This is a genomic window from Mycobacterium sp. SM3041, assembly GCF_039668335.1.
GTDB lineage: Bacteria > Actinomycetota > Actinomycetes > Mycobacteriales > Mycobacteriaceae > Mycobacterium.
This window is the reverse complement of the sequence record NZ_JAYXBQ010000044.1, coordinates 112919-223766: the sequence shown is the minus strand read 5'-3', so window position 1 is coordinate 223766 and position 110848 is coordinate 112919. Positions and strand designations below refer to the sequence as shown.

At 67.3% G+C, this 110848-nt stretch carries 119 protein-coding genes, 4 tRNA genes and 2 pseudogenes (2 of these 125 cut by a window edge); 58 read left to right on the top strand and 67 right to left on the bottom strand.

Translation table 11 applies throughout. The features are described 5' to 3' along the window. Nucleotides 1–1398, bottom strand: the 5' portion of a protein-coding gene (locus VXD91_RS13305) for a carboxylesterase/lipase family protein (RefSeq protein ID WP_346415609.1). 123 nt of this gene lie to the left of the window's left edge; 1398 of the gene's 1521 nt are visible here — the first part of the coding sequence; its start codon is at nucleotides 1396–1398; the stop codon falls past the left edge of the window. 32 nt (nucleotides 1399–1430) lie between these two features. Between VXD91_RS13305 and VXD91_RS13300 the strand changes: the two genes are divergently transcribed. Continuing rightward, nucleotides 1431–2321: a neutral zinc metallopeptidase gene (locus tag VXD91_RS13300; protein ID WP_212811596.1), complete on the top strand. Its 891-nt coding sequence runs from the start codon at nucleotides 1431–1433 to the stop codon at nucleotides 2319–2321. On the opposite strand, the gene VXD91_RS13295 is transcribed toward VXD91_RS13300, so the two are convergent. Then, nucleotides 2318–3604 (bottom strand): DUF222 domain-containing protein, encoded by a 1287-nt coding sequence (locus VXD91_RS13295; protein WP_346415608.1) that lies wholly within the window; start codon nucleotides 3602–3604, stop codon nucleotides 2318–2320. The two genes, VXD91_RS13300 and VXD91_RS13295, sit on opposite strands and share 4 nt — an antisense overlap. A 97-nt stretch (nucleotides 3605–3701) precedes the next feature. Between VXD91_RS13295 and VXD91_RS13290 the strand changes: the two genes are divergently transcribed. The 6 genes from VXD91_RS13290 to VXD91_RS13265 are packed head-to-tail and all read left to right on the top strand — an operon-like array spanning nucleotide 3702 to nucleotide 9369. Then, nucleotides 3702–4301 carry a TetR/AcrR family transcriptional regulator gene (locus VXD91_RS13290; RefSeq protein WP_346415607.1) on the top strand — a complete coding sequence of 200 codons (600 nt, stop codon included), beginning with the start codon at nucleotides 3702–3704 and terminating at the stop codon, nucleotides 4299–4301. After that, nucleotides 4298–5860 carry an NAD(P)/FAD-dependent oxidoreductase gene (locus VXD91_RS13285; protein WP_346415605.1) on the top strand — a complete coding sequence of 521 codons (1563 nt, stop codon included), beginning with the start codon at nucleotides 4298–4300 and terminating at the stop codon, nucleotides 5858–5860. Before VXD91_RS13290 ends, VXD91_RS13285 begins: the two co-directional genes overlap by 4 nt. Next, on the top strand, nucleotides 5857–6678 hold the full coding sequence (locus tag VXD91_RS13280) for a mycofactocin-coupled SDR family oxidoreductase (protein ID WP_346415604.1): 822 nt from the start codon (nucleotides 5857–5859) through the stop codon (nucleotides 6676–6678). Before VXD91_RS13285 ends, VXD91_RS13280 begins: the two co-directional genes overlap by 4 nt. Nucleotides 6679–6697: 19 nt before the next feature. Beyond that, complete coding sequence (locus VXD91_RS13275; protein ID WP_212811601.1) at nucleotides 6698–7315, top strand: TetR/AcrR family transcriptional regulator; 618 nt, start codon at nucleotides 6698–6700, stop codon at nucleotides 7313–7315. A gap of 48 nt (nucleotides 7316–7363) precedes the next feature. Beyond that, entirely contained in the window at nucleotides 7364–8344 is a 981-nt protein-coding gene (locus VXD91_RS13270) for an NAD(P)H nitroreductase (RefSeq protein WP_212811602.1), read from the top strand. A gap of 20 nt (nucleotides 8345–8364) precedes the next feature. After that, on the top strand, nucleotides 8365–9369 hold the full coding sequence (locus VXD91_RS13265) for a zinc-binding alcohol dehydrogenase family protein (RefSeq protein ID WP_346415603.1): 1005 nt from the start codon (nucleotides 8365–8367) through the stop codon (nucleotides 9367–9369). Nucleotide 9370: 1 nt separating this feature from the next. Here the strand turns inward: VXD91_RS13265 and VXD91_RS13260 are convergent, their stop codons facing one another. Both VXD91_RS13260 and VXD91_RS13255 read right to left on the bottom strand, forming a co-directional pair. Beyond that, nucleotides 9371–10396, bottom strand: coding sequence for an Rv2578c family radical SAM protein (locus VXD91_RS13260; protein WP_346415602.1), 1026 nt, complete (start codon nucleotides 10394–10396; stop codon nucleotides 9371–9373). 30 nt (nucleotides 10397–10426) lie between these two features. Continuing rightward, nucleotides 10427–11089, bottom strand: a complete 663-nt coding sequence (locus VXD91_RS13255) for a PAS and ANTAR domain-containing protein (RefSeq protein ID WP_346415601.1) — start codon at nucleotides 11087–11089, stop codon at nucleotides 10427–10429. Nucleotides 11090–11171: 82 nt separating this feature from the next. Between VXD91_RS13255 and VXD91_RS13250 the strand changes: the two genes are divergently transcribed. After that, on the top strand, nucleotides 11172–12140 hold the full coding sequence (locus VXD91_RS13250; RefSeq protein WP_346415599.1) for a TIGR03557 family F420-dependent LLM class oxidoreductase: 969 nt from the start codon (nucleotides 11172–11174) through the stop codon (nucleotides 12138–12140). On the opposite strand, the gene VXD91_RS13245 is transcribed toward VXD91_RS13250, so the two are convergent. Continuing rightward, nucleotides 12131–12667: a DNA starvation/stationary phase protection protein gene (locus tag VXD91_RS13245; protein WP_346415598.1), complete on the bottom strand. Its 537-nt coding sequence runs from the start codon at nucleotides 12665–12667 to the stop codon at nucleotides 12131–12133. The two genes, VXD91_RS13250 and VXD91_RS13245, sit on opposite strands and share 10 nt — an antisense overlap. 73 nt (nucleotides 12668–12740) lie before the next feature. Between VXD91_RS13245 and ctaD the strand changes: the two genes are divergently transcribed. Beyond that, the gene (gene ctaD / locus VXD91_RS13240; protein ID WP_346415597.1) at nucleotides 12741–14420 is read left to right on the top strand and encodes a cytochrome c oxidase subunit I; all 1680 of its coding nucleotides are present in this window, start codon (nucleotides 12741–12743) and stop codon (nucleotides 14418–14420) included. Between the two features lie 3 nt (nucleotides 14421–14423). Here ctaD and VXD91_RS13235 read toward each other — a convergent pair whose 3' ends face one another. From VXD91_RS13235 to VXD91_RS13215, 5 genes are all read right to left on the bottom strand, one after another. After that, on the bottom strand, nucleotides 14424–14771 hold the full coding sequence (locus VXD91_RS13235) for a low affinity iron permease family protein (RefSeq protein ID WP_346415596.1): 348 nt from the start codon (nucleotides 14769–14771) through the stop codon (nucleotides 14424–14426). Between the two features lie 2 nt (nucleotides 14772–14773). Then, the gene (locus VXD91_RS13230) at nucleotides 14774–15187 is read right to left on the bottom strand and encodes a low affinity iron permease family protein (RefSeq protein ID WP_346415594.1); all 414 of its coding nucleotides are present in this window, start codon (nucleotides 15185–15187) and stop codon (nucleotides 14774–14776) included. After that, complete coding sequence (locus tag VXD91_RS13225) at nucleotides 15184–16296, bottom strand: M20/M25/M40 family metallo-hydrolase (RefSeq protein ID WP_346415593.1); 1113 nt, start codon at nucleotides 16294–16296, stop codon at nucleotides 15184–15186. The genes VXD91_RS13230 and VXD91_RS13225 overlap by 4 nt, the downstream gene beginning before the upstream one ends. A gap of 5 nt (nucleotides 16297–16301) precedes the next feature. Next, nucleotides 16302–16862 (bottom strand): hemerythrin domain-containing protein, encoded by a 561-nt coding sequence (locus tag VXD91_RS13220; RefSeq protein WP_346415592.1) that lies wholly within the window; start codon nucleotides 16860–16862, stop codon nucleotides 16302–16304. A gap of 75 nt (nucleotides 16863–16937) precedes the next feature. After that, nucleotides 16938–17957, bottom strand: coding sequence for an iron-containing redox enzyme family protein (locus VXD91_RS13215; RefSeq protein ID WP_346415591.1), 1020 nt, complete (start codon nucleotides 17955–17957; stop codon nucleotides 16938–16940). Nucleotides 17958–18036: 79 nt separating this feature from the next. Here VXD91_RS13215 and VXD91_RS13210 point away from each other — a divergent pair, with 79 nt between their 5' ends. Together VXD91_RS13210 and VXD91_RS13205 are read left to right on the top strand one after the other, a co-directional pair. Further along, the gene (locus VXD91_RS13210) at nucleotides 18037–19503 is read left to right on the top strand and encodes an ornithine decarboxylase (RefSeq protein ID WP_318984501.1); all 1467 of its coding nucleotides are present in this window, start codon (nucleotides 18037–18039) and stop codon (nucleotides 19501–19503) included. Nucleotides 19504–19558: 55 nt separating this feature from the next. Beyond that, nucleotides 19559–19858 carry a hypothetical protein gene (locus VXD91_RS13205; protein ID WP_318984500.1) on the top strand — a complete coding sequence of 100 codons (300 nt, stop codon included), beginning with the start codon at nucleotides 19559–19561 and terminating at the stop codon, nucleotides 19856–19858. Between the two features lies 1 nt (nucleotide 19859). On the opposite strand, the gene VXD91_RS13200 is transcribed toward VXD91_RS13205, so the two are convergent. The 3 genes and pseudogenes from VXD91_RS13200 to VXD91_RS13190 form a co-directional block, all read right to left on the bottom strand. Then, nucleotides 19860–20906, bottom strand: coding sequence for a nucleotide sugar dehydrogenase (locus VXD91_RS13200; protein WP_346415590.1), 1047 nt, complete (start codon nucleotides 20904–20906; stop codon nucleotides 19860–19862). 8 nt (nucleotides 20907–20914) lie between these two features. Further along, nucleotides 20915–21853, bottom strand: a pseudogene (locus VXD91_RS13195) (glycosyltransferase); the annotation flags it as partial. A gap of 15 nt (nucleotides 21854–21868) precedes the next feature. Then, nucleotides 21869–22849 carry a glycosyltransferase gene (locus VXD91_RS13190; RefSeq protein ID WP_346415589.1) on the bottom strand — a complete coding sequence of 327 codons (981 nt, stop codon included), beginning with the start codon at nucleotides 22847–22849 and terminating at the stop codon, nucleotides 21869–21871. A 79-nt stretch (nucleotides 22850–22928) separates the two neighbouring features. On the opposite strand from VXD91_RS13190, the gene VXD91_RS13185 reads away from it, so the two are divergent. The 3 genes from VXD91_RS13185 to VXD91_RS13175 are packed head-to-tail and all read left to right on the top strand — an operon-like array spanning nucleotide 22929 to nucleotide 24813. Then, nucleotides 22929–23135, top strand: coding sequence for a hypothetical protein (locus VXD91_RS13185; RefSeq protein ID WP_318984487.1), 207 nt, complete (start codon nucleotides 22929–22931; stop codon nucleotides 23133–23135). Next, entirely contained in the window at nucleotides 23128–23973 is an 846-nt protein-coding gene (locus VXD91_RS13180; protein ID WP_346415588.1) for an SDR family oxidoreductase, read from the top strand. The genes VXD91_RS13185 and VXD91_RS13180 overlap by 8 nt, the downstream gene beginning before the upstream one ends. A 36-nt stretch (nucleotides 23974–24009) precedes the next feature. Further along, the gene (locus tag VXD91_RS13175) at nucleotides 24010–24813 is read left to right on the top strand and encodes a DoxX family protein (RefSeq protein ID WP_346415586.1); all 804 of its coding nucleotides are present in this window, start codon (nucleotides 24010–24012) and stop codon (nucleotides 24811–24813) included. A gap of 28 nt (nucleotides 24814–24841) precedes the next feature. Here the strand turns inward: VXD91_RS13175 and VXD91_RS13170 are convergent, their stop codons facing one another. The 3 genes from VXD91_RS13170 to VXD91_RS13160 all read right to left on the bottom strand — a co-directional run bounded on the left by VXD91_RS13170 (nucleotide 24842) and on the right by VXD91_RS13160 (nucleotide 25887). Continuing rightward, on the bottom strand, nucleotides 24842–24997 hold the full coding sequence (locus VXD91_RS13170; RefSeq protein ID WP_165605920.1) for a DUF6131 family protein: 156 nt from the start codon (nucleotides 24995–24997) through the stop codon (nucleotides 24842–24844). Between the two features lie 29 nt (nucleotides 24998–25026). Next, the gene (locus VXD91_RS13165; protein WP_029105289.1) at nucleotides 25027–25236 is read right to left on the bottom strand and encodes a hypothetical protein; all 210 of its coding nucleotides are present in this window, start codon (nucleotides 25234–25236) and stop codon (nucleotides 25027–25029) included. 102 nt (nucleotides 25237–25338) lie between these two features. Next, the gene (locus tag VXD91_RS13160; protein WP_346415585.1) at nucleotides 25339–25887 is read right to left on the bottom strand and encodes a hypothetical protein; all 549 of its coding nucleotides are present in this window, start codon (nucleotides 25885–25887) and stop codon (nucleotides 25339–25341) included. Nucleotides 25888–25942: 55 nt separating this feature from the next. Between VXD91_RS13160 and VXD91_RS13155 the strand changes: the two genes are divergently transcribed. The 3 genes from VXD91_RS13155 (at nucleotide 25943) to VXD91_RS13145 (ending at nucleotide 27739) form a co-directional block, all read left to right on the top strand. Continuing rightward, a complete protein-coding gene (locus tag VXD91_RS13155; RefSeq protein WP_346415693.1) occupies nucleotides 25943–26707 on the top strand; it encodes an endonuclease/exonuclease/phosphatase family protein in 765 nt (254 codons plus the stop codon). A 124-nt stretch (nucleotides 26708–26831) separates the two neighbouring features. Beyond that, nucleotides 26832–27506, top strand: coding sequence for a methyltransferase (locus VXD91_RS13150; RefSeq protein WP_346415584.1), 675 nt, complete (start codon nucleotides 26832–26834; stop codon nucleotides 27504–27506). Further along, nucleotides 27503–27739, top strand: coding sequence for a CDGSH iron-sulfur domain-containing protein (locus tag VXD91_RS13145; RefSeq protein ID WP_318984482.1), 237 nt, complete (start codon nucleotides 27503–27505; stop codon nucleotides 27737–27739). The genes VXD91_RS13150 and VXD91_RS13145 overlap by 4 nt, the downstream gene beginning before the upstream one ends. Here VXD91_RS13145 and VXD91_RS13140 read toward each other — a convergent pair. Further along, on the bottom strand, nucleotides 27721–28452 hold the full coding sequence (locus tag VXD91_RS13140; RefSeq protein WP_346415692.1) for a SigB/SigF/SigG family RNA polymerase sigma factor: 732 nt from the start codon (nucleotides 28450–28452) through the stop codon (nucleotides 27721–27723). The genes VXD91_RS13145 and VXD91_RS13140 overlap by 19 nt on opposite strands. 368 nt (nucleotides 28453–28820) lie before the next feature. After that, nucleotides 28821–30623, bottom strand: a complete 1803-nt coding sequence (locus VXD91_RS13135) for a thiamine pyrophosphate-requiring protein (RefSeq protein ID WP_346415583.1) — start codon at nucleotides 30621–30623, stop codon at nucleotides 28821–28823. Nucleotides 30624–30736: 113 nt separating this feature from the next. Between VXD91_RS13135 and VXD91_RS13130 the strand changes: the two genes are divergently transcribed. From VXD91_RS13130 to VXD91_RS13120, 3 genes are read left to right on the top strand one after another with little or no spacing between them, the layout of a single operon-like run. Beyond that, complete coding sequence (locus tag VXD91_RS13130; protein WP_346415582.1) at nucleotides 30737–31108, top strand: hypothetical protein; 372 nt, start codon at nucleotides 30737–30739, stop codon at nucleotides 31106–31108. A gap of 16 nt (nucleotides 31109–31124) precedes the next feature. Continuing rightward, nucleotides 31125–31361, top strand: coding sequence for a hypothetical protein (locus VXD91_RS13125; RefSeq protein WP_346415581.1), 237 nt, complete (start codon nucleotides 31125–31127; stop codon nucleotides 31359–31361). Beyond that, nucleotides 31342–31872 (top strand): DUF6328 family protein, encoded by a 531-nt coding sequence (locus VXD91_RS13120; protein WP_318984478.1) that lies wholly within the window; start codon nucleotides 31342–31344, stop codon nucleotides 31870–31872. Before VXD91_RS13125 ends, VXD91_RS13120 begins: the two co-directional genes overlap by 20 nt. A gap of 58 nt (nucleotides 31873–31930) precedes the next feature. Here the strand turns inward: VXD91_RS13120 and VXD91_RS13115 are convergent, their stop codons facing one another. Together VXD91_RS13115 and VXD91_RS13110 are read right to left on the bottom strand one after the other, a co-directional pair. Next, nucleotides 31931–32167 (bottom strand): CsbD family protein, encoded by a 237-nt coding sequence (locus tag VXD91_RS13115; protein WP_318984477.1) that lies wholly within the window; start codon nucleotides 32165–32167, stop codon nucleotides 31931–31933. Nucleotides 32168–32215: 48 nt separating this feature from the next. Next, on the bottom strand, nucleotides 32216–32458 hold the full coding sequence (locus tag VXD91_RS13110; protein WP_318984476.1) for a hypothetical protein: 243 nt from the start codon (nucleotides 32456–32458) through the stop codon (nucleotides 32216–32218). A gap of 143 nt (nucleotides 32459–32601) precedes the next feature. On the opposite strand from VXD91_RS13110, the gene VXD91_RS13105 reads away from it, so the two are divergent. Genes VXD91_RS13105 through VXD91_RS13090 form a run of 4 tightly spaced genes read left to right on the top strand, consistent with a single transcriptional unit; the run spans nucleotide 32602 to nucleotide 36422 of the window. Then, nucleotides 32602–33585, top strand: coding sequence for an alpha/beta hydrolase fold domain-containing protein (locus VXD91_RS13105; protein ID WP_346415580.1), 984 nt, complete (start codon nucleotides 32602–32604; stop codon nucleotides 33583–33585). A 25-nt stretch (nucleotides 33586–33610) separates the two neighbouring features. Further along, nucleotides 33611–35719 (top strand): catalase, encoded by a 2109-nt coding sequence (locus tag VXD91_RS13100; RefSeq protein ID WP_346415579.1) that lies wholly within the window; start codon nucleotides 33611–33613, stop codon nucleotides 35717–35719. Then, complete coding sequence (locus VXD91_RS13095) at nucleotides 35719–35997, top strand: hypothetical protein (protein WP_346415578.1); 279 nt, start codon at nucleotides 35719–35721, stop codon at nucleotides 35995–35997. The genes VXD91_RS13100 and VXD91_RS13095 overlap by 1 nt, the downstream gene beginning before the upstream one ends. A gap of 11 nt (nucleotides 35998–36008) precedes the next feature. Then, nucleotides 36009–36422 carry a ChaB family protein gene (locus tag VXD91_RS13090; RefSeq protein ID WP_318984472.1) on the top strand — a complete coding sequence of 138 codons (414 nt, stop codon included), beginning with the start codon at nucleotides 36009–36011 and terminating at the stop codon, nucleotides 36420–36422. A gap of 4 nt (nucleotides 36423–36426) precedes the next feature. Here the strand turns inward: VXD91_RS13090 and VXD91_RS13085 are convergent, their stop codons facing one another. After that, nucleotides 36427–36849, bottom strand: a complete 423-nt coding sequence (locus VXD91_RS13085; protein WP_110767286.1) for a hypothetical protein — start codon at nucleotides 36847–36849, stop codon at nucleotides 36427–36429. A gap of 52 nt (nucleotides 36850–36901) precedes the next feature. Further along, nucleotides 36902–37342, bottom strand: coding sequence for a D-aminoacyl-tRNA deacylase (gene dtd, locus VXD91_RS13080; protein ID WP_346415691.1), 441 nt, complete (start codon nucleotides 37340–37342; stop codon nucleotides 36902–36904). Between the two features lie 44 nt (nucleotides 37343–37386). Here dtd and VXD91_RS13075 point away from each other — a divergent pair, with 44 nt between their 5' ends. Together VXD91_RS13075 and VXD91_RS13070 are read left to right on the top strand one after the other, a co-directional pair. Then, nucleotides 37387–38439, top strand: coding sequence for a catalase family peroxidase (locus tag VXD91_RS13075; RefSeq protein ID WP_346415577.1), 1053 nt, complete (start codon nucleotides 37387–37389; stop codon nucleotides 38437–38439). After that, nucleotides 38436–38951, top strand: coding sequence for a cytochrome b/b6 domain-containing protein (locus tag VXD91_RS13070; protein WP_318984470.1), 516 nt, complete (start codon nucleotides 38436–38438; stop codon nucleotides 38949–38951). Before VXD91_RS13075 ends, VXD91_RS13070 begins: the two co-directional genes overlap by 4 nt. A gap of 105 nt (nucleotides 38952–39056) precedes the next feature. Here VXD91_RS13070 and hisS read toward each other — a convergent pair whose 3' ends face one another. Together hisS and VXD91_RS13060 are read right to left on the bottom strand one after the other, a co-directional pair. Beyond that, the gene (gene hisS / locus VXD91_RS13065) at nucleotides 39057–40337 is read right to left on the bottom strand and encodes a histidine--tRNA ligase (RefSeq protein WP_346415690.1); all 1281 of its coding nucleotides are present in this window, start codon (nucleotides 40335–40337) and stop codon (nucleotides 39057–39059) included. Then, a complete protein-coding gene (locus tag VXD91_RS13060) occupies nucleotides 40313–40978 on the bottom strand; it encodes an MBL fold metallo-hydrolase (RefSeq protein ID WP_064859003.1) in 666 nt (221 codons plus the stop codon). Before VXD91_RS13060 ends, hisS begins: the two co-directional genes overlap by 25 nt. Nucleotides 40979–41010: 32 nt before the next feature. Here VXD91_RS13060 and VXD91_RS13055 point away from each other — a divergent pair, with 32 nt between their 5' ends. The 3 genes from VXD91_RS13055 (at nucleotide 41011) to zwf (ending at nucleotide 44333) form a co-directional block, all read left to right on the top strand. Continuing rightward, nucleotides 41011–41784 (top strand): thioredoxin domain-containing protein, encoded by a 774-nt coding sequence (locus tag VXD91_RS13055; protein WP_082934690.1) that lies wholly within the window; start codon nucleotides 41011–41013, stop codon nucleotides 41782–41784. Between the two features lie 72 nt (nucleotides 41785–41856). Beyond that, nucleotides 41857–42738 carry a peptidylprolyl isomerase gene (locus tag VXD91_RS13050; protein ID WP_064859001.1) on the top strand — a complete coding sequence of 294 codons (882 nt, stop codon included), beginning with the start codon at nucleotides 41857–41859 and terminating at the stop codon, nucleotides 42736–42738. Nucleotides 42739–42830: 92 nt separating this feature from the next. Next, on the top strand, nucleotides 42831–44333 hold the full coding sequence (zwf, locus tag VXD91_RS13045) for a glucose-6-phosphate dehydrogenase (protein WP_318984620.1): 1503 nt from the start codon (nucleotides 42831–42833) through the stop codon (nucleotides 44331–44333). Between the two features lie 3 nt (nucleotides 44334–44336). On the opposite strand, the gene VXD91_RS13040 is transcribed toward zwf, so the two are convergent. Further along, nucleotides 44337–44963 carry a TetR/AcrR family transcriptional regulator gene (locus tag VXD91_RS13040; protein ID WP_318984466.1) on the bottom strand — a complete coding sequence of 209 codons (627 nt, stop codon included), beginning with the start codon at nucleotides 44961–44963 and terminating at the stop codon, nucleotides 44337–44339. 93 nt (nucleotides 44964–45056) lie between these two features. Here VXD91_RS13040 and VXD91_RS13035 point away from each other — a divergent pair, with 93 nt between their 5' ends. From VXD91_RS13035 to VXD91_RS13025, 3 genes are read left to right on the top strand one after another with little or no spacing between them, the layout of a single operon-like run. Continuing rightward, complete coding sequence (locus tag VXD91_RS13035; RefSeq protein ID WP_318984465.1) at nucleotides 45057–45488, top strand: MmpS family transport accessory protein; 432 nt, start codon at nucleotides 45057–45059, stop codon at nucleotides 45486–45488. After that, entirely contained in the window at nucleotides 45485–48334 is a 2850-nt protein-coding gene (locus tag VXD91_RS13030; RefSeq protein WP_346415574.1) for an MMPL family transporter, read from the top strand. The genes VXD91_RS13035 and VXD91_RS13030 overlap by 4 nt, the downstream gene beginning before the upstream one ends. Further along, complete coding sequence (locus tag VXD91_RS13025) at nucleotides 48331–49158, top strand: thioesterase family protein (RefSeq protein WP_346415573.1); 828 nt, start codon at nucleotides 48331–48333, stop codon at nucleotides 49156–49158. The genes VXD91_RS13030 and VXD91_RS13025 overlap by 4 nt, the downstream gene beginning before the upstream one ends. A gap of 3 nt (nucleotides 49159–49161) precedes the next feature. Here VXD91_RS13025 and VXD91_RS13020 read toward each other — a convergent pair whose 3' ends face one another. Continuing rightward, nucleotides 49162–49587, bottom strand: coding sequence for a tautomerase family protein (locus tag VXD91_RS13020; protein WP_064858998.1), 426 nt, complete (start codon nucleotides 49585–49587; stop codon nucleotides 49162–49164). 4 nt (nucleotides 49588–49591) lie between these two features. Then, nucleotides 49592–50290: an SDR family oxidoreductase gene (locus VXD91_RS13015; RefSeq protein ID WP_346415572.1), complete on the bottom strand. Its 699-nt coding sequence runs from the start codon at nucleotides 50288–50290 to the stop codon at nucleotides 49592–49594. Between the two features lie 90 nt (nucleotides 50291–50380). Between VXD91_RS13015 and VXD91_RS13010 the strand changes: the two genes are divergently transcribed. Further along, nucleotides 50381–50854 carry a helix-turn-helix domain-containing protein gene (locus VXD91_RS13010; RefSeq protein ID WP_064858996.1) on the top strand — a complete coding sequence of 158 codons (474 nt, stop codon included), beginning with the start codon at nucleotides 50381–50383 and terminating at the stop codon, nucleotides 50852–50854. Nucleotides 50855–50904: 50 nt separating this feature from the next. Next, nucleotides 50905–51729, top strand: a complete 825-nt coding sequence (locus VXD91_RS13005; protein WP_346415571.1) for a thioesterase family protein — start codon at nucleotides 50905–50907, stop codon at nucleotides 51727–51729. On the opposite strand, the gene VXD91_RS13000 is transcribed toward VXD91_RS13005, so the two are convergent. The 9 genes from VXD91_RS13000 to yajC form a co-directional block, all read right to left on the bottom strand. After that, complete coding sequence (locus tag VXD91_RS13000) at nucleotides 51726–52769, bottom strand: secretion protein EccK (protein WP_131808742.1); 1044 nt, start codon at nucleotides 52767–52769, stop codon at nucleotides 51726–51728. The genes VXD91_RS13005 and VXD91_RS13000 overlap by 4 nt on opposite strands. Before the next feature lie 1463 nt (nucleotides 52770–54232). Next, nucleotides 54233–55198 (bottom strand): hypothetical protein, encoded by a 966-nt coding sequence (locus VXD91_RS12995; protein WP_346415570.1) that lies wholly within the window; start codon nucleotides 55196–55198, stop codon nucleotides 54233–54235. A gap of 219 nt (nucleotides 55199–55417) precedes the next feature. Continuing rightward, nucleotides 55418–56164, bottom strand: a complete 747-nt coding sequence (locus VXD91_RS12990; RefSeq protein WP_346415569.1) for a hypothetical protein — start codon at nucleotides 56162–56164, stop codon at nucleotides 55418–55420. Nucleotides 56165–56294: 130 nt separating this feature from the next. After that, nucleotides 56295–58637 carry a RelA/SpoT family protein gene (locus VXD91_RS12985; RefSeq protein WP_212811621.1) on the bottom strand — a complete coding sequence of 781 codons (2343 nt, stop codon included), beginning with the start codon at nucleotides 58635–58637 and terminating at the stop codon, nucleotides 56295–56297. A gap of 41 nt (nucleotides 58638–58678) precedes the next feature. Further along, on the bottom strand, nucleotides 58679–59203 hold the full coding sequence (locus tag VXD91_RS12980) for an adenine phosphoribosyltransferase (protein WP_318984456.1): 525 nt from the start codon (nucleotides 59201–59203) through the stop codon (nucleotides 58679–58681). Further along, a complete protein-coding gene (locus VXD91_RS12975) occupies nucleotides 59200–60846 on the bottom strand; it encodes an ABC transporter substrate-binding protein (protein ID WP_346415568.1) in 1647 nt (548 codons plus the stop codon). Before VXD91_RS12975 ends, VXD91_RS12980 begins: the two co-directional genes overlap by 4 nt. Before the next feature lie 6 nt (nucleotides 60847–60852). Beyond that, the gene (gene secF, locus VXD91_RS12970) at nucleotides 60853–62103 is read right to left on the bottom strand and encodes a protein translocase subunit SecF (protein ID WP_346415567.1); all 1251 of its coding nucleotides are present in this window, start codon (nucleotides 62101–62103) and stop codon (nucleotides 60853–60855) included. Between the two features lie 7 nt (nucleotides 62104–62110). Further along, a complete protein-coding gene (gene secD / locus VXD91_RS12965; protein WP_212811625.1) occupies nucleotides 62111–63988 on the bottom strand; it encodes a protein translocase subunit SecD in 1878 nt (625 codons plus the stop codon). A gap of 65 nt (nucleotides 63989–64053) precedes the next feature. After that, nucleotides 64054–64380 (bottom strand): preprotein translocase subunit YajC, encoded by a 327-nt coding sequence (yajC, locus tag VXD91_RS12960; protein ID WP_346415566.1) that lies wholly within the window; start codon nucleotides 64378–64380, stop codon nucleotides 64054–64056. 273 nt (nucleotides 64381–64653) lie between these two features. Between yajC and VXD91_RS12955 the strand changes: the two genes are divergently transcribed. Then, entirely contained in the window at nucleotides 64654–65718 is a 1065-nt protein-coding gene (locus tag VXD91_RS12955) for a GGDEF domain-containing protein (RefSeq protein WP_318984454.1), read from the top strand. A 4-nt stretch (nucleotides 65719–65722) separates the two neighbouring features. Here the strand turns inward: VXD91_RS12955 and VXD91_RS12950 are convergent, their stop codons facing one another. From VXD91_RS12950 to VXD91_RS12905, 10 genes are all read right to left on the bottom strand, one after another. Further along, nucleotides 65723–66472, bottom strand: a complete 750-nt coding sequence (locus VXD91_RS12950) for a transglycosylase SLT domain-containing protein (protein WP_318984619.1) — start codon at nucleotides 66470–66472, stop codon at nucleotides 65723–65725. A 32-nt stretch (nucleotides 66473–66504) separates the two neighbouring features. After that, nucleotides 66505–66891: a DUF1304 domain-containing protein gene (locus VXD91_RS12945; RefSeq protein ID WP_318984453.1), complete on the bottom strand. Its 387-nt coding sequence runs from the start codon at nucleotides 66889–66891 to the stop codon at nucleotides 66505–66507. A 5-nt stretch (nucleotides 66892–66896) separates the two neighbouring features. After that, entirely contained in the window at nucleotides 66897–67955 is a 1059-nt protein-coding gene (gene ruvB, locus VXD91_RS12940; protein WP_212811629.1) for a Holliday junction branch migration DNA helicase RuvB, read from the bottom strand. Then, the gene (gene ruvA, locus VXD91_RS12935) at nucleotides 67952–68539 is read right to left on the bottom strand and encodes a Holliday junction branch migration protein RuvA (protein ID WP_318984452.1); all 588 of its coding nucleotides are present in this window, start codon (nucleotides 68537–68539) and stop codon (nucleotides 67952–67954) included. Before ruvA ends, ruvB begins: the two co-directional genes overlap by 4 nt. Further along, complete coding sequence (ruvC, locus tag VXD91_RS12930; RefSeq protein ID WP_212811631.1) at nucleotides 68536–69093, bottom strand: crossover junction endodeoxyribonuclease RuvC; 558 nt, start codon at nucleotides 69091–69093, stop codon at nucleotides 68536–68538. Before ruvC ends, ruvA begins: the two co-directional genes overlap by 4 nt. Nucleotides 69094–69170: 77 nt before the next feature. Beyond that, nucleotides 69171–69488 carry a hypothetical protein gene (locus VXD91_RS12925; RefSeq protein WP_212811632.1) on the bottom strand — a complete coding sequence of 106 codons (318 nt, stop codon included), beginning with the start codon at nucleotides 69486–69488 and terminating at the stop codon, nucleotides 69171–69173. Nucleotides 69489–69557: 69 nt separating this feature from the next. Then, nucleotides 69558–70004, bottom strand: coding sequence for a hypothetical protein (locus VXD91_RS12920; RefSeq protein ID WP_318984450.1), 447 nt, complete (start codon nucleotides 70002–70004; stop codon nucleotides 69558–69560). Between the two features lie 21 nt (nucleotides 70005–70025). Beyond that, nucleotides 70026–70445 (bottom strand): MarR family winged helix-turn-helix transcriptional regulator, encoded by a 420-nt coding sequence (locus VXD91_RS12915; protein ID WP_318984449.1) that lies wholly within the window; start codon nucleotides 70443–70445, stop codon nucleotides 70026–70028. A gap of 25 nt (nucleotides 70446–70470) precedes the next feature. Continuing rightward, nucleotides 70471–71226, bottom strand: coding sequence for a YebC/PmpR family DNA-binding transcriptional regulator (locus VXD91_RS12910; RefSeq protein WP_212811635.1), 756 nt, complete (start codon nucleotides 71224–71226; stop codon nucleotides 70471–70473). Between the two features lie 83 nt (nucleotides 71227–71309). After that, the gene (locus VXD91_RS12905; protein ID WP_318984618.1) at nucleotides 71310–73211 is read right to left on the bottom strand and encodes a glycosyltransferase family 39 protein; all 1902 of its coding nucleotides are present in this window, start codon (nucleotides 73209–73211) and stop codon (nucleotides 71310–71312) included. Nucleotides 73212–73304: 93 nt separating this feature from the next. On the opposite strand from VXD91_RS12905, the pseudogene VXD91_RS12900 reads away from it, so the two are divergent. After that, nucleotides 73305–74237, top strand: a pseudogene (locus VXD91_RS12900) (alpha/beta hydrolase); the annotation flags it as partial. 357 nt (nucleotides 74238–74594) lie between these two features. On the opposite strand, the gene pdxT reads toward VXD91_RS12900, so the two are convergent. From pdxT to VXD91_RS12850, 10 genes are all read right to left on the bottom strand, one after another. Then, nucleotides 74595–75176 carry a pyridoxal 5'-phosphate synthase glutaminase subunit PdxT gene (gene pdxT, locus VXD91_RS12895; protein ID WP_135356935.1) on the bottom strand — a complete coding sequence of 194 codons (582 nt, stop codon included), beginning with the start codon at nucleotides 75174–75176 and terminating at the stop codon, nucleotides 74595–74597. Then, on the bottom strand, nucleotides 75173–76018 hold the full coding sequence (gene tesB / locus VXD91_RS12890; RefSeq protein WP_135356934.1) for an acyl-CoA thioesterase II: 846 nt from the start codon (nucleotides 76016–76018) through the stop codon (nucleotides 75173–75175). Before tesB ends, pdxT begins: the two co-directional genes overlap by 4 nt. A 9-nt stretch (nucleotides 76019–76027) precedes the next feature. After that, on the bottom strand, nucleotides 76028–76933 hold the full coding sequence (gene pdxS, locus VXD91_RS12885; protein WP_020101778.1) for a pyridoxal 5'-phosphate synthase lyase subunit PdxS: 906 nt from the start codon (nucleotides 76931–76933) through the stop codon (nucleotides 76028–76030). A gap of 69 nt (nucleotides 76934–77002) precedes the next feature. Next, nucleotides 77003–78037 carry an NUDIX domain-containing protein gene (locus VXD91_RS12880; protein ID WP_209841214.1) on the bottom strand — a complete coding sequence of 345 codons (1035 nt, stop codon included), beginning with the start codon at nucleotides 78035–78037 and terminating at the stop codon, nucleotides 77003–77005. Beyond that, nucleotides 78037–79167, bottom strand: a complete 1131-nt coding sequence (locus tag VXD91_RS12875) for a glycosyltransferase family 4 protein (protein ID WP_135356932.1) — start codon at nucleotides 79165–79167, stop codon at nucleotides 78037–78039. Before VXD91_RS12875 ends, VXD91_RS12880 begins: the two co-directional genes overlap by 1 nt. After that, nucleotides 79167–80120 carry a phosphatidylinositol mannoside acyltransferase gene (locus tag VXD91_RS12870; RefSeq protein WP_346415564.1) on the bottom strand — a complete coding sequence of 318 codons (954 nt, stop codon included), beginning with the start codon at nucleotides 80118–80120 and terminating at the stop codon, nucleotides 79167–79169. The genes VXD91_RS12875 and VXD91_RS12870 overlap by 1 nt, the downstream gene beginning before the upstream one ends. Further along, a complete protein-coding gene (pgsA, locus tag VXD91_RS12865) occupies nucleotides 80117–80776 on the bottom strand; it encodes a phosphatidylinositol phosphate synthase (protein WP_212811639.1) in 660 nt (219 codons plus the stop codon). The genes VXD91_RS12870 and pgsA overlap by 4 nt, the downstream gene beginning before the upstream one ends. Further along, the gene (locus tag VXD91_RS12860; RefSeq protein WP_020101783.1) at nucleotides 80773–81375 is read right to left on the bottom strand and encodes an HIT domain-containing protein; all 603 of its coding nucleotides are present in this window, start codon (nucleotides 81373–81375) and stop codon (nucleotides 80773–80775) included. Before VXD91_RS12860 ends, pgsA begins: the two co-directional genes overlap by 4 nt. Continuing rightward, entirely contained in the window at nucleotides 81372–83432 is a 2061-nt protein-coding gene (thrS, locus tag VXD91_RS12855) for a threonine--tRNA ligase (protein ID WP_346415563.1), read from the bottom strand. The genes VXD91_RS12860 and thrS overlap by 4 nt, the downstream gene beginning before the upstream one ends. 78 nt (nucleotides 83433–83510) lie before the next feature. Further along, nucleotides 83511–84122 carry a PaaI family thioesterase gene (locus VXD91_RS12850; RefSeq protein WP_212811641.1) on the bottom strand — a complete coding sequence of 204 codons (612 nt, stop codon included), beginning with the start codon at nucleotides 84120–84122 and terminating at the stop codon, nucleotides 83511–83513. A gap of 33 nt (nucleotides 84123–84155) precedes the next feature. Here VXD91_RS12850 and VXD91_RS12845 point away from each other — a divergent pair, with 33 nt between their 5' ends. After that, on the top strand, nucleotides 84156–84653 hold the full coding sequence (locus tag VXD91_RS12845; RefSeq protein ID WP_346415561.1) for a DUF1990 domain-containing protein: 498 nt from the start codon (nucleotides 84156–84158) through the stop codon (nucleotides 84651–84653). Between the two features lie 109 nt (nucleotides 84654–84762). Here VXD91_RS12845 and VXD91_RS12840 read toward each other — a convergent pair whose 3' ends face one another. Further along, nucleotides 84763–86001, bottom strand: a complete 1239-nt coding sequence (locus VXD91_RS12840) for a DUF222 domain-containing protein (protein WP_346415560.1) — start codon at nucleotides 85999–86001, stop codon at nucleotides 84763–84765. A 240-nt stretch (nucleotides 86002–86241) separates the two neighbouring features. Here VXD91_RS12840 and VXD91_RS12835 point away from each other — a divergent pair, with 240 nt between their 5' ends. Further along, entirely contained in the window at nucleotides 86242–88011 is a 1770-nt protein-coding gene (locus tag VXD91_RS12835) for a bifunctional serine/threonine-protein kinase/transporter substrate-binding domain-containing protein (RefSeq protein WP_346415559.1), read from the top strand. Nucleotides 88012–88016: 5 nt separating this feature from the next. Here the strand turns inward: VXD91_RS12835 and VXD91_RS12830 are convergent, their stop codons facing one another. Further along, nucleotides 88017–88793 carry a transporter substrate-binding domain-containing protein gene (locus tag VXD91_RS12830; RefSeq protein ID WP_346415558.1) on the bottom strand — a complete coding sequence of 259 codons (777 nt, stop codon included), beginning with the start codon at nucleotides 88791–88793 and terminating at the stop codon, nucleotides 88017–88019. A gap of 45 nt (nucleotides 88794–88838) precedes the next feature. On the opposite strand from VXD91_RS12830, the gene VXD91_RS12825 reads away from it, so the two are divergent. Continuing rightward, entirely contained in the window at nucleotides 88839–89282 is a 444-nt protein-coding gene (locus tag VXD91_RS12825; RefSeq protein WP_346415557.1) for a hypothetical protein, read from the top strand. On the opposite strand, the gene VXD91_RS12820 is transcribed toward VXD91_RS12825, so the two are convergent. Continuing rightward, the gene (locus VXD91_RS12820; protein ID WP_346415689.1) at nucleotides 89279–90103 is read right to left on the bottom strand and encodes a methyltransferase domain-containing protein; all 825 of its coding nucleotides are present in this window, start codon (nucleotides 90101–90103) and stop codon (nucleotides 89279–89281) included. The two genes, VXD91_RS12825 and VXD91_RS12820, sit on opposite strands and share 4 nt — an antisense overlap. 148 nt (nucleotides 90104–90251) lie before the next feature. On the opposite strand from VXD91_RS12820, the gene VXD91_RS12815 reads away from it, so the two are divergent. Together VXD91_RS12815 and VXD91_RS12810 are read left to right on the top strand one after the other, a co-directional pair. Continuing rightward, nucleotides 90252–91649, top strand: a complete 1398-nt coding sequence (locus VXD91_RS12815; protein WP_135356921.1) for an NAD(P)/FAD-dependent oxidoreductase — start codon at nucleotides 90252–90254, stop codon at nucleotides 91647–91649. A 6-nt stretch (nucleotides 91650–91655) separates the two neighbouring features. Then, nucleotides 91656–92228 (top strand): hypothetical protein, encoded by a 573-nt coding sequence (locus tag VXD91_RS12810; RefSeq protein ID WP_346415556.1) that lies wholly within the window; start codon nucleotides 91656–91658, stop codon nucleotides 92226–92228. Nucleotides 92229–92231: 3 nt separating this feature from the next. On the opposite strand, the gene VXD91_RS12805 is transcribed toward VXD91_RS12810, so the two are convergent. Continuing rightward, entirely contained in the window at nucleotides 92232–93704 is a 1473-nt protein-coding gene (locus tag VXD91_RS12805; RefSeq protein ID WP_346415555.1) for a PPE family protein, read from the bottom strand. Nucleotides 93705–93726: 22 nt separating this feature from the next. Here VXD91_RS12805 and VXD91_RS12800 point away from each other — a divergent pair, with 22 nt between their 5' ends. Continuing rightward, a complete protein-coding gene (locus VXD91_RS12800) occupies nucleotides 93727–94593 on the top strand; it encodes a GNAT family N-acetyltransferase (protein ID WP_346415554.1) in 867 nt (288 codons plus the stop codon). Nucleotides 94594–94606: 13 nt separating this feature from the next. Here VXD91_RS12800 and VXD91_RS12795 read toward each other — a convergent pair. After that, nucleotides 94607–94681: transfer RNA gene (locus tag VXD91_RS12795), tRNA-Val, on the bottom strand. A 290-nt stretch (nucleotides 94682–94971) separates the two neighbouring features. Here VXD91_RS12795 and VXD91_RS12790 point away from each other — a divergent pair. From VXD91_RS12790 to VXD91_RS12775, 4 genes are all read left to right on the top strand, one after another. Beyond that, a tRNA-Gly gene (locus VXD91_RS12790) sits at nucleotides 94972–95044 on the top strand. 28 nt (nucleotides 95045–95072) lie between these two features. Next, nucleotides 95073–95146 (top strand) — tRNA-Cys (locus VXD91_RS12785). Nucleotides 95147–95160: 14 nt separating this feature from the next. Further along, nucleotides 95161–95235 (top strand) — tRNA-Val (locus VXD91_RS12780). Between the two features lie 185 nt (nucleotides 95236–95420). Continuing rightward, nucleotides 95421–95612, top strand: coding sequence for an excalibur calcium-binding domain-containing protein (locus tag VXD91_RS12775; protein WP_135356918.1), 192 nt, complete (start codon nucleotides 95421–95423; stop codon nucleotides 95610–95612). A 21-nt stretch (nucleotides 95613–95633) separates the two neighbouring features. Here VXD91_RS12775 and VXD91_RS12770 read toward each other — a convergent pair whose 3' ends face one another. From VXD91_RS12770 to VXD91_RS12760, 3 genes are read right to left on the bottom strand one after another with little or no spacing between them, the layout of a single operon-like run. Beyond that, nucleotides 95634–95846 (bottom strand): hypothetical protein, encoded by a 213-nt coding sequence (locus tag VXD91_RS12770; protein WP_135356917.1) that lies wholly within the window; start codon nucleotides 95844–95846, stop codon nucleotides 95634–95636. A 59-nt stretch (nucleotides 95847–95905) separates the two neighbouring features. Continuing rightward, nucleotides 95906–96385 (bottom strand): DUF6653 family protein, encoded by a 480-nt coding sequence (locus tag VXD91_RS12765; protein ID WP_135356916.1) that lies wholly within the window; start codon nucleotides 96383–96385, stop codon nucleotides 95906–95908. After that, nucleotides 96382–96978 carry a TetR/AcrR family transcriptional regulator gene (locus VXD91_RS12760; RefSeq protein ID WP_212811651.1) on the bottom strand — a complete coding sequence of 199 codons (597 nt, stop codon included), beginning with the start codon at nucleotides 96976–96978 and terminating at the stop codon, nucleotides 96382–96384. Before VXD91_RS12760 ends, VXD91_RS12765 begins: the two co-directional genes overlap by 4 nt. A gap of 530 nt (nucleotides 96979–97508) precedes the next feature. On the opposite strand from VXD91_RS12760, the gene VXD91_RS12755 reads away from it, so the two are divergent. The 6 genes from VXD91_RS12755 to VXD91_RS12730 all read left to right on the top strand — a co-directional run bounded on the left by VXD91_RS12755 (nucleotide 97509) and on the right by VXD91_RS12730 (nucleotide 101251). Next, the gene (locus VXD91_RS12755) at nucleotides 97509–97829 is read left to right on the top strand and encodes a hypothetical protein (RefSeq protein ID WP_135356914.1); all 321 of its coding nucleotides are present in this window, start codon (nucleotides 97509–97511) and stop codon (nucleotides 97827–97829) included. A 110-nt stretch (nucleotides 97830–97939) separates the two neighbouring features. Beyond that, a complete protein-coding gene (locus VXD91_RS12750) occupies nucleotides 97940–98464 on the top strand; it encodes a hypothetical protein (protein ID WP_135356913.1) in 525 nt (174 codons plus the stop codon). Nucleotides 98465–98482: 18 nt separating this feature from the next. Then, entirely contained in the window at nucleotides 98483–99136 is a 654-nt protein-coding gene (locus VXD91_RS12745) for a DedA family protein (RefSeq protein WP_135356912.1), read from the top strand. A gap of 53 nt (nucleotides 99137–99189) precedes the next feature. After that, nucleotides 99190–99969: a Clp protease N-terminal domain-containing protein gene (locus tag VXD91_RS12740; protein ID WP_346415553.1), complete on the top strand. Its 780-nt coding sequence runs from the start codon at nucleotides 99190–99192 to the stop codon at nucleotides 99967–99969. Nucleotides 99970–100092: 123 nt separating this feature from the next. Continuing rightward, on the top strand, nucleotides 100093–100641 hold the full coding sequence (locus VXD91_RS12735) for a hypothetical protein (RefSeq protein ID WP_318984426.1): 549 nt from the start codon (nucleotides 100093–100095) through the stop codon (nucleotides 100639–100641). 79 nt (nucleotides 100642–100720) lie between these two features. After that, a complete protein-coding gene (locus VXD91_RS12730; RefSeq protein ID WP_212811654.1) occupies nucleotides 100721–101251 on the top strand; it encodes a GNAT family N-acetyltransferase in 531 nt (176 codons plus the stop codon). A 3-nt stretch (nucleotides 101252–101254) separates the two neighbouring features. Here VXD91_RS12730 and zapE read toward each other — a convergent pair whose 3' ends face one another. Then, nucleotides 101255–102298 carry a cell division protein ZapE gene (gene zapE, locus VXD91_RS12725; protein WP_212811655.1) on the bottom strand — a complete coding sequence of 348 codons (1044 nt, stop codon included), beginning with the start codon at nucleotides 102296–102298 and terminating at the stop codon, nucleotides 101255–101257. Between the two features lie 25 nt (nucleotides 102299–102323). Here zapE and VXD91_RS12720 point away from each other — a divergent pair, with 25 nt between their 5' ends. Genes VXD91_RS12720 through VXD91_RS12695 form a run of 6 tightly spaced genes read left to right on the top strand, consistent with a single transcriptional unit; the run spans nucleotide 102324 to nucleotide 108917 of the window. After that, nucleotides 102324–103124 (top strand): pyrimidine reductase family protein, encoded by an 801-nt coding sequence (locus VXD91_RS12720; RefSeq protein ID WP_212811656.1) that lies wholly within the window; start codon nucleotides 102324–102326, stop codon nucleotides 103122–103124. 36 nt (nucleotides 103125–103160) lie between these two features. After that, nucleotides 103161–104729 carry an alpha/beta fold hydrolase gene (locus tag VXD91_RS12715; RefSeq protein WP_212811657.1) on the top strand — a complete coding sequence of 523 codons (1569 nt, stop codon included), beginning with the start codon at nucleotides 103161–103163 and terminating at the stop codon, nucleotides 104727–104729. 35 nt (nucleotides 104730–104764) lie between these two features. After that, complete coding sequence (gene aftC / locus VXD91_RS12710; protein ID WP_212811658.1) at nucleotides 104765–106042, top strand: glycosyltransferase family 87 protein; 1278 nt, start codon at nucleotides 104765–104767, stop codon at nucleotides 106040–106042. Between the two features lie 2 nt (nucleotides 106043–106044). Next, complete coding sequence (gene msrB, locus VXD91_RS12705; RefSeq protein WP_346415688.1) at nucleotides 106045–106455, top strand: peptide-methionine (R)-S-oxide reductase MsrB; 411 nt, start codon at nucleotides 106045–106047, stop codon at nucleotides 106453–106455. A gap of 3 nt (nucleotides 106456–106458) precedes the next feature. Beyond that, nucleotides 106459–107538 (top strand): VIT1/CCC1 transporter family protein, encoded by a 1080-nt coding sequence (locus VXD91_RS12700; protein WP_212811661.1) that lies wholly within the window; start codon nucleotides 106459–106461, stop codon nucleotides 107536–107538. Continuing rightward, the gene (locus tag VXD91_RS12695) at nucleotides 107538–108917 is read left to right on the top strand and encodes a DUF2252 domain-containing protein (protein ID WP_212811663.1); all 1380 of its coding nucleotides are present in this window, start codon (nucleotides 107538–107540) and stop codon (nucleotides 108915–108917) included. Before VXD91_RS12700 ends, VXD91_RS12695 begins: the two co-directional genes overlap by 1 nt. Nucleotides 108918–108922: 5 nt before the next feature. On the opposite strand, the gene hemQ is transcribed toward VXD91_RS12695, so the two are convergent. Together hemQ and VXD91_RS12685 are read right to left on the bottom strand one after the other, a co-directional pair. Continuing rightward, nucleotides 108923–109624 carry a hydrogen peroxide-dependent heme synthase gene (gene hemQ / locus VXD91_RS12690; protein ID WP_020101812.1) on the bottom strand — a complete coding sequence of 234 codons (702 nt, stop codon included), beginning with the start codon at nucleotides 109622–109624 and terminating at the stop codon, nucleotides 108923–108925. A 14-nt stretch (nucleotides 109625–109638) separates the two neighbouring features. Then, nucleotides 109639–110848, bottom strand: partial view of a protoporphyrinogen oxidase gene (locus VXD91_RS12685; RefSeq protein ID WP_212811665.1) — the 3' portion only. Its footprint extends 143 nt past the window's final position; only the last 1210 of its 1353 coding nucleotides appear in the window; its start codon lies beyond the right edge, outside the window; the stop codon is at nucleotides 109639–109641.

The window sequence follows — 110848 nt, the reverse complement described above, 5'->3', positions numbered from 1 at the left end:
GGCCAGCGCCGCCGTCGCGAAATCCAGCCAGGTGCGCTGCATGCGCCGGCCGACCGACGGCTGCACCTGACGCCCGAGCGGATGCAGCATCCGGCCGAGGTACGAGCCGTAGCTGTGCTGGATGTGCACGATCTCGCTGCCGTGCGTCGCGCCGAGCCCCAGCACTTTCAGCGTCCAGGTGGTGTGGTCGAACCGGTAGACGTGCGTCGGCGCGTGCCCGCTGTAGGCGTCCGCGAAGGCCCATGTCGGGGCGCCGAACATGACGTCGGAGCCGATCGCGATGAGCGCCCGCCGCCGCGGATAGCTCGGATAGGCCTGCAGCACAGCATCTTTGGCGTCCGGGGCGACACGTGCGAAATAGTCGTCGACCATCGGCACGGTGGTGGGCAGCATGGGTGGCCGGCCCCAGGCGAACATCGATGCCTCGCGGCTGTTGGTGCCGACGATCAGCGGAATCTCGGTGACAGCCCCGGCCCGGGCGGCAAGCACCGGATGCTCGGGCAGCAGGTCGACGCCGTAGGTCAGTCCGTAGGCCAGCTTGGGGCTGTTGGCCGCACTCTCCCCCTGCAGCTGGCCGGCGGCGCGACGCAGTTGGCGCTGCGGCAGCGCGACGATCTCGTCGACGGGCACGTCCAACCGGCGGACGAACTCGTGCGCCTGGCGGGCCCGGGTCTCACGGTCGGCGATGAGCGGTAGCGCCGGGCTCTGTGCGATGGCCCGGCCGAACAGACTGTCGGCCGCGGGGCTGGCCAGCAGCGCCAGCACCGACGTCGCCCCCGCGGATTCGCCGAAGACGGTGACCTGGTCGGGGTCGCCGCCGAACGCGGCGATGTTGTCGCGCACCCATTGCAGTGCCGCGATCTGGTCCCGCAGACACAGGTTGTCGTCGAACCCGGGACCCAGATCGCCGAGTTCGAAGCCGCCGAACACGCCGAGCCGATACGTGACGTTGACGACCACCACATTGCCGTTGGCCGCCAACCGAGACCCGTTGTACAGCTGCAACTGGCCGGCCCCGAACACGAACGCGCCGCCGGGAATCCACACCATCACCGGCAGCGCAGCCGTCACGTCGGGTGACCAGACGGTGACCGTCAGGCAGGCCTCGTCACGCATCTTGGGGTCGTCGCGGCCGCCGCCGACGAACGACTTGCCCTGCGGCGGGATGGGTCCGTGATCGATGGCGTCGCGAACGCCGGACCACGGGATCAGCGGTTGCGGAGCGCGGAAACGCAACGGCCCGACGGGCTGCTCGGCGTAGCCGACGCCCCGCCAGACGTACACACCGCCTTCCGTGGTGCCCCTGAGGGCGCCCGCGACGGTGTGAACGATGGTCGAACGGTCGATGGTTTCGGGCTGGACGGCCACGTCATGAATCCTAGTGTGGAAAGCTGACATCCAGTCGTATTCGAGGCCCGGACGGAGCGGTGATGTCCTTCAACGAAGGTATGCAGATCGACACGAGCAACACGTCGACCAGCGGGGGCGGTGGCTTCGGCGGCCGGGGTCTGGCGATCGGCGGCGGCATGGGCGGCTTGGTGATCGTGGTCGTCGCCATGTTCCTCGGCGTGGATCCCAGTTCGATCCTCGGCCACCAGAGCCAGGCGCCGCAGTCCAGCCAGGGATCTAGCGCCTACGACCTGAGCAAGTGCAAGACCGGCGCGGACGCCAACAAGTACCTGGAGTGCCGCATCGTGGCCACCGGCAACTCGGTGGACGGCGTGTGGTCGCAGCTGCTGAAGGGCTACACGCCGCCAAAGATCCGGCTGTTCCGGGGGCAGGTCAACACCGCATGCGGCCCGGCCGACACCTCTGTGGGCCCCTTCTACTGCCCCGGCGACAAGGTCGCCTACTTCGACACCAGCTTCTTCCAGACCCTGGTCGACGAATTCGGTTCCAGCGGTGGACCTTTGGCACAGGAATACGTGGTGGCTCACGAGTTCGGCCACCATGTGCAGAACCTGCTCGGCGACATCGGCAAGGCCCAGCGCGGGCCGAAGGGCGCCGAGGGCAACAGCGTGCGCACCGAGCTGCAGGCCGACTGCTACGCCGGCGTGTGGGCGCACTACGCGTCGACGGTCAAGCAGAAGAGCACCGGCGTTCCGTTCCTGCAGCCGTTGAGCGACAAGGACATTGCCGACGCGCTGTCGGCGGCCTCGTCGGTCGGTGACGATCACATCCAGAAGCAGGCCACCGGACGCGTCAACCCGGAGTCCTGGACGCACGGGTCGTCCGCCGAACGGCAGAAGTGGTTCACCACCGGTTACCAGACCGGTGACCCCAAGCAGTGCGACACGTACAACGCGCAGGATCTGGGCTAGTCACGCAGCACGCGGGGCCGCGATCCCTTGTCGATGATCGCGAGATGGACCCTGCGGGTGAGGACCTGTAGTCCGGTCGGCATTGGCGGCGCCGTGGAGGTGTAGACCGCTCCCGATGGGGTGGTCAGCGCGATGGTGTGCCGCCCGAACCGGTCGTAGGTCGCCGCGGCCTGCCAGCCAGGTTCCTCTTTGACGTAATTGCAGTGCTCACACAGACCATCCCCGTTATGCGCGCTGGTGGGCCCGTGGTGCGCGTGCGGCCGGACGTGGTCGGTGTGCCGAATCCGGGCGTTGCAATACGGCGTCCGGCACAGCTGATCGCGCAACCCGATGAACGTCGCCAGGCCCTTCGGGAATGTTCGGGAGGTGGATTCCATCGCCACCAGCTTGTTCGTGCCCGGCTGGGCATACAGGCGCCGCAACGCCGCCGTGCCCTTGGCCGCCGCGGCCAACACCATGTCGCGAGCCAGCGCCGCCGGAATGGGCCCGTACCCGTCCAACTGCGCCGGCTGCTCACCCCCGGTCAGCAGCGTCTCATCCGAAAGCACCAGATTCACCGCCACCGGCACTGGCGACCGCACCGGATCGCGCCCCGTGACCCGCTCCACCACCACATCGGCCATCACCTGCGCACGGCTACGCTCCGAGCCCGCCGCCACCGCCGACGCCGCCTCCCGGGCGAGCGTCTGGCGCACCAACTGCCCCTGAGCCGCGGGCAGCAGCACCGTCATCGACATCATCCCGTCAGCGGCCACCCGGAACCGCACATGCCGAGAGGCCCGTGCCCGCGTCATCTTCTCCAGGACGGTCTGCTGATCCAGCTCATAGGCGATCCGTGCGGCCTCCGCCGACACCTCGGCGTTGCCCAAACCGACCAACGGGGCCGGGTCGCCGCACAGCTCGACATCCAGCAGCCGGCGATCCAACACCGACAGGCACGCCGCCTCTTTGGTGATCAACTCGGCCCGATGCTCCGACAGCACCCCGGATTCCAACGCCGCCAGCGTGCACGGCATGTCCGCGGTCAGAATGCGGGCCATCACCATCAACCGCTCACCCCGATGCGGCGACTCCCGCCGCGCCAGCCCCACCTCCGAGCCCAACGCCGCCCGCGACACCCGCGGCCCACCCGCCCGCGCCGCCGCGATCCGGCGGGCCTCCAACGCCGCCGCCAGCCGCGCCTGCTCCGCCGCCGCGGCCGACTTCACCCGCTCGAGCTCAGTCATACGACGCGACAACGCCGCCTCATCGGCGTCAGGGTCCACCACCAGCCTTTCGCTCATACGTTCGAATCTACACTCCGCCCCCGACAAGTCCCACCGCCAAGATCGGTTTCCCGAATCGTTGACCACTTTGAACAAATTTCGTTAATGTGTGCAAATGCCCGCCAAGCCGCCGACGCCGCGCACCATCTCGCCGGCACTACTCGAAGCCACCGCGGAGACCCTCCACCGTTTGGGCCCAAGGCAATTCAGCCTCACGGCCGTCGCCGAAACCGCCGGCGTCTCGCGAGGCACGCTGTACAACGCGCTCGGCGGCCGCGACCACGCCATCAGCGTCGCGTTGGATCACCTGGCCTCCAAGTTCGTCGACGGCATGGCCGCCGAGATCGACAAGCAGTCCACGCTGGCCGACCAGGTCGCCGCTGCCGCGGTCCTGATCTGCGCGCACCGGCAGAGCTCGCCCTCTGCGCCGCAGAAGGGCATCAACGAGGGCATCGTCGTCCTGCTGTTGCGCAACATCGGCGAGGACCTCATGAAGCGCGCCGTCGAGCTCTGGAAGCCACGCGTCAAAGCCGCGCAACGCGATGGCGAGATCGGCGCGGGCGTCGACCCGGCCCGCGCCGGCGAATGGATCGTCCGGGTGCTGCTGAGCTTCGAACTGCTCCCACCCATCGGGGTCAACCTCGACAACCCCCGCGCCATCCGGCGCTTCGTCACCGACCACATCATCAATGGACTCAACGGAGAGGCACCATGACCACACCCGACCACGAAGTGGTCATCATCGGCGCTGGGCCCGGCGGTATCGCCTCCGCGCACCTTTTGCAGCAGAAAGGGATTCACGACTTCGTCATCGTCGACCGGGGCGACGACTTCGGTGGCACCTGGCGCGACAATCACTATCCAGGGCTCGCCGTCGACATCCCGTCACCGTGGTACCAGCTGTCCTTCGCGCCGAACCCCGACTGGAGCCGGTTCTTCGCGCCGGGTCCGGAAATCTACGCCTACCTGCGTGACACCGCCGACAAGCTCGGCCTGCGACCTCACCTGCGGGCGAACTCGGAGGTGCTGCGCCAGCAGTGGGACGACGACGCCGGCATGTGGCGGCTGTCCATCCGCAACCAGCCGGAGTTGACGGCGCGGTTCCTGATCAGCTCTGTCGGCGGTTACGTCAACGCCAAGAACGTCGTCGACATCGACGGCATCGAGGATTTCGAGGGCACCATCCTGCGCCCGAACGCCTGGGACGACGACTACGACGTGCGCGGCAAACGCGTCGCGGTGATCGGCACCGGATCCAGCGGCGTGCAGATCACCGCAGCGTTGTCCGGCGTCGCCGCGAATCTCGATGTCTACCAACGCACTCCGGCGTGGGTACTGCCCAAGATCGACTTCGACATCCCGCCGTGGCTGCGACGCCTGTTCAGAGTGCCTGGCTTCGTCAGCGCGATCAACACCTTCGGCCGGCTGCTGATGGACGTCACGATGGTCGTGCCGATCGTCCACATTTTCTCCCGGCTGCCCCGCACGGTGCTGACCAAGCTCATGCCCCTGTACGACGGCAACAGCCGCAATCTGTACCGGTTGCTGCTGCGGGCGACCGTGCAGGACCCGGCAACCCGCAAGGCACTGCTCCCCCGGTACGGCATCATGGCCAAACGCCCGGTGATCTCCAGCTCGTTCCTGCCGGCGCTCAACCATCCGGATACTCACCTGATCACCACGCCCATCGAGCGGATCACCCGCGACGGTGTCCGCACGGTCGACGGCGTGGACCACCCGACCGACCTTCTGGTCACCGCCACGGGCTACGAACTGTGGACCGACCCGGAGACGTACCGCCCCGGAACCATCCTGGGCGCAGGCGGTTTCGACCTCGCCGAGTACTACCGAGCCCACGGACTGCACGCCTATGCCGGCACTGCGCACCCGCGGCTGCCCAACCGCTGGGAGATCGTCGGCCCGCTCGGCTTCGTCGGCTTCGCCTGGATGGACTGGGTCGAAACCGTTGCCGCCCACGCCGTTCGGATGATCGACGCGGCCCGCGGCCGGGCCGAGGCGCCTGTCGTCGCGGTGAGCAATGACGCGTTCCACAGGTGGAACGCCCTGATGGACCGGCGTGGGCGCACCGCGCACACGTACTACACCCGTGCGACCGAACTGAACACCTACTTCGTCAACTCGCAGCACGAAACCCCCTACTACCGACCGCAAACCATCACCGGCTCAAGGATTTTCGCGCGGCGGTCACCGCTGACGGACTACGAGTTCAGCGACGTCCAGACCGCCACGAGGAGTGAGGAGCTCAGCGCATGACCGATCAACCGTTGGCCGGCAAGGTTGCTTTCGTCACCGGAGCGGCGCGCGGACAGGGCCGTTCGCACTGTGTCCGGCTGGCGCGAGCCGGTGCCGACATCGTCGCCATCGACGCCTGCGCGCCCGTGGCGGAGGCCAACGGCTACGAGCCCGCGACTCCCGCGGACCTGGCCGAGACGGTGAACCTCGTCGAAGGTGAAGGCCGCAAGATCTACGCCAAGCAGGTCGACGTCCGGGACGCCGAAGGCCAGCAGCGCGTGGTCGCCGAGACCCTCGAGCAGTTCGGCCGGCTGGACATCGTGGTGGCCAATGCGGGTGTGCTGAACTGGGGGCGACTCTGGGAGATTTCCGCACAGCAGTGGCAGGACACCCTGGACATCAACCTGACCGGCGTGTGGAACACCATCCGGGCCGTGGTGCCGGCGATGATCGCGGCCGGCAACGGTGGGTCGATCATCGCCACCAGTTCGGCGGCCGGCATCAAGGCGGTGCCCGGTTGCGGGCACTACTGCGCCAGCAAGTTCGGCGTCGTGGGCATGATCAACGCGCTGGCCGTCGAACTGGGTGAGTACGGCATCCGCGTGAATTCGGTACACCCGTACGGCACCGACACCCCGATGGGCAACGACGTGTCGATGTACCAGGTCCTGCAGGACCATCCGCAGTACATCCACAGCTTCTCCCCCGGCGCGCTGCCGACGGATTCACTCATCAAGCCGGACCAGATCTCAGACATCGTGGTGTGGCTGGCGAGCGACGCGTCGTCGTTGGTGACGGCGGCGCAAATCCCGGCAGACAAGGGTTATCTCAAGATCTGACCGGGTAACCTCAGTCGCCATGGCGAAGTCGAACGCCGAGGTGGCAAACAACAGTCTCGACGCGCAGGCGCGCGCGACTCAGTTCATGCGCTCGGCCCTCGACATCCTCGGCGAGACCGGCCGCACGGAGTTCACGGTGCTGCAGGTCGTGGAGCGTTCGAAGACGTCGTTGCGCGCCTTCTATCAGCACTTCGCCACCAAGGACGAGCTGGTGCTGGCGCTGATCGACGCGATGCTGACCGAGTTCACCACCACGTGGCAGGCCGAGGCGGCCGAGCTGAGCCCCGCGGACGCGCTGCGTGAGCTGGTCGACCGCATCTGCGTGCCGCCCGCGTCGAGCACCCAGGACCGCATCAATCGCGGGCTCACCTTCTACCACGATCGCCTGGCCGAAACGATGCCGGACGACTACGGCCGGGTGCTGACACCGTTGCACGCGCTCATCGTCGACATCGTCGAACGCGGAATGGCCGACGGCACCTTTGCCCCCGGCCTCGACGTCGAGGCCACCGCGGCTCTGGTCATGCAGACCATCTTCGGCGCCCTGCGACTGCGCGCACTGGGACCGGGCCTCGAGCTCACCCCGATCGGCAGCGAGCGCATCTATGCGTTCTGTCTGCGCGCGTTGGAGAATTGATGACTTCTGGCCCTGTCTGAGCCGTTCCGCGGTGGGCAGTGTGGACTCATGATGAAAACCGCCGTCGCACTCGGGGAAATCGAGGACGCAGTTCATTCGGCCTGCCGCGCACCGTCGTTCCACAACAGCCAGCCGTGGACCTGGGTGCTGGAATCGACCACTTTGCGGCTGTTTGTCGATCCCGACCAACTGGTGGACACCGACAGCTCGGGCCGGCAGGCAATACTGAGCTGCGGCGCGGCCCTGGACCATCTACGCGTGGTCATGGCGGCCCGCGGCTGGGAGACCCTGGTCGACCGCTTTCCCAATCCGAACAACCGGCACCACCTGGCCGATATCGAGTTCCGGCCGGCGGCCGGCATCACAACTGCGCAGCGCAGGGACGCCGACGCCGTCGCGCGTCGGCGCACCGACCGGCTGCCCTATGGCCCCATCGAGAACCTGGCCGCGTTCGAGATGCTGCTGCGACTGGCAGTTCAGGACCGCCCCGCCCATGTCGACCTGATCACGCCGCAGCAGCGCGACAAAGTCGCCGAAGCCTCCCACCTCGCCGAGTCGCTGCGCATGTACGACACCTCGTATCACGCTGAATTAGCCTGGTGGACAGCTCCTTTCGGGGCCACCACCGGAATTCCGCACAGCGCACTGGTGTCGGCCGCGGAATCCGACCGCGTCGAGGTCGGACGCACCTTCCCGGTGACGCATATCAGGGAACGGCGGCAGGACATCGGAGACGACCAGGCCACCATCGTGGTGATCTCGGCGCTCGACGACACCCCGCAGGGCATCCTGGCATGTGGCGAGACGTTGTCGGCGGTGCTCGTCGAAGCCACCGGCGCCGGGCTGGCGAGTTGCACCCTGACGCACGTGACCGAACACCCTGCCACCCGCGACATCATCAGTGGACTCACGGGCCATGCGCTACCGCAGGTTCTGGTGCGGATCGGCGTCGCACCCGAATTCGACGACGTGCCACCGCCGACACCGCGCCGTCCGCTGTCGGATGTCTTTCAGGTCCGGGCCGGTTGACCTCGACGTAGCCTGGCCCCATGCGTGCATGGCGAGTGGGTGAGCCCGGGCCGATTGAACATGGTCCGCTCGAATTCGGCTCCGTCGATGTCCCGGCGCCCGGTGACGGCGAAGTGCTCATCGCCGTACGGGCGTGCGGCGTGTGCCGCACGGACCTGCACGTCGCCGAGGGCGACCTGCCGGTGCACCGACCGTTCGTCATCCCGGGCCACGAAGTGGTGGGCGAGGTGGTGGCTGTCGGCGAACACATCGACGCGCAGTTCGCCGTCGGCGATCGCGTCGGGGTGGCCTGGCTGCGGCACACCTGCGGCAGCTGCCGATTCTGCCTCCGCGGCGCGGAGAACCTGTGCCCGCATTCTCGCTACACCGGCTGGGACGCCGACGGCGGCTACGCCGAATTCGTCACGGCACCAGCCGATTACGTGCACCCGCTGCCCGCGAGATACACCGATGCCGAACTCGCCCCGCTGCTGTGCGCCGGCATCATCGGCTACCGGTCGTTGCTCCGGGCCGACCTACCCGCCGGTGGCCGGCTCGGAATCTACGGCTTCGGCGGCAGTGCCCACATCACCGCGCAGGTGGCACTCGCCCGGGGCGCCGAGGTACATGTCATGACCCGCGGCGAGGCTGCCCGGCGACTCGCACTCGACCTCGGTGCCGCCTCGGCTCAGGACGCCATGGCGCGGCCACCTGTCGCCTTGGACGCCGCGATCCTGTTCGCGCCCGTGGGTGATCTGGTGCTCCCGGCGCTCGAAGCCCTCGACCGCGGCGGCACCCTGGCGATCGCCGGCATCCACCTCAGCGACATCCCCGAACTGAATTATCAACGGCACCTGTTCCAGGAACGCCAACTGCGCTCGGTGGCATCGAATACCCGCGCCGACGCCCGGGAGTTCCTCGCCTTCGCCGGCACCCATCACATCGATGTCACTACCCCGATCTACCCCCTCGACCAGGCGGACCGCGCCCTCGGGGATCTGGCCGCCGGACGAATCTCGGGCGCCGCGGTCCTACAGGTCGCCTGAGTCAGAACAACGCAGGCTGCACCGCCCCGGCGGACGCTGCCGCCGGGGCGGTACGCATGGTGTCAAGTCTGTTCGCCCCGTTGCCGAGGCCATATCGGGCAACCAGCGGCGCGACCCGGTTGCGCAGCTGTTCGCGGTACTGCGGACCGAGATACGCACCGCGCCCGTACAATTCGCGGTACCTGGGCAGCAGTTCCGGATACGTCGAGCCCAGCCACGCGAGGAACCAGCCACGCGTCGCGCCGCGCAGGTGCAGTCCGAAGACCGTCACACCCGTGGCGCCGGCCGCCGCGATCCGCGACAGCAGCGCCTGCAGATGCGCCTGCGAGTCGGTCAGGTACGGCAGCACCGGCGCCACCATCACATGGCAATCGAGCCCGGCCGCCGCGATCGCCGAGATGAGCTCCAAGCGCGCGGCCGGCGTGGGAGTCCCCGGTTCGACCGACCGATGCAGATCGGGGTCCAGCATCGCCAACGACACCGCGACGCTGACCCCGACCCGGGCACCCGCGTCGACGATCAGTGGCAGGTCACGGCGCAGCAGCGTGCCCTTTGTCAGGATCGAGAACGGCGTCCCGGAATCGGCCAGCGCCGCGATGATTCCCGGCATCAGCGCGTACCGGCCCTCGGCCCGTTGATAGGGATCGGTATTGGTGCCCAGTGCGACCGCATCGCGCGTCCAGGAACGCCGAAAGAGCTCCCGCCGCAACACTTCCGCGACATTCGTCTTCACCACGAGTTCACGGTCGAAATCATTTCCGGAGTCGAAGTCCAGATACTCGTGCGTGGGCCGGGCGAAGCAGTATCGGCACGCGTGCGAGCAGCCACGGTAGGCGTTGACGGTGTACCGGAACGGCAGATTCGAAGCTTCCGGCACCTTGTTCAGCGCCGACTTGCAGAGCACCTCATGAAATGTGATGCCGTCGAACTTGGGGACCCGGATGCTGCGTACCAACCCGAGCCGTTCCAGGCCCGGTAGAGCGCCGTCCGCTTCGGCCCGCGCCACCGCCTGCCCGTCCCACCGCACATCTCATTCGAACAATTGTTCGACGCTTTGTCAAGCCTCGCCGGGTTCGTCGACGAGCAACAGGTGGTCGATCGCGGTGACGGTCTCGGGGGCCAGCCCCTCGCGAATCACGGCATTCAGCAAGCGGGCTGCGACGGTCCTGAGCTTCAGCTGGGTGGCTTGCGACCGCCACTTCAGAATCTCGAAGGCCCGGTCGGCGTCGATGCCGTAGGCGGCCATGAGGATGCCCTTGGCCTGGTCGATCACGGCGCGCGATTCCACCACCGAGGCCATGGCCACGGTGAGATCGGACTGGATGCCGGCGGTGACGTCGATGTAGTAGCCGTGGGTGCCGGTGAGCTCGCCGTCCTCGTCGGTCATCCGGTCGCTGACCACCACGACCCAGTGGACCTTGCCGTCGGCATCGACGATGCGGTGCCGGCTGCTGAACAACCCGCCCGTCTGCACCCGCTCGAGAATCTCGGCGACCTTGGCCCGGTCGTCAGGATGCTTGTGACTCAGCAGCAATTCGGTGGTGGGCTCCACTTCCCCCAGCGCGTAGCCGTGCATGCGGGCCACCTCTTCAGACCACACCCACCGTTGTTCGGCGAGATGGAACTGGAAGCTGCCGACATGTTGCGCAGCGCCGCCGCTGAACACGGCAGCGACGTCCCAGGATTCGGAGTCGGCGATTTCGCCGTCGGTTTCGCTCATGTCGTTGTTGGTGGCAGGGAGCCGAAGTCATCGTAACTCGCTACCGGGATTGTCCGCCCGGCTTGCCGGGTACGTGGCCCACATGACGCATATCGGTTACTTCCTCAGCTGTGAGCAGTTCGATCCGCACAACCTGATCGCTCAGGCCAGACGAGCCGAGGAAGCCGGTTTTCACGCATTGTGGGTGTCCGACCATTTCCACCCGTGGACCGACGAACAGGGCCAAAGTCCGTTCGTCTGGGGCATTCTGGGCGCGCTGTCCGAGGTGACGGCGCTGCCTGTCACCACCGCCGTCACCTGCCCGACGTTCCGGATGCATCCCGCGATCATCGCGCAGGCCGCCGCCACCGCCGCCGTTCAGCTGCGGGGCGGCTTCCGGCTGGGCATCGGCAGCGGCGAGGCGCTGAACGAGCACATCCTCGGGGACCCCTGGCCCTCTGCCGGCGAACGACTGGACCGGCTCGCGGAGGCGGTGTCGCTCATCAGGACGCTGCACCGCGGCGAAGTGGTGAACCATGACGGGCGCTACTACCGCGTCCAGGACGCGCGCATCTACACCCTCCCGGAGCACCGCATACCGATCTACATATCGGGGTTCGGCCCGCAGGCAACCCGGCTGGCCGGGCGGATCGGCGACGGGTACTGCATCACCATGCCCGACGCCGATCTCGTGGCGCTCTTCCGCGAGGCCGGCGGCGGGCGTAGGCCGGTGCAGGCCGGGATGAAGGTGTGTTGGGACCTGGACCCGGAATTCGCGGCCGACACCGCGCACCGCCTGTGGGCCACCGACCAGCTACCCGGACAGCTCAATCAGATCCTGCCGCGGCCAACGGATTTCGCGTCCGCCGCGAGCCTGGTGACGCGCAAGGCCGTGACGGATGCGATCGTGTGCGGACCCGACATCGACGCCCACGTCGCACAGGTGCGCAAGTACGTCGATGCCGGTGTGGACGAGATCTACGTCCAGCAGATCGGCCCGGACATGGACGGCTTCTTCGACGCCTGGGAGCGCGACGTCCTACCGGAATTCCAGGAGTCGGCCTACGCCTGAGCCGCGGCCTGACGCTCGGTGTGCGCGCCACCGGAGGCCAGCTTGCCGCCGGCAGACTCCAGGTGAGCTCGCACGAACCACTGGAACTTCTCCAGTTCGGCAACCTGGCCGATCAGCATGTCCTGGGTGACCAGATCGAGTTCGTCGAGTTCGCCGATGGCCTTGCGCGCGTCCTTGATGACGCCGTCGTAGACCAGGTCGAGTGCAGCGAGGTGCGCCTGCGCGGTGTCGCGGCCGATCGAGTAGTCGTCCCAGGTGCGGTGCTTGAGAATCGCCCCCGGCGTACCGTCGGGCGACGCGCCGAGCGCCGCGATGCGCTCGGCCGTCTGATCCGCGTAAGCACGCACCAGCTCGACCTGCGGATCGATCATCTCGTGCACGCCGATGAAGTTGGGGCCCACGACATTCCAATGCACGTGCTTGAGCGTCAGATGCAGGTCGTTGTACGTGCTCAGCTGGATTTGCAGCAGGTCCCGGATCCGGCTGCTCTGCTCTTCGGACAGGCCTGGAATGGTGAATTCGCTCATGGCCTGCCTCTACCCGTACGGCGTCCGGGGCAAACACCGTTTAGTACCGGTGCACCCCGGGTACCGCCCCGGGGTGACCGCTGTCGAAGTGCCGTTGACGCCTGGGCGGCCGTTCCCGGCGCGCCGAAAGCGTCTGGGCGCTGTCCTGTACGGCCTCGTCAGCACGACCGACCACAAGCTGATCGGCCAGATGTACCTGGCCGCGTCGTTCGCGTTCTTCTTCAGTGGCGGGATCATGGCCCTGCTGATGCGCACCGAACTCGCCATGCCCGGTCTGCAGTTCTTGTCCAACGAGCAGTACAACCAACTGTTCACGGTGCACGGCACCTTGATGCTGCTGTTGTATGCGACCCCTGTGGTGTTCGGTTTCGCAAATCTGGTGCTGCCCTTGCAGATCGGCGCACCCGACGTCGCCTTCCCCCGGCTCAACGCGCTGTCGTTCTGGCTGTTCCTGTTCGGTGGACTGCTCGTGCTCGCCGGATTCGTCGTGCCCGGCGGTGCGGCGGATTTCGGGTGGACGGGCTACACGCCGCTGTCCGACGTCGTCCGCTCGCCCGGGTCCGGCGGCGACCTGTGGGCCGTGGGCCTGATCGTCTCGGGCCTCGGCACCATCCTCGGTGCGGTCAACATGATCACCACCGTGGTCTGCATGCGCTGCCCCGGAATGACCATGTTTCGCATGCCCATCTTCACCTGGAACATCGTCGCCACCGGCGTGCTGATCCTCCTCGCCTTCCCGATCCTGACCGCGGCCCTGTTCGGCCTGCTCGCGCAGCGTCACCTCGGGGCGCACATCTACGACCCCGCCAACGGCGGCGCGATCCTGTGGCAACACCTCTTCTGGTTCTTCGGGCACCCCGAGGTCTATATCGTGGCGCTGCCGTTCTTCGGCATCGTCACCGAGATCATCCCGGTGTTCTCCCGCAAGCCGATATTCGGTTACACCACACTGGTTTACGCCACCTGGGCCATCACCGTGCTGTCGGTCGCGGTATGGGCACACCACATGTTCGCCACGGGTGCGGTGCTGCTGCCGTTCTTCTCGTTCATGACCTTCCTGATCGCGGTGCCCACCGGCATCAAATTCTGGAACTGGATCGGCACCATGTGGAAGGGACAACTGACCTTCGAGACGCCGATGCTGTTCTCGGTGGGCTTCCTCGTCACCTTCCTGTTGGGCGGACTCTCCGGCGTCCTGCTTGCCAGCCCGCCACTCGACTTCCACGTCACGGATTCGTATTTCGTTGTGGCGCATTTCCATTACGTGCTGTTCGGCACCATCGTGTTCGCCACCTACGCCGGCATCTACTTCTGGTTCCCCAAGATATGTGGACGGCTGCTCGACGAGCGCCTCGGCAAGCTGCACTTCTGGCTGACCTTCATCGGCTTCCACACCACGTTCCTCGTGCAGCACTGGCTGGGCGATGCGGGCATGCCCCGCCGCTACGCGGACTACCTGCCCGGCGATGGCTTCGACACGCTCAATCTGGTCTCCACCATCGGGTCCTTCATCCTCGGCGTTTCGGTGCTCCCGTTCGTCTGGAACGTGTTCAAGAGCTGGCGTTACGGCGAACCCGTCGTCGTCGACGACCCGTGGGGTTACGGCAACTCGCTCGAGTGGGCGACGACCTGCCCGCCGCCGCGGCACAACTTCACCGAGCTGCCCCGAATCCGTTCGGAGCGGCCGGCTTTCGAGCTGCACTACCCGCACATGACCGAACGGATGCGCACCGAGTCGCATGTGGGCCGGTGACGATCAGTGGTGCAGGCGGTCGTGCAGTTTCTCCTGCTCGGCGGTGTCCCGGCGTTCGGCGTCGATGACGTCGTCCCGGGCTGTCGACGACGTGAGAATCAGTTCATCGAGTTTGAGCAGTATCGCGCCGGTCTGCCGGTTGGTGGTGTGCTGAATGACGAAGAGCATCACCAGTGCCACCAGCGCATTGGTGGCGTACACGGCGGTCTGCCACCACGACGGGAAGCCGGCGATGATGCCGGTCAGCAGTGCCGCGGCGACCACGGCGAACACAGCGACGCCGGTACGCAGGGAACCGGCCCAATCGGTGACGGTGTCCAGAGCGCGGGCACCGGACTTGACCGCAGTCATCGTCAGCCGGTGCTTTCGCGTTCTTCGAGACCGACGGCCTCCCGCAGTTCCTTCTCGTCGTCGCGGAGGCCCTCGCTCTCGTTGCCCATGTGGTGCATCACATCCGCCAGCGCGTCGGCGATGGCATTGAGCTTGTGCTGAAGCGCGTCACCGGCGCGTCGTTCGGTGTTCTGCAGCAGGGCCACCAGCAGGAACGTGATGATCGTCGTGATCGTGTTGATGACCAATTGCCACGTGTCGACGGTCATGAAGGCGAATGTCGGCGCCCAGAGGACCACGAGCAGAACGCACGCCAGGAAGAACCAAGCGCGCGAAACGATTTCGGCCGTGTTGGTGGCGAATCGGTCGAACATGGACACTTTGCCGGTGACGCCCGACGGCATCACGTCGGCGTCGGCATTGTCGGAGGCAGTCATGACGCGTCCTTTCCCGAGGTAGCCCTGATTACCCGCGACGAGTCCGCGCCAAACGGGACCGGATTCGCCAGAAACTCCACCAACACGGCGGAGAGTGTGTCGATGCCGGCGCGCGGCACCACCTCGTAGCCGTGGGTGCTCAGTGTGGGCAGGCACAGCAGCCCGGCTGCGGCCGCGTGCCCGTTCGACTTGGCGTGCGACGCATCGGATTCGAACGCACCCAGCACCGCCGGTTGCGGATCGGCGCCCAACGCGGTCGCCACGTCCACCAGCCGGTCGGCGACCGCCTTGTCGTAGACGCACTGCGCGTCGCTGTAACCGACGATGGGTCCGCGCGTGACGGTGGTGCCGTATTCGCCTTCGGTCGGCCCGACCTCCAGCGCCAGGATCAATTCACCGGGCAGAGCCCGGCTGGCGTACGAGCCGCCGAGGCCACCGACCTCCTCACTCACCGTGCACACGAAATACACGTCCTGGGGCGGTGGTTCGGCCCGCTGCCGCAACTCACGAGCCGCCGTCAGCAGAACAACCAGCAGCGCTCTGTCGTCCATGAAGTAGGACCCGAGATAGTCGTCGATCTCGACGAGTTCCCGTTTGCTTCGGTGGACGCACACGCGGGTTCCGGGCCGGATGCCGGCCTCGGTCAACTGCTCCGGCGTGCGGCCGGTGAACACGTACACGTCCGACCAGTTCAGAGCCCGGTCGCCACCGTCGGGTTTGGTCTGCCAGATCTGCGGGCTTTCCTGCGTGGTGTGTTCGGAGCCCACTGTGAGAACACCGCATACGTGCTCGCGGTCACCGAGCATCAGCACCGGCCCGAGGCCGAAGTTCGCCGGGTACATCGTGCCCAGCGGCGTCAATCGCACTCTGCCGTCGGGCTGCACCCGCTTCACGAGCATGGACAGTTCGTCCATGTGCGCCATCACGCGGATGGGCGGGTGCTCCTCATCACTCTGCGACGAGGACACCCGCCCCACGACGTTGCCCGCCCGGTCGATCCAGGCGCTGTCGACCAGGGGTGCCAGCTCCCGCAGGCAGATATCGCGGACGGCGTCTTCCTGGCCACAGGGCCCGTACGCCAGTAACAGTTCCTGCAGCAGCTGGATCATCGGACTCAGCGGGCGCTCGAGATCACGTCCCGGACCCGGTCCAGCATGGCGGCGAACGGCCCGACGATGAGGTTCGCGGCCGGGGACTCCACGCCGGGGTGCGGCCGGGTCGGCGCAACTGCTTCGGCGAGCTTGGCGATCTCGCCCATGCGCTCGAGCTCCTTCTGCGAAAGCTCCGTTCCGAGCTTGGCGAACTCTTCCGCCTCCTCATGCTCGGCGTGCGCGATCACCGCGTCGCGGAGTTTCGTCAGCTTGGCGGTGAATTCCTTGCTGTCCACATCGAGCGACTCCAGTTCGGAGAGCAGCTTTTTCGCCTCGTGCTCCTCTTCCAGTCGGGCATCGACGACCTTCTCGCCGCCGGGCAGCTTCTGCTTCGCCCGCGGATGGACGATCTCTTCCTCTGCGGTTTCGTGCACCGCGAGGAGTCTGCGCAGATCCTGGAACGACCTCGCTCTCTCGTCGCCGGCCAGCACCAGGGTTTCGGTGAACAGTGACTTGATCTGCTCGTGCTGATCAGTGAGGAGATCGATCACGTCTGACGGGGATTTGAGGGCATGAGAAGCCATATTTCCTCCTGTGAGAACGTCTGACGCGCCCGGGCTGTGAGCGCGTCCCCCACCGATTACCCGGTGCGCCGACGGTCAAACGGGCCAGTGCTGCAGCGAGGTGCACCCGGCCGCCCAGCTGGACAACATGTGATCGGCCAGCCGCCCCTCGACCGCGTCGAAGGCCCGAATGCCGAACACGACGTCCAGTTCCAGGCCCGGCTCGCGCGACAACAGGTCCGCCACGACGTCCTTGCGGACCACCTGTTCATGAACGGCGTCGGCCTCGACGTGCTCGCGGTAGAAGTCGACACACGGTCGCGGAGCACCAAGCCTCTTGAGGCCCTTGACAATTCGCTGCGACGCCGGCGACGAGGTCAGTTCGGTCGCGGCGAAGTGGCCGACGGCCGCGCCGCGCAGGTGGCGGTGCAGACCGAACATCGACATGAGGTTCACCGCAGCCAGCGTGCTGCCCGTTGCATTGCCGAGGTAGTGCAGGTAGTCGTTGCGCAGCTCCGCGGCGTCGAGCAGATCGGCGAACAGCCGCTGGTGCATGGTCGCGTAGCCGCCACGACCGCCGTATTCGTCGTATTCCACTGCCACGAACGCGGCTTTCGCACGACCGGTCAACCGCGGAATGACCCACGACTGCGGATCGGCTTCCTTCAGGTGGTACAGCGAGCGGTGGACGAAGTACTCCTGCATCTGCGGCCACGTCGCCCGATCCTGGATATAGACGGACAGACTCGAGTCATCAACAGGGTCGGCGTCGCAGCGGGCGAGCTCGGCGTGCGCCGTACTGTCCGGGCTGATCTCGCCGACGAGTTCCCGGACCGCTGCCAGGAACCGCTCCTCGATGCGATGGCGAACATCGAGGAGGGCGGGATTCCATTCCCACTTTTCGTCGGTGTCCGTAAAACCCCGGTAATGCAGTTCATAGCAGACATACAGCGCCAGCTGCAGGTCGAGTCCGAAGGGATCCGCGTTCCCGAGCGGTAGCTGTATCCGCGTCAGGTACTGCGTGGGCAACCGCTCACCGAGCAGTCCTATCACCACATCGGACACGGGACCACGGGGGTCCGGTAGCAAAGGCTGAACCAGTTCTTCTGTGCACATGAGACCTCCCCGATACCCGCAGGTGTGGGAAGCTAAACCCGGGTGTAGACGCCGGCACTACGGGTATCCCCGAGACATCATGAATCAGTCTGAGACACCCCTGCTCGATGCGCTTGTCCGCTATCGCTCGATCGGCGAGTACGGCTTCACCCCTCCCGGCCATCGGCAGGGGCGTGGCACCGATGCCCGCGTACTGGATGCCCTGGGCGCGCAGCCGTTTTGGAATGACGTGCTGGCCAGCGGCGGCTTGGACGATCACCGCAACTCGAATGGGTATCTGCGGCACGCCGAGGACCTGATGGCGGCCGCCGTGGGCGCCGACATGGCGTGGTTCTCGACATGCGGCAGCTCGTTGTCCGTGAAGGCCGCCATGATGGCGGTGGCCGGCGGCGACGGCAGCCTGCTGGTGGGCCGCGACAGCCACAAATCGATCGTTGCGGGCCTGGTGTTCTCCGGGGTGCTCCCCCGCTGGATCAGCCCGCGCTGGGATGCCGAACGGCACCTGTCCCACCCGCCGTCGCCGCAGGACGTCGCCGACGGCTGGAAGCGGTACCCCGACGCCGCCGGCGCACTGATCGTCAGCCCGTCCCCGTACGGCACCTGTGCCGACCTCGCGGGCATCGCAGAGGTCTGTCACGCGGAGGGCAAACCGCTGATCGTCGACGAAGCCTGGGGCGCGCACCTGCCGTTCCACGAGGACCTGCCCACATGGGCAATGGATGCCGGCGCCGACATCTGTGTGGTCAGCGTGCACAAGATGGGTGCCGGATTCGAGCAGGGCTCGGTGTTTCACGTGCAGGGCGACCTGATCGACGACCGCAGGCTTGCCGCCTGCGCCGACCTGCTGACGACCACCAGTCCCAGCGTGCCCATGTACGCGGCGATGGACGGCTGGCGGCGACAGATGGTCGAGGACGGGCATCGACTGCTCAGTGCCGCGCTCCGGCTGTCCGACGAGCTACGCCGCGATCTCGAACACATCGACGGCCTGCATGTTCTCGAGGACGAACTGCTCGGCGTCGAGGCGTCCCATGACCTGGACCGGCTCCAGGTTCTGGTCGACGTATCGGCCACCGGCATGTCGGGTTACCAGGCCCAGCAGTGGTTGCGGAAACAACACCACATCGACGTCGGCTTGGCGGATCACCGCCGAATCCTGATCACGCTGTCGATGGCCGACGACCGTGAGACGATCCGGCCACTGGTCGTGGCGCTGCGCCAGTTGCCCACGGCCGCTGCGGATTTCGAACCACCGCCGCACGTCAACCTGCCGGCGCCCGAAGACCTGCAGCTGGAGACGATCCAGTCACCGAGGGACGCGTTCTTCGGCCCGGTGGAGACGGTGCCCGTCGAGATGGCGGCCGGACGCGTCTCGGCCGAACAGATCACGCCCTATCCGCCCGGTATACCGGCCGTCGTCCCCGGCGAACTGATCAATGCCGAGGTCCTGGACTACCTGCGGACCGGCATCGCCGCGGGCATGTACCTGCCGGACCCCGCCGATCCCGAGCTCAAATCGGTGCGGGTCACCGCACCGCGGGTGTAGAACCGCCCGGTACCGGGCATTAGAACGTCGAGGACTAATCCCCAGGAGGCATCCCATGAAAGACCCCGTCGACCATGCTCGCACCACCCGGCCGCATGCCGGCGAAACCTTCAAGGACGGCACGAACGCCCCGGGCCTGGTGGCGGTCGGCCTGGCGGTGGCGACCTTGGTCGTGAGCTTGTACTTCTTCGCCGACGGCCGAGCGGACACCGGTGGAGTGGCCCTGGCGATCGCGGCAGTGCTGGCCGTGGGGGGCGGCGCCTGGCTCTACGCGCGGCACCGCCGCATCCGGCGCCGTGAACTCGACTACCTCGAAACGCACCCCGGTGCGCCGCGGACGCCGCCGACGAGCTGATTCAGAAACCTGGGCTCCTCCCGTTGCCCAGGTAGCGCAGACCGGCGGCGGTCACCGTCCGCGGGTCGAGCACGTTCCGGGTGTCGATCACGACAGCATCGGGTGCGTGTTGCGCGATGCGCGGCCAGTCCAGGTCCCGGAACACCGGCCATTCCGTCAGTACGACGAGCGCGTCGGCGCCCTTGGCCGCGGTGTAGACATCGTCGACCGCGGTGACCCCGTTGTCGCGCAATAGTTTCGGGTCGATCCCCGCCAGCTGCGGATCGTATCCGCGGACCTCCGCGCCGTGCTGCGCGAGCGATGCCGCGATGGTCAGCGCCGGTGAGTCCCGGACGTCGGGGGTACCGGCCTTGAAGGTCAGGCCCAGCGCCGTGATGCGCGCCGATGCGACGGGTTCGGCCATGGCAGCCGACAACGCCCGCACTAGCCGCGGGGCCTGCGCCGCGTTGGTGTCGCGCGAGGCGGCCACCTCGCGCAGCGCCACGCCGTGCCGCCGCGACGTATACAACAGCGCGGCACTGTCTTTGGGCAGGCAGGAACCGCCCCAGCCGGGTCCGGGCTGTAGGAACTGCCCACCGATGCGGGCGTCGGCGCCCATGCAGCGGGTGACGTCGGTGATGTCCGCGCCGACTTCGGCGCACAGCGCAGCCAGCGAGTTGACGTACGAGAGCTTCACCGCCAGAAAGGCATTGCTGGCGTACTTGGCAAGCTCTGCGCTTTCCGGCGCCATCCGGAGCACCGAATCGGCAGTCGCCCCGTACAGGGCACCGACCCGGTCGGCGGCGGTGTCATCCGTGGCGCCGATGAGGACCCGGTCCGGCTCGCGGGCATCGGCCACCGCATGGCTCTCACGCAGGAACTCCGGGTTGGACACCACGTGGATCCCCTTGTCGCGCACCGCGGTGGCGATGTCCCGGGTGGTACCGACCGGCACCGTCGATTTGACGGCGATCACGCTGCCCGGCGACAGGACCCGCCGCAGTTCGGTGACGGCCGACCACACCGCGCTCAGATCGGCGGCGCCATCGGCACCGCTCGGTGTCGGCACGCACACGAACAGGCCATCGCCTCCAGCGGGACGATCCCGAACGGCTCGTACCACGGGGTGCACGCGACAACATCTGCCGAACGCAGCACGGCGGGCATATCGGCACGCTCCACCGACCCGCACAGCCGCACCCGCTTCGCGACGCCGAGCTCGCGGGCCAGCGCCAGTAGCCGCTGTGCCTCGCTGTCGGCACGCAACGCCGCCTTGTCGGGACCACCGACGATGACGAGTTCGGCATCGGGTATCCACTGCAGCGCACGGATCATGACGTCGAATCCCTTGCGCTGCACGAACCGGCCGACGCTGACGATGCGTGGGCGCGCCTTACGGGCGGCGGCCCGCCCGTCGGGACGGAACAACTTGAGGTCGACGCCGCACGGCACCACCGAGATCCGGGACCGCTCGCGGCCCAGACGCATCAGCTCGAAAACTTCATCGGTGCACGTCGCCGCCACCCAGGTGGCTTCCCTGGCCACCAGCTTCTCCAGCGTGAGCCGCTCCCGCGGACTGGTGTCCTGGTCCTTCTGGTACCTCCGCTTGACCACACCCAGCGCGTGGAACGTCTGCAGGGCAGGCAGATTCAGTTTTTTCGCCGCCAACTGCGTGGCAACGCCGGACATCCAGAAGTGGGCATGCGTGACGTCGGGACGGGTCTGCGCCCACTCGTCGTGCAGATAACTGCCGAACTGCCCCATGTACGGCAACAGGTCGTCCTTGGGGACCGGGCGCGCCGGGCCGGCGGGCACATGCACCACCGTGTACCCCTCCGGCGCGATGACGCGCTCCGGCACGTCGGGATCGTCCCGACGGGTGTACACGTCCACCCGGTGCCCATGTCGACTGAGCGCCGCCGACAACGCCGCCACGTGGACGTTCTGCCCGCCCGCGTCGGCCCCGCCAAGTGCCGCAAGCGGATTGGCGTGCTCGGAGACCATGGCAATTCTCATCGTTCCCTCTTCCGGTCAGTGGCAGACGTCATCGATCACGCGGTTCCAGTCGGCCAGGAACCGGTCAAGTGCGAAGTGCTCGGCAGCGAACTCGCGGGCCGCCTTGCCCGCCAGCGCTGCCGCGGCGGGATCGTTCACGAAGTCCAGCAGGCCTCGCGACAGGACCTTCACGTCGGCGCCGACGACACCCGCGCGGGACGGCACCACCAGCGGCGCCATCGTCGAGGCGACCGCCACGATCGGCATGCCGAGGTACATCGCCTCGACCAACGACAGTCCCAGGGATGTCCATCGCGCGGTATGCAGATACACGCGGCGGCGTGCGACTCGACGCCACAGCTCGGGCGCGAGGATATCGCCCTTGCCCCGCAATCGATCTCGCGGGTCGGCCTGCCGGCGGTTGAGTTCCTTGGTGTCGATCCCCCACACCTCGATCGGGACAGCTCGCGACAGCTCGCCGAGCAGGTCGGCGCCCACCGTGCGCCATCTGCGTAGCGGCTCGTTGATCATGGCCGCGGCCCCGGCGATGTCACCGGTGTAGAGCGGGCCGGGATCGGCGATGCCGTGATCGATGACCTTGGTCGGTGCAATTCCGTTGTCCCACATCAGCCTGTTGAATTCGGTGACATGGATCAGCGGGATGTCCCGCCGGTCGGCGAGCGGATGCACACTGTCCACCGCGTTCGGGCGCGGCGCGTTGTGCTCGACGTAGACGGCCGGCACGTCGACTCCGGGACGCCGCCGCAGCCACCGTTGCGCTTCGTCCAGTTCCCCGGGCCGCTGCAACACCACCAGGTCGACATCGGCAGCAGCCAGTTCCGAGAGCGGAATCTCTTGTGCTCGTGGCCAACTCCGGCCACACAAGCCACGCGCGTCACGGTCGGGTGCCGCCGCCCCAACAGGCACGAGGTAGCGGTGCGGGCCGGCCACGAACGACTCCATCCAGGCGCCGTGCACATGCCACACCAGCACCGATCGCTCGCGGTCTGCTGTCATGCGGGCCGAGGTACCCGAGGGTTCGGCACTTAAACACCCGAAGTGTTTTCCGGCGCGTGGGACGGGTATCCGCTCTGACATGACACCAGAACAGTTCCCGGACGCAGTCCCCGACGCAGACGCCGTCGAGCAGTCGCGTGACGTCCAAGAACCGGTCCTCGACGACGAGGCCGCGGTCACCGGCCGCGACAACCCGCCGCCGGAGGCCGCCGCACACGATTGGTTGGAGCAGACCGCGGACGTCGAAATTGATGCCGACGAGGACGATTTCGGACGCGATGCCTGAGATGAACACACCGATCCCCTATCCCGGGCACACCGCCGACATGGCAGAACAGCCGCATGACGAGATGCGCCAGTACGTCGGCCGCGGGCTCCTGAAAGGGCGCCGGGCCCTCATCACCGGCGGCGACTCCGGTATCGGGCGCGCGGTGGCGGCGGCGTTCGCCAAGGAGGGTGCGGACATCGCCATCGCCTACCTCGAGGAGCACGACGACGCGACGCACACCGCGAGCATCGTGGGCGCGGCCGGACGGACGTGCGCCCTGTTCCCCGGTGATCTCGGCGAGCCCGCCCATTGCCGAGAGGTGGTGGCGCGCACCCTCGCCGAGCTCGGCGGGCTGGACATCGTCGTCAACAATGCCGCATATCAGGCACCCACAGACGATGTCACCGACATCACCGATGAGCAGTGGCGGCGGACGTTCTCCGTGAACATCGACAGTTACTTCCAGGTGACCAAGTCCGCCCTGGCGCATCTCCCGGACGGCGCCGCGATCATCAACACCGCGTCGGTGAACGGGCTACGGGGCAATGCGTCGCTGATCGACTACTCGGCCACCAAGGGAGCCGTCATCGCGTTCACCTACGCGCTGGCCCAATCACTGGCCAAACGCCGCATCCGCGTGAACTGTGTTGCCCCCGGGCCGGTCTGGACGCCGCTCATCCCGGCCACCATGCCGCAGGAGAAGGTCGAGTCATTCGGTGCCCACGCACCGCTGGGGCGGCCGGCCCAGCCGGACGAGATCGCGCCGTCGTACGTCTTCTTCGCCGCCGACCAACTGTCGTCGTACTACAGCGGTGAAGTGCTGGCGCCCCTCGGCGGCGAGACGATGCCGGGATGATGTTTGGGCCGGTCCCGCACGGGAAATCCCTGCCCCATGATCATTCGTAGGATCGCCCGTCCACTTCTGGCCACCGCGTTCATCGGACAGGGCGTCGAAACCCTGTTGAACACCGACTCCGGCGCCCAGGCCGTACAGCCGGCGCTCGACGGACTGAAGGACATGCCGGAACCCGTCGCACGCAATGTGCCCTCCAACGCCGTCGCCGTGGCGCAGGCGACCGCGGCCGCTCAGGTCGCCGGCGGGCTGTTGCTGGCCACCGGACGCATTCCGCGCGTGGCCTCGGCAGTTCTCGCGGCCACGGTGATTCCCGCAAACCTCGGTAACCACATGTTCTGGGCCGAGGACGATCCCGAGGCGAAAGCCGCCAAACGCCGGGGCTTCCTGGCCGACCTGAGCCTGCTCGGCGGTCTGATCCTCGCCTCCGCGGATACCGCCGGAAAGCCGTCGCTGGGATGGCGGGGCCGGCGCGCCGCGAAACGGGCGGCCGAGGCCCTCTCGTCGACAGTGCCGTCCAGGACGGAAGTTGCCCTCGCCCGCATGCCGGAAGTGGGCGAAAAGCTGGGCCACGGCGTCCAAACCGGCTTCGAGCACGGCCGTGAGCTCGCCGGCGTCGCGCTCGAGAAGCTGGAAGGCGGGCTCGAGAAGGCTGCCCCGTATGCGGAATCTGCCTACCGGAAAGCCAGCGCCCGCGCCTCGGAGTTGGCCGACACCGTGGGAGACGGCTTGGAAAAGGCCGCTCCCTACGCGGAATCCGCGTACCGGAAAGCCAGTGCGCGTGCGGCTGAATTGGCCGACACCGCAGTCACTACCGCGAAGAAGGCGAAAGCCCGGGCCTGAGGCCCGGGCTTTCGCCCCTCTTGTCACGTCAATACCAGTACCGGCGTCCGGCGACGGCATGACCGGCTGCCCCGAGGAGCCAGAAGATCGCGCCCACCACGACGAGCACGATGCCCAGGACCCACAGCAGATACACGTTGAAGACGAAGCCCAGGATGAGCAGGACTACTCCCAAAGCAATCATGATGATCGATTCCTTTTCTCAGATGCGGTTCACCGCATGGCACTCGGTTGCGGCAGTCGGCAATCGACCACCTTCGGATTGACCCCGGCGTAGTTCAACGGCCCGGCGACCACGGTCAGCGCGATACGCCCTGCCGAGCCGCAGCTCGTGTCGCCGCCGCGGAAATAGTCGCGTTGCCAGGCCGCCAGCACCCCGATCAACAGCCAGACCACCACGATGACGCCCACGCTTCCTCGCAACATGGCTCCTCCTAGACAGACCTCTCTGGTCTCATGGAAAGAAGTACCCATGGGTGCGTGATGGCAAACTAACGCGCAAGAAAAAGAACCCGCGACCGGTGCTTACCGGTCGAGCCGAAGTCGGGCCGCCAGCTCGAGAAAGGCCATGGCGAAGTCGTTTCCGGCCGCCAGTTCCCGGATTCGCGGCCAGTCGAGTTGCTCACGGACCGCGCGCACCGCCGGCAGCAGCGGAGCGAAGTCACAGTGATGTTCGTTGAGCGTCAGCAGCTTCTGGGTGATCACCGCATCGGGCGTCAGGACCGGCATCGAGATGGCCAGTACCTCGCGATCCACGGCCCCGGTGAGAAGAGCGGCGTCCACAGGCACGCCGTTGAGTCGGTGCAGAACATCGACGAGCACGCCCTCGAAGTACGCTTTGAACAGCCAATCTTCTGGTGGTCGCTCGATGTCGAATCCGTTCTGGCCCAATATCTTCACCGCCGCCTCGGTGTCCGGCTCGGGCACGACGAAGTCGACATCGTGGTCGGGTTCCGGCGCGCCGTGGACCCACAGTGCGTAGCTGCCGGCAAGGGCGAAACTCTGGCCGTTCGCCTTGAAGGCACTTGCCGCGGCGCGCAGTGCGTTTCTCAGCTGGGTGCGCTCAGGACACATGACGCACCGCGCAATCAAAGTCGGCGTTCGGGGGTACCGAGTCATCATGACTTCGATGCGCCTCGCGACCTTCAACATCCTGCACGGCCGCACCGTCGGCGACGGAGTCCATCTCGACCGGCTTCGTCGCAGCATCAGCATCCTCGACCCGGACATCCTGGCGCTGCAGGAGGTGGATTTCGACCAAACGCGTTCCGGCCGGGCGGATCTGACCGCCATCGCAGCTGAGGTCATGAAAGCCGTCTCCCACCGGTTCGTCGCCGCCATCACGGGAACGCCCGGCGCCACCTGGATCGCCGCCACCGGTGAGGAACATCCCGAATCGGCGGCGTACGGCATCTCTCTGCTCTCGCGGTATCCGGCGACCAGCTGGCAGGTGCTGCGGCTGCCCCGGATACCGACCCGCTTTCCGATGTATCTGCCGGTGCCCGGCAGGGTCATGATCGTGCACGAGGAGCCCCGCGCCGCCGTGCTCGCACGGCTCGAGACGCCGTTGGGCGCCATGACGATCGCCGGGACCCACTTGTCGTTCGTACCCGGCTGGAATCGGCATCAACTGCGGCAGCTGGCCCGCACAGTCCGCGCGCTGCCCGGACCACACATCATCGCCGGCGACCTGAACATGGCGGCGGAACCAGCCGAGCGCTGGTCGGGCATGCGTTCGCTGGCCTGTGCCAACACGTTTCCGGCTGAGGCACCGGCCCAACAGCTCGACCACCTTCTCACTGACGACCGGCAGCTGGCCGTGCTCCGACATGCCACCCCGGAGGTGGAACTCTCGGATCACCGCCCGCTGGCTGTCACCGTGACCCGGCATTGACGGGTGTTACCCGTTTCCGCCCGCCTCAAAACCGCCCAGGTCATGCGGCGTTACCGAATTGACGCGTTTGCCCATGCCGCATCCCGGTTATATCGGAGAGGTTGGATCCAGAGAGGAAGCCCGAATGCTGAGCTCCGAAATCTCGCCTGAGTGCGCAAACGTCTATCTGCCGCAACATGATTCGCGATTGTTGATCGAAACCATGCACCGCTGCTGCCACCCGGCGGGCATGCGCGTCGCGGACCTGTGTACCGGCAGCGGGGTGGCAGCGATTGCTGCCTCCGGTGCCGGAGCGCACAGCGTCGTCGCCCTCGATACGTCGCAAGCCGCCATCGCGGCGGCCCGCGCCAATGCACGGCTCGCCGGTTGCCGCATCGATGCGCGGCTCGGTTCCTGGTCGGCGGCACTTGGGCTCGAGCCATTCGACCTGGTGCTGTGCAACCCGCCATATGTGCCCGAGCCTGCGAGCGAACCGGTGATCGTGGGCGCCGGTGGTCCGCCGACATCCTTCAATGCCGGCCCCGACGGCCGGCTCATCCTGGATCCACTCTGCGCCGCGGCGCCCGCGCTGCTCAGGCGCGGCGGCGCACTGCTCATCGTCCACTCCGAGTTCGCCGATGTCGCGAGCAGCGTCGCCGCCTTGCGAGGCGGCGGCCTTCAGGCTGACGTGGTCGCGCGCCGGACCATCCCATTCGGGCCCGTGATGAGCGCTCGCGCACGGTGGTTGGAGGACTCCGGTCGGCTGACACCCGGACGGCGTACCGAGGAACTGGTTGTGATCAAGGCGGTGAAGCCATGAGTCCCGCGCGCAGAACCGTGCGCATCGTGCCCCGCGGCCCGATGCTGATCCAGGGGCCGGTCCAGGTCGAACTCGAAGACGGGACCCGGGTCTGCTCTGACAGATTCATGGTCGCGATCTGCTGCTGTCAACGCAGCAAGACATATCCGTGGTGCGACACCAGCCATCGGCGGCAGAACCGGTCTGCCGCCGATGGCCGAAAGGCCGGCGTCGATCAGGCGCAACCCACTTGAGCGCGCAGATCGCGCAGGGTGCGGTCCAGTATCCGTGACACATGCATCTGGGAAACGCCGATCGAGTCGGCGATCTGCCGCTGCGTCATGGCACCGAAGTACCGGAGATAGAGCACTTTCTGCTCGCGTCGAGGCAGCGCCGCCAGCAGGGACCGCACCGATTCCCGATCCGTCACTCGGTCGAATCCGGCATCCATCTCACCAAGGGAGTCACCGAGCGCCTGGGCCCGCGAGTCGTCGTCGACTACGTTGACGTCCAGCGACTGGGGTTGATACGCCTTGGCTGCCACGATGCTCTCGACAACCTGGTCACGGTCGATCTCCAGCTCCTCGGCGAGCTCCTCGATGCTCGGCGCCCGCCTCAAGTCGTTGGTCAAATACGCAGTGGCACAGGCAATATCGTGCTGGCGATCGCGAATTCTCCTGGGTACGTGGACTTTCCAGCCATAGTCCCGGAAATACCGGCGCAGCTCTCCCATCATCGTCGGCAGGGCGAACGCCACGAATCGTGATCCCCGCGCGGGATCGAAACGGTTGACGGCCTGCAGCAACCCCACCCGGGCCACCTGCATCAGGTCTTCGAGGTTCTCGCCGCGGCGGTCGAAGTGGCGTGCCACCCGGTCGGCCAGCGGGCAGCACCGCAGCACGATGCGTTCGAGTTGACGGGCATAGGCGGCCGAGTCGGGCGGTAATTGACGGAGCATCACGACCATCGCGACGACATCCGCGTATTCGTCAGGACTTTGATCGGGCTCTGCGCCGGCTTCTACCGGCTCACTCACTTCACGAAAGTCATTTTCCAACACAGAAACTGACATGCAGCACCCCTTCCAGGGTGTGACAGCACGCACGACACCACCGATTGACGGCATAGAAAATTGGTCCGCGACGTGCTGGCTTCCGCCTTGACGGCGGAACGGCAATCTGCCGAAGTCGAGCCCGCCCGCAGTCGGCGAATCCTGAGAATGGAGGCCCCGCTCTGGACCGGATTCACGCGCCGAGCTGCAGTACCCTCGACCATCGCCGCTTTTGGCTAAGCGGCCACGCTGTAACAGCGTCGTGCTTCTCACAGTACACGGGGCTACCCGCCGCCACCACCGGAACGGGCGATGTACTCCTGTGCTTTGGTCTTCATCCCCTGATACACCAGGTGCCAGCCGTTGGGGTCACCCTTGAGCACCGCGGCGGTCAGGTCTTTGATCTGTTCGTAGGTCGCGTGCGGAGGGATCGGCGGCACTTCCGGGTCGCACCTGACGTCCAGCACGACGGGGCGATCGGCACCCAGCGCCCGATCCCAGGCCTCGCCCAGACGGTCGGGGTCGTCGACCGCGATGCCATCCAGCCCCATGGCACAGGCGATCTCGGCATACGAAACGTCCGGTAGCGATTGTGACGGCACGAACTTGGGCGCTCCGCCCATTGCCCGCAGCTCCCAGGTGACCTGATTGAGGTCGCCATTGTGGAAGACACACACCACCAGGCGCGGGTCGGACCATTGCTCCGCGTAGCGCTTGATGGTCAACAACTCGGCCATGCCGTTCATCTGCATCGCGCCGTCGCCGACGAGCGCGACGGCGGGACGGTCCGGATGCGCGAACTTCGCACCGATCGCGTACGGCACCCCGCATCCCATGGTGGCGAGCGTGCCCGACAGCGAACCTCGCATCTCCCCGCGCAGCTTCAGGCACCGCGCATACCAGTTGGTGGACGAACCGGAGTCTGCCGTCACGATGGCGTCGTCCGGTATCCGCTGCGAAAGCTCCCACGCGATCCGCATCGGATTCACCGGGCGGGCCGACAACATGCACTGGCGCTCGACGGTGTCCCACCAGCGAGACACGTTGTGCTCGATGGTATCTCGCCATTTCCGGTCGGTCTTCGGCTCCACCAGCGGCAGGAGCGCACCGAGCGCGGCACTCGCGTCGGCGACGATGTTCACCTCGGTCGGGTAGCGCATGCCGATGGCGGTTCCGTCGATGTCGATCTGAATCGCTCGGGCCTGACCGAATTTCGGCAGGAACTGGCTGTAGGGAAAATTCGATCCGACGATCAGCAGGGTGTCGCAGTCGCGCATCATCTCGTAGCTCGGTCGCGACCCGAGCAGCCCGATGGACCCGGTGACGTACGGCAGATCGTCGGACAGCACATCCTTGCCCAACAGCGCCTTGGCGACCCCGGCGCCGGTCTTGTCCGCCAGTTCGCGCACCTCGTCGGCGGCGCGACGGGCACCCTGGCCGACCAGAATCGCCACGCGCTCACCGGCATTGAGCACACCGGCAGCCTTGCGGACCTGTTCGTTCTGTGGATACACCGCCGGCGGCACATACTCCGGATCACTCGACGGCACCTGTTTGAACTCGTGTTGCGGAGGCTCGTACGGCTGCTCCTGTAAATCCGACGGGATCACCAGGGCCGTCGGCGCCCGCCGGGCCAGCGCGATGCGGATCGCCCGGTCGAGCGCGTTGGGCAACTGATTGGCGACATTCACCTCGACCAGGTAGTCACTGGCGACATCCTTGAAGAGACTGTGCAGGTCGACTTCCTGCTGATAACTACCACCCATCGCGCTGCGCGCCGTCTGACCCACGATCGCCACCACCGGAACGCGGTCGAGCTTGGCGTCGTACAGCCCGTTCAACAGGTGGATGGCGCCCGGTCCCGATGTCGCCATACAGACACCGAGCCCACCACCGAATTTGGCGTATCCGGTGGCACAGAACGCCGCCATCTCTTCGTGGCGGGTCTGAATGAATTGTGGCGCATCGTCACTGCGGCCGAATGCGGTGACGATGCCGTTGATGCCGTCGCCCGGATAGGCGAATACATGACGGACATGCCACTGCCTCAGCCGCTCGAGCAGGTAATCCCCAACAGTCATCGTCATCCGGGCGTGGTACCCGTGAGGTACCGGACGAAACAGGCGTTTCGCGGTTCGGCCGCCCGGGTACGCCCTCAACAGACAGTCCCAAGGAAACCGCTACCACCCGGGAGGTGTCGATGTCTGAGGTCCAGGCCGGGGCGATCGCGCAACACGATGCAGACGCACAGGAAGCCGGACACCGGCGACGCACCGTCATCAACTGGGTACTGGCCGGCCTCACCGTGCCAGGTGCCCTCGCCATCATCCTGTATCAGTACGCCCAGGTTCTGGCGACCGCTGGGTGTTCCGAACGTACCTGCGCCAAGCTGGGCCCGAGCCCGTTCGTATTCGGGCTGATCGAGTACGGCGCACCGGTGGTCGCCGTACTGGCCATCGCGATCTCATTCGTGACAGCACGTACCCGGCGCGGCATCGTCGTCCCGCTGGTCGCCTGGGCCCTGTTGATCGCCGGGTTCGTCGTGCTCACGTTGACCTTCGAAACGCCTTGACAGGAAAGGGGTTCCGATGGCCGCTGAAACGAAGGTCGAGGCCGTCCGCCCCGCGGACGTGACGAAGGGCGACGTCATCGAGGACCCCGCCGGTGGCCGCTGGCTCACCGTCCGTGAGATCCAGGTGGACTCCTCGCCCGGCAAAGACATCTTCAGCTTCTACGGTTCAGGGCCCGGCGACCGCATCATCGTCGTCGACAAGGAAACAGTTCGGCGCAAGAGCGATGTGTCTGATGACGGGCGAGCACGGTGACGAGGGACCATCCGACCAGCGCTGGGACCGGATGGCCCGTCACGAGACCGAAATCGAACGGCTGGACCGCAATTGGTCGAGCCTGTTGCAGGAACTTCGCGTCACACAGACCGGAGTACAGCTGCTCACCGGTTTCCTGCTGACCCTGCCGTTCCAACAGCGGTTCTCCACGCTGGATGACCAGAGCCAGGCGGTCTACCTGGCAACCGTCGGTTTCTCGGTCGCATCGACGATTCTGTTGATCGCCCCAGTCGGCATGCACCGCATCCTGTTTCGGCAGCGACGCATGTCGTTGATCGTCGCCGCGGCACACCGCTGCGCCTTCTACGGTCTGCTGCTGCTCGGGATCGCCCTGACCGGCGTGACCGAGTTGATCTTCGGTACCGTCGCCGGCCAGGTGGCGGGCTGGGTCGCCGGCGGCATCGGCCTGGCCGGTTTCTGCACGTTCTGGGTGCTGGTGCCATTGGCGATGCAGAACAGCGGACGCAACGATACCGCTCGCGCACAATAGTTTTCGCACAAGAAGCGGCCCGGCCTCCCACGGTTGAAGGAGGCCGGGCCGTTCTGGCTCACTGGTTCTGCTGCTGGCGCTTCTCAGCGGCCGCCGCGCCGGAGCGCGCCGACTCGGCTTCCGCCTCATGCTTGGCCGCATCGCGTTCGGCGTCGGCCTTGTCCTGCTGGGCCTGTCCCTCACGGACCAGATCGTCCCGGCCCACGACGCTGCCTGCGGCTTCCTTCAGCTTGCCCTTGACACCCTCGACGGTGCCCTTGATACCCTCTTCGGGGCCACTCTTGTTCTCTCCCAAGGTATTTCCTCCTTGCGTTGCGGTGTTGTCAGGTGTGATCGAAGTCCGTCACACCAGGCGATTCGCGAGCAGCGCCTTGCCTTGTTCGGCGCCCTTGCGGCTTTCCTTCTGCGCCCGCTTGAACAGGTCGATGAGTTCGGTATCGCCCTGGCGCTCCGCGTCGGCACAGTAGCGTTCCATGCGCAGCGCGTTGCTCAGGCAGCTCTCCACGAACCAGATCAGGTTGTAGTCCTTGTCAGCGGTTCCGGTGAAGACGCCGGTGTCGGAGCCGGTATCGATGTGCGTGGTCATACGCCATTCCTCCAAACATGCTTGATTCCGTTGAACAATCCGGCACTACCGACATACCTGGTCTGCGCGCATCGGAAACCTTCTCTGGCGCAACGTTTCACCAAGATCTGGCATGGGTACCGAGTGCTCAGGAGTTGATCACAATGCGAAATACCCGGCATGACCAGGGAGTACGGCACCATCACCGCCGCCGCAGCCCACAATCCCAGGCAATCGGCGCCGTCTGCCGGGTGTTCGTCAAGAACATCGTGCGGATGTGGGCTCTGCAACCAAACCTGCGCTGGCCCTTCAGCTCCATCGATCAGGTCGCCGCACTGGCACCGCTGCCGAGCTCGGCGACCGTGCAGCCCGTCCGCCTGCCCTCCTGTCCGGCCGAACTGATCGGCACCGCCGGCTCGTCGGCCCGACGCGCCATCCTCTACCTGCACGGCGGCGCGTTCCTCACCTGCGGTCTCAACACGCACCGCGCCATTGCCGCCCGGCTTGCCCGCAGCGCCGAGGCCGAGGTACTCAACGTCGGGTACCGCATGTTGCCCAACCACGGACTGTCGGCGGCACTGGCCGACGCGGCCGACGGGCTCCGCTGGCTGCTGCGCCGCGGCTACCGCTGGTCCGACATCGTGGTGGCAGGCGATTCGGCGGGCGGATATCTGGCCCTGCAGACGGCCGCCGATCTACTTCGCGACGGTAACCCGCCCACTGCCGGCGTGGCCGCGATCTCCCCTCTGACGACGCTGAACCCGCGCGACAAATCCCCCAGCGGCAAGGACCGGTGCGCCATGTTCACGGCACGCGCCATGACGTCGTTCATGCGCTACGTCGCCGCGCACGGTGAGAAGAATCCGTCCGGGCAGCCGATCGCCTCGCCCGTCGACGCGGACCTGCGCCGGATGCCGCCGGTGTTGATCCACGTCAGCAGCGACGAGTTTCTCCGGCCCGACGCGGAACTGATGTACGAGCGGTTGACCGCCGCGGGGGCACAGTGCGAACTTCACATGTGGGACGGGCAGATTCACGACTTTCCGCTTGCCGCTCCCGTCCTGCCCGAAGGGCGGCGGGCGATCCACTACATCGGCGAGTTCGTCAAGCAGGTCACGCCCGCGGCGAACCACCGCCGCGTTTGTTGACCATCGCGCTGGGTAACCAGACACGGTGGACGAAACATCGAATGCAAAGCAAGAGCAACTCGAGGCCACGCGGGTCGACAACAACGCGGGGTATCTGACGACCCAGCAGGGGGTGCGGGTTCCGCACACCGACGACGCCCTCACCGCAGGTGAGCGCGGCCCGACCCTGATGGAGGATTTCCACGCGCGGGAGAAGATCACCCACTTCGACCACGAACGCATTCCCGAGCGGGTCGTGCACGCACGCGGCGCGGGGGCCTACGGGTACTTCGAGCCGTACGACGATTCGCTGGCCGACTTCACCACGGCGAAATTCCTGACCACGCCGGGCCTGCGCACGCCGGTGTTCGTGCGCTTCTCCACCGTCGCGGGGTCCCGCGGCTCCGCCGACACCGTACGCGACGTCCGCGGCTTCGCCACCAAGTTCTACACCGAGCAGGGCAACTACGACCTCGTCGGCAACAACTTCCCCGTCTTCTTCATCCAGGACGGCATCAAGTTCCCCGACTTCGTCCATGCGGTGAAGCCGGAGCCGCACAACGAGATTCCGCAAGCCGCATCTGCCCACAACACGCTGTGGGACTTCGTGTCGCTGCAGCCGGAAACGCTTCACACCATCATGTGGCTGATGTCCGACCGCGCCCTGCCGCGCAGCTACCGGATGATGCAGGGCTTCGGCGTGCACACCTTCCGGCTGGTGAACGCGGCCGGCGAGGGCGTCTTCGTGAAATTCCACTGGACGCCGAAACTCGGTGTGCACTCACTGCTCTGGGAGGAATGCCAGCAGATCGCCGGTAAGGACCCGGACTTCAATCGCCGCGACCTGTGGGACGCCATCGAGGCCGGCCAATACCCCGAGTGGGAGCTCGGCGTTCAGCTGATCCCCGAATCTGATGAGTTCGCCTTCCCGTTCGATCTGCTCGACGCGACCAAACTTGTTCCAGAGGAACGGGTTCCGGTGATCCCCGTCGGCCGGATGGTGCTCGACCGCAACCCGGACAACTTCTTCGCCGAGACCGAACAGGTCGCGTTTCACACCGCCAATCTGGTGCCCGGTATCGACTTCACCAACGATCCCCTGCTGCAGCTGCGCAATTTCTCATACCTGGACACCCAGCTGATCCGCTTGGGCGGGCCGAATTTCGCGCAGTTGCCGGTCAACCGGCCCATCGCAGCGGTGACCAACAACCAGCGCGACGGCTACGGCCAGCACACCATCCCCAAGGGCGCCACGAGCTACCTCAAGAACAACCTCGGCGGTGGGTGTCCCGCGCTGGCCGACGAAGACGCCTACCGGCACTACACCGAACGCGTCGACGGTCACAAGATCCGCAGCCGCGCAGAGAGTTTCAAGGACCACTACAGCCAGGCCCGGATGTTCTGGCTGAGCATGTCGACCGTCGAGAAGGACCACATCGTCGCCGCATTCTCGTTCGAACTCGGCAAGGTCGGCCCCGAGACCGGCATCCGTGAACGAGTCATCGCACAGCTCAACATGATCGACCACGAGCTGGCCGAGCGGGTCGCCGCCAAGCTCGGACTGCTGGCACCGGACGAGGTCGCCGTCCCCGACCATGTGACGCCGTCGCCGGCGCTGTCGCAGATGAACACCGCGACCGATTCCATCGTCAGCCGCCGGATCGCCGTCCTGGCCGCCGACGGCGTGGACCTGCGCGGCACCGAACGGACCGCCGCCGCGCTCAGGGAGTTGGGCGCCACCGTCCACATCGTCGGCCTCATCGGTGGCGGCACCATCGCGACCGACACCGGCCAGGAACTCGGCGTGGATCTGGGGCTCAACACCACGTCGTCGACGCTGTACGACGCGGTGCTGGTGCCGGGACCGCAGAACTCCGTCGAGCTGCTCGCGCAAGACGGTTCGGCAGTCCATTTCGTCGCCGAGGCCTACAAGCACCTGAAGCCCGTCGCCGCGTTCGGTGCTGGTATCGGCTTGCTGCGCGCCGCGGGGATCAATCCCGAATCCGCCGGGCTGACCGAAACCCACACGGACAGAGGCGTTGTCACGACGACGTCGCATGGCGGCTCGCTCGACGAACTGTTCATCGAGGCGTTCGTCGACACGATCCGGCGGCACCGGACCTGGAACCGGGCGACGGAAGCGGTGCCTGCCTGATGTCTGACGACAACATGCTCACCCCGAGCGAGTCCACCGACTCCGACGAATTGCACAACCGCGACGGTGACCAAACCGTCGAGCCACCCGAAGGCTGGCATGGAGCCGATCAATTCGGTCTGCTCGAAGACGAAGCCGAGCAGGGCGAATCACTCGACGACAAGCTCGCCGCCGAGGAGCCCGATGTGCTCGGCGGTCCGGTCCGGCCGGACACCGAGGAGGACGCCTCGTTCTTCCCCGTCGTGGACGACGATTCGGACACCAATCAAACACCGTGAGGAGGAGTGTCATGCCGAAGACCACGAAGACAGGGCAAGCCAAGAAGAGTGAGCTGCCCAGCACACTGCAGAAGTCGAGTCCCAAGGCGCAACGCACGTTTGCGAAAGCGCACGACTCGGCGGCCGAGGAATACGGCGAAGGTGAACGCGCCCACCGCGTCGCGTACTCAGCTCTGAAGCACAGCTACGAGAAGGTCGGCGACCACTGGGAGAAGAAGGACCACAAGGGCCCCTCGGACGAGCGGGCGCGCAGCGGCGGGCCCAACGCCCGCGGCAAGACCGCCGAGGGCGTTGACACCCAGGCCACCAAGAAACATCTCATGGACGTCGCGCGCCGGCTCGACATCCGGGGCCGGTCGACGATGAACAAGGACGAATTGGTCGACGCGATCGAGAAGGCCAACCGGCGGGCGAGCCGCCGCTAGCGGACTACCACTGACCGAGCTGGCACTGCACGTTGTACGGCGCGGTCTGGTGCGCTGCCGACTGCCCGTCGACAGCGATGTCGCACGTCGAGTCCGGAGCGGCCTGGCCACCGTGCGTGGTGCTGCTGACGGTGAAGATGGCCCACTGCGGGTCGGCGAGCGTCGTGGTGAACACCCACGGGGCGTCCGGACCGACGGTGACCGTCTCGCGCTTGAGGTAGGCGTAGGCGTCGGCGTTGTACGCGGCCTTGTTCGCCGGCTGATTGACCAGATAGAGCAGGTCGAAGGTGGCCGGGCCGCCCACCGACAGCGTGTACCGGACCTCGTGGCCGGCCGGGGCGGCAGACGCCACCGGCGCCATCAGCCCAGCGGCCGCCACTGCTGCCGCGCCACACACCACTGACAACTTGACTGTCGCTTTACGCATGCCGGTCATATCGACTGACCGTACCGGACTGTTACACCCTGCATCAGACGTATCACCCCGCCTGCAGCTCCAGCAGCACCGTCACCGGCCCGTCGTTGACGAGCTCGACGTGCATGTGGGCGCCGAACCGTCCGGTGGCGACCTCGGCGCCCAGCGCCCGCAGCGCCGCCGAGAACTCGTCGACGAGCGGCTCGGCGACCGGCCCGGGAGCCGCGGCGTTCCAGGACGGCCGGCGTCCCTTGGCGGTGTCGGCGTACAGCGTGAACTGACTGACCACGAGGATCGGGGCGCCGGCGTCAGCGGCGCTGAGCTCGCCGTCGAGGATGCGCAGCCGCCACAGTTTGTCGGCCATCTTGCGCACCACCGCGGCGTCGTCGGTGTGCGTCAGACCGACGAGCGCCACCAGGCCCTGAGGGTTCGGGGTGATCTCACCGACGGTCTGCCCGTCGACAGTCACCCGCGCCGACGTCACCCGCTGCACCAGTACCCGCACGTTCGCAGATGTTGCCACAGCAGTTTGTGGTACCTGTGGTGGTCATGGACGGCCCATCCTGGCGCGGTACCCCCCTGACCCGGCGTTCGGTCCTGGTCGGCCTCGGCGCCGTCGGGGCGTTCCTCGCCGTCGACCTCGGACTCGTCGCGTACACCAGCCGCGCCGGCACGTTGACCCGCCAGACCTTCCTGGACGGTTTCCGGAGCGTCTTCGGCGCTCACCCCGGCTTCCGGAAGAACCACGCCAAGGGGGTCTCGGTAGTCGGCCATTTCATGAGCAACGGCAACGCCGCCGCGCTGTCCCGCGCCGCGGTCTTCGGTGCGGGTGAGACGCCCGTCGCCGGTCGGTTCTCGCTGGCCGGCGGCAACCCGACCGTCGCCGATACTCCCGGCGCGGCACGGGGGCTCGGCCTGGCCATCGGCTTCCCCGGCCCCGGCCAGTGGCGGACCGCGATGCTCAACATCCCGGTGTTCCTCGACAATTCACCGCAGGGCTTCTACGACCGGCTGCTGGCCTCCAAACCGGTCGCCGACGGCAAGCCCGACCCGAAGCTCATGGCCGACTTCCTCGGCCGGCACCCCGAGACCGCGGCCGCGATGGCATTGGTCAAGAAGAGCCCGCCCACGCCCGGTTTCGCCGACAGCACATTCGCGGGTCTGCACAAGTTCTATCTGGTGAGCCAGGCCGGCGTCCGCACGCCGGTCCGCTGGTCGTTCGTACCGCAGCAGACGGCGCTGCCACCGAAGTCCGACGATCCCAACGCGTTGTTCGACGCGCTGATCCTGCAGTTGAAAGAGACTCCGCTGCAGTGGAAACTGCGACTGACGGTCGGACGGGACGGCGATCCGACCGACCCGACGCTGCCGTGGCCGGCCGACCGGCAGGTCATCGACGCGGGCGTCCTGACCCTCACCGAAGCCCAGACCGATGCCGCCGGCAACGCCCGTGACATCAACTTCGATCCGCTGGTCCTGCCCGACGGCATCGAACCGTCCGACGACCCGCTGCTCAGCGCGCGGTCGGCGGTGTACGCCGGGTCGTACCGGGCCCGGACCATCGAACCGAAAACCGCTCCGGCCGTTCAGGTTGTGCCATGACCGGCCGCTTCCCCGTCCGCACCCGCGTGTTGCACTGGCTGACCGCGGTCGCCGTGTTCGCCGCGTTGTTGATCGGCTTCACCATGACCAACCGGATCGGTTCCCACGGTGCCTTGGTCGCCGTACATATGACGCTGGGCATCAGCATCCTGGTCATCGTCATCGTCCGGGCGGCAAACAGATTCACCCACAAGCCGCCGAAGTGGCCCGACACGGTGGGACCGCTGGAAGGCAAGTTGATCGCCGGGTCCGAGCTGGCGATGTACGCCATGCTGCTGGCACAGCCACTGGTCGGCTGGGCCATGGTGTCGGCCTCGGGCACCCCGGTGCGGGCCTTCGGGCTGACGCTACCCGGCCTCGTCCCCTTCGACGGCGACCTGTACGGCGTTCTGCGGCAGGCACATTCAGTGGTGGCCTACCTGCTGGTGGCCGCCATCGCGGCACACGTCGGCGCCATCCTGCTCCACACGCTGACGCTGCGCGACGGCATGCTCCGCCGCATGACCCACTGACCCACCGACGCCATCCCGCGAGCGGCCGTGTTGTACACCGACACGCCGTGTGGGATGTGCATTTTGGGGCCACCCAGCGCTGACGAGCGGCCCCAAAATACGCAGCTAAGGAAGCAGTGCGGCCACTCGGGCGGCGACGTCGGCGATGGGCACGTCGACCTGCTCACCGTTCGACAGGTTCTTGACGCCCACGGTGCCGGCCTCGATGTCGCGGTCACCGGCGACCAGGGCCACCTTGGCGCCGGAGCGGTCGGCGGCCTTCATCGCACCCTTGAGGCCGCGGTCGCCGTAACACATGTCGGTGCGGATACCCGAACCACGCAGGGCCGCAACGATCTTCGCCAATTCCAGCTTGGCCGGGGCACCCAGCGGCACGGCGTACACATCGACAGCCGCCGGTGACGCCACCGTCTTGCCCTCGGCCTTGAGCGCCAGCACCGTGCGGTCCACACCGAGGCCGAAACCGATGCCGGACAGGTCCTGCCCGCCCAGCTGCTTCATGAGGCCGTCGTAGCGGCCACCGCCACCGATGCCGGACTGCGCGCCGAGCCCGTCGTGCACGAACTCGAACGTGGTCTTGGTGTAGTAGTCCAAGCCGCGGACCATGCGCGGGTTGATGACGTACGGCACGCCGAGAGCGTCCAGGTGCGCCAGCACGGTGTCGAAGTGCTCCTTGGCGGCCTCCGACAGGTGATCGAGCATCACCGGGGCGTCGGCCGTCATCTCCTTGACGTGCGGGCGCTTGTCGTCGAGAACCCGCAGCGGGTTGATCTCGGCGCGGCGCCGGGTGTCCTCGTCGAGGTCGAGCTTGAACAGGAAGTCCTGCAACAGCTTCCGGTACTGCGGGCGGCAGGTGTCGTCACCCAGCGACGTGATCTCCAAGCGGAAGCCGTCGAGGCCCAGCGAGCGGAAGCCGGCGTCGGCGACGGCGATCACCTCGGCGTCGAGCGCCGGGTCGTCGATGCCGATGGCCTCGACACCCACCTGCTGCAGCTGGCGGTACCGGCCGGCCTGCGGCCGCTCGTACCGGAAGAACGGTCCGGAGTACCGCAGCTTGGCCGGCAGCGCGCCGCGGTCCAGCCCGTGTTCGATGACGGCGCGCATGACGCCGGCGGTGCCTTCGGGCCGCAGCGTGACGGAGCGGTCACCACGGTCGGCGAAGGTGTACATCTCCTTGGACACCACATCGGTGGACTCACCCACACCGCGGGCGAACAGCGCGGTGTCCTCGAAGACCGGCAGCTCGATGTGGCCGTACCCGGCCAACCGCGCGACGTTCAGCAGTCCGTCACGTACCGCGACGAATTCCGCCGAGTCCGGGGGCAGGTAATCCGGGACGCCCTTGGGCGCCTGAAAATCGCTCAACTTGATAAGCCTTCGAGGAATGGGTTGGTACGGCGTTCGGCGCCGATCGTGGTCTGTGGGCCGTGCCCAGGTAGTACCACGGTGTCGTCGTCGAGCACCAACAGTTTTGTCACGATCGAGTTCAGCAGGTCCCGGCCGCTGCCGCCCGGGAGATCGGTGCGGCCCACCGACTGCTTGAACAAGGTGTCGCCGGTGAATGCCAGTTCGGCGGGACCGTCGGTCACGCGGAACACCACCGAGCCCCGGGTGTGCCCCGGCGTGTGGTCCACCGTCACGGTGATGCCGCCCAGGTAGAGCTTGTCACCGTCGCGGTCGAGTTCGACGACCTGCTTGGGCTCGGAGAACAGCACCCCGAACGCCAGCTGCGCCAGCCGCGGACCGAACCCCTTGATGGGATCGGTCAGCATGAACCGGTCCTCGGGGTGGATGTACACCGGGCAGCCGTAGGTGTCCGCCACCTTCTGCGCCGACCAGATGTGGTCGACGTGGCCGTGGGTGAGCAGCACCGCCGACGGGGTGAGCCGGTTCTCATCCAGGATTTCGCGGATGCGGCCCATGGCCCGCTGGCCCGGGTCGACGATGATGGCGTCCGACCCGGCGCGCGCCGCGAGGATGTAGCAGTTGCACTGCAACATCCCGGCCGGAAACCCCGTCAACAACACGCAGCCATTTTCCCACGTGGGAAACTGCCTCCATGACGCAGCCAGGACCGTGGGGGCCGCCGCAATACGTTCCGGGCTTTCCGCCACCGAAGAAGTCCCGCACCGGCTGGGTGATGTTCGCCGTGATCGCCGTCATCGCGCTGGTCGCGGCCGGCGTCGCCGCCGTCATCGTGCTTCGGCACAAAAACGCGCCCGTCGGGAGTGCTGCCGAGACATCGTCCGCGGATTCCGGTCCGACGCCGCTGCGCTCGATCCGCCTCGCGGCGCCCAACGTTGCCACCAAGCCGGGCACCTCCGAGCCGAAGGCCACGCTCACGGTCTACGAGGACTTCCTGTGCCCGTTCTGCGGCCGGTTCGAGCAGGTCTACGGCCCGACCATCGGCAAGCTGATCACCGACGGCCGCGTCGCCGTGGACTACACCATGGTGTCGATCCTGGGCCGCGGCGACCTGACGTCGTACTCGGTACGGGCCGGCGCGGCGGCGTACTGCGTGGCCGACGCCGACACCGCGGCGTTCCAGCGATTCCATGCCGCGCTGTTCGCGCATCAACCCGACGAGTCGGCGCAGACGTTCCCGGCCGACGACGAGCTGGTCGAACAGGCGAAGAAGGCCGGCGCCCCGGATTCGGTCGCCGATTGCATCACCGGCGGCAAGTACCGCGACATGGTCAACAGCGCGGTGAAGAGCTCGGGCATCAACTCGACGCCGACGGTTCTGCTCAACGGCACCGATATCGGGGACGCCGTGCTGCTTCATCCCGATCCGCAGGCGCTGCTGGACCAGCTCAAGAACGTCTCAGGGTGACCTGGCACACTCGGTGCCGACCAGCTGTACGTCGGGGCAATTCCCCCGACCGTGACGAGGAGGGCTTCGGCGGTGCCGACGAATGAACAACGGCGGGAGACCGCCAAGCGCAAGCTGGAACGGCAGTTGGAGCGCCGGGCCGAGAAGGCCCGCAAGCAGCGCATCATCACCATCGCCGCGTCGGTGGTCGCGGTGCTCGCGGTGATCGGCGGCGCCGTCTTTGGTGTCATCTATCTCAACAAGGACTCCGACTCCTCGTCGGCGACGGCCTCGGCATCGACCGAGAGCTCGACCGCCCCGGCGCAGAACCCGCCCGCCGACGGCAAGCTGCCGCCGTTCGTGGCGCCCGCCGGCCTCGGTGAGAACTGCCAGTACCCGGCGTCGTCGGAGCAGGCCAGCAAGAAGGTCAACCCGCCGCGCACCGGCAAGATCCCGACCACCCCGCCGACGGTGACGGCCAGCATGAGCACCAATCAGGGCAACCTGGGCCTGACGCTCGACAACGCCAAGGCGCCGTGCACCGTCAACAGCTTCGCCAGCCTGGCGCAGCAGGGCTACTTCAACGACACCCCCTGCCACCGGCTCACCAAGGGCGGCCTGGACGTCCTGCAGTGCGGTGACCCGACGGGCTCCGGCATGGGCGGCCCCGGCTACCAGTTCGCCAACGAGTACCCGACCAACCAGTACCAGCCCGACAGCCCCGCGCTGAGCCAGCCGGTCGTCTACCCGCGCGGCACGCTCGCGATGGCCAACGCCGGCCCGAACACCAACGGCAGCCAGTTCTTCCTGGTCTACCAGGACTCGCAGCTGCCTCCGGGCTACACCGCGTTCGGCACCGTCGACGCCACCGGCCTGGCCACCCTGGACAAGATCGCCCAGAACGGCATCGAGGGCGGCGGCGGCGACGGCAAGCCCGCGCAGCCGGTCACGGTGAAGTACATCCAGCTCGACTGACAGTTCACGAAGAAGGCCCGGTCACCACGGTGACCGGGCCTTCTTCGGGTTAGGCCCTGCGCGGACCCGGCAGCGGTGGAATCATGCGGATCGTGGCGAACACCAAACCGCAGACCATCTCGTACCCGGCGCCCGGCTCGCGGCCGAACCGCCACGACGATGTCGCCGTCGATCCACACGTGATCGTGCTGTTCGGCGCGACCGGCGACCTCGCCAAACGCAAACTGCTGCCAGGTCTGGCCTATCTGGACCAGTCCGAACTGGCACCCGACATCCAGATCGTCGGCACCTCGTTGGAGGACCTGACGATCGACGAGTTCCGCGAGCTGGCCAAGGCCGCGATCGACGAATTCGGCAGCCACCACCTGACCGACGAACAGTGGGAACGGTTCGCCGCGACGCTCACCTACGTCCCGCAGAGCGCCGGGCCGTCGGGTCTGGCGGCGGCGGTGGCCGCGGCGGAGAAGAAGCTGGGCCCGAATGTGCGCCGCCTGCACTATCTTTCGGTGCCACCCAAAGCTGCGCGCGCCGTCATCGCGACGCTGGACGAGGCCGGCTTGGTCGAGCGCTCCCGCGTCGTCATGGAGAAGCCGTTCGGGACCGACCTGGCCAGCGCCGTCGAACTCAACAACTTCGTGCACGAAACGTTCGACGAGGCACAGATTTTCCGGATCGACCACTTTCTGGGCAAGGAAGCCGCGCAGAACATCCTGGCGTTCCGGTTCGCCAACGGCCTGTTCGAGCCGATCTGGAATCGCAACTTCATCGACCACATCCAGATCGACATTCCCGAGATGCTCGGGCTGGACGCCCGCGCCAACTTCTACGAGAGCACCGGCGCCTACAAGGACATGGTGGTCACCCACCTGTTCCAGGTGATGGCCTTCGTGGTGATGGAGCCGCCGACGGCGCTGGAACCGCGCGCCATCAGCGAGGAGAAGAACAAGGTCTTCCGGTCCATGCTGCCGGTGAAGGTGTCCGACGTCGTTCGCGGCCAGTTCACCGGCTACCGCGAACTCGAGGGCGTGGCAAGGGATTCCGATACGGAGACGTTCATCGCCTTGAAGGTCGGCATCGACAACTGGCGCTGGGCCGGCGTGCCGATCTACCTGCGCACCGGCAAGAAGATGGCCGAGGGCATGCGCATCATCTCGATCGCCTTCAAGGAGGCGCCGCGCACCATGTTCCCGTCGGGTTCGGGCGTCGGGTCACAGGGACCCGACCACCTGACCTTCGACCTGGCCGACAACTCGAAGGTGTCACTGTCGTTCTACGGCAAGCGGCCCGGGCCGGGCATGAAGCTCGAGAAGCTCTCGATGCAGTTCTCGGCCACCGAGGCGGACGGCGCCGACCAGGTACTGGAGGCCTACGAGCGGTTGATCCTCGACGCCATGCGCGGCGACCACACGCTGTTCACCACTGCCGAGGGCATCGAGTCCCTGTGGGCGAATTCGGCTGCGCTGCTGGCGGATCCGCCGCCGGTCAAGAACTACCAGCCCGGCACCTGGGGCCCCAACGCCATTCACCAACTGATTGCGCCCAACGCCTGGCGGCTGCCGTTCGAACGGGGTTGGCGCGAAGCCAAGAAGAAGTAGCTGCTACGGCCGCGGCGCCGCGGCCGCCTGCTCGAGCTGCAGGATGGCCGCGTCGACCATGGTCTGGATGATTTCGCAGGTGCTGAAATCGCTCATCCACAGATGCGGCGTGTCGGTGCGGTGCAGCATCGCGACGCCGTGCAGCGCGACCGACAGCGCCGCGGCCACCCGCTTCGCGTCGGGCCCCGGCTCGGAGTCGGGGTCCATGCCGCCGGCGGCCAGCAACCCGCGCGTCACCACCTCGAGCGCCTGGCGCGCCGACGGGGTGATCTCGTCGACTTTGACCATCAGGACGTATCGCAACGGAAAGCGTTGGGCGAACGCGACATACGCACGGCAGCCGAGCAGTAGGCGCTCTCGCCGCGTCTTGCCGCTCTGCACCTGATCGGCGATGTCCTGGTTCACCTGATCCCAGCTCAGCTCCGCCACGGCGGCCAGCACGTCCTCGCGACTGTCGAAATGGGCGTACACCGACATGTTCGAGATGCCGGCTTCACGCGCGATGCTGCGTAACGACACCTCGTTCGTGGACTCCGACGAGTCGACGACCCGGATCGCGGCGGCCAGGATTTCGTCACGCAGCAGCGCGCCCTGCCCTCGCACATTCCGCTGCCGTGTCGAGCCCGCCATGCCTTCACCCTAATCGTCGTCGTGACGAGGTGTGATGGTCGCCACCGCTCCGTAACTATACATGCGTATATATACAGTCGTATGGTGCTGGTCATGAACTGGTTGCTCAAGACCGCGCGACGCGGCTGGGTGCTGCTGACGGTTGTCGGGGTCGTCACGGTCGGCGGTTTCGTCATCGACCGCTTCCACGGCGTGTTCGGCAGCCAGCATTCCGCCGAAACCCGCACGGACAACATCGTTTCGACCATCCCGAAGTACGTGACGTACGAAGTGGACGGACCCTCCGACACCACCGGGATGATCAGCTACGTCGACGAGCGGGCCCAGCCGCAACGCGAGCGCTTCACCTCACTGCCCTGGTCGAAAACCCTGACCACCACGGTGCCGAGCGTGTTCGCCAACCTCGTCGCCCAGGGCGACAGCAGCCGGCTGACCTGCCGCATCACGGTCAATGGCGAGCTGCGCGACCACCAGTCGTCCGACGGCGCTGCGGCGACCACGTTCTGCCTGGTGAAGGCAGCATGAGCGGCCAGCACAGCAGCCGGGGCCGCTATCCCCGGCTGATCCGCATCCTGTCGGTGCCGATCATCCTGATCTGGCTGGCAGCCACTGCGGCCACCAACCTGCTGGTGCCCAAACTCGAGGTCGTCGGCGCGAACAACGCCGTGTCGCTCTCCCCGCAGGACGCGCCATCGGTCATCGCGACCAAACACATCGGCACGACGTTCGGCGAATTCGATTCCGACAGTGTGCTGATGATCATCATCGAGTCGGACCAGGCACTCGGCGACACCGCACGGCAGTACTACGGCGACCTGGTGCACCAACTCGAGCAGGACACCGCACACATCGAGCACGTGCAGGACTTCTGGGGCGACCGCATCACCTCGGCCGGCTCCGAGAGCGAGGACCACAAGGCGGCCTACGTCCAGGTGAACCTGCGCGGTGACCAGGGGTCCACCGAGGGCGTCGAATCCGTCGACGCGGTGCGGCACATCGTCGACCGCAGCCATCCGCCGGCCGGGGTGAGGGCGTTCGTCACCGGCCAGGCCGCCCTGGTCGCCGACACCAACGAGGCCGGCGACAAGAGCATGGTCAAGATGACGGTCGTGACGCTCGTCGTCATCGCGGTGATGCTGCTGGTCGTATACCGCTCCATCGCAACGACATTCATTGCCCTACTGGTCGTGCTGACCGAGATGAGCATGGCCCGCGGGTTGGTCGCCGTCCTCGGTAACGCCCAATTGATCAGCCTGTCGACCTTCGCCGTCAGCGTGCTGACCGCCCTCGCGATCGCCGCCGGCACCGACTACTGGATATTCCTGGTCGGCCGCTATCACGAGGCCCGCAACGCCGGCGAGGACCGCGAAACCGCCTACTACTCAACGTTTTCCAGCGTCTACCACGTGATCCTCGGCTCCGGCCTGACCATCGCCGGCGCCATGATGTGCCTGCTGTTCACCCGCCTGAACTACTTCAACACCCTCGCGCTGCCGTGTGCGACGGCGATGACCGTCATCCTGGTCATGGCGCTGACCTTCGCACCCGCGGTGATGGTCGTCAGCACCCACTTCGGACTGCTTGACCCCAAGCGCGCCAACAAGACCCGCGGCTGGCGCCGGGTTGGCACCGCCGTGGTCCGGTGGCCCGGGCCCATCCTGGTCGCGGCCACCGCTGCCGCGCTGGTCGGAGTGCTGGCCCTGCCCGGATACCGCACCAACTACGACAATCGCTTCTACGTACCGAAAGACGTGCCGTCCAACATCGGCTATGCCGCGGCTGAAGAGCACTTCACCTCCGCGCGGATGAACCCCGACATGCTGATGGTCGAGGCCGATCACGACCTGCGGAACTCCCGGGACATGCTGGTGCTGGACCGGATCGCCAAGAACATCTTCCGGGTACCGGGTATCGCCCGGGTGCAGAGCATCACGCGCCCGCTCGGCCCACCGATGGAACACGGCTCGGTGCCGTTCCAGATCAGCGCGCAGGCCGTCTCGATGAACGAGAACCTGCAGTTCCTGAAGGCCCGCCTCGGTGACGTGCAGACCATGACCGACCACCTCACCTCGATGATCGGCATCATGCGGCACATGCACGACCTCAGCGTGCAGTTGGCCGATGCCACACATGCCGGAGATGTTGCCGCGCAGGACATGTCGGCGACCACCGCCGAGTTGCGCGACCAGATCGCCGATTTCGACGACTTCTTCCGGCCGCTGCGGAACTACTTCTACTGGGAGCCGCACTGCTTCGACATTCCGGTCTGTCACGCCATGCGCTCGGTGTTCGACGCCACCGACGGCTTCGACCGGCTGGCCGACAACACCAGGGCACTGTCCGACGCCATGGGCAAGCTCGACGTCGTGACGCCGCAGATCGCCGCCCAACTGCCACCGCTGATCAGCCTGTCCACGGACGTCCGCAACCTGATGCAGACCATGCGCAGCACTTTCGACGGCATGGTCACCCAGATGGAACGCATGACCGACACCGCCGCGGCCATGGGTCAGACGTTCGACGACGCGAAGAACGACGACATGTTCTACCTGCCGCCAGAAGCGTTCAGCAGCCCCGACTTTCAGCGCGGCATGGAACTGATGCTCTCCCCCGACGGCAAGGCGGCCCGCTTCATCGTCACTCATGACGTGGATCCCGCCACCCTGGAAGGCATTTCGCACGTCGACGCCGAACTGCAGGCCGCCAAGGAGGCCGTCAAGGGCACGCCGCTGGCCGGCGCGAAGTTCTATCTGGGTGGTACCGCCGCGACCTACAAGGACATCCAGCAGGGCGCGCACTACGATCTGCTGATCGCCGCCCTCGCCGCCATCATCCTGATCTTCGTGGTGATGCTGCTGATCACCAGGGCCCTGGTCGCGTCGATCGTCATCGTCGGCACCGTGGTGCTGTCCCTTGCCGCGTCGTTCGGTCTGTCGGTGCTGATCTGGCAGTACTTCCTGGGCATCGAGTTGCAGTGGCTGGTGATCGCCATGTCGGTCATCGTCCTGCTGGCCGTCGGCTCCGACTACAACCTGCTGGTGGTGTCCCGCTTCAAGGAGGAGATCAGCGCCGGCCTGCGCACCGGACTGATCCGTGCCACCGGCGCCACCGGTGGCGTCGTCACCGCCGCCGGCCTGGTGTTCGCGTTCACCATGATCTCGATGATCGCGAGTGACCTGCGGTCGGTCGGTCAGATCGGCACCACGATCGGACTCGGCCTGCTGTTCGACACCTTCGTGGTGCGCTCCCTGATCACCCCGTCGATCGCGGCACTGCTCGGACGCTGGTTCTGGTGGCCGCTGAAGGTCCGGAGCCGTCCCACCCGTGCCGCTGAAACCACAAGCACAACACCGGAATTGGAGATGGCATGACGCAGCATCCCTTCACCGATCTGACCACTGTCACCGCGATCGACTCCGGTGTGTTCACCGCCAACATCGACGGCAGGTGGACCATCGGCCCCAAGGTGCACGGGGGCTGCATGATGGCGCTGTGCGCCGCCGCCGCTCGCCAGAGTGTTCCCGACGCCGCCGACCTGGCCCCGATTACGTTGAGCGCCAATTACCTCAACGCGCCCGATCCGGGCGAGGTCCGGCTCAGCACCACGATCCGCAAACGCGGCCGACAGGTGAACCTGGTCGAGGTCGAGCTGTCACAACGCGGCCGGGTCGCCGTCACGTGCTCGGTCACCCTGGGACAACTGGATGCGAAGCCGCCGCGCCATCAGGTGCCGCTGGAAGTCTGCGCGATGACGGTCGAGCCGCCGGCTGATGCGGTACCGGTGACCGCTGACCATCCGCTGGGGCACGTCGTCCACGTCGCACAGGGCTGCGACATGCGCCTGGACGCGGCAACGCCGTTCCTGACCGGCGCCGAAGGCGAGCCCGTCACCCGGATATGGTTGCGTCCCTTTGCCTCCGACGAAGCCGATCCAGATGCGGCCTTGCTCTTCGCGCTGATGGCCGGTGACATCACACCGCCGGTCACGATGAACCGCGGACACTTCGGATGGACGCCGACGGTCCAGCTGACCACCTACCTGCGGCGCCGGCCCGCACCCGGATGGCTGCGAGTCATGGCCAGCTCCACCGTCATCGGCGACACCTGGTTCGAGGAGGACCACCTCATCGTCGATGCCAACGGCCAGGTGGTCGTACAGAGTCGCCAAATGGCGATGCTGCCGCTGGGGTCCTGACGGTCAGTACGCGGACACCGCGTTGTCTGCGACCCAACGCTTTTCGGCGTCCGAGCCCATGGGCGGCGGGATCAAGCCGTTGATCATCCAGAGGTCCTCACTGGTCTCATCGACGTGAAACTCCCAGTGCGGGTTGTCCTGCGCTTCCAAATACGGATTGAGGATCGACTTGATCCAGTGGGCAATGCGGTGGCGATGGTCCTTGTCCGCGGCACGGCGGGCGATGTGGTCGATGACCACCCGCAGCCCGACGTCGGTCTGCTCACCACCGACATACAGGTCACCCGAACGAGTTTCGTTGAAGATGACCACGACGTAGAACCGCGGCAGTCCCGCCTTCTCGTAATGATCGGTGATGCTGCGCGCCAGCGCACGTTTGTCCTCGGCGGTGAAGAAGTCCGGCGTGTGGTGAATGGTCCACAGCGGCATGCCGTCAGACCGCCATCGCGAAGGTCAGGTTCTCCACCGGACCCGACAACGCCGACTTGACACCCACCGACACCTCATCGGCCAGGACCTCGACCGCACCCGCTTCCAGTCCGTCGATGATGCGGGTCGCGATGTCCACCGCCGTCGTCTTCGGACCCGGGATATCGGCGACCATGTCGGTCTCGATCAGCCCGGCGTGCACCCCGACCACCTGCGTGCCTTGTGCCGCCAGCTCGCCGCGCAGCGAGTTGGTGACCGACCAGATCGCGGCCTTCGAGGCGCCGTACGCCGCGCTGCCGGCGACCCAGGACAGTACCGAGTGCATGTTGACCAGGGCGCCGCCGTTGGCCGCCAGAATCGGTGCGAAGGCCCGAGCCACTCGCAGCGGCCCGAAGACGTTGATGTCGAAGGTCGCCTCGATATCGTCGAAACCGCCGGTCAGCAGCGAACCGGGCAGCAGGATGCCCGCGTTGTTGAAGATGATCTCGGCATCCGGCGCGAGCTCGGTGAACGCGGAAACCGATGCCTCCGAACGCACTTCGAGTTCGACCGGGACCACTTCGGGGCGCTCATCGGTGAACGACGACCGGCCTGTCGAATAGACCTTGCGCGCTCCCCTGGCCAGAAGTTCGTCGACGAGTGCGGCGCCCAGACCCCGCCGTCCGCCGGTCACCACGACCACCTTGCCTGCCACTGCGACCATCTGAGGCTCCCTTGCTGAATAACGATGACGTTACTAAGATGGAAGCACGGATATCTGAGTAACGCAAGCGTTATCCAAAAAGAGGGTGTGATGGAGTTCGAGGAAAGACTGCGCGACCGCCAGTGGTCGATCAAGGACGGCTGCTCGGTGGCCAAGCTGCTGGACCTGCTCAGCACCAAGACCGTTTTTCTCGCTGTCCGCGAAAGCCTTTTCGGTACAACACGATTCGAAGACTTCGTCGAGCGGATCGGAACGTCCGCACCCGCGGTGTCGCGCGCGCTCAAACAACTCGAGGCCGCACAACTGATGGTGCGGGTGCCCTATCAGGAGCCCGGCAAGCGGGCGCGGGACGAATACCGGCTGACCGAGGCCGGCGAAGACCTCCTGCCGGTGTACCTGGCGATGAGTCAGTGGGGCGACAAGCATCTACAGAAGGGCGGACGCGGTCCACTGTGCTTCGTCGACCGGGAGTCGGGCAACCGGGTTGGCGTGATCGTCACTGATGATCCAAATGCTGCCACCGTTTCCGCAGGTGACATCGAGATCCGGCTGAATCGGTCGTGAGCTTTGCCCATTCCGGAATCAGCAACCATTGCGTCACCGTTGGAGATGGAATGACAGCGCACCCCTTCACGGACCTCACCACCGTCACCGCGGTCGGAGACGGCACCTTCACCGCCACCATCGACCCGGTGTGGACGATCGGCCCGAAGGTGCATGGGGGCTGCATGATGGCGGTGTGTGCCGCGGCCGCGCAGCAGGCCATCGGTGCGGAATCCGACCTGGCACCCGTCGCCGTGAGCGCCAACTACCTGAACGCGCCGGACCCCGGCGAGGTGCAGCTGACGACAACGGTCCGCAAGCATGGACGCCAGGTCGCCCTGGTCGATGTCCAGTTGTCGCAGAACGGTCGCGCGGCGGTCAGTTGCGCGGTGACGCTCGGGCCGCTGGACGCCAAGCCGCCGCGCCACCAGGAATCGCTCGAGGTGTCCTACCTGCCGGTGGAACCACCTGCGGATGCCGTACCGGTGACCGGTGGCCACGCGGTCGGTGCGATCGTCCACGTGGCACAGGGCTGCGACTTCCTGCTCGACGCAGCCACACCGTTCCTGTCCGGCGAGGAAGGCGACCCCGTCAACCGAATGTGGTTGCGGCCCTTCGCCGATGACGAGGCCAACCCCGAGACCGCCCTGCTGTTCGCGCTGATGGCAGGCGACATCACTCCCCCGGTCACCATGAATCAGGGACACTTCGGCTGGACGCCCACCGTGCAGCTCACCACCTATGTGCGACGGCGGCCGGCGCCGGGATGGCTGCGGGTGCAAGCCAGTTCGACCGTGGTCGGCGAGACGTGGTTCGAGGAGGACCACGTCATCCTGGACTCCACCGGCCAGGTGGTCGTCCAGAGCCGGCAGCTCGCGATGCTGCCGCGCGGTTAGGCGCCCAGCTCAACCAGCTGGGCGTCACCCTGGATCGTCGAGAACTGTTGCCACCACACCCAATCGGTGATCGCTGCCCGCAGGTCGGCCGCGTACGGCGCGGTGTACGCGCGGTACAGCGCCGCCGACTCCTGCAGGCGGCCGTAGGCAGCCAGCTTCTCGAGGTGTGCCGTCCGATACGTCTCGCCCGTCGTCTGCATCAGCGGGCGGATCGATTCCATCCATGCCTTGCCGATAGCCGCGGGGTCCGGCGGGACCAGCTGAACCGGCTGCGGCGGCAACGCTTCATGCAGCTGCGCATCCGGCCACTCCGCGAGCTTCGCGGCGGCCTCGGGAGCGATGACCTCCAAGCGGGTGCGACCCTTCATCAGGCCGTCCGTCGGAATGTCCTCGGGCGGAATGACTCTCGTCTGGAGGCTGCCGGCGAACGGCTGCACTTCCTGTTCGGTGCCGATGATCACCTTGAGCGTCTTCTCATGGAAGGTGCACCACGCCTGCAGGGCGACGAACGGCTCGCGGACCCACCGGCCGCGCTGGCCGGCCGGGATGCGCTCGTCAGCGCTGACGAAGATCACCTGCGAGGGTAGGCACATGCCGTCCGGAATGAACGACACCCCATAGGAATTCGCGGCGATGATCTCGCCATCGGTCGTCACGCCGACCGCCCACACGAAGTTCCACGCCATCGCCGGGATCGACGGCGGCGCGTGCAACGCCGCCGCGATTCGCTCGGCGAACTGCACATCCGCGTCACCCGCGGACTTGCGCACCAGACCGGCCCGCGCCGCGGCAGCCATCGCGTCACGTTCGGCGCGCGCCGCCGTCACCGGGATCGGCGCCGCGGCAGCGGCGTTCTGCTGCTGGTTGGTCGACATCGGCGCGACGCCCGGACCACCCGGACCACCGGCACCTGCGCCGGGTTGCGCGACCGGCGCGGCCGGCGACGGCGTCGGTGCCGGCCCCAGCGGCGCGGCCGGTGCGGCGCCGGCGGGTGTGCCGGTTGGGGCAGCGGCACTTGCCGCGCCCGCTGCCTGGGTCACCGGCGCTGCACCCGCGCCGCCGGCGCCTGTCGCCGCCCCACTTGCAGCAGCCGGAGTGCCCGACCCTGCGCCCGTCTGGGTGGCGGGTTCGGGCGTCGTGAGTGGAACCGCATTCGCCGCCGCGGACAACGGCTGCGTCGGCAGTTGTCCGAATGGGTTCTTTGGAGTCTGCGGGCCTTGGGCTTGCTGACCGGTTGGCTGGCCTGTGCCTTGGCCAGCGCCTTGTCCAGTTCCTTGGCCTGTGCCCTGGCCGGTCGGGGTGCTTGGCGGGGCGCCGGAAGCTGAACTGGAAACCGACGACGCCGACGGCGCACCGGTCGTGGTTGCCCCTGAGGGAGTCGGACGCGAACCCGGTGACCCACCCATCGCTGCGTTGATGCCGCCTGGGGATGCCTCGTTCCCGCTAGGAGGAACCGCATCAGGAACATTTGTGGGCACCGCTCGAGGCGCGACTTTCCCGGGGGTGCCGCCGCCGGTATCGCCGGTGCGGTCGCCTTGGGCGGCCGGGGGTGGATTCGGGACCGCCTTGGTTGGTTGGATCCCACCGGCCCCGCCACTATCGCCCGCTGTATCCCCGTGGCCGGTGGCGGGCGGATTTTTCCCAGTGTTTGTCGACGTAGACCCACCGGCGCCGGCGCTATCTCCCGAAACTTCGCCGTGACCGCCACCTGCACTTGGGGCTCCACCTGGCAACCCAGCCGTCGGTACAGCACCAGGAGTCAGCACGTTTTGGGTCTGCGGTGGAGGTGGCGGCATCTCACCCTTGGCTCCGGGTGTACCCGGCGGAACACCCAGCTCCGTTGCTAGCCCGGTGGCGCATGCAGCCACAGCTTTCGTGTTCTCTGCAAGACCGGCAGCCGTCATCGCCTGGATCGATTTCAGGAAGGTCACAGCCGAGTTGATGAATGTGTTGGCGGCAGGCGCATCCCCCGATTGTGCCGCCGCGCAAGCGGCCACGAGCATTTGAAGGGCTGCCTTTGCGAATATTTGGCATACCTGCTCGGTAGCCTCTGCGGTCTGATTTACCGCGTTCTTGGTTTGAACCACCGCAGATTCGGCGCGAAATACTTTGCGGGCAGCCGCATATACCGCTTCGCACGCATCCCCATACGAACCAAGAACGCCCGTTGCTGCCGCCTCCGCAAGCCGGCTGGCCTCGCCCTCCCAGTCCGACAACTGCATCCGTTGGTGAGCGTGATGCGGAATCACCTCACCGTCGAGACGATCACCCAAGGACATCAGCCGCACAGCAATATCGTTCAGTGCATTCTCGTCAACGTCCGGGAACGCAGGACCTTCTACTGTCTTCGGGCCATAGTCGCCTGGGTGAAAACGTTCAATCGCCATGGGCCATCACCCTTACACCGCGGTAGTCCACCATCACGAAAAGCTCCTGGTCGGCAACTCTGCTTCGGTTCCCTGTTCGGAAAGCTGGACCAATTCCTGACACGTGCTGCCGATTCTCAACCAGCCGCGTACTTACAAGCTCCTAGCAGTACGCCAGGTGCCCTCTGACCTGCGGCATAGATATCTTGATCGCTAGGTTGATAAGTCTGTAAGGACTGGACGTACGTGCGCCGATACTGCACTCCGAGTTGAATGAAATCTTGAACTATTGGATTCGAACTGGTGCGGGCCAGTCTTTCCAATGAATCTGCAGTCGAGGTCATCACGGGTACGACGGCGTCCGTCAGCGCCTGCTGCTCCGGAGACCAATTGCCGACGGCGACCTGGGGGTCGGTGTTCACCCAGTTTTTGAACGCAGTACTCAGCAGCAATTGATCAAGAGTTGCAGAAATATCTGTACAGACAGGGTCGGGCGTACTCAACATGCGCTGCGGATTGGACAAATCCCCGATGGGAGCGACTGAACTTGGTGCAGCCGGTGATGGAGCCAAAGTCGCGCGAGCCACGGCCGAACCGGATGAAATGGCTGCACAAACAGCCATAATGGTGTTTTCCGCAGTCGATCCGGCGCGCGCAAGGTTGTCGTCACGAGCCGTGTAAGTTGGGATGCTATCCGCATAGGCACGCAGGTACGCCGTAAATTGCCCGTAGAGCTCACGCATGACCCGATGAGTGGTCATTTTGGCTAGTGGTACCGCCTGATCGGCGGCCTTACGCATGGCCTTTCCTACCGCCTCATATTGAGCTCGAATATCCGGTGTCCAGGACGAAGCCGGAATTGCTGGGTCGCGTTGTAGCCAACCTTTGTTCTCAACGTCGTACAGAGTGTTATTGATTGGCGCCCACGGCGCACACGACGGATCGTCGGTGATAATCCCGACGGGCCCGGTGTCGTTGGCGCTTGCGACGTCCGACGGTGCGGCTGAGGTCTTCGGGCCGCCGCCTCCATTGCTGTCACCGCTGTTCTTCGTGCACGACACTGCGACTACGGCCGTTACCGCGATCACCGCAACCAACGACACCGCCCCGATGGCCCACTTGGCGGCGCCGTTCTTCTGCGGCGGAACCGGGGCCGGCCACGGCTGCTGCGGGCCCCACTGCCCACCGGGACCAGGCTGACCTGGTCCTGGCTGGCCCGGCCAGCCACCCGGCTGCTGCGGCGGGGGCGCACCCCACGTCGGCGGTTGCGTCACAGATCGCCCTCCCTCAGAAACTCAACGCAAAACAGTCAAGACCGAAAATTACACATCGACCGCAGGGTTTGCGGCGTGGCGCCCCGACCGCGGCGCAGGCGCGGAAGGCGGTACCGGTGCGGACGGGCCGCTGCTGGGCCCGGCAGCCGCGTGCTTCTTGGCGGCCTCGGGGTCCTTCTTTTCCTCGGGCTTCTCGTCCCGCTTCTCCTCGCGGGCCTTCTCGTCGCCCGGCTTGCGCTCTTCCGGCTTGAGCTGTTGACCGGCGGCACCACCGACTCCCCCGGCACCTGCGTCTCCCGGCTTGGCCCCGTCTTTACCGGCCTGCCCGGCGAGCTGCTGGACCTGCTGTCCGATCTGCTGGGCGGCCTGCATCGCGGTCTGCGGAACCGAGCCGAGTGCCTGCATGGCCTGCGCGGGCGCCTGGAAGGCCTGCATCGCCATGCCCATCATCTGGCCAAATTGGCCCATTCCACCGTCGGCACCGCCGCCAACTTTGCCCGCGGCGGATGCGGGATTGAGGCTGTCGCCGGCGGCCTTCTGGATCGTCTGCCCGCCGGCATCGTCAGCGTTCTGATAAGCGCTCTTGGCCGACGAGACCTTGCCCGCAAAGGCCTGATCTTCCGCCTGCGCAGCGGCGACCTTCTCGTTGGCGCCGTCGACCAATCCTGGGATATACGACGAGAGCATCAAGCTGACCGGATCACCGTGCGCAGGAAGATGCACCCAACCCAGGGGCGGCACCGAAGCCGCCGACCACGACATCGTCTCCAGGTCGATCTTCAACTCACCGCTCAACGCGTCCACCCCCACATCTGGACAGTCCCGCATCTGAGATTACCCGCACCACCAACCCCAGTCCTGCACCAATCTTGCGCAGCGCTGGGTGCGAGTTTGCTCAAGTCACGAGCGACAGCGGAAAAGCGCGCTAGGCGGCCGAAGTCACGCGGTAGACGTCGTACACGCCTTCGACGTTGCGCACCACGTTCAGCACGTGGCCCAAGTGCTTCGGATCGCCCATTTCAAAAGTGAAGCGGCTGATCGCAACTCGATCGTTGGACGTGGTGACCGACGCCGAAAGGATGTTGACCTTCTCGTCGGCCAGCACCCGGGTGACGTCGGACAGCAGACGGTGCCGGTCCAGCGCCTCGACCTGAATGGCCACCAGGAACACCGACGACGGCGACGGCGCCCACTTCACGTCGATGATGCGCTCGGCCTGCTGCTGCAGCGACGCGGCATTGGTGCAGTCGGTCCGGTGCACGCTGACGCCACCGCCGCGGGTCACGAACCCCATAATGTTGTCGCCGGGCACCGGCGTGCAGCACTTGGCGAGCTTGCAGAGCACCCCGGGTGCACCCGGAACCGCTACGCCCACATCGTCATTCGTGCGGCGCCGCACCGGCATGGTGGCCGGCGTCGACCGTTCGGCGATCTCGTCGGCCGCGTCGTCGTCACCACCGAGCGTGGCCACCAACCGCTGCACGACGTGCCGGGCCGAGACATGTCCCTCACCGACGGCGGTGTACAACGCCGAGACGTCCGCGTAGCGAAGTTCGCGCGCGAGCGCGGCCATCAGTTCGGCGTTCATCAACCGCTGCAACGGCATTCCGCCGCGGCGCACCTCGCGGGCGATGGCGTCCTTGCCGGTCTCCAGCGCCTCTTCACGCCGCTCTTTGGCGAACCACTGCCGAATCTTGGCCTTGGCCCGCGGCGACACCACGAACGTCTGCCAGTCACGCGACGGGCCGGCGTTCTGGGCCTTGGAGGTGAAAACCTCGACCACTTCACCGTTTTCGAGCTTGCGCTCCAGCGCCACCAGGCGGCCGTTGACGCGGGCGCCGATACAGCGGTGCCCGACCTCGGTGTGCACCGCGTACGCGAAGTCGACGGGTGTGGAACCGGCCGGCAGCGTGATCACGTCACCCTTGGGCGTGAACACGAAGATCTCCTGCACGGCAAGGTCGTAACGCAGCGACTCGAGGAACTCGCCCGGGTCGGCCGCCTCACGCTGCCAGTCGAGCAGCTGGCGCATCCATGCCATGTCGTCGATCTCGGTGGCGTGTCCGCCCGCGGGTAACCCGTTGCGGCCCTTGGCTTCCTTGTACCGCCAGTGTGCGGCGATGCCGTACTCGGCGGTGCGGTGCATGTCGATGGTGCGGATCTGCACCTCCAGTGGCTTGCCCTCCGGGCCGACGACCGTCGTGTGCAACGACTGGTAGACACCGAAGCGCGGCTGCGCGATGTAGTCCTTGAACCGCCCGGCCATCGGCTGCCACAGCGAGTGCACGACGCCGACCGCGGCGTAACAGTCGCGGATCTCGTCGCAGAGAATGCGGACACCGACCAGGTCGTGGATGTCGTCGAAGTCGCGGCCCTTGACGATCATCTTCTGGTAGATGGACCAGTAGTGCTTCGGCCGGCCTTCAACGGTCGCGTTGATCTTCATGGCCTGCAGCGAATTGGCGATCTCGGCACGCACCTTGGCCAGGTAGGTGTCACGCGACGGCGCCCGGTCGGCGACCAGCCGCACGATCTCCTCGTACCGCTTGGGGTGCAGGATCGCGAAGGACAGGTCCTCAAGCTCCCACTTGACGGTCGCCATACCGAGCCGATGGGCAAGCGGCGCAATCACTTCGAGCGTCTCGCGCGCCTTGCGGGCCTGCTTCTCCGGCGGCAGGAACCGCATGGTGCGCATGTTGTGCAGCCGGTCGGCGACCTTGATCACCAGCACGCGGGGATCGCGCGCCATGGCGATGATCATCTTGCGGATGGTCTCGGCCTCTGCCGCCGAGCCCAGCACCACTTTGTCCAGCTTGGTGACGCCGTCGACCAGATGACCGACCTCGGTGCCGAACTCGGCGGTGAGCGCCTCGAGCGTGTAGCCGGTGTCCTCGACGGTGTCGTGCAGCAGCGCGGCGACGAGCGTCGTGGTGTCCATGCCGAGCTCGGCCAGGATGTTGGCGACAGCCAGCGGATGGGTGATGTACGGATCACCGGACTTGCGCAACTGCGGCGCGTGCCGCTCCTCGGCAATCTCGTAAGCGCGCTGCAGGATCGCCAGATCGGCCTTGGGGTAGTACTCGCGGTGCACCGCGACGAGCGGCTCGAGGACGGGATTGACCAGGCTGCGCTGGGCGGTCATACGGCGGGCGAGCCGGGCACGGACACGGCGGGACGCGCTGACGGTGCCCTTGGCCGCTTCCAGTGACGCCGCCTGCGGCGGCTCGGGCGGCGCCGACTGGACCTGCGTCACCTTGTCGTCAGCCAACGCCGCACACCTCCTACACCTGGTTTGTCGAGGATAGCCCCTCAGACGACGTACAGGCTCGTGACCGGCAGCGGTTCCAGCACAGCGCGTCCACCGAGGCCGTTCAGTTCGAGTACGACCGCGGCCGCGGTCACCGTCGCACCTGCCGCCTGCAGCAGCCGGACCGTCGCAGCAACCGTTCCGCCGGTGGCGAGCACGTCGTCTATCACGACAACGCGCCGGCCGGTCAGATCGATCCCATCGGCGGGAATCTCCAGCGTGGCGGTGCCGTACTCCAGCGCGTAGGACTGGCTGTGCACCGGCGGCGGCAACTTCCCGCCCTTGCGGACCGCGAGAACTCCGGTACCCAACCGGGTCGCGACGGCGGCACCCAGCAGGAACCCGCGTGCATCGATACCGGCAACCAGATCCACACCGTCGGCGGCCTCAGCCAGTGCGGCCGTCACCGCGGCAAGCCCGCGGCCGTCGGCGAGCAACGGCGTCAGATCCTTGAACTGGATGCCCGGCTCCGGAAAGTCCGGCACCTCACGGACCAGCTCGGTGAAGAGTGCGTTGAGATCGGTCACTTGCTCCCCCAGCGGTCCATGTTCCAGCCGGCGCCCCACCGCGTGGGGTTGGCGCGCACGAGCGTCAGGTCTTTCGCCACCAGCAGGGTCCGCTGCTGGCGGTACAGCGGCAGCGTCGGCAGGTCGCCCCACAGCACCCCGGCTCCCTCACCGAGCAGGCGCGCCTGTTCCTTGGGGTCGGTGGTCACGGCCAGGGCGGCGATGACGCCGTCGACGCGTTCGTTGGCGTAACCCGACAGGTCGTTGCCGTTGCCGCTGTGCAGGGCGTACGAATCCACCACCGACGAACCGCTGGAACCACTGCCCGCGGCTCCCCCGCCACCGGACAGGAGCACGTCGATGTCGTTGGCGCGCAAGCTTTGTGCACCGACCGCCGGCGACGCGACCTCCTGCACGGTGATGCCCGCGGCGGCGCACGACTTGGTGATCGCGGCGACCACCGAGGCCAGCCGGGCATCCGGCCCGCGATACCCCATCCGCACGGTCAGGGGCTGGCCGCCCGCCGCGGCGCGCGCCCCATCCACGTCGGCGGCGGCGAACTGCCCACTGGCGTCGACGTTTTCGGCCACCGCGAGGGAATCATCCGACGCCGTATTCAGCCGGGCATTGCTGACGTAGACGCCGACCGCGGCGGCGATCGCGTCCCGCGGCGTACACAGCGCGACGGCGCGGCGCGCGGCCGGATCGGCCAGCACCCCCTGGGCCGCGAAGATCAGCTGCTGAATGTCGTCGGACGCGCTGTCCCTGCGCACGTAGCTCGACGGCACATCGTCCTTGCCGACCACGCCGGCGGCGATGTCGACGACCTCGGCCTTGCCGGACTTGATCCGGCTCGCGATGTCGGCGCCCCGCGGCGCCACCGTGATCTTGCCGATCACCGGCTTGGCGCCCCACCATTTGTCATTGGCCGCCAACGTGATCGAGCCGTCCTTGGCCACCGATGAGAGCTTGTAGGGGCCGGCCGAGGGGAACTTCTTGAGGTCCGTGTCGGGCTTCAGATCCCAGGTGGTGTTCCAGGCGTCGGCGATCTTGTCGATGGTCGGGGCGTCACCGCTCTGCAGTGCCTTCGTCACGCCGCCGTCGCCGAGACCGAGCGCGTCGTCCAGCACGTGCGCCGGCAGCATCGACGTCGCCGCGAACAGCTGGCCGTAGTCGGTGATGTCGCGGTCGCGGACGAACGTCACCCTGGCGCGCTTCTGCCCCGGGGTGCAGTCGACGACCGCGATGTCGCTGTAGCCGGCGCGGCTGGCCGCGTCGAACGCCGGGAACTGCCCCGACTGTGCGGCCCAGGCCAGCACCATGTCGTCACACGTGACCGGCTTGCCGTCGGAGTAGACGGCGCTGTCGTTGATCTTGTAGTCGAGCGTCAGCGGCGCCCGGCCCATCACCGAAACGGTGCCGAAGTCGCGATCGGCGACCACCTGCCCGTCGGGCCCGCGATAGTTGAACCCCGTCTGCACCCGCGAAAATGCTTGCGGCGCACCCGAAGCCGCGCCGACGACCGACGCGGTGTTGTAGGTGGGCAGTGCGCCGTCGACGATGTAGTCGACGGCGTCGGCCGAACTGTCACAACCGGACAGGCCGAAACCGGCCACCAACATCACCGCACCGGCCAAGGCGGTTCGGCGGAACCGGGCGGGCATCGAGGGCTAGCCCCGGGCGCGCTTACCCGACGGCTTACCGGTGGGCCGCAACGGCTTGGCCCCCGGCGCCGGCTTTTCCGGTGCGTTCACCGCACCGACGGCGACCTCGTCGCCACCGGTGACGCCGCGCTCGATCGACGACTTGCGGCGGTTGAGCACCCGGCGGGTGTGGTTCTTCACCAGGTCGGTGCGCTCGCGCATCGACACCAGCAGCGGGGTGGCGAAGAAGATCGACGAGTAGGTACCGACGATGACACCGACCAGCTGGACCAGGGCCAGGTCCTTGAGCGTGCCCACGCCCAGGAGCCACACCGCGACCACCATCAGCGAGATGATCGGCAGCGCCGAGATGAGGCTGGTGTTGATGGACCGCATGAAGGTCTGGTTGACCGCCAGGTTGGCCTGCTCGGCGAACGTCCGGCGGGTGGTGTGCTCGAAGCCGTGGGTGTTCTCCTCGACCTTGTCGAACACGATCACGGTGTCGTAGAGCGAGAAGCCGAGGATGGTCAACAGACCGATGACGGTGGCCGGCGTGACCTCGAACCCGACGAGCGAGTACACACCCGCCGTGCTGAGCAGGTCGAAGGCCAGCGAGGCCAGCGCGGCCAGCGCCATGTATCGCTCGTAGCGGATGGTGATGTAGATCGAGACGATGACGATGAACACCACCAGCGCGATCAGCGCCTTCTTGGTGATCTGATCACCCCAGGTCGACGACACCGCCGAATCGCTGATGACGGCCTTGGACGCCTTGCCGTCCTCGCCCTTCGGCTGGAATGCGTCGAAGAGGGCGTTGCGCACCTTCTCGGTGTCCGCCGTCGACAGGGTCTCCGTGCGGATCTGCAGGGTGGCCGAGTCGCCGTTGCCGACGCGCACCACCGACTCGGGGGCATGGCCGAGCGTCTTGTTGAAGACGTCCTCGACAGCCTGCGGAGTGGCAGTGGTGGACACACCCGCCACCGGCATCGCGATCTTGGTTCCGCCCTCGAAATCGATACCGAAGTTGAAACCGCGGATCAGGATGCTGGCGATCATGACCAGCATGATCACGCCGCTGATCGCGTACCACATACGACGCTTGCCGATGACCTCGAATGCACCGGTACCGGTGTAGAGGCGGACGAAGAATCCGTGCTGCGGCAGGCTGCCGCCCGGCTCGGTGGCGGTGGTCTCCTCGACCCCGGTGGCCGAATCCTCCTCGGCCGCAGCCGATTCGGTCAGCTCCAGGTCGGTGTCGTCAGTTGAGTGCTTCGACATGTCGGTGTTACCCCTGTCCCGTCAGGCTGGCCGCTCGCCGCTCGCGCGCAATCTGCTGCACGGCGCCGAGACCGTTGTACGCAGGCTTGGCCATCCGCGCCGACTTCGACGCCAGGAAGACCAGCGGCCACGTCACCAGGAACACCACCACGATGTCGAGGATCGTGGTCAGGCCCAGGGTGAACGCGAAGCCCTTCACCTGTCCGACAGCCAGGATGTACAGCACCAGGGCAGCCAGGAAGGTGACCGCGTTACCCGAGACGATGGTCTTGCGGGCGCGTGCCCAACCACGTGGCACGGCCGAGCGGAAACTGCGTCCCTCTCGGATCTCGTCCTTGATGCGTTCGAAGAACACCACGAACGAGTCGGCGGTCGTACCGATACCGATGATCAGACCCGCGATACCCGCCAGGTCCAGCGTGTAGTTGATGTACCGGCCCAGGAGCACCAGGATCGCGAACACCATGGCGCCCGACGCGACCAGCGACAGCGCGGTGAGCAGGCCGAGGACCCGGTAGTAGGCCAGCGAGTAGAGCAGCACCAGACCGAGACCGATCAGACCGGCCCACAAGCCGGCGCGCAGCGACGTCAGGCCCAGCGTGGCCGACACCGTCTCCGCCTCCGACGACTCGAACGACAGCGGCAGCGAGCCGTACTTCAGCACGTTGGCCAGGTCTTTCGCCGTCGAGGCGTTGAAGTGGCCGGTGATCTGCGTGCGGCCGCCCGGGATCGCCTCCTGGATGGCCGGCGCGCTGACGACCTGGGAGTCGAGCACGAACGCGGTCTGGGTGCCGATGTTCTTGGCAGTGAAGTCGGCCCACACCTCGGCGGCCTTCTCCTTGAACGTGACGTCGACGACGTACTCGCCCTGCTGCTGGTTCAGACCGGACGACGCGTCCTTGATCTCGTCACCGCTGATGATCGACTTGTCCAGCAGGTAGACCTCTTTGTGGTCCTTGGAGCAGGTCACCAGCGGCAGGTTCGGGTCGTCGTTGCCGGCCAGCACGTCCTGCTGGTCGCAGCGGGTGGCCTGGAACTGCAGAGCCAGCAGCTGGATCTGCGGCTGCGTGCTCTGACGCAGGGCCTTCTCGTCGGCGATGCGCTGGGCCAGTTCGGCCTTGGGGCCGTGCGCTCCCGGCGCGGGCGCGGGGGCACCCGGTGCGGGGACGCCCGGTGCGCCCGGGGCCGGAGCGGCGGGGGCACCCGGTTCAGGTGCACCCGGAGCGGCAGGTGCCGGCGGGGCAGGCGTGGCCGAGGTGTCCGACGGCGCCGGGGTCGGCTCCTCCGGGAAGGGCCGCGGCTGCGGGGCCGGGGCGGGTGCCGGCTCGGTCGAGGCCGGGTGCGCGGGCATGCCCGGCGTCGGCGGGACGACCGGGGCCTCCGGCTCGGCGGGCGCGATCAGCGGCGGCATACCGGGCATGCCGGGCAGACCACCGGGCCCGCCGGGGATGCCACCGGGAGCCGGAGCAGCCGGCGCGGCGGGCTTCGCGGGCTGCGCGCCCTGCGCCGGGATGACGTGCACGACGGGCCGGATGTACAGCCGCGCGGTCTGGCCCAGGTTGCGGGCCTCGCTGCCGTCCTGGCCGGGCACCGTGATGATCAGGTTCGAACCGTCGATCACAACCTCGGAACCCGAGACACCGAGGCCGTTCACACGGGCGCCGATGATCTCCTGGGCCTGGATCAGCGCCTCGCGGGTCGGCGTCGAGCCGTCAGGGGTACGTGCAGTCAGGGTGACCCGGGTACCGCCCTGCAGGTCGATGCCCAGCTTGGGCTTGGCCTGCTTGTCGCCGGTGAGAAACACCAGAAGGTAGGCGCCGATCAGCAGCGCCAGGAACAACGACAAATAGCGGTATGGGTGCACCGGCGCCGAAGACGATGCCACGGTTCTAGGGTCTCCTTGAGATCGGTACGTCAGCCCCGCAAAGGGTACGTGTTGGAGCGGGAATGTCAGCCTTCGGTCTTCGGCGCGCCCTCTTCGACGGCAGCCGAGGTCACGTCCTCAGCGGCGGCCTCGGTCTCGGGCTCGATGCGGTCGCGCACGGCGAGCTTCATCCAGATGGTGACGACGCCGGGAGCGATCTCCAGATCCACGTTGTCGTCGTCGATCCGGGCGATGGTGCCTTGCAGACCGGACGTGGTGTGCACGCGGTCGCCCACCTTCAGCGAGTTGTGCAGGTCGATCGTGGCCTGCATCTGCTTCCGCTGCCGCCGCGACGCGAAGAACATGAAGGCACCCATGACCAGGAGCAGCGGCAGGAAGACGACCAAATCCATGACAGCGAAAATCTTTCGTTCTGTTGAGTCTGTGAACAGGCAAGCGGGCCGGACCAGCCGTACGCCGTGCCGCGGTAGAGACCAGTGTGCCATCAAGGGCGTCAACGCCGACCACCACACCGCGTGCGATTCCACGACCCATCAAGCGGGACATCGCACTAGCAATTATTTTCGCGAAAGTAAGATGGGAATTTCGTGCGGATAAGCCTCTACGCCGTGCAATCCAGTTAACAATGCGCTAGCTTTTCCCGGGTGTGAGGGAGGTTCGGGACGTTGGCCTGGCAGCGAATTCGGCAATGGTGGCACCGGCCCGACCACTATGAATGGCTGTCCGCGTACATCGAGAACCGTGGCCTGCAGCCCTACACCCGCATCATCGTCGGACTGATCGTCCTCAGTGGCGGCGCGGTCGGCCTCGCGACGATCTGGAGTCCGTCCGGCCCGGCGACCGTCTTCTCCGTCGCGGTGCCGGTCGTCGCCGGTGTCGTCGCCATCGGGTGCTCGATCGTGTGGCTGACGCGCTGGCCGCGCCGGCGCCAGTCCACCGTGATCGTGATCCTGCTGCAGTTCTGTATCGCCGGCGTGTGTCTGGTGCAGCGCGACCCCAAGGCGGCGGCTCTGGGCGGCTTTGTGTTCGCGCTGCTCGCCGCGTACGTGGCGTCCTTCCACACGTCCAAATACCTGGCGTCGGTGGCCGTGACCGCCATCCTGACCGCCGCGACCTGCGGGGTCCGACTGGCGGAGCAAGGCGATCCGCAGCTGGCTGCCGCAGTGTTCGTCGGGCTCGTCGCCAACACGCTGCTGCTCCCGCTCGCCGTGCATGTGCTGGTGATGCTGCTGGGCGACGACTCCGCCGTGGCCCACCTGGACCCACTGACGCAATTGCCCAATCGCCGCGGTTTCGAACAGGCCATCCGCCCGCTGCTCGCCGGTCCCCACGCCGAATCCGAGATCAGCGTCATCCTCCTGGACCTGGACGACTTCAAACGCATCAACGACACGCTCGGGCACGCCGTCGGCGACCGGGTTCTGATGGACGTCGCCGGGGCCATCATGAACGCCCTGCCCAAAGGTGCGGTCGCGGCTCGGATCGGCGGCGAGGAGTTCGTCATCGCCATCCGTGGCAATCAGGCCACTGCCCTGCGCTTCACCGAGCGGCTACGCCGGAGCATCGCCACGAAGCCGTGGTACATGACGGCGAGCTTCGGGATCGCCCACGCGCCGGCCGGCAGCCGGCCGGTCATGGACCAGCTCCTGGCGTCGGCCGACCACGCCATGTATGTCGCCAAACGCGCCGGCGGCGATCAGGTGAGCACGCACCTGCTGTCACATCACTGACGGCTCAGGCCGAATAGCCGACCGGCAGCAACACGTCGCCCGATGTGGTCCGGAAGTAGACCTGCCATTGGTAGTAGCCCGCGAACGCGGCGGGATCGGCAGCCAGCACTGCCGCATAGTCGTTGACGGCACGGACATACGCGCCGGAATGGTTGTAGTGGTGCAGGGCGCCGTCATGGTCGGTGGCGAAACCGTTGGCCGCCAGATAGCGGCCCGCCGCGAGAATCGAATCGCGCGGCGAACGGATGTCACCGGAGCCGTACGCGGCGAACGTCGACGGCAGGAACTGCATGGGCCCCTGTGCCCCGGCCGTGCTGTCGCCGTTGATCCGGCCGAACCGCGACTCGATCAGGTTGATCGCCGCCAGGTACGTCCAGTCGACCCCGGATGCCGCCTGCGCCTCGCGGTAGTAGCCGAGCAGTTCGTCGGCGGGCGCCGGCGGCTGGATGGTCCACGGCGGGAGGTTGTCGCGCGGAGGTGTCATCCCGGCCAGCTGCCGGCCGGCGTCGACGTTGCGGCCGTACGCCGCGGCCAGTGCCGGCGGGATGCGCGGCGCGATGACCGCATCCCACTCCGGATGCCTGGCGATCTCGCGATAGGCGACCTGCTGCCGGTGCGCAGCGTCGATCAACGCGGGCTCCGGCGTCGCCGGATCCCGCACGGCCTGCTCGTCGGCGACGAGCGTGTCGGCCAGCTGCACCGGGTCGGGAGGCGGATCCGCGGCGGACGTGCCGCCACCGGTGAAGGCCAACACGACGGCGGCAGCGACGGTCGCGCAGCGACGAATCACCCCAGCGATCCGATCAACAACGCGACGATGCCGAGCACCGGGAAGATGCCCTGCGTGATGGCGGCCCGCGCTTTCTCCGGGGACGACAGCAACAGCACCAGCGCTGCGGCGGCCATCGACCCGATGCCGGCGAAGATCAGCGCCAGCCCGACCGCGTTACATCCCAAGATGATCGCCGCGATACCGACGGCGGTGACGATCGCCAGGAACAGGTTGTAGAACCCCTGGTTGAACGCCAGCTCCTTGGTGTCCACCGCCTGTTGCTCGGTGAGCCCGAAGGTGGCTCGGGTCCGCGGCGAAGTCCAGGTGAGCGACTCCATCACGAAGATGTACACGTGCAGCAGCGCGGCGAGGCCGGCAACGATCAACCCTGCGGTCAGCATGGGTCCTATTCAAACAGCCCGGCCTGTCCAAGTCCGTTTATCGGCGGTTGCAGGCCCAGGTGCGTCCACGCCTGCGGCGTCGCCACGCGCCCCCGCGGCGTCCGGGCGATCATCCCGGCCCGCACCAGGAACGGCTCGCACACCTCCTCGACGGTGGTGGCCTCCTCCCCGACCGCGACCGCCAGCGTCGAGACCCCGACCGGGCCGCCCCCGAAACTCTTTGTCAGCGCGGTCAATACGGCCCGGTCCAGCCGGTCCAGGCCGAGCTCGTCGACGTCATAGACGGCGAGTGCGGCCTTGGCCACGTCGCGGGTGATGACGCCGTCGGCACGGACCTCGGCATAGTCCCGGACCCGGCGCAGCAGCCGGTTCGCGATACGGGGCGTGCCGCGGGACCGCCGAGCCACTTCGGCACCGGCTTCGGCACCGAGTTCGATGCCGAGGATGCCGGCCGACCGGGCGAGCACCCGCTCCAGCTCGGGCGGTTCGTAGAAGTCCATGTGTGCCGTGAACCCGAACCGGTCACGCAACGGGCCGGTCAGTGCGCCCGACCTTGTCGTCGCCCCGACCAGGGTGAACGGCGCGACCTCCAGCGGAATCGACGTCGCGCCGGGTCCCTTACCGACCACCACGTCGACCCGGAAGTCCTCCATGGCGAGGTACAGCATCTCTTCGGCGGGCCGGGCGATGCGATGGATTTCGTCGATGAACAAAACGTCGCCCTCGACCAGGTTGCTGAGCATGGCGGCCAGGTCGCCGGCGCGCTCCAGCGCAGGCCCGGAGGTGACACGCAGCGACGACCCCAGCTCGGCGGCGATGATCATGGCCAGCGACGTCTTGCCCAGACCGGGCGGGCCGGACAGCAGGATGTGGTCGGGGGTACCGCCGCGGTTCTTGGCGCCTTCGAGCACCAGCTGCAGCTGCTCGCGGACCCGGGGCTGGCCGATGAACTCGCGTAGCGATTTGGGCCGCAGGCTGGCGTCGACGTCGCCCTCGCCGACAGTGAGTGCGGGCGAGACGTCCCGCTCGTCGGGCTCGGTGCCCTCGTCCTCGAACCGGCTCACTTCTTACCCAGCATCGACAGGGCCGACCGCAGCGCGGTGGCGGTGTTGGCGTCCGGATCGTTGGCCAGCACCTTGTCGGTGGCCTCTTCGGCCTGCTTGGCCGGAAAGCCAAGTCCGACAAGGGCTTCCACGACGGGACCGCGAATGGAGTGGCCACCGGCGACGCCCGCTCCGGCACCCGTCGTCGCACCGATCTTGTCGCGCAGTTCCAGGACCATGCGTTCGGCGCCGCGCTTGCCGATGCCCGGCACCCGGGTGAGAGCGGTGACGTCGCCGTCGGCCAGCGCCTGCCGCAGGGTCGGGGCGTCGTAGACCGCGAGGGTCGCCAGCGCGATCTTGGGGCCGACGCCCGAGACGCCGAGCAGCGTGTTGAACAGGTCGCGGGCGTCGGAGTCGGCGAAGCCGTACAGGGTCTGCGAATCCTCGCGCACGATCATGGCGGTGATCAGCCGTGACTCGGTGCCGCGGCGCAGCGTGGACAGCGTCGCGGGGGTGGCCATGATCTTGTAGCCGACACCGGCGGCCTCGATCACCGCGTGATCGAGCGCGATGTCGATGACCTCGCCACGGACCGATGCGATCATGCGCGCGCCGCCTTCACCTTCGCTGCGTACTGCTTCTTGAACTCCGCGGCCTTGGCCTCCGCCGCGGCCATCCGGGCGATCATGGGCGCCCGCCAGCAGTGGCAGATGGCCAGCGCGAGCGCGTCAGCCGCGTCGGCCGGAGTCGGTTTCTGTTGCAGCCCAAGAATTTTGGTGACCATGGTGGTGACCTGAGCCTTGTCCGCACGACCGTTTCCGGTGACCGCGGCCTTCACCTCACTGGGCGTGTGGAAGTACACGTCGATGCCCCGGCGCGCCGCCGCCAGCGCGATGACGCCGCCGGCCTGTGCAGTGCCCATGGCGGTGTTGGCGTTCTGGTTGGCGAAGACCCGCTCGATGGCGATGACGTCGGGACGATGCGTGTCCATCCAGTGCTCGACGGTGTCGCTGATGGTCAGCAGCCGCCGCTGCAGTTCGACGTCGGACGGGGTGCGCACCACGTCGACATCGAGCGCGGTCACCTTGCGCCCCGTGCCTCCCTCGATCATCGAGAGACCACAGCGCGTCAGACCAGGGTCGACGCCCATCACCCGCACGCCCACTCCTCACTAGGTCCCGAACAGCTGTTCGATAGCTTAGCGGGCGGTGGCGACAGGTTGCGCCAGGGACACGCTCAGATCTGGAAGTACCCCGACCGCGCGCCCTGCCGAATCTCCTGGGTCAGTTCGGCGATGCGCGCTTCCGACGCTCCCCACCAGCGGACGAGTTCACGGTGCGTCTCGGCGCCACCGCGTTCCACGATGATCTTCCAGCGCACCCCGAACAGCTTGGCCAGCAGCCAGAACGGCCACAGGATCAACAGCGGAAGAGCCAGCACCACGCCCACCCAATCCAGGAACGCGATGTCGACGATGTCGAACACATCCCAGAACGGCCACCAGCGCCGGCGCACGCGCCACTCCACCCCGTCCGGATCCGTCACCGCTGCCATCGGGACATCTTGCAGTGCGGCTGCGGGTTTCCGCTGCGCGACACCGATGTGACACGCCGGGTCGGATGCTCACACGTACCTGGAGCCCGGGTGCACGACCATCAGCACCACGACGATCACCCACAGCAGGTTGAACATGCCGGTCACCATGCCGAGGGTGCGCAACTGCCGCCCATCGTCGGGCGCGGCGAGCGCCGCCCGCTGACGCGGGGCGATCTGGAACGCGAGCAGTCCGCCGGCGATGGCCGTGAGCACCATGGCCACGATGATCCAGACCTCGGTCGAGCGCCCCTGGACACCGGCGAGGGCGAGGCCGACGACGGGCACAACGAGCGCCAGCACCCCGTAGACGCGTGTGATGCGGTGCAGCGCACGGGCGACGCCGTCGTTGCGTTCCGCGTTCGCCGACGGTCCGCCGGCCGGCGCGTAGCGGGGAAACAGGCTGGTGGCCACGGCGATCGGCCCGACGAAGAGGATGCCCGCGACGACGTGGACGGACAGCAACAACGCTTGCATAACCTTCAGTCTAACTGAAGGTTATGGCGAAGCGGACATGACTCGTCTCATGTACTCGCGTAATGCGTCGGTCAGTTCAGGGTTTTGTGCCGCGAACTCGGTGTCCAGACGGGCCACGACGTCAGCCGCGCGGTTCAGCAACGACTCCCCCGCGGCCGTCACGCGCAACGTAGAAGCAGCACCGGCGTGCGCCGTGCTGTCGTCGACGAGTCCCGCCTCGACGAACGCCGCGACCGCCGCGTGCGCACTCTGCACGGTGATGCGCGAACGCCGGGCGAGTTCACTGAACGAGATGCCGGCGCTGCCCCGGATGTGCCCGAGCAGTCCGTACTTGCGCGTCGTCAGCCCGAGGGGCTTGAGAGCGTCGGCGAATGCGGCGTCCCACACCCGACTGACGGTCAGCAGCGTGACAGTCGGGCTGAACGGAGGCGGCTCGGACATGCTCGGCAGGCTACCGCCGGAGCGGCTACTCCTCGTCGAGCTGCGCGGCGACGTCGTCCGGGATCTCGACGTTGGTGTAGACGTTCTGGACGTCGTCGCTGTCCTCGAGGGCGTCGACGAGCTTGAACACCTTGCGGGCGCCCTCGAGGTCGACCTCGACGGACACCGACGACTGGAAGCCGGACTCGGCCGAGTCGTAGTCGATGCCGGCGTCCTGCAGCGCGGTACGCACCGCGACCAGGTCGGTGGGCTCGCAGATGACCTCGAACGAGTCACCGAGGTCGTTGACCTCTTCGGCACCGGCATCGAGGACGGCCATCAGCACGTCGTCCTCGGTCTGGCCGTTCTTCTCGAGCGTGATGATGCCCTTGCGGGAGAACAGGTAGGCGACCGAACCCGGGTCGGCCATGTTGCCGCCGTTGCGGGTCATCGCGACGCGGACCTCACCGGCGGCGCGGTTGCGGTTGTCGGTCAGACACTCGATGAGCACCGCGACACCGTTGGGGCCGTAGCCCTCGTACATGATGGTCTGCCAGTCGGCGCCGCCGGCTTCCTCGCCGCCGCCGCGCTTGCGGGCCCGCTCGATGTTGTCGTTCGGTACCGAGCTCTTCTTGGCCTTCTGGATGGCGTCGTACAGGGTCGGGTTACCGGCCGGGTCGCCGCCGCCGACGCGGGCCGCGACCTCGATGTTCTTGATCAGCTTGGCGAACATCTTGCCGCGCTTGGCGTCGATGACGGCCTTCTTGTGCTTGGTTGTCGCCCACTTGGAATGGCCGCTCATGCGTGTACGCCCTCTTTCTGATCAAACGTCAGCTGATCAGTTTACGTGGACGAATCGGAGGCCCCGACAGGCCTGGTCAATCACTACTTCCGGACCGGCTGCAGCAGGTTGTAGACGGTGTCCGACCCGACCTTCATCGGCGCGAAGTTGACGCCCACCCAGTCGGCGATGTCGCTGTGCGCATCGGCGCCCCAGTGCCCCTTGTTGTCGGAGACGATGTAGTACGCCACCTCGTGGGCCGCCACGTAGGACTGGAACTGCTGCAGCGTCGGCGCCGGATCGGACCCGCCGAAGCCACCGATCGCGATGACGGGCGTGCGGGTGTCGAGCTCCAGACCGGCGGCCGGCGACGACCGGTCGATCGCCGCGGACCACTTGGTGCTCGTGGCCTTGAGCAGCGCGTTCAGTTGGGGGTTCTCGTCACGCTGACCCCAGCCGCCGTGTTTGTCGTCCTTGTCCGCGGGGCCGACGGAAGGCCCGCCGCCGAGGTGCGGCTGGCCGAAGGTCGCGAGCGAGTAGGCCACCGAACCCCCGACAGCGCCGAACATCGCCAACGCCACCGCGGCTGCCGCCACCCGCTGACGCCCGGGCCACACGAATGCGACCGTGCCGACGACGGCGGCAGCCAGGATCACCCAGCGCAGTGCGGGCAGCCAGTCGGCGTTGCGGCCGAGAATCACGAAGCCCCACATCCCGCTGGCCAAAAGCACTGCGGCCAAGCCGATCCGGTGGAACCGGGAGTCCCGGCGGCGCCAGAACTCGATGACGAAGACGGCGAACATCGCCGCCATGGCCGGAGCCAGCGCGAGGCAGTAGTACGGGTGCACGTTGGTCTTCATGAAGCTCAGCACCAGGCCGACACTGACGAGCCAGCCGCCGAACAGGATGGCGCCGGCCCGGACCCGATCGGTGCGCGGTGCGCGACCGCGCGAGATCAGTACGAGCACGGTGGCCAGCAGCGCGGCCGGCACCAGCCAGCCGATCTCGAAACCGAATTCACCGGTGAACAGCCGCGGCAGGCCCTGAGTCTGATCACCCATGCCGAAGCCATGGTGCCCGGCGGTCTTGATCGTCTCACCGGCGGCGTGTCCGGCGTGTTCCCCGGTGAGGGTGTGCACCGTCGACGGCTTGTCGGGGTCGCTCTTACCCATGTGGTTCTTGCCGAGCACGCGACCAAAGCCGTTGTAGCCCAACACCAGATTCATGAAACTGTTGTCGGTCGAGCCGGCCATGTAGGGCCGGGACGACGCCGGCCACAGGATCGTCAACACCACGAACCAGCCGGCGGAGACCAGCATGGCCGCGAGTGCACCGAGCAGGTGCCACAGCCGGGCGCGTAGCGCGACGGGCGCGGCGACGAGGTACGTCAGACCGAGCGCCGGCATGACCATCAGACCCTCGAGCATCTTGGCCAGGAACGCGAAACCCAGTGCGACACCGGCAAGGGCCATCCACTTGGCGCCGCCGCGGCGAGCCGCGCCATGTGCACCGTTGTCGAGCGCACGGACCGTGAAGTACGCGGCCAGTGTCATCAGCAGCACCATGGCCGCGTCGGGGTTGTTGAAGCGGAACATCATGGCGGACACCGGGGTCAGCGCGAGCACCGCACCGGCGAGCAGCCCGGCCGCCGGACCACTGGCCCGTCGTACCGCGGCGCAGAGCAGCCACACCGAGCCGACGGCCATCAACGCCTCGGGGATCAACATGCTCGCGCTGCTGAAGCCGAAAATCTGCCCGGACAGCGCCATCACCCACTGCGACAGCGGCGGCTTGTCGACGGTGATGACGTTGTTCGGGTCGATGGAGCCGAACAACAGCGCCTCCCAGTTCCGGGAGCCGGCCCACACGGCGGCGGCATAGAACTGGTTGCCCATGCCGTTGACCGTGATGTTCCACAGGTAGCCGACGGCCGTCACGATCAGCAGCACGGCCAGCGCCGCGCGCTCGCGGGTCTTGGTGGGTGCCGTGATCTCCGGCTCGGCCATCGGGGCGTCCAGGACGGCGGCGGATGTCGTAGTCACCCGACCATTAAGGCAGCCCCAGCTATGGCCCAGCTGTGAAGCGGGCGAGCCGCCGCTATGACGTGCGGACGTGATGAAACTGCTCACAATCAGCGGATTCACAGAAGGCCCTCCAGTGAACAGTCGTACACTCAACCTATGGACGACCCTCTCGCCAGCGAAGCCGCCGCCCTCACCGAGCTCGGACTCAACGAGCTGGGCACCGCCGTCGACGGCATCCACAAGGTCCAGCGCGCCATCTCCGAGCGGGTCTTCCGACTGGTGGGCCTTGGCGTCGGCCCGGCCGCCAAGCCCGTGAAGGTCGTCTACGACGCCATCACCGACGGCGTCTACTCCACCATCAGCCATGTGGCCACCACGGCCGCGCCCATCGCCGGCAAAGCCGTGCACGACCAGACCGCAGGCAAGCTGTCCGATCAGGCCGGTGGCGCACGCGTCCTCGCGGTGCTGCAGGGTTTGATCGGCGACAAGCTCCACGAGCAGGGTTCCGTGCTGGCGACGACGATGTCGGTGCGGGTCGACGGCCGGCCGGTCACCCTCGACACCGACAGCCTGCGCGCCGCTTATCCGGCCGCGACGGGTGACGTCGTGGTGTTCCTCCACGGCCTGATCGAGACCGAGGCCTTCTGGGCCCTGGGAAAGCGGCCGACGTACGCCCAGCGGCTCGGGGCCGACATCGGCATCACCGGCGTCGAGATTCGCTACAACACCGGCCTGCACATCTCCGACAACGGCGTGCTGCTGTCCGAACTGCTGGACCAGCTGGTGGCCGCCTGGCCGGTGCCGGTCACGTCGATATCCCTGGTCGGCCATTCGATGGGCGGGTTGGTCGTCCGATCGGCGTGCGCGGTGCCCGGCGCGTCATGGGTGAATCGGGTGCGCACCGTCGTCACGCTGGGCACCCCGCACACCGGCGCACCGTTGGAGAAGGTCGTGCACTACGGGTCGGCGGCGCTCAGCGCACTGCCCGAGACCCGCCCGTTCGGCAACCTGCTGCGCCGGCGCAGCACCGGGATCAGAGACTTGCGGTTCGGCTCACTCGACGAACGCGACTGGCGCGACTGCGAACCGGACGCCCTGCGGGCGCAGCAGCCGCCGATCGACGTGCCACTGCTCGAGGGGGTCTCGTACTACTGCGTGACCGCGACCATCGCCCGCACGCCGGCCAACCCGATCGGCTGGGTACTCGGCGACGGACTCGTGCAGGTGCGCAGCGCGCAAGGCCGAAGCCGCAAGCGCGACATGGGGTTTGACCGCGAAAATCGCCTGCATCTACCGGAGGCGCACCACTTCACGCTGCTGAACGACGAGCGGATCTACGAGCGCCTGCGCGTCTGGTTGTCGCGGTCAGAGGGACTCGACGAAGAGCTTGTGGATGCGCCGGTCGCCGGTGACCTCGGGGTGGAACGACGTCGCGAGCATGCGGCCCTGACGGACGGCGACGGGGTGTCCGGCCGCGCGGGCCAGCACCTCGACGTCGGGCCCGACGCGCTCGACCCAGGGCGCCCGGATGAACACCGCGTGCACGGGATCGTCGAGGCCGACGAAATCGAGGTCGTCTTCGAACGAGTCGACCTGCCGGCCGAAGGCGTTGCGCCGCACCGTCATATCGATCCCGCGTAGCGGCAGGGCCTCACGGCCCGGCACACCGGCGTCGTTGATCTCGGTGGCGAGCAGGATCATGCCGGCGCACGATCCGTAGCACGGCATGCCCGCGGCCAGGCGGTCGCGCAGCGGCTCGAGGAGTTCCAGCTCGCGCAGCAGGTGGCTCATCGCGGTGGACTCGCCGCCCGGGATCACCAGGGCGTCAACGGCATTCAGCTCCGTGAGGCGCCGGACCGTGGACACCTCGGCGCCCGCTTCGCGCAGGGCAGCCAGATGCTCTCGGGTGTCCCCCTGCAAGGCCAGGACACCGACGTGCGGGCTCACTCGGCCGGTGGGACGAAGCCGCGGTTGTAGCGGGTCAGCCCCTCCTGCATCACGGCGGCCACCATCTCGCCGTACTGGTTGAAAATCTTGCCCTGCGTCAGCGCGCGGCCGCCGCACGCCGACGGCGACGACTGGTCGTACAGCAGCCATTCGTCGGCCCGGAACGGCCGCATGAACCACATGGCGTGGTCCAGCGAGGCGATGTTCATATGTTTGCGTACCTCAAGGTGATTCACCTGCGCCGAACCCAGCAGGGTCAGGTCGCTCATGTAGGCCAGGGCGCAGATGTGCAGGACGTGGTCGTCGGGCAGCGGGTCGCGGTGCCGGAACCAGACCTGCTGCTGCGACGCCTTGCCGGGCACCCGGACGACCTGGTCGCGCGGCACGATGCGCACGTCCCATTCGGCAAACTGGGCGAACCCGGCGTCGTCGAACGCCCCGGCGGACCGGAAGCCCTTCGACAGGTCGGGCGGCGGCGGCACCGGCATGGCGTCCTGGTGCTCGATGCCGGACTGGTCGGTCTGGAACGACGCCGACATCGAGAAGATGTTCTCGCCGTGCTGGATGGCACTCACGCGGCGGGTGCAGAACGACCCACCGTCGCGAATGCGCTCCACCATGTACACCGTCGGTGCGCGGGCGTCACCGGGACGCAGGAAGTACCCGTGCAGCGAGTGCACCTGGTACTTCGGCTCCACGGTGCGCACCGCCGACACCAACGACTGACCGGCTACGTGGCCACCGAAAGTGCGCTGCAGAAAACCCGATTCCGGGCTGAAGACACTGCCGCGGTAGATGTTGACCTCGAGTTGTTCGAGGTCGAGTATCTGCTCGATTGCCACCTGTTGGTTTTACCAGCCACGCTCTGCGAGCCGATGAGGCTCCGGCACGTCCTCCACGTTGATGCCGACCATGGCCTCACCCAGACCGCGCGACACCTTGGCCAGCGTGTCCGGGTCGTCGTAGAACGTCGTGGCCTTGACGATGGCCGCGGCACGAGCGGCCGGGTCACCCGACTTGAAGATGCCCGAACCGACGAACACGCCTTCGGCGCCCAGCTGCATCATCATCGCGGCGTCGGCCGGGGTGGCGATGCCACCGGCGGTGAACAGCGTCACGGGCAGCTTGCCGGCCCGCGCGACCTCGACCACCAGCTCGTACGGCGCCTGCAATTCCTTTGCGGCAACGTACAGTTCGTCCTCCGACAGCGACGTCAGCCGACGGATCTCGCCGCCGATCTTGCGCATGTGCGTAGTGGCGTTGGAGACGTCACCGGTGCCGGCCTCACCCTTCGAGCGGATCATGGCCGCGCCCTCGTTGATGCGACGCAGGGCCTCACCCAGGTTGGTGGCGCCGCACACGAACGGCACGGTGAACTTCCACTTGTCGATGTGGTGGGTGTAGTCGGCCGGGGTCAGCACCTCGGACTCGTCGATGTAGTCCACGCCGAGGCTCTGCAGAATCTGCGCCTCGACGAAGTGGCCGATGCGGGCCTTGGCCATCACCGGGATGGTGACGGCGTCGATGATGCCCTCGATCATGTCCGGGTCGCTCATCCGCGAGACGCCACCCTGCGCGCGGATATCGGCGGGCACGCGCTCGAGCGCCATGACGGCTACGGCGCCTGAGCCTTCGGCGATGCGCGCCTGCTCGGGTGTTACGACGTCCATGATGACGCCGCCCTTCAGCATCTCGGCCATGCCGCGCTTGACCCGGGCGGTGCCCGTCTGACCGCTGTTGTCCGCTGCGGTATCCACTGCAATCTCCCTCAAGAATTTGGTACCCGCCAAGTCTAGTGGCCGTACCAAATCGGTTATCCGCGCAGGTCAGCGGATGGTCTGCGGCGCCGGGCCGGCCATCGCCGCCGGAGCCTTCCCGTCCGCCAATTCGCCTGCGAGGGAAAGGTATTCGCCGAGCTGCAATGGGTAGACAGTCTCACCATCGGCGGCCAGCCGGGCGATGACCGCCGCGTCGCACCAGCGGTGGGCGTGGATCGACTGCCGTTCGACCGTGGTGTGACCGGTGGTCACCGGCTCGAATCGTGAGGTGCGGTACACGAAGAAGAATTCCTCGCTGCGGATCACAGACCCGTTGAACTCGAACACCGCCTCACGCCGCCACACCGGGCCGATCAGATCGGCCGGGTCGACCTTCAGCCCGGTCTCCTCGGCCACCTCACGGGCTGCCGCGTCGGGCAGCGATTCGTCCGGTTCGACCGCTCCCCCGACGGTGAACCACCACCGCGGCGCCATCAGCGGGTCGGCGGCCGGGTCGCTGCCGCAGAACAGCAGCACCTGCCCGTCCTGGTCCAGCAGCACCACGCGGGCCGACGTGCGTCGTCCCACCGCGCCGGGCTCGTGCCGCGACGCCCGCTCGACGATCTCGAAATACGTTGGCATGGCCGCGGTTCCACCCAGGTGCAGCCAGCGCACCAGGGTGCGCTCGCGCAGGGCGAGGGTGTCGCGCACGGCGTCGTTGTGGAAGCGGCGGGCCAGCAGTACCCGGGCCTCGGCGTCGGCGAGCTCGGCGACCAGGGTGACCGGGATGGATGCCGGATCGACCTGCGCCAGGGCTCCCGACAGTTCGTTCTCGGCGGCCTCGCGGGCCGCGCGCGGTGCCCGCTCGGCTTCGTCCGCCAGCGCCGCGAGACGGCGGCCCGCCGGCCGGGAACCGTACGCGTCGGCGGCGACGGCCCGGGCCACCACCGCGCGCCGGGCCAGCGCCCCGTCCAGAGCCTGCCACGACAGGTCGTAGCGGACGTGCAGCCGGTCGAGCCGATGCGCGGTCTGATAGGCCCACACGACGGTGAACAGGACCGTGAGCACCAGCAAGACCAGTGCGACGATCAGCAGCCAGCTCATCAGGCCTCCACCCTGACCTTGATCCCCGATCCGGCCACCGTCTCGTAGACCAGCATGATCTGCTGCGCGACCACCGACCAGTCGTATCGCCGCACCGCCTGGGCGGCCGCCTCGGCGTACCGGCGGCGGGCGGCGTCGTTCGACAGCATCTCGACCAGCGCTTCGCCGAGGGCTTCGGCGTCGTCGACCGGCACCAGCCGGCCCGCCGCACCCTGGTCCAGCACGCGCCGGAAGGCGTCCAGGTCGCTGGCCACCACGGGTGTACCCGCGGCCATGGCCTCGACCAGCACGATGCCGAAGCTCTCGCCGCCGGTGTTCGGGGCGCAGTAGACGTCGGCGCTGCGCATCGCCGACGCCTTCTCGGCATCATCGACCAGACCGAGGAACCGCAGGTGCCCCGCATGCTCGCCGACGGTCTCCTTGAGTGCCTCCTCGTCGCCGCGGCCGACGACCAGCACCTCGACGTCCGGGCAGGCCGCCACGAGCTTGGGCAGCGCGCCGACGAGCACCTGCATGCCTTTGCGCGGCTCGTCGAACCGGCCGAGGAACAGCACCGTGCGGCCGGGCCGCGGATAGCCGGGCAGCAGCGGCGCGTTGTCGAACGCCGACACGTCGACGCCGTTGGGAATCTCGACAGCATCCGAGCCAAGGGCTTCCATCTGCCAGCGCCGTGCCAGATCGGACACCGCGATGCGACCCATGATCTTCTCGTTCCAGGGCCGCAGAATTCCCTGAAAGACGTTGAGTGTCAACGACTTCGTGGTCGACGTATGGAACGTCGCGACGATCGGGCCGTTGGCCACCATGAGCGCCAGCAGCGACAGGCTCGGGGCATTGGGCTCGTGCAGGTGCAGTACGTCGAAGTCGCCCTCGACGATCCAGCGCTTGACCATCCGGCGGGTGGCCGGCCCGAATCGCAGCCGCGCCACGGACCCGTTGTACGGGATGGGCACGGCCTTGCCGCCGGAGACGACGTAGTCGGGCAGGTCGGCGTGCGTCTCGGCCGACGAGGGCGCCAGCACACTGACCGTGTGGCCGTAGCCGCGCATCACCTCGGCCAGTTGCAGCACGTGTGCCTGAACGCCGCCCGGTACGTCGAACGAGTACGGGCACACCATGCCGATGCGCATCAGTCGTTCCCGGCCAACCGGGCCCGACGTTCCTCGGACAGGTCGGCCAGCCACTGCGGTTGCAGCATGTGCCAGTCCGTGGGGTGCGCGGCGATGCCCGCTTCGAAGCGGGTGGCCAGAGCCTGCGTGATGGTCGCGACGTCGCCGCTCGAGGTGTCGACCGGCCCGGAAATGTCGAACTGCCAGTCGTTGGGCTTGTTCCAGCAGTGCACGGTCAGCAGCGTCGCACCGGTCTTCAGCGCGAGCTTGGCAGCGCCGGCAGGCATGCGGGTTGGCTCGCCGAAGAGGTTGACCTGCAAGCCATTTCGGGACAGGTCCCGGTCGGCCATCAGGCAGACGATGCGGTTGGCCTCCAGCCGCTCGGTCAGCACGTCGAACGGCGGGCGCACTCCCCCCGTCAGCGGCAGAATCTCGAATCCCAGCGACTCGCGGTACTCGACGAACCGGTTGTACAGCGACTCGGGTTTGAGGCGCTCGGCCACCGTCGTGAACTTGCCGTACTGGTGCACCACCGAGACACCGGCCATGTCCCAGTTGCCGCTGTGCGGCAGCGCCAGGATGACGCCGTTACCGTTCTCGAGCCCGCGGGCGATGTGGTCGGTACCCACCAGGCAGTGCCGGAGCCTCTCCCCGAGCGTGCGCTGGTTCATCGACGGCAGCCGGAAGGCCTCCCGCCAGTAACGGCCGTACGACGCCAGCGAGGCGCGGATGACGCGGCCCGGCACCTTGGCCGGCCGCACACCCAGCACCCGGGCCAGATTCTTGCGCAACTGCTCGGGACCGCCGCCGCGCGCCGCATACAGCGCACCCGCGTCGAACATGTTGCGGGCGGCGAACTCCGGCATGGTCCGGATCAGCCCCCAACCCGCGGCATAGCCGAGGTCCTTGAGCTGCTCGCCCATCGGGACGTCGAAACCCCCGAAGGACGGCACACCGCCGGTGGGGACGCTCATTGCTGCTCCTTCGACGGCGCACTCGACGGCAGCGGCTGGTCGGCGCCCGGCGAACGGCGCACCGAGGCGACCCGCTGGCCCAGCGTGATGATGCTGGCCACCGCCAGCAGCCACATCGCGATGGGCAGCGCCAGCGGCAGCGGATGGATCGGCAGGTCCGAGAAGCCGGCGCCCACCAGGACGATGATCAGCCGTTCGGGGCGTTCGATGAAGCCGCCGTCGGCGTTCAGTCCGCTGGCTTCGGCGCGGGCCTTGATGTACGAGATGACCTGCGAGGTGACCAGGCAGATCAACGTGGCGACGGCCAGCGGCTTGTCGTGCATCTCGAACGCGATCCACCACAGCAGGCCGCAGAACACGGCGCCGTCACCGATGCGGTCGCAGGTCGCGTCGAGCACCGCACCGAGTCGCGTGCCGTAGCCGCGTTCGCGGGCCATGGCGCCGTCGAGCATGTCGGCGAGCACGAAGAACCAGACCACCAGGGCGCCGTACCAGAGGTGCCCCGTCGGGAACAGCGTCAGCGCGCCGACGACCGACGCGGTGGTGCCCAGGACGGTGACGCTGTCCGGCGTCAGGCCGATGCGCAGCGCTCCCCGGGCCAGCGGGCGGCTCAACTTGGTGTAGGCCGCGCGGGTCAGGAGGTAGAAGTCGCTCACGGCTTCGCTTTCTGGTCCTGCGCCGCCCACTCGTCGGCCAGCAGCTTGCGGGTGTCGCGCAGCAGCTGCGGGATCACCTTGGTACCGCCGATGACGGTGATGAAGTTGGCGTCGCCGCCCCAGCGCGGCACCACGTGCATGTGCAGGTGGTCGGCCAGCGAGCCGCCGGCCGAGGTGCCCAGGTTGAGCCCGACGTTGAAGGCGTGCGGGTTCGAGATGGCCTTCATCACGCGAATTGCCTTCTGGGTGAACGCCATCAGCTCGCTGCTCTCGGCCTCGGTCAGGTCCTCGAGCTCCGACACCTTGCGGTAGGGCACGACCATGAGGTGTCCCGGGTTGTACGGGTACAGGTTCAGCACCGCGTACACCTGCTCGCCGCGCGCGACGATCAGGCCTTCCTCGTCGGACATCGTGGGAATGTCGATGAAGGGCTGCTTCGAGCCCGCGGACGTGCCCTCGCCGCCCTTCATCGGAGCGTCGACGATGTAGCTCATCCGGTGCGGCGTCCACAGCCGCTGCAGGTAGTCGACGTCACCGACACCCCGGTCCACAATGGCGTCTCCGACGCCGGGGTCCACGATGCTCCGATCCTCGGTCACGCCTGTGCGCCCCGCGCCTCGTTCACCAAATCTGCCGTCGGGAAAGCGTTTTCGCGACGCGCGATCCACCCGGCGATGAGATCGACGGCCTCGGCCACCGGGACGCCGTTGACCTGGGTGCGGTCACCGAACCGGAAGGAGACGGCACCCGATTCGATGTCCTTGTCACCGGCGAGCAGCATGAACGGCACCTTCTGATTGGTGTGGTTCACGATTTTCTTCGCCATCCGGTCGTCGCTGCCGTCGACCTCCACGCGAATGCCACGCGACTTCAGTTGCGCCGCAACGTCGTACAGGTAGTCCAGGTGCGCGTCGGCGACCGGGATGCCGACGACCTGCACCGGTGCCAGCCAGGCCGGGAACGCGCCGGCGTAGTGCTCGGTGAGCACGCCGAAGAACCGCTCGATGGACCCGAACAGTGCACGGTGGATGAGCACCGGGCGCTGCCGGCTGCCGTCGGCCGCGGTGTACTCCAGCTCGAACCGGTCGGGCATGTTGAAGTCCAGCTGGATGGTCGACATCTGCCAGCTGCGGCCCAGCGCGTCCTTGACCTGCACGGAGATCTTGGGGCCGTAGAACGCCGCGCCGCCCGGGTCGGGCACCAGGTCCAGACCGGAGGCCTCGGCGACCTCGCGCAGGGTCTCGGTGGCCTCGTCCCACAGCTCGTCGGAGCCGACGTACTTGTCCGGGTCCTTGGTGGACAGCTCCAGGTAGTAGTCGTCCAGGCCGTAGTCGCTCAGCAGATCCAGCACGAACTGCAGCAGCGTGGTCAGCTCGTCGCGCATCTGGTCACGGGTGACGTAGATGTGCGCGTCGTCCTGCGTCATGCCGCGCACGCGGGTCAGGCCGTGGACGACGCCCGACTTCTCGTACCGGTACACGCTGCCGAACTCGAAGAGCCGCAGTGGCAGCTCGCGGTACGACCGCCCCCGCGACCGGAAGATCAGGTGGTGCATGGGGCAGTTCATGGGCTTGAGGTAGTAGTTCTGCCCCGGCTTGCGCAGCGTGCCGTCCTCGTTGAACTCCGCGTCGATGTGCATCGGCGGGTACATGCCGTCGGCGTACCACTCCAGGTGACCCGAGGTGATGTACAGCTGCTCTTTGGTGATGTGCGGGGTGTTGACGAACTCGTAGCCGGCTTCCTGGTGCTTGCGGCGCGAGTAGTCCTCCAGCTCGCGGCGCACGATGCCGCCCTTCGGGTGGAACACCGGCAGGCCCGAGCCCAGCTCGTCGGGGAAGCTGAACAGGTCCAGCTCCACGCCCAGCTTGCGGTGGTCGCGGCGCAGCGCCTCCTCGATCAGCTCGAGGTGCTTGTCGAGGGCCTCCTGCGACTCCCAGGCGGTGCCGTAGACGCGCTGCAGGCTGGCGTTCTTCTGGTCGCCGCGCCAGTACGCCGCGCTGCTGCGGGTGAGCTTGAACGCCGGGATGTGCCTGGTGGTCGGGATATGCGGGCCACGGCACAGGTCGCCCCAAACCCGTTCGCGGGTACGGGGATTGAGGTTGTCGTAGGCCGTCAGCTCGTCGCCGCCGACCTCCATGATGTCGGCATCACCGGACTTGTCGTCGACCAATTCGAGCTTGTACGGCTCCTTGGCCAGCTCTTCGCGGGCCTGCTCCTTGGACTCGTACACGCGACGGTCGAACAGCTGACCGTCCTTGATGATCTTCTGCATGCGCTTCTCGAGCTTGGCCAGATCCTCCGGCGTGAACGGCTCGGCGACGTCGAAGTCGTAGTAGAAGCCGTCGGTGATCGGCGGGCCGATGCCGAGCTTGGCCTCCGGGAACAGGTCCTGCACGGCCTGGGCCAGCACATGGGCGCACGAGTGGCGGATGACGCTGCGGCCGTCCTCGGTGTTCGCGGCGACCGGGATGACCTCCACGTCGACTTCCGGGGTCCAGGACAGGTCGCGCAGCCGGCCGTCGGCGTCCTTGACCACGACGATGGCGTCGACCTCGCCGCGCTGCGGCAGCCCGGCCTCGCGGACCGCGGCGCCGGCGGTAGTCCCGGCAGCGACCCGGATCGGGGCTGCTGGTGCGGGGCTGGCGACGGCGGTCATCGAGACACTCCTACTGGTTAGGTGACGATCGCGACCATGCTATCGGCACCGGTCATCGCTTCGCGGCGCAGCGCCGCCTCAGGGCTGACCCGGCTTGAGCCTGACGAAGAGGGCCTCGGCGTCGGCGAGCACCGTGTCGCCGTCCAGCAGCGCGCCGGTGATGAAGATCTTGCGGCCCTCGACGCGCTCCAGCGTCGCGGTGGCGCGCAGGTCTTTTTCGACCGGGACGATCTGCCGATAGTTGATGTGCAGGTAGGCGGTGCGCTGGAACGGGCTGTCGGTCAGGCGGTAGGCGGCATGCCCCAGCACCGAGTCGAACAGCAGCCCGATGGACCCGCCGTGCGCGGCACCGTTTCGGCCGAGGTGGAAGCGCCGGAAGCGGACGGGACCGGCGATCCGGCCGTCATCGGTGACCTTGAGATCCGACGGTACGTTCAGGACGTTGCCGCGGTTGGGCAGGTCGAGCCGACGGCCCGAGGGCGAGTGCCACTCATCGGCGCGGTACGGCGCCAGCAGGGCGTTGGCCTGTTCGATGAGGTTCGCGGCCTCGGTGATGACGTCGTCCGGAGCGTCGGCGCCGCGCGCGTGGTCGCCGGCCATACGGACGGATTCGACGAACCTGCCGTAGTCCGGGCCGCCCTGGGTGGTCGGTTTGGGCGGGTTGAATCCTCCACCGGCATGCTTATCCACCTGTTTCTCTTATCACGGTGGCAAGGTGGCCCCATGCGACTGAGCGACCTGGCCGGGCTGGCATTCACCTACCCCGACGTCGGGGCGACCGCCGGCGAACTGCCGGAGGGCTACCACCACGTACACGCGGAGGCCCGGATCGGTTCGGGTCGAGCACGATTCGACGAGGCGGCCGGCGCGGTCCTGCGGTGGGGTATGCAGCGGGGTGTCGGCATGCGGGTGGAGGCGACCACCGTCACCGCCGCGGCGGGCACCGACATGCTGGGCCGTCTCGGGCCCGTGCAGGTCCCATGCCGCGTGGTGTACGTCGTCGACGAACCCGACCGGCGCGGATTCGCGTACGGGACGCTGCCAGGCCACCCGGAGTCCGGCGAGGAACTGTTCAGCGTGCGCTACGACCTGGCCACCGACGCGGTCTTCGCCGAAGCGACAGCGTTCTCGCGGCCGGCGCTCTGGTGGAGCCGGCTTGGAGCTCCGGTCTCACGGGTCGCCCAGCGGGTGATCGCGCAGCGCTACCTGCGCGCCGTTTAAGCGATCGGGCGGCTCGGCCGGTGCGCGGGCCTGCCGCTCCGCCGCCGTAGCGGCAGGCCCGCGATGTGTTGTCACTGTTGAGTTGTCAAGGTGCGCAACGCTTTAGGTGTTATGCGGCTGTGTCGAGGCGCATGGTGCGGCGGTTGTATGCGGGGATGGGTTTTCGGTGTGGGTCGATGGTCGCGGGTGGGATGAGCCAGGGGTGTTTGTCCAGGCCCATGACGACGTCCCAGCCGTCGTGGTGGACGTTGGCGTGGCAGGCCGGGCACAGCAGGCACCCGTTGGCTAGTGATGTCTCACCGTGGTGGGTCCAGTGGATGATGTGGTGGGCGTGGGTGCGTCCGGGTGGTGCGCCGCATTTGATGCAGCACTGATCCCGCAGATACAGCGCTTTGCGTAGGTGCGCCGGGAACAGCCGCTTCTCGCGCCCCATATCGAGGGGTACGTGTTCGCCGTCGACGATGATCGTGGTGACGGTGGTGTCGCAGCAGATTCGTTCCAGGGTCATGGTGCTGATCGATCCGATGAATTCCAACGCCGCCAAATCCGGGGCATCCGCCGGGACGGTGATCAGCAGTTGGGTGCGCGGGGCCGAGGCGACATCGCCGCCTCGGGCGGCGATGTCCAGCACCGCCTCCAGGGCATCGGCGCGGCGCCGGGAGGCGGTGCGGGTGTCGGGGCTGCCGTCGGGTTCGGGCCGCGGTGCCGATCCTTGTTCGATCGCCGCGATGTACTTGGCCCCGACTTCGGCGTCCAGGTCCGCGCGGATCTGGACCCGGCCGTCGCTGGTGATGCGGTGGTCGGCGGTGTTGATCGACCGGTCCTCGGCCGCCGGCAGGCCACCTTCGGCGGCGGCGACCCGGTTGCCCAAACGCCGCGCGCGTTTGTCGATGTCTGCGGGGGTGGCGCCGGAGAAGAACTGCCCCAACAGATCGGTCACCTGCGCGAACCGGGTCTCCTCGTCCACCTCACCGGGTGCGCGGGCTTGAATGTGGTTGATGCCTTTGACGATCGCATCGACATGCTCCCCGGAGATCGCCCCATCAGCGGCATGCGCCGCGAGCGTGGGCAATGCCGGCAACGCTCCCGATACCCGGACCAGCCGCTGCGCCACCGACGGGGCACATCCCAACGCCATCAACAACTCCCTCGGCGTCCGGCCCTGCGCGGCCGCCACCCCGCGGCGGTCCAGTACCCCGGTCAGCATCGCCGCCACATGATCGGCCATATTGCGCAGTTTCATCACGCACGTCATGGCCGCCACCGCGTCGTCCCTGGACATGTCGTCGGGGACCTGCACGCCACGCAGGTGATCGAGAAGAGCGTTGAGATCCGGTGCGATTCCCATGCCTAATTGTATCGAACACCTGTTCGAATAACAATGCTTCTACTCCTTCAAACTTTCTGGCAGGCAGCGGAGGCACTGTTGCAATGGCGCCGCGTCGGCGGGACCGAAGTGGGGTCGACGCGACACCTCCGGCCGATCAGCCCGCACACCCCCGCCAGACGACCTGACTGTGATTCACCCGGCCACTGCTGACCAGGTGTTGTAGCTTTCACACGAAACTGACACGCCAAGGAGTGCTGGGTGGAGCCGACACGATTCGGGCAGTACGAGCTGCGCGAACTGATAGGCCGCGGCGGCATGGGCGAGGTCTACGTCGCTTACGACACGAATACCCAGCGCACCGTCGCGCTCAAGGTACTGCCGCCGCACCTCGCCAAGGACCCCGTGTTCCAGGAGCGGTTCAAGCGCGAGTCGCAGGCCGCCGCGGGCCTCAACGAGCCGCACGTCGTCCCCATTCATGGTTACGGCGAGATCGACTGCCAGCTCTACCTGGACATGCGGCTCATCGAAGGGCGCACCCTCGCCGAAATCCTGGCCGACACAGAGCATCGCCCGAGCCCCGACTTCTCCGTCCGAATCATCGAGCAGATCGCCGCGGCCCTGGACGCCGCGCACGGAACCGGGTTGATCCACCGGGACATCAAGCCCTCCAACATCCTGGTGACCGATCACGACTTCGCCTACCTGATCGACTTCGGCCTCGCCCGCACCGCTGGTGAGCACGGATTGACCACGGCCGGAAGCACTCTCGGCACCTTGGCGTACATGGCGCCCGAGCGGTTCGAGGGCGGCCAGGCCGACCCCCGCTCGGACATCTACGCACTGACCTGCGTGCTGTACGAATGCCTCACCGGCCGGCGACCGTATCCGGCCGACAGTCTCGAGCACCAGATCGCCGGGCACGTCAGCGCGCCCGCGCCGAAGCCGTCCGACGTCGATCGGCGACTCGTCGCATTCGACGACGTCATCGCCAGAGGCATGGCCAAGAAACCCGGCAAGCGCTACCAGCACGCCGGTGAACTCGCCGCGGACGCCCGCGCCGCACTGAGCGCGCAGGTCCGCGTCTCGGGCCGCACCGGCACGCGCACGGGCTCGGGACGCCATGCGGTGCAGACCGACGAACCGAAGCGCCGCACCCGGCAGATCGTCGTCGCCGTCGGCGCGGTGATCGTGCTGGCCGCCGGTGCGGGAACGGCATGGCTCTACTGGTCCCGGCAACACCAGGTCGGGCCGTCGGGTTCGGTGCCGTCGATCGCCGCCAAGCTACCTGCCGATCTCAAGGATTCGGGACGACTGGTCGTCGGCGTCAACATTCCTTATGCGCCAAATGAATTCAAGGCGCCCGACGGCAAGTTCACGGGTTTCGACGTCGACCTGATGACGGCGGTGAGCCGGGTCCTCGGACTTGAGCCGGAGTTCCGGGAAATCGGAATCTCCAAGATCGTCGCTTCGGTGCATGACGGCATCATCTCGGTCGGGGCGTCCTCGACCACCGACACCAAACAGCGGGAGAAGTCAGCCGACTTCGTCACCTACTTCAAGGCCGGCGTGCTGTGGGCCAGGCGGGCCGGATCGAGTGTGGATCCCAACGCGGCGTGCGGATTACGGGTGGGCGTGCACCTCGGCTCGGTCGAGGAGACCGACCACCTGCCGGCCCGCAGCGCGGCATGCGTGGCGGCCGGCGTGGCACCCATCGAGATCGTCCCCATCGCCGGCCAGGACGGCGTCACCGCCGCACTGCTCGCCGGCACCGTCGACGCCATGGCAGCCGACTCGCCCGTCACCGGCTACGCCATCAAACTGAGCGGCGGCAAGCTGGAAGCGGCCGGCGGCATCGTCGATGCGCAGCCCTACGGGTGGCCGGTGGCCAAGGGCTCGTCGCTCGCTGCCGCGTTGCAGGCGGCGCTCAAACATCTGATGCAGACCGGTGAATACCGGGAGATCGCCACCAAATGGGGTGTGGAGATGGGCATCATCGACAAGCCGGTCATCAACGGCGCGCTGCGCTAGGCCGGCTACTTCGGCCCGATGCCCGCACCCAGCCACCTGCGGCTGACCGCCGCGTAGCTGCCATCACCTTGAATAGTGCTGAGCCACTTGTTGATCCGCTGTTGCAGCGCCACGGCATCCTTGGGCATCAGGTAGGCCTTCTGCGCGACGGTGAACGGCTGGTCGGTCGACACTCCGCACAATTGCGGATGTTGCGTGACCTGCCAGCGGATTTCGCTGCCGTCGGTGATCATGACGTCGGCCCTGCCCTCGATGACCTGATCGAAAATGGTGTTGTTGTCCGGATATTCGATGATGGTGGCGTGGTGCAGATTGGCGCGGTCGAATTGTTCATTGGTACCGCCGGGATTGGCGACCACTCGCACTCCCCCACGATCGATGTCGGATAGCGAGCGGTACTTCGCGGCATCGGCGCACCGCACTATCGCAGCTTTACCGTCGCGCAGATACGGGTCGGAGAACAGCGCCTTGGCGGCCCGGTCCGCGGTGACGCTGATACCGCCGACCGCCAGTTCACATTTCTGCCCCAGGTCGGCCATGAGCGTCGGCCAGGTGGTGGGCACCAGATGCAGCTCCGCTCCGGATTCTCGGGCGAAATCCCGGACCAGGTCGATGTCCATGCCGCTCCACTCGCCCGCGGCGTCACGGTAGGTGAACGGGCGATAATCGCCGGTGCTGCACACCGTCAGCGCCTTCGGCGTGGATTTCTCCTGCGGCGAGCTGCATGCTGCCACCGCCGTCACGACCAGCACCGATGCCGCCGCGAACACTGTGCGTCTCATGCAGCCAGACTCTCATGCGGCCACCAACTCGCCTACGCTGGCTATATGCGTCGAATCGCGGTACTCGCAGTGGCAGGCGCGCTGCTCAGTGCCTGCACGCAGACCGTGCCGGGACAGGCCGGCGCGCCAGATGACCTCAAGTGGCAACGCCCCATCACCGATTCGGTTTCCAGCCTGGGCGGCACGCTCGGCACGGTCGGGGAAGCCATGACCGCGCACGACTTCGTCGCCATGTCGCGGGATTGCACGAAACTGCAAGGCACGTTGGACGATCTCGGCAAGAATCTGCCGACTCCCGACGCGGACGTCAACTCGTCGTTGCAGGACAGCATCGACAACTTCCGGTCGTTCGCCCGCGTCTGCACGATGATGACGCCGGGCACCGCGGACGCGTCGCTCGACCAGCTGAGCGGCTACCTGGACCGCGGCGACAGCTCCATGCGAAAAGCCTTGCAGCAGATGGGCATCGAGCTGCCTGCCGCACGCTAGCCGGCCGGTTTGCAGGCAACCAGCCCAACGGCCGCCAGATGTGCGCGATGTCGTGAATAGGACACCCGCAACTGCCGGACCCGGCGGCGGGCTTCCGGATGCCGCGCGAGCTTCGCGACGAAACAGATTGCGCCCCAGACACCTTCGTCGGCGATCTGGCGTCGCAGCGCCAGCGGTGACGCGCGCGCGATCCGCACCCGCTCGACCGTCAGCCCCGCATCCGCCAGCAGTTGCTCCCATCCGGCCACCGTCAGCGGCCGGATCTTGGTCAGCGCGGCGCCGGCCAACTGGCCCGCGATGTCGGCAGCCTCGGCGTGGGTGTCGGGCGCCATCGCCAGTTCGTGCACCGCACAGCGACCACCCGGGCGCAGCAACCGTGCGGCTTCCGCGACGATCGCCTCGGCGTCCGCGTCGTGCAGGGTGAGCAGCCACTCGCCGATCACCACATCCGCGCTGCCGTCGGGCAGGCCCGTATGTGCGGCATCGCCGACGCGCACATTGTCTTGCCCCGCCACCAGAGCGGCGGTGTCGGCGGCATCACGGTCCTGTTCGACGCCCAGGTACGAACGCGGGGCACGCGCCAAAATCTCGGCCGCGGTACGCCCCATACCGGGCGCGAATTCGACGACATCGGCATTGCTGACGTTCACATCGTCCAGCAACGCGCGCGTCAAATGCATGCCGCCGGGCCGCAATACCCGTTTCCCGAGTCTGGCAAGGAGCCAATGTCCGGCCACCGTGAAGTCGCCCCGGTCCGCTCTCGGCAGTGCCGGCGGGATCGGATGCGGTGGAGCGTAATTGCCATAATGCCAATGGTTCATCGTCATTGCCATTCCCGCTCAGCCCGCCCGCAAACGTGTTCCGGCCAATGGCGTTCCACCGCAGGTCAACCCGTTGCCGCCCATAGTTCGTCAACTCCCAGTATGTTGGCCCTGTCGTTCGGTCCTACGTTGTGCCCGAAGGAGCCACATGACCATCGCGTCCCAGCGTCATCGCGTCGTCGTCATCGGATCGGGATTCGGTGGCCTGCAGGCCGCCAAGGCCCTCAAACGTGCCGACGTCGACATCACTTTGATCTCACGCACGACGACCCACCTCTTCCAGCCATTGCTGTACCAGGTCGCCACCGGCATCCTGTCCGAAGGCGAGATCGCGCCCACGACGCGACTTGTCCTGCGCAAGCAGAAGAACGTCACGGTCCGCCTCGGCGAGGTCGAGCACATCGACCTGAAGGCACAGACCGTCACCTCCAAGCTCATGTCGCAAGTGACGGTCACGCCGTACGACAGCCTGATCGTCGCGGCCGGCGCCCAGCAGTCCTACTTCGGCAACGACCACTTCGCGACGTTCGCGCCCGGTATGAAGACCATCGACGACGCCCTCGAACTGCGCGGTCGCATCCTGGGTGCGTTCGAGGCCGCCGAGGTGGTCACCGACCCGGCGGAACGCGACCGCCGGCTGACGTTCGTCGTCGTGGGCGCCGGGCCGACCGGCGTCGAACTGGCCGGGCAGATCGCCGAGTTGGCGGAGCGCACGCTGGCCGGAGCGTTCCGCAGCATCAAGCCGCAGGACTGCCGCGTGATCCTGCTGGACGCCGCGCCCGCAGTGCTGCCGCCGATGGGTCCCAAGCTCGGCGCCAAGGCGCAGAAGCGCCTGGAGAAACTCGGCGTCGAGATCCAGCTCAACGCGATGGTCAGCGACGTCGACTACAAGGGCATCACCGTCAAGGACAAGGACGGCACCGAGCGCCGCATCGACTGCGCCTGCAAGGTCTGGTCGGCCGGTGTGCAGGCGAGCCCGCTGGGCAAGCTCATCGCCGAGCAGTCCGACGGCACCGAGACCGACCGGGCCGGGCGCGTCGTGGTCGAACCCGACCTCACGGTCAAGGGGCACCCGAACGTCTTCGTCATCGGTGATCTCATGGCCGTCCCAGGCGTGCCTGGCATGGCGCAGGGTGCGATCCAGGGCGCCACCTACGCCGCCGACATCATCAAGCGGTCCCTGGCCGGCCAGGACGACCCGGCCAACCGCGAGCCCTTCAAGTACTGGGACAAGGGCAGCATGGCGACCGTGTCGCGGTTCGACGCGGTCGCGCAGGTGCCGGTGCCGTTGACCAAGAAGAAACTGGAATTCGCCGGACCGTTCGCGTGGCTGTCGTGGCTGGTGCTGCACCTGGTCTATCTGGTCGGCTACAAGAACCGCGTGACGACACTGTTCACCTGGTTCGTCACCTTCCTGGGCCGCGGGCGCGCACAGATGGCGATCACCAGCCAGATGATCTACGCGCGCACCTCGATGCAGCTGCTGCAGAACCAGCTGAACGCATTGGCCGCAGCCGACAAGGTCGAGAAGAACGAATCCGCCTAGACGCGCATGGAGATCCGTTGGAACACAGACCATACGGAACGGCTTCGCCGCGTTGCGGTCGGCTGGGACGGCACCGAGGCCGGCGCGCCGTGCTTCCCGCCGGACTGGGAACCTGAGCCCGACGACCTGCACCTGCTGCGGATTGCAGCTGCCCACGGCGGGTGCGCGACCGGCACGTATCGATATCGGCGACCCCCGGCCGATATCGGATATTCGCCGTTTGTCGCGCGGCTGACCGACGAAGCGGACTTCGACTTCACCGACCGACACCGCGCCCTACTCGCGCGAATGAGCTGGGAGCTGTCGGATCCCTACGACGACGAGGACATCCCCGGCGCCGACCCCAAACGGCCGTACGGCGACTTCACCTTCTACCAGATCGAAATGGCGCTGACGCTGGGCCTGATCCCGGCGCAGAAGCCGCCCGACCACGATCCGATGACGCCCGAGATCGCGCAAGCCATGACGGACCTGCATTTCCAGATGCAGCCGGCCCTGCAAATCTTCCTGCGGCACTTCGATATTGACGATGGTCGGGTGTTCCGCGGTGAGGAGTGGGGCGGCTGGGTGTCAGCCTGACCGTCAGTCTGCGTGATCGGGACTCCAGGTGCTCGGCAGCATCGGCGCACGCGCGCCGTCGCCGAACTGGTCGCCGGGCACCGCGGCCAATCCGGCCGGGGTCGTGCCCGCCCTCGATACGGCTCCGGTGAACCCCATAGGGCCGGCGCCGCTGTCCGATGCGCCGGATGCCCATTCCGGGGCGACATCGAGGTCCATGTATTCGACAGCGTCACCTTCTTGTTTGCGCCGGCTGCGGCGTCGGCGCGCCTGCCGGGCCGCCGCCGCAGCAGCCGAGGCTTCTCGGGCCGTCGCGGACTCCCGCGCCGACGCGGCGGCGTCGACACGCGTCTGACGCTGAAGCCACGCGCTCGCGCCGATTCCCGAACCGTCACCGACCGCATACGGGAAGCCGGGGTCGCCCACTGGCGGCGGTGCACTGGGTGCCGGTGTGGCAGGCGACGACACCGTGCCGGTCGGCGCCGGTGCAGAGGCACTTGCCGGGCCGGACGCGGGGGCGGCCGTTGACACCGGACTCGGCGTCGGGGCCGTGGCGATGGCGGGCATGGGCGTTTCCTGCGCCGCGGGCAGCGGCTCCGCACCGATCGCCGTCGGGGGCACCTGGATGCCCGCCAGCCCCGCGAAACCGGCCACCCAACCGAGATTGGCGATCGCCAGGCCCAGCGCCGGCTGGATCAACGCCGGCGCGAACTGGCCCAGCACCGAAGCCAGTTGAGAGGCATGGAAAGTCACGTCCGCCAACACCATCGGCAGATTGGTCAGCAGCGCGGCGGGGTCGGTCAGCAAGTTGTTCCACAACAGTTCGAGGTGCTCGCCCATCTCTGCGCCGACGTCGAACCACCACTCCAGATCCGTCGGGTCCAGATCGCCGTGGCCGTGGTCATGGTCATGGTCATGGTCATGGTCATGGTCATGGTCATGATCGTGGTCGTCGTGCGCCACGATCCGCGGTGCGGGCGTGGAGTGCGGCGCGGATGTCGTCGCCACGTCAGAAACCGCTTCGTACGTCGCCATCGCGGTCGCGGCCTGTACCCACATGCGGGCGTAGTCGGCTTCGGTGACCGCGATGGGAATCGTGTTGATACCAAAGAAGTTTGTGGCCACGAGTGCGGCCTGTGTCGCGTGGTTGGCGGCCAGTTCGGCAAGTGTGGGCATCGTGGCCAACGCGGCGCTGTAGGCGCCGGCGACGGCCTCATGCCGGGCTGCGCGGGCGCGGCTTTCCAGGCCGCTCTGGGTCAGCCACTCCAGATACGGAACGTGTGCGGCCACATATCGCTCTGCAGTCGGTCCCTGCCACGCTCCCGCATGCGCTGCCGCGAGAACGGCCCGAAGCTCCTCGGCGACCGCTGTGTAGGTCGCGGCGAGCGAAGACCATTGGGCCGCGGCCGCGAGCAGTGGGCCCGGACCCGGACCGCTGCTGAGCAATGCCGAATGCACCTCTGGCGGCGACGCCATCCACACCGGCATTGCCATCACGCATCCCCCGCCCGTAACGAAAATGAAAACTATGTTCATTAAGATAGCAGCCCGATTGAGCGGCGCAAGAAAATGCGTTGCCGAACGGGCGACGGCTCTGAAGGATGCGACCTACCCAGGTCAACCCGCCAGCGTCCCCAGGAGTTCATCCGTGCCCGACTTCTCGCCGGTCATCACCGACTACTGGACCGCCGCGTTCAGCGGAAAAACGTTGCACCGCAACGAACATGTGACGATCACCGTCAAGCCATATCTCGATCACGACGAACGCGCGGCCATCCTGCGATCACCCGACGACAAGCTGGCCTCCGTCACCGTGAGCCCTGCTGTCGCGGATGCGCTGATCAAAGACATTGCTACCCGCGGCAGTCCGACCGCGGCCGACATTCGGGCCGCGCTCGCGACCCAGGGTGTCGTGCTGAACGACGCCGCCAATGTGTTCTATCTCTCAGAATCGGCGGCCGACGACATCCTCGGCGAGGCGGCATCAACCGACGTCCGGCCGCTCACCAGTAGGGATGCCGAGATCTTTGCGTCGTTCAAAGCGGCTGTGCCGGAACGGGACTGGGACGAGGCGTACGTCGAGCTCGACCATTGGGCCGTGTTCGGCGCATTCGACGGACACGGGCGCCTCGTCAGCATCGGAAGCATCTATCCGTGGGACGACGAGTTTCCGCTGGCGGATGCCGGAGTGCTCACGCTGGATTCCGCGCGGGGCCGCGGACATGCAAAGACGTTGGTGCGTGCGATGTTTCGCTACGCGCTCACGCAGGGATTCGAGCCGCAATACCGATGCCAGCTGGACAATGCCGCCTCGATCAAGCTGGCCGCCAGTGTGAATCTGCAGCAGTTCGGGCAATGGGAAACCGTCATGCCCGACGATGCGTGACGGTGGGATTGTGTGGTGGTCCCGACTGGGATCGAACCAGTGACCTTCCGCGTGTGAGGCGGACGCTCTCCCCCTGAGCTACGAGACCGGGGAATCTCACCGACCGGATCGGTGCGACGACAGACACTAACACGTCCCGCGACCCGAACGGGAATCGCGTCCCGCCGACGCCGGACCACGCCCGCCGGGACCGACCGAACCCACCACCACGCCGCCTCAGGAGTCACGGGACACAACGCCCGAAACACCGGCCAAGACGCCGTCACCTCTGCGAACCAGGCCGTTTACCAGCGGTTTTCACGCGATTTGTATCTGCTCGCATTCGTGCACTAATGTCTTGCATCGCAACGGACGAACAAAGTTCAACCGGAGCGAAACGCGGATGTAGCGCAGTTGGTAGCGCATCACCTTGCCAAGGTGAGGGTCGCGGGTTCGAATCCCGTCATCCGCTCGAAGGTGCGAATGGCATCAGCCCCAGTGGTGGAGTGGCCGAGTGGTGAGGCAACGGCCTGCAAAGCCGTGCACACGGGTTCGATTCCCGTCTCCACCTCCAAGAGTTTCAACCCGGCGCGATTAGCTCAGCGGGAGAGCGCTTCCCTGACACGGAAGAGGTCACTGGTTCAATCCCAGTATCGCGCACCAGAGTTTCACGACAGGCCCGGTTTTCGAATCGGGCCTTTCTTTTACCCGCACCCAGCAACCCGCAATATATTCGTACCATCGCGCTGTTTTTCCTCGAATCCACGTACAGGCCAGTGATGATGGCTGTAACGTCCAGCTCGCAATATCGGCATATTGCCGAACCGAGCTAACTCTCCGAGGTCGAAATGTTGCGTGCGTTGATCGTTGCTGCCCTGATCACCTCTGCCGGCGTGGCCATCGCCCCCGTCGCGCAGGCATCCGGATACAAGAACTGTTCGGCAGCTCATGCCGACGGTCGGTACAACATTCCGCAGGGCGATCCCGACTACAAGGCGTCCCAGGACCGCGACAACGACGGCATCGCCTGCGAGGGCTGAGCGGAGCCCGCCGCCGCGGGCTCAGACCGCGGCGGCCCGCAGGCCTTCATCCAGTTCTTCACGGACGTGCCGCTCGACAAGAAGTGGCACAAAGTCCCGCACCGTGCAGGACGCAAAGCCTTCATGCGCACGCCGAACCGCGGTGGCAATCTGCGCGGGATCAAGGGCCGGATAGCGCGCCGCCAGGCGTGCCACGACGTCGTCGATCGCTCGCTCTTCGCTGAACTCGCGCATCGACATATTCTCGCGCAGCGCTCCCCCACACGATGCCGAAACGAGATAACAGAGTCCGGTCACCGACCGGCGGCCACCTCGTCGTAGAAGATGCCCAGCCGGTCGATCCGCCAGAGCTGCCCGTACACCACCAGGACGGCGCCGAACACGGTCGGCCAGATGAGCAGCGCGCCGAGCCCCCACGTCAGCAACACGGCACCGGTCACCGCGCCGGCGACCCAAATTCTTTGGACGACAGCGAATCCCGCCGGCATCTGCGACCGGTCCTGCATCCACAGCCGCTCGCCGTAGATGCCGCGGGAGGACCAGGCGACCGGCTTGTCGACGGGCGCGAACGCGTGCGGGTTCCACCACAACCACGCGATGACCACGCCGACGGGCACCAGGGCCCACCAGCCGATCCAGACGCGACTCCAGATCGCGAGCATCATCAGCGGGATGGCGGCAAATCGCGTCCACACGCTCCATGGGTTGGCGTGGCGCCGCCAGGCCTCGTCGCTCATGCCCGCGGCGCGGGCGTACTTGTCCAAGAGCTTCATCGCAGCATTCCCCTCGCCAGAGTTCGGATGGTCGCCTCGAGCACGTCGTCGTAGCCGGCGCCGAACCGGTCACGGTTCATCACCAGCAGACCGACGGTCCGGATGACGCCCAGCAGGGTGTCCGGGGCGATGTCGTCGACCAAGACGCCATCCCGCTGGCCGGCCGCGAGGTAATCGAGCACCGGGCTGACGATCTGCGGCATGACGCGCGCGAGTTGCTCGGGCCCGACGCGGCGGCTGACCGCCGTCAGCTCGTCGGCATGCGTCAGCAGCCTCCGATAGAACGGATCGTCGACGAGCACATCAGTGATGGCACGCATGAGGCAGACGAGGTTCTCCTCGTCGACCGGCCGACCCAGCACCTCTCTGAGCCGAGCTCCCATCCGGGGCGCCCGCCGCAGCATCACCTCGAGATAGAGCGACTCCTTCGAGTCGAAGAACGCGTAGAAACTGCCCTTGGCGATCCCCGCCGGCCGGACGAGTTCATCCAGCGACGTCTTCTTCAGCCCTTGGGCGGCGAAGAGCTGCTCGGCCGTATCGACCAGGGTGCCCGCAATGCGCGCCTTCTCGTCGGACGTGAACGCCACCGCCATAGCTATGACTCCTTTGGTCAGACAGTCATAGCCTACGTGTTTGCAGCCCTCTCCGCCAGGGCATCCCACCACCACTCAACGCCCCGAAGGCGCTGTCACAGTGAACGCTGAAGGATTTACCTCAGCCGGTGCGTAACGATTTACTGCCGACCTTCGATGAACTAGCTCAGGACGGTGCTACCAATAGCCATCGGCCGATGTTGACGGATCGGCCAGCTAATTCACCGCGGACACCTGCGCAGCCGCGCGCACCGGTCGGCGGGCCGCCTACTCAATTGACGTAACGACACCGGCATCAGCGCAGTTCACATCACTTGCCGCCCAAATCTCCGCGATCGGCCGAGTGAATCCGCCCCGTGCCACACCAGCCTCATCAGGCAACAGGCGGGCCGACTCGTACTTTCAGTCAGCAAATCCAAATCTGTTACATCAACATTTCAGCAAAGTTCGCTCAATTGGTTGCGCAATGCCCGAATGTGGACTACAAATGTTTGCTGTAAGCGAGTTTCGCTCCAGGAGGGACACCAACCATGGCTAACATCACCACTCGCATCGCAGGATCGATTGCTCTCGCTGGAGGCGCCGCGGTCATCGCGCTCGCCGGTGCGGGCTCAGCTGCCGCAGACACCACGCCCGACCAGCAGATCGGCCAGTTCGGTACGCAGATCAACCAGGCCCTCGGCCAGTTCGGCACCCAGAACTTGCAGGCCCTGGGCCAGGCCGGCACGTGGTACAACCAGGCCGCCGGCACCGCGGGCACCTACTACAACCAGGGCGCCGGCCAGCTCGGCACCTACACCACGCAGCAGCTCGTCGGCCTCGTCGGCGGCGTCTTCGCACCGCAGCACTGATCTCGCGAGAGACATTTCAGGGCGTGGGCCGCAACGGCCCACGCCCTGCGCTGTTTTCTCCGCCACTCAGCGCCCCACACACATTGCTAGAAGAGCTAAACTTTGTCGTCATGAGCTCAAAGACGTCGATCGCCGCCGCCGCGGCACTGGCCGTGGTGAGCTGGGGCGCATCGACGGCGGTTGCCGTGGCCGACCCCACGCCCGCTTCCCCGGGTCCCGCGGCTCCCGCCGCAGGCCCGAAGACCAGCATCGACGGTGACGGGCTGTTCATCGTGGGCAAGGACATCGCGCCCGGCACCTACGCCACCGCCGGACCGGTCGGCGACAAGCGCTGCTACTGGCGGCGGATGAACAACGTGGACCCGCACGCCAAGAACAACGTCATCGACAGCGCCATGACCGCCAAGGCGCAGGTCGTGCTCATCGATGAGACCGACAAGGCGTTCAAGACCAGCGGCTGCCAGCCGTGGCACGTCACCGATGCCGCGCCGGACTCCGCCGGACCGGGTCCCAACATTTCGCCGCAGGCGCGCGCCGCGATCGCGATTCTCGGCACCCTCGGCGGAGGCGGCGGCGCTCCGGCCCCGGCGCCCGCACCCGCACCGGCGGCGCCCGCACCTCCAGCTACGCCGTAGTAGTGCATCCTTAGCGGCATGGACGTCGACGCGCTGCTGCAATCGATCCCGCCGGTGGCGGTGTATCTCGTGGTCGGGCTCGTGATCGGGCTCGAAAGTCTGGGCATTCCCCTGCCGGGCGAGATCATTCTGGTCACGGCCGCCGTCATGTCGTCCCGCCACACGCTGGACATCGACCCGATGGGCGTCGGACTGTCCGCCGCGGCCGGCGCCATCATCGGCGACTCGATCGGCTACAGCATCGGCCGCCGGTTCGGCATGTCACTGTTCGAACGCCTGGGCCGGCGGTTTCCCAAACACTTCGGCCCCGGCCACGTCGCACTGGCCCGCCGACTCTTCAGCCGCTGGGGCGTCTGGGCCGTCTTCTTCGGCCGCTTCGTCGCACTGCTGCGCATCTTCGCCGGGCCGCTGGCCGGGGCGCTCAAGATGCACTACACGCGCTTCCTGGCCGCCAACGCGGCCGGCGGCATCGTGTGGGCCTGCGGCACCACGGCCGTCGTCTACTACCTGGGCGTGGCCGCCGAGAAATGGCTGGCCCGGTTCTCCTGGGTCGCACTGCTGGTCGGTGGCCTGCTCGCCCTGACCGTGACCATCGTGCTGAAAGAGCGCACCGCCAAGGCGATCGAGCAGTTGGAAACCGAGCACGACTGGGACACCCTGCGACAGTCGTAGCTTTCCGTCAACTTGCGGTTGACGAAAGCCATGCGTCAACCTACGGTTGACGCATGGCTACATCTGCTGAATCCGCGCACACCTCCACCCCCAATCCGATCGCCGGCACCGTCCGCCTCGACGACCTCATCGAGGCAATTAAGAAGGTGCACACCGAACCGCTCGACCAACTCACCGACGCGATGCTCGCCGCCGAGCACCTCGGCGACATCGCCGACCATCTCATCGGCCACTTCGTCGACCAGGCCCGCCGCTCGGGAGCGTCGTGGACCGACATCGGCACCAGCATGGGCGTCACCAAACAAGCCGCTCAGAAACGCTTCGTCCCCAAGGAACCCCGATTCGACACCATGGATCCCAAGGACGGGTTCAGCCGCTTCACCCCGCGCGCCCGCACCGCTGTCGTCGAAGCCCAGCAGGCCGCGCACACGTCGCGCAGCGCCGAGATCACCACCGACCATCTGTTGCTCGGGCTGCTGACCGACCCGGGGTCACTGGCCATGGTGCTGCTGAGCAACCAGGGCGTCACCGCCGACCAGATCCGCACGGCCGCCGCCGTGCCCGTCGGCACTGCCGAGCCCAAGGCTCTGATCCCGTTCGACGGCACCGCCAAGAAGGTCCTGGAACTGACGTTCCGTGAGGCACTTCGGTTGGGGCACAACTACATCGGGACCGAACACCTCCTTCTGGCCCTGCTCGAATCCGAGGACGCCGACGGCCCCCTGCACCAGCTCGGTGTCGACAAGGGGCGTCTCGAAACCGAGCTCGAGAAGATGCTCACCGACTTCGTTGCCGCCCAGCAGTCGGCCGGCGAGCAGTCCGGGCCCGCGTGAGTGTCCACTGACAGGGACAAAACGCCCCACTGGCCTCGGCCGAGTGGCGAGATCTACTCCATTCCGGCGAGGTCATGATGGCGGTATGCCATCATGCGATGCAGTCATAACGGAGAGGACGCGATGAGCACGGGCGTGAATGGCAACAAGACCTACCGCTGGCTGGCGGGTTTGCTCGGCGCGTTGACCCTGCTGGCGGCCACGCTGGCGCCCGCCGCGGCGGCTGAGACGAGCATCGGCAACCTCGGCCAGACGCTCCGCGTCGACTACAAGGGCCTCGTCGCGGACGTCACCGTCCACAACGTGCTGCCGTCGGACGAACCGCCGGGCTGGACCTGGAACGGCTCGCCGCGCTGGCGCGCACAGGGCGGCCCGTGGAAGGCCGACGTCACCGTGCACGTCATCTCGACGCCCAATCCCCACTGGATGGCCAACGGCGTCACGTTCAGCGGCGTCACCCCCTACGCCGACGCCTACGCCTCCAAGCACACCGACGACCCCAACGCGCTGGAACTCAAGCTGCTGAGCGCGCCCGCGGGCTCGACCGTCGACGGCGTCGTCTACTGGGACGTCTACCGCGGCTTGGTGACCAACGTGGTCATGCTCAACCCGGCCACCGGCACCCACCTCGCGCAGTGGAACATCTGGCAGCCGGGCGACCAGCTGCCCTGAGACTCATACGTCCAGACATAAACTGCCCCTGCCCCGTGCGGACAGGGGCAGTTTTGTGTTTCCGGACAAGGAGATCCCGATGACGGTGCAGGTTCGGCAGGCGCAGACCGACGATCTCGTCGAACTCGCCGACGTGGCCGCCGCGACGTTCCCGTTGGCCTGCCCACCGTCGTCGACGCCGGAGAACATCGCGGCCTTCATCGCCGGCAACCTGTCCGCCGATCGGTTCGGTGACTACCTGCGCGATCCCGAGCGCGCGGTGTTCGTCGCGCACGACGAGGCGCGAATCCTGGGCTACACCATGCTGATTCGCGGGGTGGCCGATGACGACGACGTGCAGCGGGCGGTGCCGGACCGGCCGGCCGTCGAACTGTCCAAGTGCTACGTGCTGCCCGACGTCCACGGCGGCGACGTCGCGGCCACGCTCATGGATGCGTCGGTCGCCTATGCCCGGGAGCACGGCGCCCGCTGCGTGTGGCTCGGCGTCAATCAGGAAAACGAACGCGCACAACGCTTTTACCGCAAGCACGGGTTCGAGGTCACCGGCACCAAGACGTTTCAGCTCGGTGCCCGGACCGAGAGCGACTACGTGTTGGTGCGGCCGCTGTAGACCTCAGGCGTGCAGCTGAGTGCCCTCGTGGGTCAGCGCGAGCAGGCGGGACGTGGCGCGCAGATACTTCTTGCGGAAGCCGCCGGCCAGCATCTCGTCGCTGAAGACGGTGTTCATCTTCTCCCCCGACGCCACGACGGGAATGCCCGCGTCGTACAGCCGGTCGATGAGCGACACCAGCCGCAGCGCGACGGACTGGTCGTAGACCACGTGCACGCCGGTGATGAAAACCTGCTGCACACCTTCGATCAACGCGTGATAGCGCGACGGGTGCATGGTCGCCAGGTGCGCGCACAGCGCGTCGAACTCGTCGAGCGTGGCGTCGTCGACGCCGACGGCCCAGGACCGGACCTGCTCCTCCGACGGCGGCACCGGGGCCGACGGCAGCGCACGCTGCCGGTAGTCGGGGCCCTCGACCCGCACGGTGGTGAAAATGCTCGACAGCGTGTTGATCTCGCGCAGGAAGTCCTGAGCAGCGAAGCGGCCCTCACCCAGCTGTTCGGGCAGGGTGTTCGATGTCGCGGCGATCGACACGCCGCGCTCCACGAGTGCCGAGAGCAGGCGGGAGATCAGCGTGGTGTTGCCGGGATCGTCGAGCTCGAACTCGTCGATGCAGACGACGACGTAGTCGGACAGCAGCTCGATGCACTCGGTGAAGCCGAAGACACCGGCCAGCTGTGTCAGCTCACCGAACGTCGCGAACGCGGCCGGGCCGGCGTTCGCACCGGCCAGGGTGTAGTACGTCGACGCCAGCAGGTGGGTCTTGCCGACACCGAAGCCGCCGTCGAGGTACATGCCGACGCCGGGCAGCGCCTCGCGCTTGCCGAACAACTTCTTCTTGCCGGCCCGCTGGCGGATCGCGTCTTCACAGAACTTGCGCGCCGACACCACCGCCGCGGCCTGCGACGGTTCATTGGGATCGGGCCGGTAGGAGTCGAAGCTGACGTCGGCGAATGTGGGCGGCGGCACCAGCTCGGCGATCAGTCTTTCCGGCGTGACGGTCGGATGACGATCGGTCAGGTGCGCGACTTCGCTGGCCCCAGGCATTAACGCACCATAGCGGCGTGTTGCAATGATTCACGTGTCCGATCCCGACGCTGCGACGCAGCTCACAGAGCTCAGCGCGGTAGGCGCTGCCTTCCCCGCCGGCGGCGAGACCGGCGACGACACGCTGCTGGCACCGTTCTACAGCTACCCCGCGAACCTGGGCCGGCCGTGGGTGCGGGCCAACATGATCTCCAGCCTTGACGGCGGCGCCACCGACGACGGCCGCGCCGGCGGACTGGCCGGGCCCGGCGACCGGGCGCTGTTCGGTTTCATGCGGCAGCAGGCCGACGTCATCCTGGTCGGCGCCGCGACCGTGCGCATCGAGAACTACTCCGGCGCCCAGATGTCCGCGGCGCAGCGGCAGGCCCGTCAGCTGCGCGGCCAGGCCGAAGTGCCGCCCATCGCGGTCATCACGCACAGCGCCGACATCCCGCACGACGCCAAGTTCTTCACCCGCACCGAAGTACCGCCGCTAGTCCTGACGAGCCGCGACAGCATCGACGACACCTGCCGGCGATTCACCGGCCTCGCCGAGGTCATCGACGCCTCCGGCGCCGCACCCGACCGCGTCGACCCGCACGTCGTGCTCCGCATCCTCGACGAGCGCGGGCTGCGCCGGGTGCTCACCGAAGGCGGACCGTCAATCCTCAACATGCTCGTCGAGGAAGACCTCATCGACGAGATGTGCGTGACCATCGCGCCGATCCTCGTCGGCGGACAGGCCCGGCGGATCGTCTCCGGGCCCGCCGAGGCACACACCCGGCTGCGCCGCAGCCACGTGCTCACCGACACCGCGGGCTACCTGTACACGCGCTACGTCCGCTGACGGGTCCCGACCACCGGCATCGCTACTGTGGTGGCCATGCGTCGCCGCCTGCTGCTCCCGGCCCTGAGCCTGTCGACCGTGGTGCTGTCGACGGTCGTGGCTGGATGCGCCCCGCTGCTGGCCGCCAACCCCCGGTACGTCACCGACTCCGGTGCCCGGCCGCAGGGCGCAGCGACCACGTCCAAGGCACCCGAGGGCCCGCCGCCGATCGCCGTGCCAAAGAAGGATCTGACGTGGCGTGAATGCACGTCCCGGGTGTTCGGCGACGCGACCGTTCCCGCCGTGCCGGGCGTCATCCTGGAGTGCTCGGACTACGACGCCGACCTCGATTCCCTCGGCGGCTCCGCCGGGACCGTCAGCATCGGCGTGGTCCGGGCCCGTCTGGCCACGACCCCGGCCGACGCCGGACCGATCGTCATGACCACCGGGTCCGACATCCCGACGTCGCACCAACTGCCGGTGTGGCTGCAGCGCGGCGGCGTCGACCTGTTGAAGACGCGCCCGGTCGTGGCCGTCGACCGCCGCGGCATGGGCATGTCGGGGCCGCTGAGCTGTGTATCGAGCAATGATCGCCAGGACCTGCTGGACCAGGCGCAGTTCCTGGCGGGTGACGACCAGGTGGCCAACCTGGCGAAGGTCGCCACGTCGGCCACCACCGACTGCACCGACAGCATCGCCCCGGGAGAGTCGGCCTACGACAACGCGCACTCGGCCGAGGACCTCGAGCGGCTGCGCAGCACGTGGGACGTGCCCGCGCTGGCCGTCCTCGGCATCGGCAACGGCGCCCAGATCGCCCTGGCCTATGCGGCGTCACACCCCACCAAGGTCGCCCGGCTGGTGCTGGACTCCCCCTTGCCACTGGGCATCTCGGCCGAAGCCACGGCCGAGCAGCGCGTCAAGGGCCAGCAGGCGGCGCTCGACGCGTTCGCCGCGCAGTGCGTCGCCAACAACTGCCCGCTGGGCCCGGACCCCAAGGGCGCCATCGACGGCATGCTGGCCGACGCCCGCGCCGGACGCGGCGCCGGCGGTGCCTCGACGGCCGGCCTCGTCGAGTCGATCACCACGGCGCTGGGCTACCCGCGCGGCGACGGGCTGGCCAACACCCTGTCCCTGGCCGGTGCGCTGGCCGCGGCCCGCGGCGGCGACGCGACCGCGCTCAACGCGCTGAGTGCGACGGCCGAGGCGACGCGCCAGACGGACGGGCAGTTCGTCAATCGGTGCGACGACTCCGTCAACCGCCCCACGCCGGACCGTGTCCGCGAACTGCTGGTGGCCTGGCCCAAGAAGTACCCGCAGTTCGGCGCCGTCGGCGCGCTGAGCCTGGCGCCGTGCCTGAGCTGGCCCAGCAGTCCCGCACCCGCGGCCCCCAAGGAACTGAAGGTGCCGATCCTGTTGCTGGGCACCCACAACGACGCCATCGTGGGCGGCGACGGTGTCGCGGCCGTGGCGGCCATGGCGATCAACGCGGGCACCAACAGCCGCCGCGTCATGTGGCAGGGCACCGGCCACGGCACCCTCGTCTACACGACGTGCGCCCTGCCTCCGGTGCAGGGCTACCTGACCTCCGGCAAGCTGCCCGACACCGACACGTTCTGCCCGGCCTAGTCGGGCCCGTCAGGACCCCGTTATAGGGTTCGGTGGTGACGCGCCCTCTATCGCTCCTGAGCGTCTTCGGTCCCCGCACCGGCCCGCAGAGCACCGCGGATATCGTCCGCAATGCACTGTGGCCCATCGCGATCGTGTCGATCATCCACCGCAGCTATGTGCTGACGACCAACGGTTACATCACCGACGACTTCGGTCCGGTGTACCGCGCGGTGTCGAACTTCCGGCGGCACTGGGCCATCTACAACGAGCACTTCAACTACGTCGACCCGCACTACCTGTACCCGCCCGGCGGCACCCTGCTGCTGTCGCCGTTCGGGTTCCTGCCGGAGTTCGCGTCGCGGTTCTGGTTCGTGGCGATCAACTCGGTGGCGATCATCATCGCCGCCTGTCTTCTGGTACGGCTGTTCAAGTTCTCGTTGACCTCGGTGGCGTTGCCCGCCCTCCTGCTGGCCATGTACTGCACCGAGTCGGTCACCAACACCTTGGTTTTCACCAACGTGAACGGCTGCATCCTGCTGGCCGAGGTGCTGTTCTTCACCTGGCTGCTGGACGGCAAGAAGAATCACGAGTGGCTGGCCGGCGCCGCCATCGGGTTGACCCTGGTTCTCAAGCCACTGCTCGGCGTCCTGCTTCTGCTGCCGCTGCTCAACCGCCAGTGGCGGGCCCTGGTCGCCGCGTTCGCGGTGCCCGTCGTCTTCAACGCGGTGGCCTGGCCGCTGTCGGCCGACCCCATGGGCTTCGTGCGCAACACCGTGCCGTACATCTTCCAGACCCGCGACTACTTCAACAGCTCGGTGCTCGGCAACGGCATCTACTACGGCCTGCCGATGTGGCTGATCATGTTGCTGCGCATCGCCTTCGTGGTGCTGGCCGCCGCCAGCCTGTGGCTGCTGTACCGCTACTACCGCGAGCGCGACCAGCTGTTCTGGATGCTGACGTCCTCGGGCGTCCTGCTGATCACCTCGTGGCTGGTGCTGTCCCTGGCGCAGGGCTACTACTCGATGATGCTGTTCCCGTTCCTGATGACGGTGGTGCTGCCGCGGTCGACCATCCGCAGCTGGCCCGCCTGGCTCGCGGTGTACGGCTTCCTCACCATGGACCGCTGGCTCATGTGGCGCTGGCCGACGACCGGCCGGTTCCTCGAGTACATCAAGATCACCTACGGCTGGTCGCTGATGCTCGTCGTGGTGTTCTGCGTGCTGTACTTCCGCTACCTCGACGCCAAGAAGGACGGCCGGCTGGACCAGGGCATCGACCCGTTGTGGTTGTCCAAGCCTCAGCCCGCTCCCCCGGGTAGCGTGAGCGCATGAGCATTCCGCCGCCGAAAGTTGAACTCACCGACTCTCAGTGGCGGGAGAAACTGACTCCCGCCGAGTTCCACGTGCTGCGCGAGGCCGGGACGGAACGCCCGTTCGTCGGCGAATACACCGACACCAAGACCGAGGGCGTCTACCAGTGCCGGGCCTGCGGCGCCGAGCTGTTCCGCAGCACCGAGAAGTTCGATTCCCATTGCGGCTGGCCGTCGTTCTTCGACCCGGCCGACTCGGACGCGGTGATCCTGCGGGCCGACAACAGCCTCGGCATGCGGCGCGTCGAGGTGCTGTGCGCCAACTGCCACAGTCACCTCGGACACGTCTTCGAGGGCGAGGGCTACCCGACCCCGACCGACCAGCGCTACTGCATCAACTCGATCTCGCTTCGCCTGGTTCCGGCCGAGAGCTGAGACGTGGTCGCGCAGCCCACCGACGCACAGTTGCGGCGGTGGCGGCAGCACCTGGCCAATGAACGTGCCGAAGCTGCCGTCTACCGCGATCTGGCGCAGCGCCGTCAGGGCGCCGAACGCGACATCCTGCTCGAACTCGCTCTCGCGGAGGGCCGGCACGAGAAGCACTGGCTGACGCTGCTCGGCGACCAGGTCGGCAAGCCGCATCGGCCCGACCTGCGGACCCGGGCCCTCGGGTTTCTCGCCCGGCACCTCGGCTCGGTGTTCACCCTCGCGCTGGCGCAACGGGCCGAAGCGCGCTCGGAGTACGAGACCGACGTCGACGCCACGCCGACCATGGCCGCCGACGAGCGCATCCACATGGAAGTTGTTCGCGCCCTTGCCAGTAGAGGCCGCGACCAGCTGTCGGGCAGCTTCCGCGCCGCGGTGTTCGGCGCCAACGACGGGCTCGTCAGCAACCTGGCGCTGGTCCTGGGCATCGGCGCCACCGGGGTGTCGAGCGCGACGATCCTGGCCACCGGACTCGCGGGGCTGATCGCCGGGGCCCTGTCGATGGGCGCCGGCGAGTACGTCTCGGTCAACTCGCAACTCGAACTGCTCGAGGCGTCGACACCCAGCGCCACGGCGGGCACCGCCGTACGGGCGCTCGACGTCGACGCCAACGAACTCGAGCTGGTGTACCGGGCCCGCGGGATGAGCCCCGAGGACGCGGCCGCCCGCGCCGCCGACGTCTTCGCGAGCCTGCGGGCGGGCGCGATGGCCGACTCGCCGCTGGGCGAGGTGTCGAGCGAGAAGCACGAAGCCGTCGGCACCGGTTTGCGCGCCGCGGTGTCCAGCTTTCTGTTCTTCGCGTCCGGCGCACTGATCCCCGTGCTCCCCTACCTGTTCGGGCTCACCGGCATCACCGCCGTCGTCGTCTCGGCGGTCCTGGTCGGGCTGGCGTTGCTATCCACGGGCATGATCGTCGGCCTACTCTCCGGCGGTCCGCCGCTGCGACGGGCGTTGCGCCAGTTGATGATCGGCTACGGCGCGGCCGCGGTGACGTACGTGCTGGGCCTGCTGTTCGGGACCGCGGTCGGCTGATGAAGCAGTCGGTGCAGGAACGCCGCGACGCCGGGCGAGCCGCCCGCGCCAGGCTGCCCCGAGCGGCGCTGGCCGACGTCCACATCACCGCCGACCGGCCCGACCCGGTGGCTCTGCTGCAGTCGCAGGCGACCTCCCGGATCGCCGACCTCGTCCCCATCCGATACGGCCGGATGCTGACCTCGGCACTGGCGTTCTATCGTGGCGCGGCCCTGATCATGGCCTCAGATTTGGCGGCCGGCCCACACACCGGACTGACCGCGCAACTGTGCGGCGATGCCCACCTGTGCAACTTCGGCCTGTTCGGCTCACCCGAACGCAATCTGGTGTTCGACGTCAACGACTTCGACGAGACCCTGCCCGGGCCGTGGGAATGGGACGTGAAGCGGTTGGTGGCGAGTCTGGCAATCGCCGGCCGGGACAACGGCTTTCAAGCAGACGCCCGCGCAGAGGTTGTCCGCAGCTGCGTCAGCGGCTACCGCACCCGCATGCAGGAGCTGGCCGGCATGGGCGAACTGGCGGCCTGGTACACCCAGACCACCGTGGACGCCGAGTTGCAGAACAGCGTCGACACCAAGTTCGCCCGCGAGATCCAGCAGACCGCGGCCAAGGCCCGCGCCCATGACAGTCTCCAGGCCGTCGCCAAGCTGACCGAAACGGTCGACGGCCAGAGCCGGCTCATCAGCCGACCGCCGTTGGTGGTCCCCATCGAAGAACTGGTCGGCGCCGACCGGGCCCGTCAGTACCAGCAGCAGATGACACCGTTCATGCAGCGCTACCGCGACAGCCTGGAAGACAGCCGGCGGGCCCTCATCGAGCGGTTCGACTACGTAACCATGGCGCGCAAGGTGGTCGGCGTCGGCAGCGTCGGTCTGCGGGCGTGGATCGTGTTGTTGACCGGGCGCGACAGCGGCGACCCGCTGCTGCTGCAGATGAAGGAGGCCCAGCCCTCGGTCCTGGAGCGTTTCGTCGGCGCCAGCGCGTATGCGAATGCCGCCCAACGGGTTTCGGTCGGGCAACGGCTGATGCAGGCCAGCAGCGACATCCTGCTCGGGTGGCTGCACGCCGTCGGGCCGGACGGCTACGAGGCCGACTATTACGTCCGCCAGCTCCACGACTGGAAGGGTGCGGTGTCGGTGCAGACATCGAGCCCGAAGCTGCTGGCCGACTACGGGCGGGCCTGCGCCCACGCGCTGGCCCGGGCCCACTCCCGTACCGGCGATCGCATCGCGATCGCCGCCTACCTCGGCAGCAGCGACGCTGCCGATACCGCATTGACCCGGTTCGCCGAGGCCTACGCCGACCAGAACGAGCGCGATTTCACCGCGCTGCGCGACGCTGTCGCCGCTGGGCGGGTGACCGCAGAGTCCGACCTCTGACTCGTTCAGGGCAGGTTGGCGACCAGCTGCTCGATGCCGACCCGCGGACCGGTGAAGAACGGCGTCTCCTCGCGGACGTGGCGACGCGCGTCGGTGTAGCGCAGCTTCCACATCAGCTCGACGATGCGGGCCAGGTCCGGACCCTCGAAGGCGAGAATCCACTCGTAGTCACCCAGCGCGAACGCCGGCACGGTGTTGGCGCGGACATCGGGGTACTCGCGGCCACCCATGCCGTGCTCGACCAGCATGCGGCGACGGTCGTCGTCGGGCAGCAGGTACCAATCCAGCGACCGCACGAACGGGTAGACGCAGATGTAGTCGCCCGGGTCCTCGCCCGCGATGAACGCCGGCAGATGGCTCTTGTTGAACTCGGCCGGACGGTGCAGCGCGACGGCGCTCCACACGGGCTCGGTGGCGGCACCGAGCGCGGTGCGACGGAAGCCGGTGTAGGTGGCCTGCAGGTCCTCGACGCGCTCGGCGTGGGTCCACATCATGAAGTCGGCGTCGGCCCGGAAGCCCGCCACGTCGTAGAGCCCGCGGACGACGACGCCCGCGTCTTCGCGCTTCTTGAGGTACGCGGCAGTCTCGGCGGCGATGCCGGCCCGCGACTTCTCGTCCGCCGGCAGCTCATCCGGCTGCACGGCGAAGACCGAGATCATCATGTACCGGGTCACCGCGTTGAGGGCGTCGTAGTCGAGCTTGGCCATGCGTCTATCGTGCCCTATCGCGGAACGCCGCCACCGACCACCTCCATGGCCGCGCGGGTTCCCGACGCCACACATGCGGGTACCCCGATACCGTCCAGATAGCCGCCCGCGACGGCCAGTCCCGTCGGCAGCCCGGCGCGCAGCTCGTCGACCAGTTCGAGGTGACCCGGACCGTACTGCGGCATGGCGTCGATCCAGCGCTGCACCAGGTAGTCCACCGGCTCGGCGGTGATCCCGAACAGCGCCCGCAGGTCCTCCAGCGACCACGCCAGTAGCCGGTCGTCGCCGACGTTGCGGGCCAGATCGTCACCGAACCGGCCGTACGACAACCGCAACAGCTCGACGTTGCCGCCGCGTCCCCACTTGCGCGACGTGAGGGTGATCGCCTTGGAATGCAACGCTTCTCCCGCGGCCATCAGAACGCCGGATTGCTGCGGCAGCGGTGTGCCGCCGGGCAGCGCGAGGGCAACGACTGCCGCGGACGCGATGGGGATCAACCGCGCCATGGCCGCACTGCCCGGGGCGATGTTCTCGAGCAGCTTGGCCACGCGCGGCGCCGGCAGCGCCAGCACCACGGCGTCGGCCGACCAATACTTGCTCTCGTCGTCACGCAGTTGCCAGGCCCGGCCCACTGAATCCAGTGCCTCGATACCGACCTGCGCCCACTGGGCGCCGGTCCTCCGGATCAGTTCGTCGAGGAGGACGCCGTACCCGCCGTCAACCGCGCCGAACACCGAGGCGCTCGTGGGTGGCGCCGCGGCCAGCACCGAGGCCACCGCGGCCGTCAGACTCGGGGCACCGCGATCGAGCGCGGCGGCCAGCGCGGGCACCGCACTGCGGATGCCGATGGTCTTGGCCGAACCGGCATAGACGCCGGCCAGCAGCGGGTCGACCGACCGGGTCACCACCTGGGCGCCGAACCGGTCACCGACCAACTGTGCGACGGTCGGGTCGGCATTCGGTTGCCAGCTGAGGGGTCGGTTCGGCTCGCTCGCGATCTGCGCCAGTGTCGCGTCGTCGACCAGGCCGCGCAGGTTCGCGCCGGGCCCTGGGATGCCCTGCATGGTGCCCTCGGGCATCGGGTGCAACCGGCCGCCGCTGTAGATCAACGGGCGCACGCCGGTGGTGCCGACCTGCCGCAGGCCCAGTTCTTTCAGCAGCGACGTGACCTCGGGCCGGCGGGCCACGAAGGCCTCGGCGCCGACGTCCAGGGTCTGACCGGCG

Coding starts and splice junctions, on each gene's coding strand:
- VXD91_RS13140 (WP_346415692.1), bottom strand. CDS start 28,452: ATGGTCGTGATGCTCCGTCAATTACCGCCCGACTCGGCCGCCTATGCC.
- VXD91_RS12745 (WP_135356912.1), top strand. CDS start 98,483: ATGGACGTCGACGCGCTGCTGCAATCGATCCCGCCGGTGGCGGTGTAT.
- zapE (WP_212811655.1), bottom strand. CDS start 102,298: ATGCCTGGGGCCAGCGAAGTCGCGCACCTGACCGATCGTCATCCGACC.
- VXD91_RS12910 (WP_212811635.1), bottom strand. CDS start 71,226: ATGAGCGGCCATTCCAAGTGGGCGACAACCAAGCACAAGAAGGCCGTC.
- VXD91_RS12800 (WP_346415554.1), top strand. CDS start 93,727: ATGAAAACTATGTTCATTAAGATAGCAGCCCGATTGAGCGGCGCAAGA.
- VXD91_RS13170 (WP_165605920.1), bottom strand. CDS start 24,997: ATGATTGCTTTGGGAGTAGTCCTGCTCATCCTGGGCTTCGTCTTCAAC.
- VXD91_RS13130 (WP_346415582.1), top strand. CDS start 30,737: ATGTCTGAGGTCCAGGCCGGGGCGATCGCGCAACACGATGCAGACGCA.
- VXD91_RS12905 (WP_318984618.1), bottom strand. CDS start 73,211: ATGGCCGAGCCGGAGATCACGGCACCCACCAAGACCCGCGAGCGCGCG.
- VXD91_RS13295 (WP_346415608.1), bottom strand. CDS start 3,604: ATGAGCGAAAGGCTGGTGGTGGACCCTGACGCCGATGAGGCGGCGTTG.
- VXD91_RS13145 (WP_318984482.1), top strand. CDS start 27,503: ATGAGTCCCGCGCGCAGAACCGTGCGCATCGTGCCCCGCGGCCCGATG.
- VXD91_RS12765 (WP_135356916.1), bottom strand. CDS start 96,385: ATGAAGCTCTTGGACAAGTACGCCCGCGCCGCGGGCATGAGCGACGAG.
- VXD91_RS13225 (WP_346415593.1), bottom strand. CDS start 16,296: ATGATCCAGCTGCTGCAGGAACTGTTACTGGCGTACGGGCCCTGTGGC.
- VXD91_RS13210 (WP_318984501.1), top strand. CDS start 18,037: ATGAATCAGTCTGAGACACCCCTGCTCGATGCGCTTGTCCGCTATCGC.
- VXD91_RS13220 (WP_346415592.1), bottom strand. CDS start 16,862: ATGGCTTCTCATGCCCTCAAATCCCCGTCAGACGTGATCGATCTCCTC.
- VXD91_RS13275 (WP_212811601.1), top strand. CDS start 6,698: ATGGCGAAGTCGAACGCCGAGGTGGCAAACAACAGTCTCGACGCGCAG.
- VXD91_RS13290 (WP_346415607.1), top strand. CDS start 3,702: ATGCCCGCCAAGCCGCCGACGCCGCGCACCATCTCGCCGGCACTACTC.
- VXD91_RS13075 (WP_346415577.1), top strand. CDS start 37,387: ATGGACGGCCCATCCTGGCGCGGTACCCCCCTGACCCGGCGTTCGGTC.
- VXD91_RS12825 (WP_346415557.1), top strand. CDS start 88,839: ATGCGTCGAATCGCGGTACTCGCAGTGGCAGGCGCGCTGCTCAGTGCC.
- VXD91_RS13270 (WP_212811602.1), top strand. CDS start 7,364: ATGATGAAAACCGCCGTCGCACTCGGGGAAATCGAGGACGCAGTTCAT.
- VXD91_RS13265 (WP_346415603.1), top strand. CDS start 8,365: ATGCGTGCATGGCGAGTGGGTGAGCCCGGGCCGATTGAACATGGTCCG.
- VXD91_RS12840 (WP_346415560.1), bottom strand. CDS start 86,001: ATGGGAATCGCACCGGATCTCAACGCTCTTCTCGATCACCTGCGTGGC.
- VXD91_RS13085 (WP_110767286.1), bottom strand. CDS start 36,849: ATGCGTAAAGCGACAGTCAAGTTGTCAGTGGTGTGTGGCGCGGCAGCA.
- VXD91_RS13035 (WP_318984465.1), top strand. CDS start 45,057: ATGAACTGGTTGCTCAAGACCGCGCGACGCGGCTGGGTGCTGCTGACG.
- VXD91_RS12915 (WP_318984449.1), bottom strand. CDS start 70,445: ATGTCCGAGCCGCCTCCGTTCAGCCCGACTGTCACGCTGCTGACCGTC.
- VXD91_RS13300 (WP_212811596.1), top strand. CDS start 1,431: ATGTCCTTCAACGAAGGTATGCAGATCGACACGAGCAACACGTCGACC.
- VXD91_RS12730 (WP_212811654.1), top strand. CDS start 100,721: ATGACGGTGCAGGTTCGGCAGGCGCAGACCGACGATCTCGTCGAACTC.
- VXD91_RS12920 (WP_318984450.1), bottom strand. CDS start 70,004: ATGCAAGCGTTGTTGCTGTCCGTCCACGTCGTCGCGGGCATCCTCTTC.
- VXD91_RS13090 (WP_318984472.1), top strand. CDS start 36,009: ATGCCGAAGACCACGAAGACAGGGCAAGCCAAGAAGAGTGAGCTGCCC.
- VXD91_RS13010 (WP_064858996.1), top strand. CDS start 50,381: ATGGAGTTCGAGGAAAGACTGCGCGACCGCCAGTGGTCGATCAAGGAC.
- thrS (WP_346415563.1), bottom strand. CDS start 83,432: ATGACCGCCGTCGCCAGCCCCGCACCAGCAGCCCCGATCCGGGTCGCT.
- VXD91_RS13150 (WP_346415584.1), top strand. CDS start 26,832: ATGCTGAGCTCCGAAATCTCGCCTGAGTGCGCAAACGTCTATCTGCCG.
- VXD91_RS13125 (WP_346415581.1), top strand. CDS start 31,125: ATGGCCGCTGAAACGAAGGTCGAGGCCGTCCGCCCCGCGGACGTGACG.
- VXD91_RS13005 (WP_346415571.1), top strand. CDS start 50,905: ATGACAGCGCACCCCTTCACGGACCTCACCACCGTCACCGCGGTCGGA.
- VXD91_RS12830 (WP_346415558.1), bottom strand. CDS start 88,793: ATGAGACGCACAGTGTTCGCGGCGGCATCGGTGCTGGTCGTGACGGCG.
- VXD91_RS12775 (WP_135356918.1), top strand. CDS start 95,421: ATGTTGCGTGCGTTGATCGTTGCTGCCCTGATCACCTCTGCCGGCGTG.
- VXD91_RS13285 (WP_346415605.1), top strand. CDS start 4,298: ATGACCACACCCGACCACGAAGTGGTCATCATCGGCGCTGGGCCCGGC.
- VXD91_RS12870 (WP_346415564.1), bottom strand. CDS start 80,120: ATGAGCGTCCCCACCGGCGGTGTGCCGTCCTTCGGGGGTTTCGACGTC.
- VXD91_RS12845 (WP_346415561.1), top strand. CDS start 84,156: ATGCGACTGAGCGACCTGGCCGGGCTGGCATTCACCTACCCCGACGTC.
- VXD91_RS13160 (WP_346415585.1), bottom strand. CDS start 25,887: ATGTGTCCTGAGCGCACCCAGCTGAGAAACGCACTGCGCGCCGCGGCA.
- VXD91_RS13205 (WP_318984500.1), top strand. CDS start 19,559: ATGAAAGACCCCGTCGACCATGCTCGCACCACCCGGCCGCATGCCGGC.
- ruvA (WP_318984452.1), bottom strand. CDS start 68,539: ATGATCGCATCGGTCCGTGGCGAGGTCATCGACATCGCGCTCGATCAC.
- VXD91_RS12715 (WP_212811657.1), top strand. CDS start 103,161: ATGCGTCGCCGCCTGCTGCTCCCGGCCCTGAGCCTGTCGACCGTGGTG.
- VXD91_RS13070 (WP_318984470.1), top strand. CDS start 38,436: ATGACCGGCCGCTTCCCCGTCCGCACCCGCGTGTTGCACTGGCTGACC.
- VXD91_RS13175 (WP_346415586.1), top strand. CDS start 24,010: ATGATCATTCGTAGGATCGCCCGTCCACTTCTGGCCACCGCGTTCATC.
- VXD91_RS13245 (WP_346415598.1), bottom strand. CDS start 12,667: ATGAGCGAATTCACCATTCCAGGCCTGTCCGAAGAGCAGAGCAGCCGG.
- VXD91_RS12770 (WP_135356917.1), bottom strand. CDS start 95,846: ATGCGCGAGTTCAGCGAAGAGCGAGCGATCGACGACGTCGTGGCACGC.
- VXD91_RS12810 (WP_346415556.1), top strand. CDS start 91,656: ATGGAGATCCGTTGGAACACAGACCATACGGAACGGCTTCGCCGCGTT.
- VXD91_RS13235 (WP_346415596.1), bottom strand. CDS start 14,771: ATGACTGCGGTCAAGTCCGGTGCCCGCGCTCTGGACACCGTCACCGAT.
- VXD91_RS12740 (WP_346415553.1), top strand. CDS start 99,190: ATGGCTACATCTGCTGAATCCGCGCACACCTCCACCCCCAATCCGATC.
- VXD91_RS13120 (WP_318984478.1), top strand. CDS start 31,342: ATGACGGGCGAGCACGGTGACGAGGGACCATCCGACCAGCGCTGGGAC.
- hemQ (WP_020101812.1), bottom strand. CDS start 109,624: ATGGCCAAGCTCGACTACGACGCCCTCAACGCGGTGACCCGGTACATG.
- VXD91_RS12975 (WP_346415568.1), bottom strand. CDS start 60,846: ATGCCCGCCCGGTTCCGCCGAACCGCCTTGGCCGGTGCGGTGATGTTG.
- secF (WP_346415567.1), bottom strand. CDS start 62,103: ATGTCGAAGCACTCAACTGACGACACCGACCTGGAGCTGACCGAATCG.
- VXD91_RS13190 (WP_346415589.1), bottom strand. CDS start 22,849: ATGACAGCAGACCGCGAGCGATCGGTGCTGGTGTGGCATGTGCACGGC.
- yajC (WP_346415566.1), bottom strand. CDS start 64,380: ATGGATTTGGTCGTCTTCCTGCCGCTGCTCCTGGTCATGGGTGCCTTC.
- VXD91_RS13095 (WP_346415578.1), top strand. CDS start 35,719: ATGTCTGACGACAACATGCTCACCCCGAGCGAGTCCACCGACTCCGAC.
- VXD91_RS12720 (WP_212811656.1), top strand. CDS start 102,324: ATGATTCACGTGTCCGATCCCGACGCTGCGACGCAGCTCACAGAGCTC.
- VXD91_RS12815 (WP_135356921.1), top strand. CDS start 90,252: ATGACCATCGCGTCCCAGCGTCATCGCGTCGTCGTCATCGGATCGGGA.
- VXD91_RS13055 (WP_082934690.1), top strand. CDS start 41,011: ATGACGCAGCCAGGACCGTGGGGGCCGCCGCAATACGTTCCGGGCTTT.
- VXD91_RS12945 (WP_318984453.1), bottom strand. CDS start 66,891: ATGCTGACCGCAGGGTTGATCGTTGCCGGCCTCGCCGCGCTGCTGCAC.
- VXD91_RS13155 (WP_346415693.1), top strand. CDS start 25,943: ATGCGCCTCGCGACCTTCAACATCCTGCACGGCCGCACCGTCGGCGAC.
- VXD91_RS13105 (WP_346415580.1), top strand. CDS start 32,602: ATGCGAAATACCCGGCATGACCAGGGAGTACGGCACCATCACCGCCGC.
- VXD91_RS12760 (WP_212811651.1), bottom strand. CDS start 96,978: ATGGCGGTGGCGTTCACGTCCGACGAGAAGGCGCGCATTGCGGGCACC.
- VXD91_RS13030 (WP_346415574.1), top strand. CDS start 45,485: ATGAGCGGCCAGCACAGCAGCCGGGGCCGCTATCCCCGGCTGATCCGC.
- VXD91_RS12750 (WP_135356913.1), top strand. CDS start 97,940: ATGAGCTCAAAGACGTCGATCGCCGCCGCCGCGGCACTGGCCGTGGTG.
- VXD91_RS12735 (WP_318984426.1), top strand. CDS start 100,093: ATGAGCACGGGCGTGAATGGCAACAAGACCTACCGCTGGCTGGCGGGT.
- VXD91_RS13215 (WP_346415591.1), bottom strand. CDS start 17,957: ATGTGCACAGAAGAACTGGTTCAGCCTTTGCTACCGGACCCCCGTGGT.
- VXD91_RS12925 (WP_212811632.1), bottom strand. CDS start 69,488: ATGGCAGCGGTGACGGATCCGGACGGGGTGGAGTGGCGCGTGCGCCGG.
- VXD91_RS13230 (WP_346415594.1), bottom strand. CDS start 15,187: ATGACTGCCTCCGACAATGCCGACGCCGACGTGATGCCGTCGGGCGTC.
- VXD91_RS12820 (WP_346415689.1), bottom strand. CDS start 90,103: ATGAACCATTGGCATTATGGCAATTACGCTCCACCGCATCCGATCCCG.
- VXD91_RS12695 (WP_212811663.1), top strand. CDS start 107,538: ATGAAGCAGTCGGTGCAGGAACGCCGCGACGCCGGGCGAGCCGCCCGC.
- VXD91_RS12880 (WP_209841214.1), bottom strand. CDS start 78,037: ATGAGCTGGCTGCTGATCGTCGCACTGGTCTTGCTGGTGCTCACGGTC.
- VXD91_RS13040 (WP_318984466.1), bottom strand. CDS start 44,963: ATGGCGGGCTCGACACGGCAGCGGAATGTGCGAGGGCAGGGCGCGCTG.
- VXD91_RS13020 (WP_064858998.1), bottom strand. CDS start 49,587: ATGCCGCTGTGGACCATTCACCACACGCCGGACTTCTTCACCGCCGAG.
- VXD91_RS13110 (WP_318984476.1), bottom strand. CDS start 32,458: ATGACCACGCACATCGATACCGGCTCCGACACCGGCGTCTTCACCGGA.
- VXD91_RS13015 (WP_346415572.1), bottom strand. CDS start 50,290: ATGGTCGCAGTGGCAGGCAAGGTGGTCGTGGTGACCGGCGGACGGCGG.
- VXD91_RS12755 (WP_135356914.1), top strand. CDS start 97,509: ATGGCTAACATCACCACTCGCATCGCAGGATCGATTGCTCTCGCTGGA.
- VXD91_RS13135 (WP_346415583.1), bottom strand. CDS start 30,623: ATGACGATGACTGTTGGGGATTACCTGCTCGAGCGGCTGAGGCAGTGG.
- VXD91_RS13185 (WP_318984487.1), top strand. CDS start 22,929: ATGACACCAGAACAGTTCCCGGACGCAGTCCCCGACGCAGACGCCGTC.
- VXD91_RS13250 (WP_346415599.1), top strand. CDS start 11,172: ATGACGCATATCGGTTACTTCCTCAGCTGTGAGCAGTTCGATCCGCAC.
- VXD91_RS13180 (WP_346415588.1), top strand. CDS start 23,128: ATGCCTGAGATGAACACACCGATCCCCTATCCCGGGCACACCGCCGAC.
- VXD91_RS13255 (WP_346415601.1), bottom strand. CDS start 11,089: ATGAGCGAAACCGACGGCGAAATCGCCGACTCCGAATCCTGGGACGTC.
- VXD91_RS13280 (WP_346415604.1), top strand. CDS start 5,857: ATGACCGATCAACCGTTGGCCGGCAAGGTTGCTTTCGTCACCGGAGCG.
- VXD91_RS12875 (WP_135356932.1), bottom strand. CDS start 79,167: ATGCGCATCGGCATGGTGTGCCCGTACTCGTTCGACGTACCGGGCGGC.
- VXD91_RS13025 (WP_346415573.1), top strand. CDS start 48,331: ATGACGCAGCATCCCTTCACCGATCTGACCACTGTCACCGCGATCGAC.